Source organism: Chroococcidiopsis sp. CCNUC1 (assembly GCF_023546805.1).
Lineage (GTDB): Bacteria > Cyanobacteriota > Cyanobacteriia > Cyanobacteriales > Chroococcidiopsidaceae > Chroococcidiopsis > Chroococcidiopsis thermalis.
This window is the reverse complement of sequence record NZ_CP097480.1, coordinates 519043-634385: the sequence shown is the minus strand read 5'-3', so window position 1 is coordinate 634385 and position 115343 is coordinate 519043. Positions and strand designations below refer to the sequence as shown.

The 115343-nt window shown below is 44.8% G+C and carries 104 protein-coding genes, 1 other RNA gene and 1 pseudogene (2 of these 106 only partly in view); 63 read left to right on the top strand and 43 right to left on the bottom strand.

The window, feature by feature from the left end:
• Window positions 1–1557 carry the 5' portion of a peptide ligase PGM1-related protein gene (locus tag M5J74_RS02990; RefSeq protein WP_015152647.1) on the bottom strand. It extends 54 nt beyond the left edge of the window, so only the first 1557 of its 1611 coding nucleotides appear in the window; it begins with the start codon at window positions 1555–1557; the stop codon falls past the left edge of the window.
• 253 nt (window positions 1558–1810) lie between these two features.
• Between M5J74_RS02990 and M5J74_RS02985 the strand changes: the two genes are divergently transcribed.
• From M5J74_RS02985 to M5J74_RS02975, 3 genes are all read left to right on the top strand, one after another.
• Complete coding sequence (locus M5J74_RS02985; protein ID WP_015152646.1) at window positions 1811–2671, top strand: SDR family oxidoreductase; 861 nt, start codon at window positions 1811–1813, stop codon at window positions 2669–2671.
• A gap of 315 nt (window positions 2672–2986) precedes the next feature.
• The gene (purB, locus tag M5J74_RS02980; protein WP_106218696.1) at window positions 2987–4282 is read left to right on the top strand and encodes an adenylosuccinate lyase; all 1296 of its coding nucleotides are present in this window, start codon (window positions 2987–2989) and stop codon (window positions 4280–4282) included.
• A 134-nt stretch (window positions 4283–4416) separates the two neighbouring features.
• Window positions 4417–4986, top strand: a complete 570-nt coding sequence (locus tag M5J74_RS02975) for a DUF4126 domain-containing protein (RefSeq protein ID WP_199755616.1) — start codon at window positions 4417–4419, stop codon at window positions 4984–4986.
• 85 nt (window positions 4987–5071) lie between these two features.
• Here M5J74_RS02975 and M5J74_RS02970 read toward each other — a convergent pair whose 3' ends face one another.
• Window positions 5072–5440, bottom strand: a complete 369-nt coding sequence (locus tag M5J74_RS02970; RefSeq protein WP_015152643.1) for a DUF1823 family protein — start codon at window positions 5438–5440, stop codon at window positions 5072–5074.
• A gap of 189 nt (window positions 5441–5629) precedes the next feature.
• On the opposite strand from M5J74_RS02970, the gene M5J74_RS02965 reads away from it, so the two are divergent.
• On the top strand, window positions 5630–6511 hold the full coding sequence (locus M5J74_RS02965; RefSeq protein ID WP_250015296.1) for an NAD(P)-dependent oxidoreductase: 882 nt from the start codon (window positions 5630–5632) through the stop codon (window positions 6509–6511).
• Between the two features lie 4 nt (window positions 6512–6515).
• Here M5J74_RS02965 and M5J74_RS02960 read toward each other — a convergent pair whose 3' ends face one another.
• Window positions 6516–7010: an ureidoglycolate lyase gene (locus tag M5J74_RS02960; protein ID WP_199755617.1), complete on the bottom strand. Its 495-nt coding sequence runs from the start codon at window positions 7008–7010 to the stop codon at window positions 6516–6518.
• A gap of 163 nt (window positions 7011–7173) precedes the next feature.
• Here M5J74_RS02960 and M5J74_RS02955 point away from each other — a divergent pair, with 163 nt between their 5' ends.
• Complete coding sequence (locus M5J74_RS02955; RefSeq protein WP_106218695.1) at window positions 7174–8241, top strand: BMP family protein; 1068 nt, start codon at window positions 7174–7176, stop codon at window positions 8239–8241.
• A complete protein-coding gene (locus M5J74_RS02950; RefSeq protein WP_371933998.1) occupies window positions 8238–9746 on the top strand; it encodes an ABC transporter ATP-binding protein in 1509 nt (502 codons plus the stop codon). The genes M5J74_RS02955 and M5J74_RS02950 overlap by 4 nt, the downstream gene beginning before the upstream one ends.
• On the opposite strand, the gene rd is transcribed toward M5J74_RS02950, so the two are convergent.
• From rd to M5J74_RS02930, 4 genes are all read right to left on the bottom strand, one after another.
• Window positions 9743–9904, bottom strand: a complete 162-nt coding sequence (gene rd / locus M5J74_RS02945) for a rubredoxin (protein ID WP_015152638.1) — start codon at window positions 9902–9904, stop codon at window positions 9743–9745. The two genes, M5J74_RS02950 and rd, sit on opposite strands and share 4 nt — an antisense overlap.
• 75 nt (window positions 9905–9979) lie before the next feature.
• On the bottom strand, window positions 9980–10771 hold the full coding sequence (locus M5J74_RS02940) for a ChaB family protein (protein WP_106170877.1): 792 nt from the start codon (window positions 10769–10771) through the stop codon (window positions 9980–9982).
• Between the two features lie 120 nt (window positions 10772–10891).
• The gene (locus M5J74_RS02935; RefSeq protein ID WP_250015293.1) at window positions 10892–11098 is read right to left on the bottom strand and encodes a hypothetical protein; all 207 of its coding nucleotides are present in this window, start codon (window positions 11096–11098) and stop codon (window positions 10892–10894) included.
• Window positions 11095–11625, bottom strand: a complete 531-nt coding sequence (locus M5J74_RS02930) for an alpha/beta hydrolase (RefSeq protein WP_015152635.1) — start codon at window positions 11623–11625, stop codon at window positions 11095–11097. The genes M5J74_RS02935 and M5J74_RS02930 overlap by 4 nt, the downstream gene beginning before the upstream one ends.
• A gap of 64 nt (window positions 11626–11689) precedes the next feature.
• Here M5J74_RS02930 and M5J74_RS02925 point away from each other — a divergent pair, with 64 nt between their 5' ends.
• From M5J74_RS02925 to M5J74_RS02915, 3 genes are all read left to right on the top strand, one after another.
• Complete coding sequence (locus tag M5J74_RS02925; RefSeq protein ID WP_250015291.1) at window positions 11690–11938, top strand: hypothetical protein; 249 nt, start codon at window positions 11690–11692, stop codon at window positions 11936–11938.
• Between the two features lie 143 nt (window positions 11939–12081).
• Window positions 12082–13146 carry a PotD/PotF family extracellular solute-binding protein gene (locus M5J74_RS02920; RefSeq protein ID WP_250015290.1) on the top strand — a complete coding sequence of 355 codons (1065 nt, stop codon included), beginning with the start codon at window positions 12082–12084 and terminating at the stop codon, window positions 13144–13146.
• Between the two features lie 253 nt (window positions 13147–13399).
• Complete coding sequence (locus M5J74_RS02915) at window positions 13400–14371, top strand: DUF1517 domain-containing protein (protein WP_250015288.1); 972 nt, start codon at window positions 13400–13402, stop codon at window positions 14369–14371.
• A gap of 105 nt (window positions 14372–14476) precedes the next feature.
• Here the strand turns inward: M5J74_RS02915 and ureG are convergent, their stop codons facing one another.
• The 3 genes from ureG to M5J74_RS02900 all read right to left on the bottom strand — a co-directional run bounded on the left by ureG (window position 14477) and on the right by M5J74_RS02900 (window position 17012).
• Window positions 14477–15070, bottom strand: a complete 594-nt coding sequence (gene ureG, locus M5J74_RS02910) for an urease accessory protein UreG (protein WP_015152631.1) — start codon at window positions 15068–15070, stop codon at window positions 14477–14479.
• Between the two features lie 82 nt (window positions 15071–15152).
• Window positions 15153–16145, bottom strand: coding sequence for a pentapeptide repeat-containing protein (locus M5J74_RS02905; RefSeq protein ID WP_250015286.1), 993 nt, complete (start codon window positions 16143–16145; stop codon window positions 15153–15155).
• A 66-nt stretch (window positions 16146–16211) separates the two neighbouring features.
• Window positions 16212–17012 carry a hypothetical protein gene (locus tag M5J74_RS02900; protein ID WP_106167534.1) on the bottom strand — a complete coding sequence of 267 codons (801 nt, stop codon included), beginning with the start codon at window positions 17010–17012 and terminating at the stop codon, window positions 16212–16214.
• 41 nt (window positions 17013–17053) lie between these two features.
• Between M5J74_RS02900 and corA the strand changes: the two genes are divergently transcribed.
• The 3 genes from corA (at window position 17054) to M5J74_RS02885 (ending at window position 19225) form a co-directional block, all read left to right on the top strand.
• Complete coding sequence (gene corA, locus M5J74_RS02895; RefSeq protein ID WP_106218546.1) at window positions 17054–18217, top strand: magnesium/cobalt transporter CorA; 1164 nt, start codon at window positions 17054–17056, stop codon at window positions 18215–18217.
• Window positions 18218–18344: 127 nt separating this feature from the next.
• Window positions 18345–18793, top strand: an RNA gene (gene rnpB, locus M5J74_RS02890) — RNase P RNA component class A.
• Window positions 18794–19003: 210 nt separating this feature from the next.
• Window positions 19004–19225, top strand: a complete 222-nt coding sequence (locus M5J74_RS02885; RefSeq protein WP_127024183.1) for a hypothetical protein — start codon at window positions 19004–19006, stop codon at window positions 19223–19225.
• Between the two features lie 323 nt (window positions 19226–19548).
• On the opposite strand, the gene M5J74_RS02880 is transcribed toward M5J74_RS02885, so the two are convergent.
• From M5J74_RS02880 to M5J74_RS02870, 3 genes are read right to left on the bottom strand one after another with little or no spacing between them, the layout of a single operon-like run.
• Window positions 19549–20223 (bottom strand): J domain-containing protein, encoded by a 675-nt coding sequence (locus M5J74_RS02880; protein ID WP_015152626.1) that lies wholly within the window; start codon window positions 20221–20223, stop codon window positions 19549–19551.
• 35 nt (window positions 20224–20258) lie between these two features.
• Complete coding sequence (locus tag M5J74_RS02875) at window positions 20259–21416, bottom strand: HhoA/HhoB/HtrA family serine endopeptidase (RefSeq protein WP_015152625.1); 1158 nt, start codon at window positions 21414–21416, stop codon at window positions 20259–20261.
• A 49-nt stretch (window positions 21417–21465) separates the two neighbouring features.
• On the bottom strand, window positions 21466–22626 hold the full coding sequence (locus M5J74_RS02870) for a M20/M25/M40 family metallo-hydrolase (RefSeq protein WP_250015284.1): 1161 nt from the start codon (window positions 22624–22626) through the stop codon (window positions 21466–21468).
• On the opposite strand from M5J74_RS02870, the gene M5J74_RS02865 reads away from it, so the two are divergent.
• On the top strand, window positions 22607–22825 hold the full coding sequence (locus M5J74_RS02865) for a hypothetical protein (protein ID WP_250015283.1): 219 nt from the start codon (window positions 22607–22609) through the stop codon (window positions 22823–22825). The two genes, M5J74_RS02870 and M5J74_RS02865, sit on opposite strands and share 20 nt — an antisense overlap.
• Here M5J74_RS02865 and M5J74_RS02860 read toward each other — a convergent pair.
• From M5J74_RS02860 to M5J74_RS02850, 3 genes are all read right to left on the bottom strand, one after another.
• Window positions 22780–23436 (bottom strand): cyclopropane-fatty-acyl-phospholipid synthase family protein, encoded by a 657-nt coding sequence (locus tag M5J74_RS02860; protein WP_015152623.1) that lies wholly within the window; start codon window positions 23434–23436, stop codon window positions 22780–22782. The two genes, M5J74_RS02865 and M5J74_RS02860, sit on opposite strands and share 46 nt — an antisense overlap.
• A 103-nt stretch (window positions 23437–23539) precedes the next feature.
• Window positions 23540–24889, bottom strand: coding sequence for an APC family permease (locus M5J74_RS02855; protein WP_015152622.1), 1350 nt, complete (start codon window positions 24887–24889; stop codon window positions 23540–23542).
• 311 nt (window positions 24890–25200) lie between these two features.
• Window positions 25201–26493, bottom strand: a complete 1293-nt coding sequence (locus M5J74_RS02850; RefSeq protein ID WP_015152621.1) for a cell wall metabolism sensor histidine kinase WalK — start codon at window positions 26491–26493, stop codon at window positions 25201–25203.
• Between the two features lie 15 nt (window positions 26494–26508).
• On the opposite strand from M5J74_RS02850, the gene M5J74_RS02845 reads away from it, so the two are divergent.
• Window positions 26509–26682, top strand: coding sequence for a hypothetical protein (locus M5J74_RS02845; RefSeq protein WP_181824258.1), 174 nt, complete (start codon window positions 26509–26511; stop codon window positions 26680–26682).
• Between the two features lie 12 nt (window positions 26683–26694).
• On the opposite strand, the gene rppA is transcribed toward M5J74_RS02845, so the two are convergent.
• The gene (rppA, locus tag M5J74_RS02840) at window positions 26695–27369 is read right to left on the bottom strand and encodes a two-component system response regulator RppA (RefSeq protein WP_015152620.1); all 675 of its coding nucleotides are present in this window, start codon (window positions 27367–27369) and stop codon (window positions 26695–26697) included.
• Window positions 27370–27525: 156 nt separating this feature from the next.
• On the opposite strand from rppA, the gene M5J74_RS02835 reads away from it, so the two are divergent.
• Window positions 27526–27918 carry a hypothetical protein gene (locus M5J74_RS02835; RefSeq protein ID WP_015152619.1) on the top strand — a complete coding sequence of 131 codons (393 nt, stop codon included), beginning with the start codon at window positions 27526–27528 and terminating at the stop codon, window positions 27916–27918.
• Between the two features lie 34 nt (window positions 27919–27952).
• Here M5J74_RS02835 and M5J74_RS02830 read toward each other — a convergent pair whose 3' ends face one another.
• A complete protein-coding gene (locus tag M5J74_RS02830) occupies window positions 27953–29113 on the bottom strand; it encodes an esterase-like activity of phytase family protein (protein ID WP_250015281.1) in 1161 nt (386 codons plus the stop codon).
• A gap of 71 nt (window positions 29114–29184) precedes the next feature.
• Window positions 29185–29319, bottom strand: a complete 135-nt coding sequence (locus M5J74_RS32490) for a hypothetical protein (protein ID WP_256498661.1) — start codon at window positions 29317–29319, stop codon at window positions 29185–29187.
• A gap of 62 nt (window positions 29320–29381) precedes the next feature.
• On the opposite strand from M5J74_RS32490, the gene rpiA reads away from it, so the two are divergent.
• From rpiA to M5J74_RS02795, 7 genes are all read left to right on the top strand, one after another.
• Window positions 29382–30092 (top strand): ribose-5-phosphate isomerase RpiA, encoded by a 711-nt coding sequence (rpiA, locus tag M5J74_RS02825; RefSeq protein ID WP_015152617.1) that lies wholly within the window; start codon window positions 29382–29384, stop codon window positions 30090–30092.
• 36 nt (window positions 30093–30128) lie between these two features.
• Window positions 30129–31310: an aldo/keto reductase gene (locus M5J74_RS02820; RefSeq protein ID WP_106170170.1), complete on the top strand. Its 1182-nt coding sequence runs from the start codon at window positions 30129–30131 to the stop codon at window positions 31308–31310.
• A 258-nt stretch (window positions 31311–31568) separates the two neighbouring features.
• On the top strand, window positions 31569–32303 hold the full coding sequence (locus tag M5J74_RS02815; protein WP_250015279.1) for a superoxide dismutase: 735 nt from the start codon (window positions 31569–31571) through the stop codon (window positions 32301–32303).
• Between the two features lie 284 nt (window positions 32304–32587).
• Window positions 32588–33595, top strand: a complete 1008-nt coding sequence (locus M5J74_RS02810) for a glycosyltransferase (RefSeq protein ID WP_015152614.1) — start codon at window positions 32588–32590, stop codon at window positions 33593–33595.
• A gap of 4 nt (window positions 33596–33599) precedes the next feature.
• A complete protein-coding gene (locus tag M5J74_RS02805) occupies window positions 33600–34310 on the top strand; it encodes a bifunctional 2-polyprenyl-6-hydroxyphenol methylase/3-demethylubiquinol 3-O-methyltransferase UbiG (RefSeq protein WP_015152613.1) in 711 nt (236 codons plus the stop codon).
• Window positions 34311–34473: 163 nt separating this feature from the next.
• Window positions 34474–36309, top strand: coding sequence for a hypothetical protein (locus M5J74_RS02800; protein WP_250015271.1), 1836 nt, complete (start codon window positions 34474–34476; stop codon window positions 36307–36309).
• 140 nt (window positions 36310–36449) lie between these two features.
• Window positions 36450–36887 (top strand): hypothetical protein, encoded by a 438-nt coding sequence (locus M5J74_RS02795; protein ID WP_250015269.1) that lies wholly within the window; start codon window positions 36450–36452, stop codon window positions 36885–36887.
• Window positions 36888–36999: 112 nt separating this feature from the next.
• Here the strand turns inward: M5J74_RS02795 and rsmG are convergent, their stop codons facing one another.
• Together rsmG and M5J74_RS02785 are read right to left on the bottom strand one after the other, a co-directional pair.
• Complete coding sequence (gene rsmG, locus M5J74_RS02790; protein WP_250015267.1) at window positions 37000–37710, bottom strand: 16S rRNA (guanine(527)-N(7))-methyltransferase RsmG; 711 nt, start codon at window positions 37708–37710, stop codon at window positions 37000–37002.
• 68 nt (window positions 37711–37778) lie between these two features.
• Window positions 37779–38438 (bottom strand): ABC transporter ATP-binding protein, encoded by a 660-nt coding sequence (locus M5J74_RS02785; RefSeq protein ID WP_015152609.1) that lies wholly within the window; start codon window positions 38436–38438, stop codon window positions 37779–37781.
• A 232-nt stretch (window positions 38439–38670) separates the two neighbouring features.
• Here M5J74_RS02785 and M5J74_RS02780 point away from each other — a divergent pair, with 232 nt between their 5' ends.
• From M5J74_RS02780 to M5J74_RS02770, 3 genes are all read left to right on the top strand, one after another.
• A complete protein-coding gene (locus M5J74_RS02780; RefSeq protein ID WP_015152608.1) occupies window positions 38671–39576 on the top strand; it encodes a Sll0314/Alr1548 family TPR repeat-containing protein in 906 nt (301 codons plus the stop codon).
• Between the two features lie 101 nt (window positions 39577–39677).
• Window positions 39678–40136: a DUF3531 family protein gene (locus M5J74_RS02775; RefSeq protein WP_015152607.1), complete on the top strand. Its 459-nt coding sequence runs from the start codon at window positions 39678–39680 to the stop codon at window positions 40134–40136.
• 8 nt (window positions 40137–40144) lie between these two features.
• Window positions 40145–40576 (top strand): NUDIX hydrolase, encoded by a 432-nt coding sequence (locus tag M5J74_RS02770; protein WP_250015259.1) that lies wholly within the window; start codon window positions 40145–40147, stop codon window positions 40574–40576.
• A gap of 201 nt (window positions 40577–40777) precedes the next feature.
• Here the strand turns inward: M5J74_RS02770 and M5J74_RS02765 are convergent, their stop codons facing one another.
• Window positions 40778–41770, bottom strand: a complete 993-nt coding sequence (locus M5J74_RS02765) for a ribose-phosphate pyrophosphokinase (RefSeq protein WP_015152605.1) — start codon at window positions 41768–41770, stop codon at window positions 40778–40780.
• Between the two features lie 442 nt (window positions 41771–42212).
• Between M5J74_RS02765 and M5J74_RS02760 the strand changes: the two genes are divergently transcribed.
• The 5 genes from M5J74_RS02760 to M5J74_RS02740 all read left to right on the top strand — a co-directional run bounded on the left by M5J74_RS02760 (window position 42213) and on the right by M5J74_RS02740 (window position 46114).
• Window positions 42213–44102 (top strand): serine/threonine-protein kinase, encoded by a 1890-nt coding sequence (locus M5J74_RS02760; RefSeq protein WP_106167806.1) that lies wholly within the window; start codon window positions 42213–42215, stop codon window positions 44100–44102.
• Window positions 44103–44217: 115 nt separating this feature from the next.
• A complete protein-coding gene (gene bioD / locus M5J74_RS02755) occupies window positions 44218–44910 on the top strand; it encodes a dethiobiotin synthase (protein ID WP_015152603.1) in 693 nt (230 codons plus the stop codon).
• A 41-nt stretch (window positions 44911–44951) separates the two neighbouring features.
• Window positions 44952–45629 carry a trans-aconitate 2-methyltransferase gene (locus M5J74_RS02750; protein WP_106167808.1) on the top strand — a complete coding sequence of 226 codons (678 nt, stop codon included), beginning with the start codon at window positions 44952–44954 and terminating at the stop codon, window positions 45627–45629.
• 21 nt (window positions 45630–45650) lie between these two features.
• On the top strand, window positions 45651–45875 hold the full coding sequence (locus M5J74_RS02745) for a type II toxin-antitoxin system HicB family antitoxin (RefSeq protein ID WP_015152601.1): 225 nt from the start codon (window positions 45651–45653) through the stop codon (window positions 45873–45875).
• Window positions 45875–46114 (top strand): type II toxin-antitoxin system HicA family toxin, encoded by a 240-nt coding sequence (locus tag M5J74_RS02740; protein ID WP_015152600.1) that lies wholly within the window; start codon window positions 45875–45877, stop codon window positions 46112–46114. Before M5J74_RS02745 ends, M5J74_RS02740 begins: the two co-directional genes overlap by 1 nt.
• A gap of 113 nt (window positions 46115–46227) precedes the next feature.
• Here the strand turns inward: M5J74_RS02740 and M5J74_RS02735 are convergent, their stop codons facing one another.
• Complete coding sequence (locus tag M5J74_RS02735; protein WP_106167809.1) at window positions 46228–46710, bottom strand: hypothetical protein; 483 nt, start codon at window positions 46708–46710, stop codon at window positions 46228–46230.
• 385 nt (window positions 46711–47095) lie between these two features.
• On the opposite strand from M5J74_RS02735, the gene cruF reads away from it, so the two are divergent.
• A complete protein-coding gene (gene cruF, locus M5J74_RS02730) occupies window positions 47096–48013 on the top strand; it encodes a gamma-carotene 1'-hydroxylase CruF (RefSeq protein ID WP_015152598.1) in 918 nt (305 codons plus the stop codon).
• 73 nt (window positions 48014–48086) lie between these two features.
• A complete protein-coding gene (gene cruG / locus M5J74_RS02725) occupies window positions 48087–49304 on the top strand; it encodes a 2'-O-glycosyltransferase CruG (RefSeq protein WP_250015257.1) in 1218 nt (405 codons plus the stop codon).
• On the opposite strand, the gene rnhA is transcribed toward cruG, so the two are convergent.
• Window positions 49267–50187 carry a ribonuclease HI gene (rnhA, locus tag M5J74_RS02720; protein ID WP_106167812.1) on the bottom strand — a complete coding sequence of 307 codons (921 nt, stop codon included), beginning with the start codon at window positions 50185–50187 and terminating at the stop codon, window positions 49267–49269. The two genes, cruG and rnhA, sit on opposite strands and share 38 nt — an antisense overlap.
• A gap of 251 nt (window positions 50188–50438) precedes the next feature.
• Between rnhA and M5J74_RS02715 the strand changes: the two genes are divergently transcribed.
• Together M5J74_RS02715 and M5J74_RS02710 are read left to right on the top strand one after the other, a co-directional pair.
• Window positions 50439–51071 (top strand): MarC family protein, encoded by a 633-nt coding sequence (locus M5J74_RS02715; protein ID WP_106544073.1) that lies wholly within the window; start codon window positions 50439–50441, stop codon window positions 51069–51071.
• 205 nt (window positions 51072–51276) lie between these two features.
• Complete coding sequence (locus tag M5J74_RS02710) at window positions 51277–51606, top strand: co-chaperone YbbN (protein ID WP_015152594.1); 330 nt, start codon at window positions 51277–51279, stop codon at window positions 51604–51606.
• A 50-nt stretch (window positions 51607–51656) separates the two neighbouring features.
• Here the strand turns inward: M5J74_RS02710 and M5J74_RS02705 are convergent, their stop codons facing one another.
• A complete protein-coding gene (locus M5J74_RS02705) occupies window positions 51657–52382 on the bottom strand; it encodes a VWA domain-containing protein (protein WP_015152593.1) in 726 nt (241 codons plus the stop codon).
• A gap of 518 nt (window positions 52383–52900) precedes the next feature.
• Entirely contained in the window at window positions 52901–53326 is a 426-nt protein-coding gene (locus M5J74_RS02700; RefSeq protein ID WP_039715111.1) for a CAAD domain-containing protein, read from the bottom strand.
• Window positions 53327–53748: 422 nt separating this feature from the next.
• On the opposite strand from M5J74_RS02700, the gene pds reads away from it, so the two are divergent.
• The 6 genes from pds (at window position 53749) to M5J74_RS02670 (ending at window position 62310) form a co-directional block, all read left to right on the top strand.
• Complete coding sequence (gene pds, locus M5J74_RS02695; RefSeq protein WP_015152591.1) at window positions 53749–55191, top strand: 15-cis-phytoene desaturase; 1443 nt, start codon at window positions 53749–53751, stop codon at window positions 55189–55191.
• Entirely contained in the window at window positions 55175–56110 is a 936-nt protein-coding gene (gene crtB, locus M5J74_RS02690) for a 15-cis-phytoene synthase CrtB (protein WP_015152590.1), read from the top strand. Before pds ends, crtB begins: the two co-directional genes overlap by 17 nt.
• A 205-nt stretch (window positions 56111–56315) precedes the next feature.
• A complete protein-coding gene (gene malQ, locus M5J74_RS02685) occupies window positions 56316–57836 on the top strand; it encodes a 4-alpha-glucanotransferase (RefSeq protein ID WP_250015255.1) in 1521 nt (506 codons plus the stop codon).
• 189 nt (window positions 57837–58025) lie between these two features.
• Window positions 58026–58904, top strand: a complete 879-nt coding sequence (locus M5J74_RS02680; protein WP_250015253.1) for an alpha/beta fold hydrolase — start codon at window positions 58026–58028, stop codon at window positions 58902–58904.
• Between the two features lie 104 nt (window positions 58905–59008).
• Window positions 59009–62008, top strand: a complete 3000-nt coding sequence (gene polA / locus M5J74_RS02675) for a DNA polymerase I (protein ID WP_015152587.1) — start codon at window positions 59009–59011, stop codon at window positions 62006–62008.
• Window positions 62009–62100: 92 nt separating this feature from the next.
• Window positions 62101–62310, top strand: coding sequence for a hypothetical protein (locus M5J74_RS02670; RefSeq protein ID WP_015152586.1), 210 nt, complete (start codon window positions 62101–62103; stop codon window positions 62308–62310).
• Window positions 62311–62392: 82 nt separating this feature from the next.
• Here the strand turns inward: M5J74_RS02670 and M5J74_RS02665 are convergent, their stop codons facing one another.
• Together M5J74_RS02665 and M5J74_RS02660 are read right to left on the bottom strand one after the other, a co-directional pair.
• Window positions 62393–64522 (bottom strand): CHASE2 domain-containing serine/threonine-protein kinase, encoded by a 2130-nt coding sequence (locus tag M5J74_RS02665; protein WP_106166407.1) that lies wholly within the window; start codon window positions 64520–64522, stop codon window positions 62393–62395.
• A gap of 241 nt (window positions 64523–64763) precedes the next feature.
• Window positions 64764–65666 (bottom strand): DUF928 domain-containing protein, encoded by a 903-nt coding sequence (locus M5J74_RS02660; RefSeq protein WP_015152584.1) that lies wholly within the window; start codon window positions 65664–65666, stop codon window positions 64764–64766.
• Between the two features lie 252 nt (window positions 65667–65918).
• Here M5J74_RS02660 and M5J74_RS02655 point away from each other — a divergent pair, with 252 nt between their 5' ends.
• Complete coding sequence (locus M5J74_RS02655) at window positions 65919–69719, top strand: filamentous hemagglutinin N-terminal domain-containing protein (protein WP_250015252.1); 3801 nt, start codon at window positions 65919–65921, stop codon at window positions 69717–69719.
• Window position 69720: 1 nt separating this feature from the next.
• On the opposite strand, the gene M5J74_RS02650 is transcribed toward M5J74_RS02655, so the two are convergent.
• The gene (locus M5J74_RS02650; protein ID WP_371934106.1) at window positions 69721–70056 is read right to left on the bottom strand and encodes a type II toxin-antitoxin system PemK/MazF family toxin; all 336 of its coding nucleotides are present in this window, start codon (window positions 70054–70056) and stop codon (window positions 69721–69723) included.
• Window positions 70043–70267: a CopG family transcriptional regulator gene (locus M5J74_RS02645; protein ID WP_250015250.1), complete on the bottom strand. Its 225-nt coding sequence runs from the start codon at window positions 70265–70267 to the stop codon at window positions 70043–70045. The genes M5J74_RS02650 and M5J74_RS02645 overlap by 14 nt, the downstream gene beginning before the upstream one ends.
• A gap of 342 nt (window positions 70268–70609) precedes the next feature.
• Here M5J74_RS02645 and M5J74_RS02640 point away from each other — a divergent pair, with 342 nt between their 5' ends.
• A complete protein-coding gene (locus M5J74_RS02640; protein ID WP_250015243.1) occupies window positions 70610–74113 on the top strand; it encodes a filamentous hemagglutinin N-terminal domain-containing protein in 3504 nt (1167 codons plus the stop codon).
• A gap of 55 nt (window positions 74114–74168) precedes the next feature.
• Here M5J74_RS02640 and M5J74_RS02635 read toward each other — a convergent pair whose 3' ends face one another.
• Complete coding sequence (locus M5J74_RS02635; RefSeq protein ID WP_158265834.1) at window positions 74169–74321, bottom strand: hypothetical protein; 153 nt, start codon at window positions 74319–74321, stop codon at window positions 74169–74171.
• Window positions 74322–74370: 49 nt separating this feature from the next.
• Between M5J74_RS02635 and M5J74_RS02630 the strand changes: the two genes are divergently transcribed.
• Window positions 74371–77112 (top strand): CHAT domain-containing protein, encoded by a 2742-nt coding sequence (locus M5J74_RS02630; RefSeq protein ID WP_250015241.1) that lies wholly within the window; start codon window positions 74371–74373, stop codon window positions 77110–77112.
• 211 nt (window positions 77113–77323) lie between these two features.
• Here the strand turns inward: M5J74_RS02630 and M5J74_RS02625 are convergent, their stop codons facing one another.
• The gene (locus M5J74_RS02625) at window positions 77324–77893 is read right to left on the bottom strand and encodes a DUF4168 domain-containing protein (RefSeq protein WP_250015239.1); all 570 of its coding nucleotides are present in this window, start codon (window positions 77891–77893) and stop codon (window positions 77324–77326) included.
• A gap of 306 nt (window positions 77894–78199) precedes the next feature.
• Between M5J74_RS02625 and M5J74_RS02620 the strand changes: the two genes are divergently transcribed.
• Window positions 78200–78733, top strand: coding sequence for a phosphate-starvation-inducible PsiE family protein (locus M5J74_RS02620; protein WP_015152578.1), 534 nt, complete (start codon window positions 78200–78202; stop codon window positions 78731–78733).
• 58 nt (window positions 78734–78791) lie between these two features.
• Here the strand turns inward: M5J74_RS02620 and M5J74_RS02615 are convergent, their stop codons facing one another.
• The gene (locus M5J74_RS02615) at window positions 78792–79061 is read right to left on the bottom strand and encodes a LapA family protein (protein ID WP_015152577.1); all 270 of its coding nucleotides are present in this window, start codon (window positions 79059–79061) and stop codon (window positions 78792–78794) included.
• Between the two features lie 94 nt (window positions 79062–79155).
• The gene (locus M5J74_RS02610) at window positions 79156–80622 is read right to left on the bottom strand and encodes a phosphoglucomutase/phosphomannomutase family protein (RefSeq protein WP_250015238.1); all 1467 of its coding nucleotides are present in this window, start codon (window positions 80620–80622) and stop codon (window positions 79156–79158) included.
• A gap of 73 nt (window positions 80623–80695) precedes the next feature.
• On the opposite strand from M5J74_RS02610, the gene M5J74_RS02605 reads away from it, so the two are divergent.
• The 5 genes and pseudogenes from M5J74_RS02605 to selD all read left to right on the top strand — a co-directional run bounded on the left by M5J74_RS02605 (window position 80696) and on the right by selD (window position 87006).
• Entirely contained in the window at window positions 80696–81517 is an 822-nt protein-coding gene (locus tag M5J74_RS02605) for a PD-(D/E)XK nuclease family protein (RefSeq protein WP_015152575.1), read from the top strand.
• Window positions 81518–81769: 252 nt separating this feature from the next.
• The gene (locus M5J74_RS02600) at window positions 81770–82336 is read left to right on the top strand and encodes a DUF3611 family protein (protein WP_250015236.1); all 567 of its coding nucleotides are present in this window, start codon (window positions 81770–81772) and stop codon (window positions 82334–82336) included.
• Between the two features lie 77 nt (window positions 82337–82413).
• Entirely contained in the window at window positions 82414–83541 is a 1128-nt protein-coding gene (locus M5J74_RS02595) for a bifunctional transcriptional activator/DNA repair enzyme AdaA (RefSeq protein ID WP_250015234.1), read from the top strand.
• Window positions 83542–83610: 69 nt separating this feature from the next.
• On the top strand, window positions 83611–84474 hold the full coding sequence (locus M5J74_RS02590) for a DMT family transporter (RefSeq protein ID WP_250015232.1): 864 nt from the start codon (window positions 83611–83613) through the stop codon (window positions 84472–84474).
• A gap of 74 nt (window positions 84475–84548) precedes the next feature.
• A pseudogene (gene selD, locus M5J74_RS32480) lies at window positions 84549–87006 on the top strand (selenide, water dikinase SelD).
• A gap of 38 nt (window positions 87007–87044) precedes the next feature.
• Here selD and groL read toward each other — a convergent pair.
• On the bottom strand, window positions 87045–88712 hold the full coding sequence (groL, locus tag M5J74_RS02575; RefSeq protein WP_106167624.1) for a chaperonin GroEL: 1668 nt from the start codon (window positions 88710–88712) through the stop codon (window positions 87045–87047).
• Between the two features lie 117 nt (window positions 88713–88829).
• The gene (fabG, locus tag M5J74_RS02570) at window positions 88830–89594 is read right to left on the bottom strand and encodes a 3-oxoacyl-[acyl-carrier-protein] reductase (protein ID WP_250015230.1); all 765 of its coding nucleotides are present in this window, start codon (window positions 89592–89594) and stop codon (window positions 88830–88832) included.
• Window positions 89595–89867: 273 nt separating this feature from the next.
• Here fabG and trxA point away from each other — a divergent pair, with 273 nt between their 5' ends.
• Complete coding sequence (trxA, locus tag M5J74_RS02565) at window positions 89868–90185, top strand: thioredoxin (RefSeq protein ID WP_015152568.1); 318 nt, start codon at window positions 89868–89870, stop codon at window positions 90183–90185.
• 106 nt (window positions 90186–90291) lie between these two features.
• On the opposite strand, the gene M5J74_RS02560 is transcribed toward trxA, so the two are convergent.
• Entirely contained in the window at window positions 90292–90585 is a 294-nt protein-coding gene (locus M5J74_RS02560; protein WP_015152567.1) for a hypothetical protein, read from the bottom strand.
• A gap of 468 nt (window positions 90586–91053) precedes the next feature.
• Here M5J74_RS02560 and purU point away from each other — a divergent pair, with 468 nt between their 5' ends.
• Window positions 91054–91908, top strand: a complete 855-nt coding sequence (purU, locus tag M5J74_RS02555; protein WP_106216899.1) for a formyltetrahydrofolate deformylase — start codon at window positions 91054–91056, stop codon at window positions 91906–91908.
• 159 nt (window positions 91909–92067) lie between these two features.
• A complete protein-coding gene (locus M5J74_RS02550; RefSeq protein WP_158631857.1) occupies window positions 92068–92223 on the top strand; it encodes a hypothetical protein in 156 nt (51 codons plus the stop codon).
• Window positions 92224–92300: 77 nt separating this feature from the next.
• Here the strand turns inward: M5J74_RS02550 and M5J74_RS02545 are convergent, their stop codons facing one another.
• Both M5J74_RS02545 and M5J74_RS02540 read right to left on the bottom strand, forming a co-directional pair.
• A complete protein-coding gene (locus tag M5J74_RS02545; RefSeq protein ID WP_250015228.1) occupies window positions 92301–93047 on the bottom strand; it encodes a DUF2993 domain-containing protein in 747 nt (248 codons plus the stop codon).
• 113 nt (window positions 93048–93160) lie between these two features.
• Window positions 93161–94507: a cytochrome P450 gene (locus tag M5J74_RS02540; RefSeq protein WP_250015227.1), complete on the bottom strand. Its 1347-nt coding sequence runs from the start codon at window positions 94505–94507 to the stop codon at window positions 93161–93163.
• A gap of 370 nt (window positions 94508–94877) precedes the next feature.
• Here M5J74_RS02540 and M5J74_RS02535 point away from each other — a divergent pair, with 370 nt between their 5' ends.
• The 5 genes from M5J74_RS02535 (at window position 94878) to M5J74_RS02515 (ending at window position 99495) form a co-directional block, all read left to right on the top strand.
• A complete protein-coding gene (locus M5J74_RS02535; RefSeq protein WP_250015225.1) occupies window positions 94878–97091 on the top strand; it encodes a phosphoketolase in 2214 nt (737 codons plus the stop codon).
• A gap of 98 nt (window positions 97092–97189) precedes the next feature.
• Window positions 97190–97369, top strand: a complete 180-nt coding sequence (locus tag M5J74_RS02530; RefSeq protein WP_106216908.1) for a hypothetical protein — start codon at window positions 97190–97192, stop codon at window positions 97367–97369.
• Window positions 97370–97512: 143 nt separating this feature from the next.
• Window positions 97513–98709: a GTPase gene (locus M5J74_RS02525; RefSeq protein WP_106216901.1), complete on the top strand. Its 1197-nt coding sequence runs from the start codon at window positions 97513–97515 to the stop codon at window positions 98707–98709.
• 256 nt (window positions 98710–98965) lie between these two features.
• Window positions 98966–99187, top strand: a complete 222-nt coding sequence (locus tag M5J74_RS02520) for a ribbon-helix-helix protein, CopG family (protein ID WP_106216909.1) — start codon at window positions 98966–98968, stop codon at window positions 99185–99187.
• Between the two features lie 26 nt (window positions 99188–99213).
• On the top strand, window positions 99214–99495 hold the full coding sequence (locus tag M5J74_RS02515; RefSeq protein ID WP_106216902.1) for a hypothetical protein: 282 nt from the start codon (window positions 99214–99216) through the stop codon (window positions 99493–99495).
• 169 nt (window positions 99496–99664) lie between these two features.
• Here the strand turns inward: M5J74_RS02515 and M5J74_RS02510 are convergent, their stop codons facing one another.
• On the bottom strand, window positions 99665–100300 hold the full coding sequence (locus M5J74_RS02510; RefSeq protein WP_106216903.1) for a hypothetical protein: 636 nt from the start codon (window positions 100298–100300) through the stop codon (window positions 99665–99667).
• 343 nt (window positions 100301–100643) lie between these two features.
• Here M5J74_RS02510 and M5J74_RS02505 point away from each other — a divergent pair, with 343 nt between their 5' ends.
• From M5J74_RS02505 to M5J74_RS02485, 5 genes are all read left to right on the top strand, one after another.
• The gene (locus M5J74_RS02505; protein WP_250015223.1) at window positions 100644–103235 is read left to right on the top strand and encodes a M1 family metallopeptidase; all 2592 of its coding nucleotides are present in this window, start codon (window positions 100644–100646) and stop codon (window positions 103233–103235) included.
• Between the two features lie 455 nt (window positions 103236–103690).
• Window positions 103691–105403, top strand: coding sequence for an AarF/ABC1/UbiB kinase family protein (locus tag M5J74_RS02500; RefSeq protein ID WP_015152556.1), 1713 nt, complete (start codon window positions 103691–103693; stop codon window positions 105401–105403).
• A gap of 85 nt (window positions 105404–105488) precedes the next feature.
• Window positions 105489–105866, top strand: a complete 378-nt coding sequence (locus tag M5J74_RS02495; RefSeq protein ID WP_015152555.1) for a hypothetical protein — start codon at window positions 105489–105491, stop codon at window positions 105864–105866.
• A gap of 54 nt (window positions 105867–105920) precedes the next feature.
• On the top strand, window positions 105921–107837 hold the full coding sequence (cobJ, locus tag M5J74_RS02490; RefSeq protein ID WP_250015221.1) for a precorrin-3B C(17)-methyltransferase: 1917 nt from the start codon (window positions 105921–105923) through the stop codon (window positions 107835–107837).
• Between the two features lie 21 nt (window positions 107838–107858).
• Complete coding sequence (locus M5J74_RS02485) at window positions 107859–108593, top strand: class I SAM-dependent methyltransferase (protein ID WP_250015220.1); 735 nt, start codon at window positions 107859–107861, stop codon at window positions 108591–108593.
• Window positions 108594–108706: 113 nt separating this feature from the next.
• Here the strand turns inward: M5J74_RS02485 and M5J74_RS02480 are convergent, their stop codons facing one another.
• Window positions 108707–109108 (bottom strand): metal-sensitive transcriptional regulator, encoded by a 402-nt coding sequence (locus M5J74_RS02480; protein WP_015152552.1) that lies wholly within the window; start codon window positions 109106–109108, stop codon window positions 108707–108709.
• 163 nt (window positions 109109–109271) lie between these two features.
• On the opposite strand from M5J74_RS02480, the gene M5J74_RS02475 reads away from it, so the two are divergent.
• Window positions 109272–110480, top strand: a complete 1209-nt coding sequence (locus M5J74_RS02475) for an HhoA/HhoB/HtrA family serine endopeptidase (RefSeq protein ID WP_106169693.1) — start codon at window positions 109272–109274, stop codon at window positions 110478–110480.
• A gap of 80 nt (window positions 110481–110560) precedes the next feature.
• On the opposite strand, the gene M5J74_RS02470 is transcribed toward M5J74_RS02475, so the two are convergent.
• Both M5J74_RS02470 and M5J74_RS02465 read right to left on the bottom strand, forming a co-directional pair.
• Window positions 110561–114598 (bottom strand): DNA-directed RNA polymerase subunit beta', encoded by a 4038-nt coding sequence (locus tag M5J74_RS02470; protein WP_250015218.1) that lies wholly within the window; start codon window positions 114596–114598, stop codon window positions 110561–110563.
• Window positions 114599–114779: 181 nt separating this feature from the next.
• Window positions 114780–115343, bottom strand: partial view of a DNA-directed RNA polymerase subunit gamma gene (locus tag M5J74_RS02465; RefSeq protein WP_041462323.1) — the end only. It continues 1314 nt past the right edge of the window; 564 of the gene's 1878 nt are visible here — the last part of the coding sequence; the start codon falls outside the window, past its right edge — the gene reads right to left on this strand; the stop codon is at window positions 114780–114782.

Sequence of the window (115343 nt, the reverse complement as noted above, 5' to 3'; positions counted from 1 at the left end):
AGCAGCAGCGTTATGATGAGATTTTGTCTCTCCGTCTAAGACTTTGATCACCTTTTGATAGATATCTTCTGCTTGTTGAGGGGAGTCACCGATACTTGTCAAGCCTAGTTTGCCAAATTCTGACAGACAACCCATCAAATGAAAAACAGTCCCCGTTTCCGTTCCTGTGTCGAAGTGCAAGCGGTGAGAAGCGATAATATCCATTAAATCATTTGGTAATAGACCTCGATAGCGTTTCTTATGTAAATTGTCGGTAGCAACATAATACTTTGCTCGCCCTTGTTGGCTGTAGAATAGTCCGGTTGAAAGGTCATAGCGCCCGTTAGTTAATAACTTTAATGTCATGAAAGGATGGGTCGTTCCACCTTTACGAAGGTTGATTTCTATTGCTTGCAAGTCCCAGTTACCATCAGCTTGCTGTACAGCCATGAAATCAATGCCAAACCGTTCTAAAGCACCTTTTTTTGCTAAAGTCCAGCCAATTTTTAAACCCAAATCTTGTAACTGCACTCGATAAGCTTCGTCAGCGGGAAACCGACAGCCAAGATAAATTTGTCCGTCTGGACCACCTAAAATCTGGTCGTGAGTAGAGAGAATTTCAACCGTGCCATCAGGTAAAATTCGACCTTGAACGCTGGGCGATCGCTTCACTTCTCCTTCAACAAACGCTTCAACAATTGCTCCTAATTCGGGAACGCGGCTAGCATAATTTGTCCAATTTTCTGATGTGGCTTGAAATCGCAAAGAAGGTAGACTATCTTTGATAGCAGCAACGCGATCGCCATGAGAAATTTTTCCTGGGGCAAATTCCTGTAAAGGTTTTAGGTCGAAAAGAGCATTTGCTTCGCCAGAAATTCCCTCATTTAATTTGACCACCATGCGTTTGAGATGCGGTTGGCGTTCCCATAATTCAGCAGTTGCTGTGGCTAAATCGTCTACACTATCGAGGCGATCGTGACACCCATCGGGATGAGGCACGCCACTCTCAGCGAAAATTTGCCGACTACCGCTTTTTGTCCCCCAAATTGTGAGATCGGGATCGGCAGCATAAAGAGGAATTTCTAACTTGAGAGATAACTCTCTTTCCCAAGGGGAAGTGTTGTAACAAATCATAAACGATTGATCCCGCCGCAGTGCTTGCTTAATTCGCTCGATCAGGCGGGGTCGTTCTAAAATTTTTTGAGTCAGTGGTTTGAAGGAAGAATCGTAGGTAGATAAAAGTAATAAGCGATCGCGGGCGTGAGAAAAGGGAATGCCTGGTAACAGTTGTAAGTAATAATCGATGACGCTGGGATGTAGGGGCTGAGATGTAATATAAATCAGTCGCGTGCGGGGATTTTGCAAGCGAATTAACGAAAACAGCAGGCGTTCTTCGTAATGCAACACGCCTTCAATTTTTTGAATCTCTCGCTGATCGACACTTAGAGAGGGAATGACTAAAATATCTCCGTCACTTCGATCGAAGCTTTCTACATTTTTCCATCGATCGCGCAACTGCATTTGTAACTGACGAAATGTTTCTACCTGTGTCGATAGATGACGGTCTAATATCTGCATTGCCCTTGCCCTTCAATCCTTGGCGATCCCGCTAATTGCGATCGTACTACAACCACATTTTTTGCAATATATGTCCTAAGGAGCAATCAATAATTCTCAACAATTAACTATTGCGGATACAAATATCCATACACCAAAAGAGCGATCGCATTCTGTATCTGTTTCCACCTTCAGACTGAATAACCGCAATCGAACAATTAGCTAAATTAAGCGGAGTGAAATCATTACAAATGTCAAATTTAGGAGAAAGTTTATGCCAGAAGAACAAACGTTACAACCTCCTCAACAGCAAGAACAAAGACCAGGAAAAGAGTCCGAAATGACTCCTCAACCCAAAGCCGATGACTCTAAATATCGTGGTAGTGGGAAGTTGCAGGGTAAAGTAGCGCTAATTACTGGCGGCGATAGCGGCATCGGACGGGCAGTAGCCATTGCTTATGCTAAAGAAGGCGCAGATGTGGCAATCCTCTACTTGAACGAACACGACGATGCGAAAGAAACAAAGCGTCTCGTAGAAGAACAAGGTAAAAAGGCGGTGGCGATCGCGGGCGATATTGGCGATGAAAACTTCTGTAAGCAAGCCATACAACAAACGATTGATGAATTTGGCAAACTCGATATTTTGGTGAATAACGCCGCCGAACAGCATCCCCAAGAAAGCATCGAACAGATCAGCGCCGAACAATTGGAACGTACTTTCCGCACCAATATTTTTAGCATGTTCTTCATGACAAAGGCAGCAATGCCTCACTTAAAAGAAGGTAGCGCGATCGTCAATACAACTTCTGTCACCGCATATCAAGGCAATCCAACACTGTTAGATTACTCTTCCACCAAAGGCGCGATCGTTGCCTTTACGCGATCGCTATCCAAGAGCTTGATTGAAAAAGGCATTCGCGTCAATGCCGTTGCCCCTGGTCCGGTTTGGACTCCCCTAATTCCTTCAACTTTCCCAGAAGATAAAGTTGCCAATTTTGGTAAGCAAGTCCCGATGCAAAGACCCGGACAGCCAGAGGAAATTGCCCCCAGCTACGTATTTCTCGCCTCAGATGACTCTTCCTATATTGCAGGTCAAGTGATTCATCCCAACGGTGGTACGGTTGTCAACGGTTAGAATAGACCTCCTGCATGAATCAAAAACTATGGATGTCATTCTGTTGGCGAAGCCTTCCCGAAGGGTACGAAACGTAGTGTAGTGAAGAATCACCGAAGATATTTCGCTTCGCGTGTGGATGACAATTCAAGTATTCACGCAGGAGGTCTAATGTTACGGTGGGAGTCGGGAGTGGCTAGTGCCTGGTGAAGAAAGGGTGTGGGGTGTGGGGTATAGTGGATTGCTGGCTGGTCACTAGTCACTGGTCACTGGTCACTGCTCCCTGCTCCCTGCTCCCTTCCTGGTAAAATATGACAGTTGGATTCTGTGGCGGTCGTGATCGAGCGTTATACTCTGCCCGAAATGGGCGAAATCTGGACGGAGACATATAAATTTAAGACGTGGCTGCAAGTAGAAATTGCAGTGTGCGAAGCACAGGCGGAACTAGGATATACCCCAGCAGCAGCGGTAGCAGAAATTAAAGCAAAGGCAAATTTTGACCCCCAAAGAATCTTAGAAATTGAAGCAGAAGTTCGTCACGATGTCATCGCTTTCTTGACAAACGTGAATGAATATGTCGGCGATGCAGGGCGCTACATCCACTTAGGCATGACAAGTTCGGATGTACTCGATACAGCGTTGGCGCTACAACTTGTCGCTAGTCTAGATTTGATTTTGGCAAGGTTAGCAGATGTCATCGCTGCCATCCGCAAACAAGCACAGCAGCACCGTCACACGGTAGCAATTGGGCGATCGCACGGAATTCACGCCGAACCGATTACATTTGGCTTTAAGCTAGCTGGTTGGTTAGCCGAAGTCTTGCGCCACCAAGAACGCCTCACCAGGATGCGAGAAGAAATCGCTGTGGGGAAGATTTCCGGTGCGGTAGGAACTTATGCCAACATTGAGCCGCGCGTGGAAGCGATCGCCTGTGCTAAACTCGGACTCAAGCCAGATACAGCCTCAACTCAAGTCATTTCTCGCGATCGCCACGCCAATTTTGTCAATCATTTAGCACTCTTAACCGCCTCCATCGAACGCTTTGCCGTCGAAATTCGCAACCTCCAACGCACGGATGTACTTGAGGTAGAAGAATATTTCTCCAAGGGGCAAAAAGGTTCCTCAGCCATGCCTCATAAGCGCAACCCGATCCGTTCCGAACGCCTCACGGGGATGGCACGGATGGTGCGCGCTGCCGCTGTAGCAGCTTTAGAAAACGTTGCTTTGTGGCACGAACGCGATATTTCCCACAGTTCCGTTGAAAGAGTAATGCTACCAGATGCTTGCATTTTGACGCATTTTATGTTGAAAGAAACAACAGATCTGGTGCAGAATCTGCTGGTGTATCCCGAAAACATGGCGCGAAACATGAATGTTTACGGGGGTGTTGTCTTTAGTCAGCGAGTGCTATTAACTTTAATCGAAAAAGGCATGAGCCGAGAAGAAGCTTATGCGATCGTTCAATCCTGCGCCCATCAAGCTTGGAACACACCAAGCGGAAATTTTCACGATTTGGTGACAAAGGATTCTCGGATTACCCAAACACTTTCACCTGAAGAAATTGAAGCTTGTTTCGATCCCCAGCATCATCTACAACATTTAGAAGAGGTATATCAAAGATTGGGGATTTAGATAAGATAAAGAAATTCTGGATTTCGAGCGCGCAAAGACGCAAAGGCGCTAAGAGGTTGCTTTGCGCCTTTGCGTCTTTGCGTGACATTTTTTGAAAACCCTTGGGCAGGAGAATAGCTAACTTTAGGAGATAATTGAGTTTAGATGTTGCGATAGTAGAAATTTTAGCAGCGCTTTCGATTTCGGCGGCGGCGGGAATTAGAATTACTTTGCCTTTGCTGGTTCTAGGATTGTTGCAGGGGGAAAACTTTTGGTACAACGTTCCCATTTTATCTAATATTTATCCGCCAATCGTGTTAGGTATTCTGATAAGTTGTTGTTTAATTGAGTTAATCGCCTCAAAAAATTTGCTCGGTCAGCGCTTGCTGCAAATCGCATATTTACCACTCTGCCCAATTATCGGAGCTATATTAGCGATCGCGCTTATTCAAGGTGTACCAAAAATTTTAATTGGCTTAGTTGGCGGCTTTGTGGCTTTACTCTTACAACTGATTCAAGCTGGGTGGTTTTATCGTTGGAATCGTTTTTCTCTTTGGCTATCTTTTCTGCAAGATAGCTTGTGTATTTTCCTCGTTTATTTAGCTTTGAAAGCACCACAATTAGGAGGTATTGTAGCGCTGATTCTTTTGGGGTTAGCTGTCAATAGTTACAAAGAATTAAGGCAATGGTATCTTAGGCAATATCAATCTCGACGCGATCGGTAGAGAATTAATTAACATGCATAATCAGTAGGGGCGTACAGCTGTGCGCCCCTACCAGCATCGTACACGCAATTTTTTAAATTGTAATTCAAGGTTTTTGCAATTGCATATAACTCAACAACCAATTAGCAACTGTAGCGCGGCGAGTTTGACGTGGACCAAATTCACCAATTTTGTAACCTTTAAAACCCAATTGTTCTTTTAATAATTGCTTGTTTTCTGACGGAATCGAACGAGTCAGCTTAACGCTGGCTGGGCGACTATCAATGAAATCTGGGGGCGTAGTGGGATACTCGTCACGCCATTCTGGAGCTACATTTGTAGTATCCCAAACATTATTTGTTTCGTTGTAACGATAGCCTAGATAGTGCCAAACTAATTGATTCACCATATTATCGTCAATTTCTTCGTTCAAAATCGCCCAAATCGTTTCTGTGTTAAGTGGAGGTATTGACATATAGCAGTTTTAGTTGTCAGTTGTCAGTTGTCAGTTATCAGTGACTCGACCGAAACATCTAGCCATTAGCCACCAATTACCAATTACCAATTACCAATTACCAATAAAATTATCCTCCAATATGTAGACGAGAATTCCCGTTAAAACGAGCTAGATTCCCTCTTAGACACTCGCAAACTAGGTAATTTGATGAAGATTGCATATCTTGGCTTAGGGATCATGGGTAGCGGGATGGTGGGTAATCTCCTCCAAGCCGGACATTCGGTTACAGTCTGGAATCGGACACCGGATCGCTGCACTCCTTTGGTAGAAAAAGGTGCGACTCAAGCCAATACGCCAGCACAAGCAGTAGCTAATGCTGAGATCGTCATGTATTGTTTGAGCAATGAAGAAGCGATCGCAGATACGGTTTTTGGTGAAGATGGTATTCTTTCTGGGGTGCATCAGGGACAAATTGCGATCGATATGAGTACCGTTCATCCAAATACAAGTCGGCGGGAGGCAGTTGCATATGCAGAGAAGGGTGTAGAATTTATCGATGCACCCGTTTTTGGCAGTAAAAATGAGTCTGCGGCTGGTGGTTTGTGGATTGTTGTCGGTGGCAAGAAGGAAGTTTTTGAAAAAGTTAAACCCATCCTCGAACCCTTAAGCGAAACCATACATTATATGGGCGAAACGGGCATGGGCGCGACAATGAAATTAGTTGGTAACGCAGTTGTAATTTCCCAAATTGAAGCCCTTGGGGAAGCGATGATATTAGCCAAAAAAGCGGGATTAAATCCTCAAGATGTACTCGATGTTTTGCACGTAACTGATTTTAAATCACCCATTTTTGATGGGATGGGAAGTACGTTAGTTAAAAGAGATTTTAGTACGAGTTTTGCCTTGAAGTGGTTGTTAAAAGATGCAAATTTAATCGCGCAACTCGCCCAAGATAATAATTCTCCTATTCCCGCGATCGCACTTGCCCGGGAGACAGTTAAAGCTGCGGTAAACCACGGCTGGGGCGAGGAAAATGCTTCAGCAGCAATCAAAGCTTTGGAATTACAAGCGGGAATAGAAATAAAATAAACAGCTAAATAATCTCAAACTCCAAGCGATCGCTCTGAAGAAAATTGTGGGTGAAATGGTCTACTAAATTGGTATCGGCTAATTCTAAATTATAGAAATCTACCATTTCATGCTCGAAATATGGTCCAGCGTGCCAAGTTCCTATTGCTAATTTAATAAAACAATTCCCAGGAATCCGAAAAGCCTTTATTTCTTCTAGTGCTGGTGTATTGACATCATTATTAGGAGGTGCAACGGCAATTAACCAATCTTTTCCTGCTAACGAACCCAAACACTGAGTGCATTTTACGTGACGAGTTATGGTATGAAATTTTCGCCCTCGTCGCTGTAACCGCATGATATAAAATCGCGGTATACCATTTTGCAAATTTAATTGAGCATCGTTTGAATCGTAAGCTTTACCATCGTGACTGGGAAGAATTAATTGCCCATAACGCTGAAATTTTTCCTGCGTCACCCACTCAGCCTGTAATTGTTGTACTGTATTTGCTGTAGTCATTTCTTTGTGCTGCTGTGGTTTGTTAATTATAACAGGGAGCAGGGAGTAGGGAGTAGGGAGCAGGGAGTAGATAAATTATTTTTAAAGTATTATAAAATACCATTTTTAATAAATAAAACGTATAAGTAACTAAATTGGTACTCCTTAATTGAAGGGACGCGATATGTTAGAAATCAGTCGGCGTAAATTTGTACTCTACGGTGCGGCTGCATTGGGTACAAGTTTGTTACTCAAGGCTTGTGGCAATTCTAATCCTACCCAAACGAGCAACAGCCCGACTCCAGCAGCGGGGGGTGGTGAAGGATTTAAGGTGGCGATCGCCCTGCCTGGAGTAAGATCGGATAAAGCTTGGAATCAAGCAGGCTACGAAGGCGTAAACATCGCCAAACAAAAGCTAGGGGCGGAAACAGCTTACGTCGAACAAGTCGCGCAACCAGATCAAGCCGAGGCTTTGTCAGACTTCGCCCGTCGCGGTTTTAACGTCGTCTTCGCCCACGGAGGACAATTTGACGCAGCAGTGGAACAAGTTGCTACTCAGTTTCCTAAAACGTTTTTTGTCGCTGTGAATGGTTCTGTGAATGCAGAAAACGTGGCTGCATTACGCATCGATCATTTACAAGCCAGCTATTTATGCGGCATCATTGCGGCATCAATGACAAAATCTAATAGATTAGCTTATTTAGCCGGACAATCTTTTGAGGCTACATTACAAGAATTACGCGGGTTTGAGTTAGGGGCAAAATCTGTTAAACCTAACGTTCAAATTAGTTCTAGTTTTACAGGCGATTGGAATGATATTGCTAGGGCAAAAGAAGCAACTTTGGCAATTATTTCATCGGGTGCAGATGTGATTTATCAATGGTTGGACAATTCATCTCCAGCAGTATTACAAGCAGCTAGCGATAAAGGAATTTACGCTTTTGGCAATACGACAGATCAATTAAATGTTGCACCAAAAGCAGTTTTAACAAGTGCTTTAAAGCGCATCGATCTCGCAATCGCCTTTCTTGCCGAACAAGCAAAAAACGGTCAAATCAAAGGTCAAACCTATGCCCTTGGTTTAGCAAGACCAGATATTTTAAATTTAGGTAAGTTCGGTCAAATGGTTCCAGAAGGATTGCAAAAACAGGTTCTTAGTACTAGACAAGCAATTATCGATAATAAAATTACGTTTGAAAATTGTCAGGAAGGTGGCAAAGAGACGCGATGCGTGAAGACAGCATCGACATGACTTATTTACGCCTAGAAGGAATTACTAAACGCTTTGGTTCGTTTGTGGCTAACGATAACATTAGTTTGAGCGTGGCTGCTGGAACGATTCACGCGCTTTTAGGAGAAAATGGCGCGGGTAAGTCTACTTTAATGAATATTCTCAGCGGACTTTATCAGCCGGATGGCGGGCAAATTTATTTAGAAGATAAACCAGTTTTAATTAATTCCTCTAATAAGGCAATTCAACTTGGCATTGGCATGATTCACCAACATTTCATGCTCGTACCGCAACTCACAGTCACAGAAAACATTATTTTAGGAACGGGCGATCGCTTTAATTTAAATTTGCGACATAAACAACAAGAAATTACTGAATTATCTCAAATTTATAGTTTAGAAGTCGATCCGAAAGCAAAAGTAGGAGATTTACCAGTAGGGGTACAACAGCGAGTAGAAATTCTTAAAGCTTTGTACCGTCAAGCCCGGTTGTTAATTTTAGATGAACCGACAGCCGTACTCACACCCTCAGAAGTTGAATCTTTAATTGCAATTTTACGACAGCTAGCAGCAGCAGGACAAACAATTATATTTATCAGCCACAAGCTGGAAGAAGTCATAAGTTTATGCGACACCGTCACTATATTACGGCGAGGTCAAGTCGTAGCAAATACCACAACAAAAGCTTCTAGTCCGCAACAGTTAGCAGAATTAATGGTAGGGCGAGAAGTTGTTTTACAGTTACATAAATCTGCAACTTCTCTAGGAAAAAAAATATTGTCCGTACAGTCTTTACAAGTGGAAGACGATCGCGGTGTTGCCGCAATCAGAAATATTTCGTTTCAACTTCATGCAGGCGAAATTCTAGGTGTTGCTGGAGTTGATGGGAACGGACAGCGAGAATTAGCAGATGCGATCGCAGGTTTGCGTTCTGTAAAAGCCGGAAAAATTTGCTTGGATGGACGAGACGTGACGTTATGGAATCCACAAAAGCGAGTTCGAGAATTACAAATAGGTTATATCCCTGAAGATCGTCAAACAATGGGTTTGATAATGGGGTTTAGTATTGCAAATAATTTAATTTTAAAAGCTTTTATACAGTTACCTTTTGTGAGGCGTTTCTTGCTACAAAAACAGGTTATAGAGCAAAATGCCGAGACTAAAATTCAGCAATTTGATATTCGCGCTTCTGATGGGAATGTGAAGGTAAGCCAGCTATCAGGTGGAAATCAGCAGAAAGTTGTCTTAGCACGAGAATTAGATCGAGAACCATCATTGATTATCGCCATGCAACCGACGCGGGGGCTAGATGTGGGGGCGACAGCAGCAGTACAACAACAATTATTATCTCAACGCGATCGCGGTGCCGCTGTTCTCTATATTTCTACAGAATTAGAGGAAGTTATGGCAATGAGCGATCGCATAGCAGTAATATATCGGGGCGAATTTATCGATGTTTTAGATCGGGAAAGGGCGACAATAGAAACAATTGGGTTATTAATGGCTGGAGGAAGAAACCCAATCTAGTTTTCTGGTTCAAACATCTCTTTTGCAGCCGCACAAACCGGACATACCCAATCATCCGGTATATCCTCAAATTGCGTACCTGGTTCTATTTCTGCTTCTGGATCTCCTGCTTCTGGATCGTAAATGTAACCACAGACGCTACAGATATATTTCTGCATTTTTCCGCTCCAGCATGAAATTATATATGCTGTAGGGACGCACAGCTATGCGCCCCTACAAAACATAAAAACAAGTTATACGGTCATTTTTGATTTAGACCAGATGCCGTTTTCATCTTGCTCGAACTGTTCGCGCACTACATCCCAAGCGTGATGTTCGGCTTTGGATTCATCACCAGATTGAGCTAGTTCGCTATTGTAGTTAGCAACGAATAGTCTTTGTGCGTCTTCCGATAGATGAGAGCGGATTTCGGGAGACAATTTGCTAGGATCTTCAATCTGTCCTTTTCCAAAGCGCGGTAGCGGCGTTTCATTAATATGTACTTCTTCGCCACCAGCACTTTCAAGTAATAGTTGAATCTCGCCAGATTTATTTGCGGGAACCTCAACACCTACCATAAAATCACCCGCTTCAATGCGAGTTTGGTAAATTGTGGCTTTATCTTCTGGCATTCCTAGAGTCGCCAAAGCAGAAGCTAAACCCGCACCCGCACTACCCGCGATCGCACCAGTGGCAGCACCTAACAAAGCCGCACCGATGGGACCTGCTGCTACCAGCGTACCAACAAAAGGTACAAATAACACTCCTACCCCCGTTAGCAAACCGAGAGCAGAACCAAATAGAGAACCAAAAATTGCTCCTTGTTTCAAGCCGCCTAAAATTACATCTTTCTTCGTTAGAAAGCCAGCAATTTTAGTTTCCGAGTGGAAGTTTTTCCCGATTACAGAAATATCATCGCGGGAAACACCCCGATCTAATAAACGGCGGATGACATTATCGACTTGTTCCTTCTCTTTGAAAATTGCTGAAACAGTACGCTCAGCCGTTGTAACTGCTGGTTGGGTTTGCTCACCTGTAGCCGTCATTTTGTTCTCCTAGAACAGATTTTTCACGCTATTTCATCTAGGAGAATACCAACCTCTAAATTCCGTGCCGTCGCCCTTAAGGTTGATTAGTAAAGTTTATAGATTGAGTTCAATTGCAGACTAGAAGCGAACCCACCTGCGTTGAAAACGGCTGAATACACCTGCCGCGATCGCCACTAACAGTAAAATCCAAATGATACCACCAGGGAGAAACGTGATAATTCCCAAGCCGCGCAACACCCAAATTGCGATCGCGGTTAGTAAAAGAATCATAAATAAACGTAAAGCCAGATTTTGCGATTTCGTAAAGCGATTTATTTTTTTCATCTGCGGTTAATTTCTGAATCTACCTCATCCGATGCAGTGGGCGATCGCACGTTGGATAAATCCAATCCGGCAACTTGGCTCAAATCCACGGTAATATTTTCTTCGGGATAAGAACGCAATAGATTGATAATATTCATCCCATCGTATTCTCGCGAAGCCAGAGAAACAGCAGCGTGTAATTGCTCTACTGTCATGTCGGGAAAAGCTAACCCTAAAGCCGCTAGCAGTTGTTTCCCACTAGCAGAACGTTGCCAGCGTTTCATCGAACGGTCAAACTTTTTCGGATCGAGATCTAAACGGCGATTTAACGTATCTCTCACATCATCCGTCAGCCAAGGCGCGTAGAGTTGCAAGCTACCCGATAACTTTCCCTTCTTAGCAAAGCGCTCTAAATCCTTCATTTCGATTTTCTGCTCGAACGAGCCTAAGCGAAAAGTTACCGTCTCTGCTGCTGTAGCTGCTGGTATGATAGCGCCCCAACAGAGGAAGAGTGATAGTAATCCGATTTGCGATCGCTTGAATTTCATCGCAGCCAATTATTAAGGAATAAATCTAGCTTAGCTTCAAGTGAGTGGTGCGTGAGGAAGGGGTGTGGGGACAAGGGGGACAAGGGGGACAAGGGGGACAAGGAGGACAAGGGGGACAAGGAGGACAAGGGGACAAGGGGGACAAGGGGGACAAGGAGGACAAGGGGACAAGGGGGACAAGGGGGACCCGCGACCGGAGGGAGTGGGGACAAGGGGGACAAGGGGGACAAGGGGGACAAGGGGGACAAGGGGGACAAGGGGGACAAGGGGGACAAGGGGGACAAGGGGGCAAAGGGGGACAACCACCAACTAACAACTACCAATGACAACCATATGATAAGAAAATCGAAAAAACTATCACCTTAACTGAATGCGGAGCTTATCGTATTACAAACCCTACCACTGAATTTTGTGGTGGAATGCGATCGCGTGACTCACTCAGAATCAAAGACAGTTATGATGAAGCGACTGATAGCAAGTATCGTTAGCATTTGTTTCGTACTGGTAGCGTGTCTGTCCTTTCCTGAAATCGCCCAAGCCAAAAGCTGCACTTTACGAATAATTGGCTGGGAGGGATATATGGATGCCTCTTTTGCCAAACCATTCGAGCAAAAATATGGTTGTAAAGTCATTCCAACTTATGCAGGCTCCTCAGATGAGATGTATGCCAAGATTAAAGCCAGTAAAGGCAAGTCATACGATCTCGTCACTGCTTCGGGAGACTTAACCAAACGCTTATATGATGCCAATTTAGTAGAGGCGATCGATTTAAGTTTAGTCCCCAACTACAAAGATCTATTCCCAATTTTTCAGCAACCAGCGTATAACACCTTTGACGGTCAAGCCTATGGTGTTTCGATTGCTTGGGGACCAGATTTTTTGATTTACGACAAATCCGTCGTCAAATCTGAACCGCAAAGCTGGGATGTCCTCTATCAACCAGAATATCAAGGTAAAGTATCTCTACCTGACTACCCCATCTTCAATGCTGATGTGGCGTTGTGGAAAGGTAGCTCTAATATCTACGACATTAGTAAAGAACGGCTAGCAACAGATATTAAACCCGATCTTTTCCGCTTGCGCCCGCAGGTCAGAAAATTCTGGAATAGCCAAGGAGAGTTAGCCCAACTCTTTTTAAATAAAGAAATTGCTCTGGCTTGGGGTTGGCCCGTAGCAATTGAAGAACTAAAACGCGCTAACTTTCCTGTAGGAGCGACTATTCCTCAAGAAGGAACTACTGGATGGAGCGATTCTTGGATGTTACTCAAAGGCTCTCCCAACAAAGAAATCGCCCATGCTTGGATGGATTATATGCTGACGGGAGAAGCTCAGAAACCCATGACAGAGGTTACTGGCTACTGGGCTGTTTCTGAGCAAGTTTTACCGCTACTCACCGCCGAACAGCGTCGTGATTCCCATCTAGAAGACATCGAAAATTACTACAGCCAAATCCACTTCTGGGAAACCGTACCTAATTACGATGACTGGGTAGCCTTGTGGAACGAGTTTCGAGGACAGTAAAAATGAAAGAACTATGGCGCAGCCATAGTTCTTTCATCCTCTAAGGTACGGTAATCCTACCTCAGTGACAGGTTAGGGCTGGGTTAGAAGCGATAAATTAGTAAATGTAGTTGGTGCAAAGCAAATAGCTAGCACGGTGTCAGAATTAAACGCTATAAGCAACTGCAAATCATTTGGAGTTATTACTAAGGGCAAATCGTATTACCCTAAAGGAAATAAACCAAAGTCAATATTGTTTTTCGGGCAGTGAGATATGCGTAATAAACTGCTTTCAGTCATGAAACCGTTGATAAAATCTTTGTTCGTATTCGGTCTAATCGCTACTTTAGCGTTTGGTCAGGCAGATAATGCATTAGCAGCTAGTGGTGGTCGGATTGGTGGTGGCTCTTTTAGAGCGCCTAGCCGTGGCTACTCTACTCCTAGAACATACGCTCCCGGTGGTGGTGGCTACTACGCGCCTTACCCTGGTGGTGGATTTGGGTTTCCTTTCCTGTTTCCCTTCTTTGGCATCGGCGGCGGCTTTGGTGGCTTGTTCACGATCCTGATCTTTTTTGCGATCGCCAACTTTATGTTACAAGCCTTCCGACGTGCTAGTAGTGGTGGTAGCGTAGAGGAATTAGAATACGACAGCAATCCTACTGTCAGTGTCACTCGCGTACAAGTCGGTTTGTTGGCTGAAGCAAGAGGCTTACAGGCTGAACTCAACCGGATTGCCGAACTCGCCGATACTAACTCTCCCGAAGGTAGAGTACAGGTATTGCAAGAAGCTTCTTTAGCGCTGTTACGCCACCCCGAATATTGGGTCTATGCTGGTGGTAATACTCAGCAATCTCGCTTGACGGGTGCAGAAGCTGAATTTAACCGTTTATCCTTGGCAGAACGCAGCAAGTTTAGCGAAGAAACTCTTTCCAACGTCAACAATCAGCTCAAGGCTGCAACGCCTAAAGCAGAATTACCAGCAGGTGACGGCTCTGGTAGTAGCGATTTAGCCGTGAAAGATCCTGGTGAATACATCGTCGTCACTCTGATTGCAGCGACTTTGGGTAAATTGCAAATACCAGCAATCAATAGTACTGACGATCTGCGTCAAGCTCTACGTCAGTTTGGTAGTATTCCTAGCGATAAACTCTTGGCGATTGAAGTGTTATGGACACCTCAAGCTGAAGGTGACACGCTCAGTTCTGATGATGTTCTAGCAGAATATGCAGATCTGAAACTGGTATAAGATTTGCCGCATCGAATAAATTTGTAGGGGCGCACGGCTGTGCGCCCCTACGCATGTATGACACCTACACGGAAAACGCTAGATTTGCGCCCCTAACGTTTATATTTAGATATAACTCTCGATAAATGCGATCGCCTCTGTTAATCCAGCCTGAGTTTTCAGATTTGTAAAAATAAACGGTTTATCGCCGCGCATTTTCTTCGCATCCCGTTCCATGACGCTTAAATCGGCTCCAACATAAGGAGCGAGGTCGGTTTTATTAATCACTAACAAATCTGATTTGGTAATCCCTGGTCCACCTTTACGGGGAATTTTATCACCTGCTGCAACATCAATCACGTAAATTGTCAGGTCTACTAACTCAGGACTAAAAGTAGCTGCGAGGTTATCACCACCACTTTCTAGAAATACTAAGTCCAGATTGAGAAATTTTTGTTCTAACTGTTCGATCGCGGCTATATTCATTGAAGCATCTTCGCGAATCGCTGTGTGCGGACAACCGCCAGTCTCTACACCCAAAATGCGATCGCTTGAGAGTGCTTGAGCGCGTACCAAAAACTGAGCGTCTTCTTGAGTATAGATATCGTTTGTCACTACCGCAATGTTATATTGCTGACGTAGATGCTTGCATAGCGCCTCGACTAAAGCCGTTTTTCCCGAACCGACAGGACCAGCTACCCCAACTCGAAATGCAGTCATAGGTAAGTCAAAAGTGAAAAGTTAAAAGTCAAAATTGTAGGGTGGGCATTGCTCACCTCACTATGACAATTTCATTTTGAAATTAACTATTAATACTACCATCTGGCATTGTCGCACCGCGTAAGGTTGCACCCGTGAGGTTGGCGCTACTGATTTCGGCTTTAAATAAGTTAGCGTTATCTAAGTTTGCATCGGTTAAGTTTGTTCGTGCCAAAAAGCCTTCAATTAACGAGCTATCAATTAAAATTGCTGCTAGTAAGTTAGCGCGACTGAAATCGACTCGATTCATTCTAGCTTTGGTCAAGTTAGCATAACTCAAATTGGTTTTAGTCAGTTTACTATCAGGTGCGATCGCATGGCTTAAATTAGCACGGGTTAGATCTGCTTCATTCATTAACACTCGTTCTAGTTTAGTATTACTTAAGTTTGCTTCTCTCAAAATTGCCCGATCTAAATTTGCATCGCTGAGAAATGCATCGGCTAAATTTGCCTCACTTAAATTAGCGCCGTATAGGTTAGCACCTCGCAAATTGACTTCAACTAAATTAGCACAGCGCAGGTCAGCTCCAGACAAATCTACACCTGCCATATTTGCCCCCCGCAAATCGGCTTGAAACAGTCTTGTCCTGCGCAAATTAGCAGCGTATTCTTTCTGTTCTTGTCTGAGGTTAGCACCGCGAAGACAGACACCTGTTAAGTTAGCACCGCTCAAATTAGCATTACGTAAATCTGCATCGATCAAATTTGCATCGAGTAGATTAGCTAGCCTCAGATCGGCACTGCGCAGATCTGCACCTTGCAAAATTGCTCCGTGTAAATCGGCATCGTTTAACTTAATTTCACGTAAATCGGCTTGTGTTAAGTTAGCGCCACTTAATTTTGTGCTACTTAAATTAGCCTTGTGTAACTGCGCTCTATTTAAATAAGCAAAAATTAAATTAGCACTACGTAAATCGGTTTGAGTTAAATTAATACTAACGAGATCTGCACCAAATAAATTAATTCCTTTTAATTCCAAACCGCTAAAATTAATTTCTCCCTTTGCATATCGTTGTATGAGTTCGTTAGCATCCATAAATTATGCGCGGTAAATATTGCAACTGAAGTCAAAAACTAAAAGCTAAAAGTTAAAATACAAACTTCAAAACATGGGTTTAAGTGCTTGACTGATAATATTAGCGATCGCTAGGTACTCGTGCGGCTTGTCCAGCTTTCGGGCTGTTATATCGAGAGTATCAACTAAAGCTTCAAAAGATTGACAAGTATAAGTTATATTCCGAATTAATTCGTATAGCTCCGTACTGCGTAAAGCCGCCCAATCTTGTTGAGTCCAATCAAATTGATGTTCGGTCGCGGAAAATAGTAAGATTTTTGCTTGCAAGGGATTGATTTGAAGCATTATCTTGTGACGGATTTCAAATGGCTCGATTTTTTTCTTAATTTGTACGGACGCTGGTGGAGGGGAATCGGGAATAACCACAGCTTCTTGTCGAATTGCCGGGACTAAAGGAACGGTAATCAGATCGGAATCAGAACTTATTCTGCTTTCTTGAAGTTTGTCTGATTGAAAATTATATAGAATTTCTGCTTCTCCAATAATTGTACTAGCAACACTTAAGTACTGCTCCGGCTTGTTTAGAGTTTGTGCCATTCTATAAACATTTTTTTTCAAGCTTTCTATATCTGAATATTTAATAAGCAAATCTTGGATTAAATCGAGTAAACTAATACTATTTAACTGGTTTTGGTCTCTAGCCCAAAATTGTTTTGCTACGTAAAAAGCAAGTTTTTTAATTCGAGCTGAGTCTTCATTTTGCTCTAAAGATTGTACGACTTGAGTGAATAAGGATGAGTTTTCCATAGATTGAGCAGCGCGATCGCTCCAGTTTATACTGTTCCCGTGATAAGAAAGCACGATCGTAACACAACCTAAACGCATCATAAGGATTAAGATCGCGATGGAGTCCCGCGCGCATCTCGTTCATGACAAAATCTCGTATTCGTGCTGCTAAACCAGACACACAGCCTCACTTTGACTACTTTTACGACAAACCAGGTAGTCTACCAGGAACTTTGAATATTGGGGTTGATGCTCAACCACCAGTTATCGTTTTAATTGACTACAACGAAGCAGACGCAACACGCCAAACCTTAGCCACGCCAGAAGAATGCCTTTCCTATCTGGACACCGAATCTGTCTCTTGGGTTGACGTACAAGGCTTAGGTAGCGAAGATATCTTACAAAGATTGGGACAAGTTTTTAATCTGCATCCATTGGTTTTAGAAGATATCGTCAACGTACCGCAGCGTCCCAAAGTAGAAGATGATTACGAAGACCATTTAGTCATGATCGCACGGATGGTGATACCAAAAGAAAGTGGTGGTTTTCATAGCGAACAAGTCAGTTTTATTTTAGGAAAACACTACCTACTTACAGTCCAAGAAGAACCAGAACACGACTGCTTTGAACAGGTACGCCAGCGAATTCGTTACAACAAAGGTAGCGTCCGCAAGCTAGGAGCAGATTATTTAGCCTATACGTTGATAGATTCGATTATTGATGGCTTTTTTCCCGTACTGGAAGCATACGGAGAACAGATGGAAGACTTAGAAGATGAAGTTATTACTAAACCAACGCGGCAAACTTTAAACAAAATCTATCGCGTCCGGCGAGAGTTGCTCAACCTGCGGCGAGCAATTTGGCCTCAGCGAGATGCGATCGCCATGCTGATCCGCGATGATAATGACAGTTTAATTAGCGATCGCGTCCAAGTCTATTTACGCGACTGTTACGACCATGCCGTACAAATTTTAGACATGGTAGAAACCTATCGCGAATTAACTTCTGGTCTAATGGATGTCTACCTATCAGCCGTGAGTAACAAAATGAATGAAATCATGAAGTTGCTGACGGTAGTTTCTTCTATATTTATTCCTTTAACTTTCATTGCTGGGGTCTACGGTATGAACTTTAACACGGAAAAATCTCCCTGGAATATGCCGGAATTAAATTGGTACTGGGGATATCCCTTATGCTTAGCAGCTATGGCAGCAACCGCTGCTGGACTCATCTATTTCTTCTGGCGGCGAGGTTGGTTTGAAAACTTCTCCGATGTCCAGGATAGAACGTCAAGAAAGAGAGGCTAAGTGTCAGTTACCAGTTGTCAGTTATCAGTTGTCAGTTATCAGTTGTCAGTTACCAACAACCAACAACCAACAACTAACAACCAATTACCCATTACCCATTACCCATTACCATTACACTAGATCTAGAGAGAGTAGGCGCAGGCAGTTGCAGCCAGCTTTTACAGCTGGTCTGAGGAAAGTCTGGACTCCCGAAAGACCAAACTTGCTGGGTAACGCCCAGTGCGAGCGATCGTGAGGATAGTGCCACAGAAAGATACCGCCTTTTTCAGCGATCGGCGAACAGTGACCAGTGACCAAATGATAACTGATAACTGATAACTGACAACTGAAAAGGGTAAGGGTGCAAAGGTGCGGTAAGAGCGCACCAGCAGCATCGAGAGGTGCTGGCTCGGTAAACCCCGGTTGGGAGCAAGGTCGGAGGAACTACGGTTGGTCTTTTACCAGTTCCGCTATTGGTGTACCGCTAGAGGTGTCTGGTAACAGGCATCCCAGATAGATAACTGCCTTCTGTATGTAGAGATGCGATCGCGTTGATGCAGCAGAAAACAGAATCCAGCTTATGTCCTGCTCTCTCATATCATCTAAAGCTAGAGGTTGTTACAGCTTCTAGCTTTATTTTTTGTACGTTTTTTCTACGGAGTGTACGCAATGGTCAATTCTGCAAAACAAGGCTACGAAACTACTTGTCGTATAGAACGATGGAAAGATGGTAATTTGCGCTTATCCTTTAGCACCAAATAAGCTCCCTTGTTTGGCAAGCCTTCTGGCTACGCAGTGCGTAAGCGAGTGAACTTGATAGACACTCCGCAAAATTGGAGTGCATTAGAGGCTAAATGCTGGGTAATGCACAATAATGCACTCAATGGTTGTTTCGATCCAACTTTAGAAAAATATAGTTTAAACAATAAACAAAAACTTGCTTTATTAAAACCACCAATAAGAGAGGCAAATCTATTCGACCAGATATTAGAAAAATACAAACCCAAATTAGTAACGCCAGTCCGCTGAACGGAGAAAACCCCTGCATGTAGCTGGCTCCTCGTACTGTTACCCCAATTACCCCAATTTTTACCCCAAAAGCTAACTTAGCGGAAATTTGGGACAGGATGTGTAGAGGAAGACCGCTTAGTGCGAGTTACATAAAAAAAGCTCTCCAAAATATGGAGAGGCTATTTACTCGCTGAATTGAGGATAGGGTGAGGAGTAACTCATTTACTCGTTGCAGCCATTTATAAGATAGTGAATGAATGTGACATGACTGTGACAGTTAGATATTAATTTGGCTACAAAATGAAGTCACCAATATCGATCCGGTCAATAGCTTTTGCGGATCAAAACATTAACTGGCGTTCTATAGCTTTGTAATCGCGATCGATTTCTCGCCATAACTTCTGGTTATGAGGATCGGCTTGCAAAGCTTTTTTGAGGTAAATTCTAGCGCGATCGCACTGTTGTCGCGAGATCAGCTGTTTTGCCCAACGATGGTAAGCTACAGCTAGCCACGGTTGCACGTCTGAATCTTTGGGAAAGCGGATAGCTAGCTTTTCTGCTATGTCTACTGCTTGCTGAAAATTCTGACGCTTGAGTAAAGTGTAGACTTGGTTGAGCGTACTCAATTTGAGTAACTTTTCTTCTGAAGAGAGGGGAGGAGAGGAAGGCGTGCAGTCGCGTTGCTTAACGTGGAAGCGCACGCCACCTGTACTGTAAGTAGAAGTGGTGTCTGGATGTGGTGTAGTTTTTGTAGAAGTGCTGGAAGATGGCTGCGATTGGAGGGTGAGTAAGGTGCGGTATGCTTGGACGATGAGTTTGAACCGATCTTCCGCAGTGCGATCGCCTGGATTGAGATCGGGGTGATATTTCCGCGCCAGCTGGCGATAAGCCATTTTAATCTCTTGCGCCGTCGCCGTTGGGGAGATTTCTAAAACTTGATAACACCAGTTGGGATTGGGCAGATTATCCATACTTAAGGGACAGGAAAATATTTTGGAGGTGTAGAGACGTTGCATGAACGTCTCTGCTCCCCATACCTAATATGCATCCTTTAGCTAGCGCTGGCAGGAAATTCACCAGCTCTTACCGAGAGCTGAATATTTCTGCCATTGCGACTGACTTCAAGCGGGATATTGACACCGATTTGGCTATTTTCTACTGCTTGCTGCACTTGATCGGCAGTTTTTACTTGTTGCCCGTTAATTTGCTGGATCACGTCGCCAGGACGAATCCCCGCAGCAGCAGCAGGAGAATTGCGCTCGACTCCTAACACGACTACCCCTTGGTTGGCGGAGATAGTGACATCACCATTTGACTCTTGGGCTAGGGTTTCTCGAATCTCATCGTTGAGAGTTGCCATTTGAACCCCTAAATAGGCGCGATCGATCCTTCCTTTAGCAACCAGTTGCTCGGCGATTTGCTGCGCTCGATTGATAGGAATCGCAAAACCCAAACCTTGAGCGCCGCCGATAATTGCCGTATTCATTCCCACCACTTGCCCTTGTTGATTTAATAGGGGTCCGCCAGAATTACCGGGATTAATCGCTGCATCAGTTTGAATGAAACCGACGCGCTTGTCGGGAACGCCTACATCACTGCTAGAACGACCTGTAGCACTGATGATACCAGCAGTAACAGTATTATCTAATCCTAAAGGATTACCGATCGCGATCGCCCACTCTCCAGGTCGGAGGTTGTCAGAGTTGCCTACTGTTACCGTAGGTAAATCATTGGCTTGAATTCTCACTACAGCCACATCTGTCAATTCATCTCTACCCAAGACCCGACCAGTAAATTTGCGTCCATCTTTCAGGGTGACATTGACCGTATCAGCTCCACCAGTAACATGAGCGTTTGTCAAAATTAAACCATCCGGCTCAATAATGAAGCCCGAACCAGTTCCCCGCACTACCCTAGCTCCAGGTTGTCTAGCGCGGGTAGCCCGTGCCGCATCAATACGGACGACCGCTGCACCAGTACGGTCTACAGCGTTAGCAATAAAGTTAATATTTCCGCTAGGAACCTGAGCCGGGAGTTGAGCAACTGATGGCGGGATTAACTCCGGTCGGTTGGGTAATAGCTGGGTTCCTAACAAACTACCCGCAGCCCCCATAAAGATTAAAGATAAATAAGTGACTGACTTTTTCACAACAGAATTCTGAGACATTGTAGGTTTGTTGTTGGTCATTTGTGATTGGTCTTTTGTCATTGGTTAATGGTTATTTGCCATTAACCATTAACTATTAACAGCCCACACTTCAAAGCAATTGCTCGACAATCTCTAGTCCCACGCTGACAGTTTCATCAAGTAGATTTGAGTCTACTTGCTTGTCGTTTGGCGTGTGGTAGTTAGGCTCCCGCCCTCGGTGAAAAAATAAAACTGGAACTTTTGCCGCTGCAAAAGAAGCATGGTCGCTACCACTGTAAGATTCAGAAGTAGACAACCCACTTTGCGCTGCTTTCGCTCGGGCTGTGAGCTGAGGTGTACCACTCACGCGAAGACTAGAATTTACGCCTACCATATCAAAATTTAGCATTGCCTTAAGGCTAGAGATAAACTGTGGTTGGGCGGTTTGTACGAAAGCTTTAGAACCATGTAACCCGTCTTCTTCGCCATCAAAAGCCACAAACCAAGTTTGGTTTGCTAAGGGAGTTTTAGAGATTCTGCGGGCAATTTCTAAAACAACAGCCGTCCCAGAAGCATTGTCATTCGCCCCTGGCGCACCTGGTACGGAGTCGTAATGAGCGCCCAAGAGTATTTGGGGTTTGGCGACACTTGGTAGATGAGCTACCACATTACGTCCGGTAACTTGACGTTGCCGAGTATTGACGTGTAAAGTGGCTGGCTGTGTGGTTTGAGAACTTTGTAGTAAAGCAGAGCCTTGTTCTCTAGATAAAGCCAAGACAGGAATTTTACTGACTCCACCACCAAGAGAAGCCGCGAGTTCTCCCGATCTGTCATTGACGATCGCCACGGCTACCGCACCCGCAGTACTGGCATTTTGTACCTTTTCGGAAAACCGAATTTCTCCTCTTTGGACAACTGCGATCGCGCCTTTAACATCAACCCGAGCAAAATCTTCCGGTCGTCCGACGTTGGGTACAACTACCAACGGCGCATCAACTTTACCTGCAACCGATCCACTTAGAGGTAAACCTGTAATTTTGCTTTTTCCTGCCGTCAGACTCGAACCTAAATCCTCAAATCGAGAGTAGGTAAAAGTTTGAATTTGAGTTGTGTAGCCAGCTTTGCGGTACTCCGCCTCTAGATAGTCACTTGCCTTTGCCATAACTGGCGTACCAGCCACTCTAGGACCGAGTTTTACCAAGGCTTCCACATCTGCCCCAGCTCGTCCAGACTGCGCCAAACTCGCCGTCGGTAGGGCGACTAAAGTAGTTATGAGTATTGCGTATTTCATAGGGAGTCGGGAGTCGGTAGAGGTGGGTTTCCAAACCCGCCCGTCCGGGAGTCGGGAAGAGGAGACAAGGGGGACAAGGGAGACAAGGGAGAAGTTGCAAGTCGCCCATTCGCAATTAATTCCGAATTCCGAATTCCGAATTCCCCTCACTCCTCACCCCTGTAAATTAGCTGGTGGTTTTTCAGGAACGACCCAGTAATAAAGGGTGTGAGTTCGGTTTGGTCCTTGTACTTGTACCGTGCGCTCGGGTTTCCATTCACCCATGTCAAAATCGTGGGAAACAATCCGAGTACCAGGTTTCAATTGTTTGAATAACTGGGGTCGCAGTTTGACATTAATATCTGGTAGTAGGTACAGCGTCACGACAGAGGCTTCATTGAAATTGGACTTAAACAAATCTTGATTGAGAAATTGCACGCGATCGCTCACGCCTGCTTTTTTGGCATTTTCGTTTGCTTCTTCAATTCGCTCGGGATTGATATCTATACCTACAGCCCTTTTTACGCCATATTCTCTCACGGCAGTAATAGGAATGCGTCCGTCACCGCTACCCAGATCGTAGAGGACATCTCCTTTTTGAACTTTTGCCAGTTTGAGCATTTCATCCACAACTTCTTGAGGTGTAGGCACGTAAGGTACGTCAGGTTCCCGTTGTTCGGTTTGTCCTGCTGGTGGTGCTGTTTGAGTTGTTTGAGCAATATTAGGTTCTGCCTGGGCATTCAGCCCTGTCTGTTGCGTACAACCGATAATGCCCATACTAACGGCGATCGCACCTACCGCGATCGGTTTGAGTATTAGTGGTAATTGCATCTGTATTTCCTCTTGTCAGTTATCAGTTGTTAGTTATTAGTGAAGAAAGGGAGCAGGGAGAATGACTTACGACTTACGACTTCTTTTCTCTATTGCCTTATATCTAGTGCCTGCGACGCACCCAAAACAGTACAGGTACGCCCACAACCATCATGCTAATACCGACGATCGCCCCAATACTGTATGCCTGACTGGAAGCATAGGTAATACTGGAGTAAAGTAAATAAGCACAAATGGCGCAAAAAATCAAGGGAGTAATTGGGTAGCCAGGGACTTGAAAAGTTCGAGGCGTGTTGGGTTCCCGTTGGCGGAGGACGAACAATGCTATTCCCGACAGTAGAAAAAAGCACCAAAATACGGGTGAGGTGTAGGCTGTCATCGTTTCAAAGCCTTTCTCGCCTTCGTGAGTGATCGTTCCTAGAAGAACGAGTCCTAATGCGATCGCCCCTTGTATGAGTAAAGCATTGGTAGGTGTGTGACGGCGATCGCTCCATTGCCCCAACAAAGAGAAAGAGCGAAAGTCTTGTCCTAAAGCAAAGTTCGTCCGCGCTCCTGTAAAAATTGTGGCGTTGATCGAACTCAGTGCAGTCACAGCAACGATAAAGCTAATTAATCTTGCCCCACTTTCGCCAAACACCCGCCGCATCAGATCGGCTGCTACCGCTTTGGAATTTGCTACACCAGCAATCCCCAGTCCGTGGATGTAAGCAAAGTTGACTAACATGTAAAGTCCAGCAATCAGAGCGATACTCAACAGCAACGTCTTAACCATGTTGTGTCTGGCATCCCGCACTTCTGCCGAAATGTAGGCTGCTTCGTTCCAGCCACCGTAGGTTAACAGCACGAAGACCATTGCCAGTCCGAAAGCTCCACCGTTATTGGTTGGCGTACCGTTAGGTACGGGAGTAGTACCAGCTACAGTAATCATTCCAGCAATGATGACCAATGCCAGACCTAATACCGTTGATAGTGTCAGTAAGTTTTGCGTCCACTTTCCCTGCTGCACGCCCATGATATGCAATCCGGTCAGAATAGCAATGCAGAGGGCTGCATAGATCGCAGAAGAATAGCTCCCTAGTGGCAAGATTTGGGATGCGTAGTCACCAAACGCATAAGCAAACAGCGTAATCGAACCAGTTTGAATCACCGTCATCCGCGCCCAGGCGAAGAGAAAAGCAACGTTCGTGCCAAAGGCACGCATGAAATAGTGGTAATCCCCGCCTGGGTGAGGATATGCTGTCGTCAGTTCGGCATAACAGAGAGCGCCAATCAATGAGGCAACCCCACCTAGCAGCCAAGCGAATAAGATAACGCTTTGACTACCAGCATTCTGAGCCACCAGAGTGGGAGTCTCAAAAATTCCAGCGCCAATCACCATACCGACGACGATCGCGCTTGCGTCCACCACTGAAAGGGTTGGCTTCAGCGCTGGTGATGCTACTTTATTTGCCATATCGTCAATTTTTTAGGTGAAGACTTAATGTCAATTAGAAAGCTCAGTCATATCTACTGCTTCTGGCTAATGGTACTTGTATTAAAAAGGTACTTGATGGTAAGTTCGTCGATTTTTAGCCACAGCTCATTGCTGTATAACTAAATTTCTCAACGGGTATTTACAAGTAAAAGTTGCTAGAAGTCAGCGACTTCTGCATATTACTTTAAATTGAGTTTGCCGCACAAATATGACATGAATGTGTCATTGGTCATTGGTCATTGGTCATTGGTCATTGGCAAGAGGTTTCTTACTTACAACTGACAACTTAATTACCTTAAAGGCAGTTCGATTTTAAAAGTTGCGCCTTGTCCCAGGGTGCTTTGGACGGCGATCTTGCCTTTGTGTGCCTCGACAATTTGTTTGGCGATCGCTAAGCCTAGACCAAATCCACCTGTTTGCCGCGATCGCACGGTGTCTACGCGATAGAACCGCTCAAAAATATGGGGTACATCTTCAGATGGAATGCCGATGCCATTGTCTTCAATTTGGACGATCGCTCGATAAGATTGGGTAAATATTCGCAAGCAAACTCTACCTTCAGAGGGGGTGTACTTGAAAGCATTATTCAGCAAATTTCTCACCGCTTGTTGCAATAAATCAGGTTCGGCAACGAGTTTTATTGGTTGTTCTGGCAGTTGAACAACAAAATCTAACCCCTGTGCTGCTGCTTGTGCTTGATATTCACTCACCAACCGTTGCAGCAAACTGACGAGATCGATACTTTTGAGCGCTTCAGTAGCCAACGCTCCTTCATGACGTGCTAAAAATAGCAAATTACCGATCAGCGTACTCATTGATTTTGACAGATCGACAATATTTTCTAAACGCTGGCGCGGACTATTTGTATCCTCTGCTGGTGCTAATAAGCCCACTTGGGCATTACTCAAAATTGCTGCGAGAGGGGCGCGTAATTCGTGTGAAGCATCAGCAGTAAAACGCTGTAATTGCTCGTAAGCACGGCGAATTGGTTTCATCGCCAGCCCTGCCAAGTACCAACCCGTCAACCCAATTGTACTAAGAGCTAGCGGTACGCCGAGCGAAAGATACAAGCGCGTTTGCTCTAGACTCTGGCGCATAGAAGTCATTGGAGTTGCCACTTGTAAATAACCGATGAGCAAATCCGCTTTTAAAACTGGTAGTGTAATCTGCCGCAACCACGTTTTAGAGCTAGAAAGTTTAAGCAGTTTTGAGCGTGTGGGAGTTTGAATTGTCTCAAAACCAGGAGCTAGCTTGAGATACTTCGGTGCAGGCGGAGAACCAACAAATTGGACTAATTCCCCTTTAGAGTTGTACCAGCGAGCGTAAGCAATATCTCCTGTTATTGGTAATGTATTATTGCTTAGCATCGGCAGTTGTTCCAGATCGAACTGCCATCGACCCTGATAAAATTGGTACTCTGCATCCGTTGCGATCGCTTTAGTCTTTTTATACAAATTGCGATCGAAATTCCGCAATTGTTCTTCCACTTCCAAGTAGTAAACTACCCCCGCAAAAACCACGAGGATGCTTCCCATCGATAGAGCAAACCAACAAGCTATGTTACGGCGACTGCGACTGAACATGATGAGGGGTGAGGAGTGAGGAGTGAGGGGACAAGGGAGACAAGGGAGACAAGGGAGACAAGGAAGCAGGGGAGCTTTAGGGGCAGGGGTTCAGGTGCATACCAACTACCAACTAGCAACTACCAATTCCCTACACCACACACCACTCGCCACCTAACTACCAATTACCAATTACCCATTCACAAATGACAAATGACCCCTCTATTCTGGTGCATTCAATCGATATCCCATACCATATACAGTTTCCAACCAATCTTTGGCTCCGACGGCTTGCATTCGCTGGCGTAGTCTTCTTACTAGTGTAGTCACGGCATTACTTTCTGGTTCCGTTCCCCACTCCCATAAAGTGCTTTCAATTTGTTCGCGAGAGAGAACTTGGCGGGGGTGACGCATGAAATATTCCATCAGTTGAAATTCTCGCACTGAAAGTTGAGCGATCGCCTCTCCTCTTTCTAAGGTAAGCGTGGGACGATGGAGTTGAAGATCGCCAACGATAGTGGTGTCACCTTGCCATTGGGGCGATCGCCTGCCTAATGCCCTGACTCTTGCCAATAACTCTAGCAGATCGATTGGTTTAACGAGATAATCATCTGCTCCCGCATCCAAGCCTACGACTTTATCTGCTATGGTATCTTTTGCCGTTAGGAGAAGCACTGGGGCAGTTTTACCAGTTTGCCGATACTGCTGGCACAAACTTACACCGCTCACTTTCGGCAACATCCAGTCTACGATGAGCAAGTCATAATCTTTCTGAGTTATCAACCATTGCGCCGTCTCGCCATCTTTGGCAGTATCTACAGTATGTCCTGCTTGAGAAAGAGCAGCGTGTATGGGTTCTAACTGTGCTGGATCGTCTTCTACAAGTAAAATTACCATAGGATAACACGAAATCAGAAGTCAAAAGTCAAAAGTCAGAAGTCAAAAAAAGTTACTAGTAGCCGATCGCTGTTCATTGAGGGGTATTACAGTTAATGTTTCTAAATCGAGATAGACTTATATGGATAATAGTAGCCGAACTGTGTTGACTAACTGATGCGCAGACTGCGATCGCTTTACCCTCTCAAATCCCTGGGATTAGAATTTTGGTTGCCGCTACCGATTTTGGCGATCGCTTTTTGGAGCGGTGGAGCAGCGATCGCCGATAAAATTTTACAACGCTCTTATTACGTCACAACTCCGATCCAAGCCAACGCTCAAGTCCAAGAACAACCAACTAAGGTCATCCTCTCAATTGGAGTTGAGATTAAGTATCATCAGGGCTTTTCTAAAGTTAAAGTGAAAACAGCTAATTCTGCCTTGAAAAAACTAGAGTTTGAGTTTCCTTTCACAGAAGTTAGCCAAATCGAAGTCGCATTGTCGCGCGAACTTGGTTTGTCTTTAGAGCAAATTCAAAAGACAGTTCACTATCAAGTTGATTTTAGATGAATCGTTAATAAATAGGATTGAAGACAGTTTCAAATCATTGATAACGCAGGCGAAAAAGCAGAAAATTAGTTACCTGTTGGTCATGACTCATGACAAGCAAACTTTTCGTACCATCAGATAAGCGAGAACCGAAAGTCATACCTGACAAATTTTCTAAAGTAATTCCTAACTCTTGTAAGTCTAAAACTAGCTTTTTCTTAATTTCTCGAACTCCTCTAATTTTACCTTTAAGCCTCTCAACTTTTGATGTATCGGTTGCGCCGCTTGTCACAACCTGATAAATCTTTCCAGTTTTTGTCTCTGGCTGGAGTTCTAAACTGAGAAAATGAACGCCTTCTACAGATAACAATTCCTCAAGTTCGGCATCAAGAGGATAAGCATATTCTGCTAGTAGCATTGGTGTCCCGTAGCCAATTAAGTAATGTAGTAACCGAGCTTTTCCCTGTTTAGAATTAGGTCTAGAATTAGGCGTATCTCGGTCTTGTACTAGCGTTGACTCAGTAGCAGTAAATAAATTTACTGGTTCTCCACTTGTTGGAACAGTACCAGTCGCATTGAAAGCTAAAGCAGCAAATGTTATATCGTCTTGAGTAATTTGAGTATTCTGGTTTTGCCCTTTTTCCTGGATGTTTTCAGCAATATATCGTTTAGGAAGAGTCAGGCTTTGCAGCAACTGTCTAGTTTTTAGATCGAATTCTCGGATAAAAGGAAGCGCGCGATCGCCACTTATCTGAGAACCAGAAATATATACGGTTTGTTGCGGTGTTAAAGCAATTCCCTTAGCAACAAAGGTCTTCGGTTCGTATAGTTTGCCATCGCGATCGATAAGTGACTGTACTGACTCTATATCAATATCTTGAATTTTTATATGCTCAGAATCGTTATTAAAAGTCAACTTGAGGGTGAAGATTTCATTACCAGAGACAGCATAAAAGCGATCGTGCCGTTTGTCATAAGTAATTGCTGAAAATTCCGTGACTGGTGCGTTAGAAAGGTTTGTTGGTAGTTGATATTGTCCTAAATATTCTAACGAGAGGTCGAGGAACAATCGATCTTTTGCTGCTAACGCTGGAGTTGCGAACGATAGTAGACTTAAAAATGCGATCGCGCTAATTAAAATCACCTGCTTAAACAGGCGGTTAAAATTGCCGCTACACAGACAAAACCTGCCTACACAGGTTCTCAAACATCTCATAAGTTTCAACTCAACACTAATAAACTTAGCTTGTGTAGATATAAATTTCATTCCTCCAGATTTCCCACTTATCACTCCCTTGTCCCCCTTGTCTCCCTTGTCTCCCTTCGCCCCCTAATCCCCACTCTCTTCGGTCGTGGGGTCCCCGAGTTCCCCCTTATCCCCCTACTCCCTGCTCGATCGCTCAGAAGCTCCCTCTTTCTCAACGTCCCGTAGCGCTATATACTAATCGCGGCAGAAGATTGAGTTTTGAAATTGAGTTTTGAGCATGACCGCAGCAGCAGATCCAGTAAAAACGATGAAACAGGAAGTTGGCAAAGCCGCCGCTGCCTTGGTAAAGTCTGGTACGATTGTCGGACTCGGGACGGGTTCTACTACAGCCTATGCAATTCAATATATCGGCGATCGCCTCAAGTCTGGCGACCTCAAAGATATTGTTGGTATTCCTACTTCATTTCAAGCCGAAGTCCTATCTAAACAATATGGCATTCCTCTCACTACTCTAGACGCTATAGACCATATTGACTTGGCAATTGATGGTGCGGATGAAGTCGATCCGCAGAAAAATTTAATTAAAGGTGGTGGTGCTGCCCATACCCGTGAAAAGGTTGTAGACTACCTAGCACAACAATTTATCGTCGTTGTCGATAGCGGTAAGCTGGTAGACCGATTGGGTTCCGTATTTGCAGTCCCAGTAGAAGTCATCCCAATGGCAATTTCACCCGTCATGCGGGCAATTGAAAAGCTAGGCGGTAAACCGGAACTACGGATGGGCGTAAAAAAAGCCGGACCCGTAATCACCGACCAAGGTAACATGGTGGTTGATGTGAGGTTTGATGCGATCGATAACCCCGCCGAATTAGAAAAAACCCTCAACAACATTCCTGGCGTACTGGAAAACGGCATCTTTGTCAACTGTACCGATCTCGTCCTGATTGGCGAAGTGCAAGACGGTCAACCCGTGGTAAGACAAATGTAATTTGTGGGGCGCACAGGCGTGCGCCCGTGGAAGTCTATGCAATACCGACGATTTGGACGCACAGAAATACCCATGCCCGTATTTTCCTGTGGTGGTATGCGCTATCAGTTTAAATGGCAAGATGTCCCCGCTTGGACGATTCCGCAGAACAATCAGCGTAACTTAGAAGCCACAATTCGGAGGGCAATTGAACTAGGCATCAATCATATTGAGACAGCCAGAGGTTACGGCACTTCTGAAGTGCAACTAGGGCGCATTCTACCATTAGGCGATCGCGATCGCTTAATCGTCCAAACGAAGGTTAATCCCAGCCAAAATCCCAACGAGTTTCGCCAAAAATTTGAACAGTCCTTACGCAATCTTCGCCTAGATTACATCGATTTACTAGGTATCCACGGCATTAACGATGCTGAAACCCTACATCAGACCATTCGTCCTGGTGGATGTTTGGAACTAGCACGGCAGTGGCAAGCTCAAGGTAAGGTAAGATTTATCGGCTTTTCTACCCACGGCGCAACTGAAATTATTACACAGGCGATCGCCACAAACGAATTCGACTACGTTAATCTCCATTGGTACTATATCAACCAAGTCAACTGGGAGGCAGTTGCAGCCGCCAATCGTCACGATATGGGTGTATTTATTATTAGCCCCTCCGACAAGGGGGGAATGCTTTACAAGCCACCCCAAAAGTTAGTAGAACTCTGTTCTCCCCTCAGTCCAATGGTGTTCAACGACTTATTTTGTCTGAGTCATTCTCAGGTGCATACTCTCAGTTTAGGGGCTGCCAAACCGCAGGATTTTGACGAACACCTCAAAACTCTAGAATATCTCGATCGGGCAGATGAGATTTTACCACCGATTTTGGCGCGATTAGAGCAAGCAGCTTGCGACAGTTTAGGGGAAGATTGGGTAAAAACTTGGCAGATAGGTTTACCCAGATATGACGAAACGCCAGGTAACGTCAATATTCCGACGATCCTATGGTTGAGAAACTTAGCGATCGCTTACGACCTCACAGAATATGCCAAAATGCGGTATAATCTCCTCGGCAATGGTGGTCATTGGTTTCCTGGCAATCAAGCCAAGCAGATCGAGCAGTTAGATTTGCGATCGTGCCTTGCTAACAGCCCGCACGCTGATAAAATTCCTGCTATCCTCGCCGAAGCACACAAACTATTAAGCGGCGCAGAAGTCAAGCGTCTGTCGCAAGATTAGGAGTGATGGAATTGTAGGGGCGGGTTTCACCCAGCAGACTTTACGACTTACAGATATTTCAGCTAAACTCGCCCGTACAAGAGTTAGCGAAATAATATAGGCACAATGACCTTAAACCTGAGAATATGAAAACTGTTGCAGCAAAAATTTATTGTTCAGACGTTAAAAACTAAGGTAATCCCAACCACCAATTACCAACTACCAATTCCCAGAAAATTGCTGTAACAAATTTGACTAGCTCAGCAAAGGTAAGTACTTATGTCTATCAAGCGTCGTAATTTCTTGTTTTTAGTAGGAGGAACTGCTGGTGCTTATGCTATAGAAACTTATACTTCGTCCAATTTAGCTTGGGCGCAGACTCCAAGTGCTAGTGGAGATTTTAAATTACCACCTTTGCCCTACGACTACAAAGCATTAGAACCGCATATAGACGCGCAGACAATGCGAATCCACCATGACAGACATCACGCAACATATGTAAAAAATTTAAATGCAGCGATCGCAAAATATCCCAAACTAAAAGGTCAAACTGCCGAACAACTTATCCAAAAACTTGACAGCCTACCACAAGATATTCGCATGACAATCCGCAACAATGGCGGCGGTCACGTCAATCATAGTATGTTTTGGGAAATTATGAGTCCCAAAGGTGGCGGAGAACCAACGGGAGAAATTGCCTCTGTTATCAAGAAAAACTTTGGTAGCTTTGCCAACTTTCAACAGCAATTTAATCAAGCGGGAGAAAAACAGTTTGGTAGCGGTTGGGCTTGGTTGGTTCGCACTCCTGACGGTAAATTTCAAGTTACCAGTACTGCAAATCAAGATAGCCCCCTAATGGAAGGTAACTATCCAATTATGGGAAATGATGTGTGGGAACATGCCTACTATCTCAAGTATCGCAATCGCCGCGCCGAATATCTCAAGGCTTGGTGGAATGTCGTCAACTGGCAAGAAATTAATCAGCGCTTAGCAATGGCAGCGAAAGCGGCATAATTAGCAGTAGAAGAGGGAGCAGGGGGACAAGGGGGATAAGGGAGACAAGGGGGACAAGGGAGAAGTTCTAAGCCACTAGCCACCAGACACTAGCCACTAACCGTTCCCGACTCCCCATTCTGACGCGGAACCCTAAAAATAGTTTTGCGTCATTGAGGGGTGGTAAGATGAACGCAGAAATTTGCTGTTGATGCAAATACTCAACTCAGTGCGATGTGGATATCTATCGTACTCGCGATCGCCAACTACTCATCTAAGATGTCTAGCTTAGGATTCGGACTAAAATGACATTGCTCGATAGCGATCTTCATCGTTCTCCATCTGCGATCGTGCTAATTCCAGTGTTTAATGATTGGGAGGCACTGGAAAGGTTGCTCTGGAGTTTGGATGAAACTTTTCTAGACCGAGATATTCGCGTAGATATCTTGATTGTAGACGATGCTTCGATCGCTCCAGCCCCCACGGAACTGAAATTTTTTAGTTTTAAAGCCATCGAGAGAGTCAATATTTTAGAACTAAAAAGAAACTTAGGGCATCAACGAGCGATCGCGATTGGTTTAGCTTACATCGCAGCAAACTTAAATTGTAAAGTCGTTGTCGTTATGGATGGAGATGGCGAAGACAATCCGCAAGATGTTCCTAGACTAATTAATTGCTGCCAAGCAGAAAGCAATGCCAAAGTTATTTTCGCTAAAAGAACTAAGCGATCGGAAACATATCTTTTCAAAGCTTTTTATCTAGTTTATAAACTCGTCTACAAACTCTTAACCGGACATCACATTCAAGTAGGAAACTTCAGCGTAATTCCATATCAACTTTTGTCTAGAATTGTGGTCATCTCCGAGATTTGGAATCACTATGCCGCTGGAATTATGCGGGCGAGAATACCATATACTGAAATTGCTACCAAGCGCAGCAACCGTTTGTTCGGACGCTCTAAAATGAACTTTGTTTCCTTGGTAACTCACGGAATCAGTTCGATTTCTGTCTATGCAGATATAGTAGGTACGAGACTGATTATTTCTGTGTCGGTCGTTGTCTTATTAATTCTAATATCTCTAGGTGGAATTGTATCTATTAAACTCTTCACCAGTTTAGCAATTCCTGGTTGGACATCGATCGCAGTTGGAATTCTTTGCTCGATTCTCATGCAAGCAGTCATGTTGTCGATTGTTTTTGCATTAATGATTTTAAATACTAGGAATAGTTATGGATTTATGCTTGGTCAAGACTATTATTACTTTGTTTCTAAGTTGAAAGAAGTATTTTCTAGAGAAGTTTTGTCTAAATAAGTCGATGCAAGATTACTCCTATATTGGCGCGGAATTAGAATTATTTTCTCAAGCTTATAACTGGAAAAACTATTATGGAAATCTAGTTCAAAAATACTTACAAGGTAGAGTATTGGAAGTAGGTGCAGGGATAGGCGCAACCACTGAATTTCTCTGCAAGGGTCATCAAAAAGAGTGGCTTTGCTTAGAACCAGACCCAATTCTAACGGAAAAGATCGATTTAAAAATTTCTGTTGGCAGAGTGCCAGCGTGTTGTAAATCGAGAGTGGGAACCTCAGCAGATTTAGCTTCAAACGATCGCTTTGATACCATTATTTACATGGATGTTTTGGAGCATATAGAAGACGATCGCACAGAAGTGAAGACCGTGACGCAGCATTTATCAGATGGCGGTTACTTAGTCGTACTAGCTCCCGCACATCAGTGGCTATTCACGCCATTCGATCGAGCTATAGGACACTATCGACGCTATAACAAGCAAAGTTTAGCATCCACGATCCCCAGAAGCCTGAATTGTATTCAGCTGATTTATCTCGACTCCATCGGATTACTTGCCTCATTAGGCAACCGTTTCGTGTTGAAAAGTAAAACGCCGACAAAACAGCAGATACAGCTTTGGGATAAAGTCATGATACCTTTATCTAGAAACATCGATCCAATTTTGCAATATTCTTTAGGTAAATCTGTTTTAGGAATATGGCAAAAACAGAGCTGATAGACTACGAGTCTGAGGCTACACAAACTAAGTCTGTTCGAGACAACTATTCCAGCTTGCGAAGGTAGGCTTTGTTTGCGTAGCTGCGATTCCCAATCGCTGAGGTATTTTGACTGGTAGCAAAGGGTTGAAAATGAATAGCTTCAAAGTAAAAAATAAAACGATGCCAAAGGCGATTCACTTCGCGATCGTCGCAACTCAAATTGTAACTCTTATTTGCCTTTGTCTAGCATTTAGCGTTCTAGTTATTAAAGATTTTTACCACCCGCTAACCGGATTTACTGGTCCAGGACTTCCAGGCTATCCAGATTCAACTGTCAATAAAGAATATGTAGACCTGTGGGAATATACAGGTTTTTATTTTGCCAAAAACTTTAATTTTTTTCCCGTACCTCACCTAAATTTAACTAATAATCAAGCTTTCTATCCCTATGGAACCAATAGCGTGTTTCAGCCTTGGGGAATTGAGAAAGATCTATTTTACGCTGGACTTTATTCTCTATTTCAAACTGGTCCTTGGTTGCAGTTTTATTATTTGCTTTCAATCGCAGTTACGGTAGTTTTTACTTTTTTCCTACTCCGAAAAGACTACGGCTTATATCGCGCTGCTGGTGCTGGCTTTATTGCTGCTTTTTTTAACTTTTACGCGATCGCAAAATATCCTCAGCACGTCGGTTACGCAATCTTACACTGGACAATTCTCAGTTTTTTTGCTGACTTTCTCATCGTCAAACGAGTGGTGATGAGGCAACACGTATCTCTACGATTGATTCTACTTAGGGTGTGTTTGCTCGTCTTATCTCTCGGTCAAGATTTGGGATATGTTGCTGGTTATGCATTAACATCTTTTACGGTTTCTATACTTTATATTATTGCCCTCAATATTCAGAGATATTTAATTAAAAAAGAAGTCAAAATCAAAAAAATCCTGCGGCTACAACTTTTAAGTTACAAAAGAGACTTCTTTACTCATCCCAAAACGAGTTTAATCTTATTAGCTATAACTGCGATCGCCAGTTATATATATCTACCTTTGGTTTTGCAAATTGGCAAAGCGGCTAAAAGTTTAAGCGATACGGGAGATTTTTATGGTGCTTGGTGGACGAATCCAGCGCGACTAATAATACCATTTTTTCCTTTTCTCAACCCAGGACAGAATTATGCCAACTTCTTTTTAGACTCAACAGAAGCTTTTTTTGATGGTAGTCCTGGTTGGTTTTTACTAATAGTAGGAACTGTAGGATTGTGGCAAGCTAGAAAACACATTGGTATCTTTGTCCCCTTACTAATTATTCTCTTACTCTGCCTGCTCTACCATCCCACTTTTCTACCAACTTTAAAAATCTTTCCTTGGTTTAGCTTTAATCGCGTTAGCGGACGTAGCACGCTAGTTTATGCCGTAATTTTTTGCATTTTTGCTTTAGGAATTAATTTAGAACATTGGCGTTCCTTCGGCAAAAAGTTTTTAGCGGTTGCATTAGTTCTACTAGCTTGTACTGAACTTTACACTGCCTATTCGTATAAAGCTTACTACCAACCCGCTTCACTAAATGAGAACTTTTACGCTTACATGAATTATATTAAGGAGCAGCCAGGGGAAGCAGTGTTAGATTTTCCCTTCTGCGTTCATGGCGGAAATGGAATTGGTCCTTGTCCTTATTATGTCTATAACAGCGGCATTTTTACCTTAAGACGATTCCATAAGAAAAAAGTGATGGGACAGTATTTCGGACGCTTACACCCATCTCAAGCAGAACCTTATATTGCAGCAGGCTGGGATAAATTACTCGCACCAGACACGCAAAAGAAAACGTCAATTCCACAAGTAAAATGTTTCCGTTCTGATGAGTGGTCATTTTTTACAGATTTTTATAAACTGAACGATTTTGCTGGAATTAATTTATATACAGATTTACTCACGAAAGACTGTACTCAAGAATTTTACGGTCGTTTTGGCGTGCCAACTATGGTGACAGAAGCACCTACGGGGGAAGAATAGAATTTATTCCTAAATCTACTAATTGGCGACTTCAAGTTAACTCGGATTTAGGTGCTAGCTTAAAATTCCAACCTTTATTAGATAGCTCTGAAACAAATCTACTGCAAAATAGTGCGCCCTATAGTTTAAATTTAACTGGATTGGAGGGAATTACTAAAGATGAACAGAAGAATAAGTTCCGCTGGGGAATAGGAGAAAAAACAGAACTGACTTTCTATTTATCTGTTCCTCAAGATTTAGTGTTGACATATAGTTTTGACAATCCGATTAGCCCTCAAGATATAATTGTAGAGATTGATGGCATACAGATAGAAAGAATTGCGCCGATTCAAGTTGGCGATCGCGTTCAACGTCAACTGAAGTTTCAAGGAATTGCCGGACAGAATACTATTACATTTAAATATCAAAATCGCAGTTCCTTTTTTGATGTCTTGCAATATGCCATGAAGCATGAAAATTTAGAAATTAAACCGCTGCCACTCGAAGCACAGTATGGTAACTGGAAATCGCAGCGATCGATCCGATTTCGGCAGCTTTCAATTCAACCAGTACAAAAAAACAGGAGTCAGAAGGCATAAAAATTTGAATGAGGTAGATGTATTTGTATGGGCGCACAGCCGTGCGCCCATATAGATGTATTGCATCTAGATGGAAATCGCTATATTCACGTGTTTCTATAGTTTCTAACGATTATGAATTAATTTTACGCAAATAAATACAATGACGCATACCGTGGCTTAAAGGAGTGGTAAAGTTTTCAATTTTTTCAATTTTTCCGCTCAACTTTTTTACAGTATCCTCTAAAGTTGTTTGTTCTTCTTTTGTCCAATTACCTCGATATAAAACAGCCAAGCCCTCTGCTTTGAGAAAAGGTAAAGCGTAATTTGCACAAATATCAGCCGCCGCCACAGCTCTAACTAAAGCTATGTCATAATTGTTAGATTGTTGGGGTTGCTCGTTGATATTTTCAGCCCTACCAACTAAAGTTTGAATATTTTGCAGGCTCATTTCAGTCATTAAAGAATTCAGAAAAGCAACTTTTTTCTGCGTAGAATCGAGTAAAGTTACCTCAGCATCAGGTAAAGCGATCGCCACAGGAATTCCAGGAAAACCAGCCCCCGTACCAATATCGATTATCTTATGTAGGGGCGCACAGATGTCCGCCCCTACATAATTTGTTGGCAATAAAGATACAATCCCCCGCAAAGAGTCCCACAGATGCTTTTCCCAAAACTCTTCTGGTGCAGTAATGCGAGTCAAATTTAATTTTTGATTACCAATAACGATCGCTTCATAAAGCTGCTGAAATTGCGCTTGTTGTGCGATACTAGGCTGCCAATTTAAAGTTTGCTGCCAAATCTCATGCATTTCCGGCAACACAGCAACACTGCGTTCTTTCATAACTTATTCCTCATAATTCTGAATTCCGTAGCTTGCTTCCCCGAAGGGGTATTCCGAATTCCGAATTCTCATGCTATTTGATGCGGTTCGATCGCCAACGGTGCTGTAGGATAAATTTCACCGTGCTGAATTGACCAACAGCGATCGGCGATCGCTAATAAATCTCCTGCATCGTGAGTTACAACTAACAGCGTCCGTTGTTGCTTAAGTTGGGATAATAAATGAACTAGCTGCCTGCGCATCGACCAATCTAAACCAGCCGTAGGCTCGTCTAATAACAGCAGTGCGGGTTTGCGAATTAACTGAACCGACATAGCCAAGCGGCGTTGCTGTCCCCCGCTGAGAACTTGTGGTGGTGTGTGTAGAGGCAAATTCTCCAAACCGACATCTGATAAAGCTTGTTTGACTCGTTCCGAACCTAATTCGGGATGTCCCAAGCGTAATTCTTCTAAAATTGTACCACCGCAGAAATGACGCTCTGGAAACTGAAATACCAATCCTGCTAACTCTTGTAAATTCTCCGGTTGTAATTCTTGCGTTCCCCAACTTACGTTACCCGCAGTTGGCGATACCAACCCCGATAAGATTTCTAATAACGTACTCTTGCCAGAACCACTAGGACCAATAATCAATCCCAACTGCTGGGGTGCTAACTCTAGGTCGATCGATTTTAAAATAGCTGTTGAACTAGCTGGGGGGTGATAAGTCAGATTTTTCAGATAAAGCATCAGTTAAATATACCAACAAACATTAACGGACATTCGGCAGCGGTAAATATACCAAGTATAATTCTGCCTAGATTCTGGCAAACAGATGTCAATACCGAGCGATAGCTGCAACTTCCCTACCGGGGATTCGTCTATTTCAGTTATCAGTTATCAGTTATCAGTTATCAGTAGAAAGCGACTTGTGACTTCTCCCTTGTCCTCCTTGTCCTCCTTGTCTCAGCCCCTAACTCCTATGATCAGGCAAATCTTTAGTGCGATCGCACTTTCAACTACACTCACTCTTTACCTCATTTCTCCGACTCTGGCTCAAGATCCCTTTCGCGCTACGAATCAAAGACCGATTGGCGAAAAAACTGAAGCCGCTTTCAGAGCCATGTTCGAGCAGGGAGATTACATTTCAGCAGATCGCTATCTCAAAGCAATTTCAGGTAACGAGCAGCAAGAGCCTTTAGCGTATGCCATGAGAGCTTCCCTTGCTTACGTCCTCAACGAGGACTACAATTCTTTAGGCAACTATGGCAAAAAGACATTAGACACGGCTCGCCAACTAACATCAACAGACCCGTTGCGCGGTAACTTATACTCAGCAGTCGGTCATTTTTTATTGGGTGCATCTGCTTTGTTTCGAGAAGGGACAGTGAAGGGAACGCCGCAGGCTTTGGCAGAATTAAGGCAAGTCTACGAGTACATGGACAAAGCTGAAGCGATCTCCTCTACAGACCCCGAATTAAACTTGCTGCGGGGATACATGGACTTAATGGTATCTGTCAATCTGCCCTTTTCCAACCCAGAACAAGCAATAGGGCGCTTGCAAAGGTTTGCCGGACCTAAGTATTTATCCGAAAGGGGTGTAGCGGTTGGCTATCGAGATTTGAAAAAATTTCCCCAAGCCATAGAAGCTGTGGATAGAGCGATGAAAGCAAGTAATAGCAACCCAGAGTTGTATTATCTTAAAGGACAAATTCTTTCTACTTATGGCAATCAGCAAAAGAGTGCAGCCATGTTACAGGAATCGGTGAAGAATTTCGATTTAGCGATCGCCAAAAAAGACCAACTCCCACCCGACTTAGTCAAACAAATCGAACGAGAGAGACGCAAGGCAGCTCAACGACTAAGTGTAGTAGCGCAGCAAAAATAGATAATGGTAGTTGGTAGTTGGTAGTTGTTGGCTATTGTCTTTTCACTTACGGCTTACGACTTTCCGATTACCCATTACCCATTACCCATTACCCAATCAAAATGCAAGTTCAATTTCGCGAATTTAATCCCTTTGATGTCTGGTTTTGGATCGAGTTTAGTAACGTACCTGCCCCAATGGAAAAGCAGTATGTTGAGGAGGTGTTTCAGTCCTGGTTTTATTTAGGAAAATTAGGTGGGTTCAATGCCGAAAATTTGCAAGTTCAAGAAGAAGGATTAGATCTCAGCTACATGGAATATGACACGCAGCAGGCTGATGATAGCATGATGGCGCTGATGCACAATATGGGTGAATTTGAGTATCAGGGAACTTGGGCGCGCTGCTGGTTCGATCTAGGTACGAGCGACGCGATCGCGATCGATATTCTGATTAATTCTCTCCGGCAATTGAGTCAAGAATACGTTAGTATCGAACGGCTATATATTGGTGGTGAAAATGAGGATTGGACTGTAGAAGATAATGACGAAGATCGTTCTAGATTTATTTACGATGGGAATTAAAATTTCATATGCATAAACCAGGAGAAATCCGAGTTTTAGCTTTGGGAATTGTCCGTCAGGGCGATCGCGTTTTTATTTCTGAAGGTTACGATCCGGTAAAACAACAAACTTTTTATCGCGCCTTGGGTGGTGGCGTAGAGTTTGGAGAGACAAGTCTTGAAGCTCTACAACGAGAATTTCAAGAGGAACTTCAAGCAGAAATTAAAAACATAAAATACCTCAATTGTCAAGAAAATTTATTTACTTTTAACGGACAACCAGGTCATGAGATTTTATTTGTTTATGAATGCGATTTCGCCGATCCAAAGTTTTATCAAATTGAAGAAATAACCTTTATGGAGAAAAAACGCAAAAAACGCGCTCTTTGGGTAGAATGCGATCGGTTTAGATCGGGAGAATTAAGACTTGTGCCAGAGCAATTTTTCAAGTATCTGTCATAAACTTTTAAGTTTAATTCTCTTTCTGCTTTCGTTTTGTCTAGTAGCTTTCTTTGCCTCTACTCTACTCTTCGAGAAGATCTTCATCCTACGAGAAGCCACTTCGCGTCTTTGCGTCTTTGCGTGACATAAAAAATAAAACCCGCACTGGCAGGTTTTATCTATAAAAATCCGCTTACAAATAATGCCGAAATGAAGACTTAATTAGCGAAACATACTGCTAACAGAACTATCTTCGTGAATCCGCCAGATAGTTTCTCCTAACAAATTAGCTACGCAAAGCACAGTTAATTGTTGAAAACGCGCTTCTTGAGGAATGGGAATCGTATTCGTGACGATCACCTCTTCAAACAATCCGCTAGACAACCGTTCAACCGCCGGAGGTGAAAACACTGCATGGGTAGCACAAGCATACACCTGACGCGCCCCTTCTTGACGCAGTAACCGCGCTCCTTCCGAGATCGTCCCGCCAGTATCGATCATGTCATCGACTAGCACGGCTGTCTTACCAGCCACATCACCAATCACATTCAATACCTCAGCGACATTATGAGCCTGACGGCGTTTGTCAATAATCGCCAGTGGTGCATCGTCGAGTTTTTTGGCAAATGCCCGCGCCCTTGCCACACCCCCAACATCTGGGGAAACAACCACGATATCAGTTAGCTGCTTACTTGCTAAATAATCAATAATGACTGGAGAGCCATAAACGTGATCGAAGGGAATATCAAAATATCCTTGGATCTGCGCTGAATGTAAATCCATTGCCAGAACCCGGCTAGCTCCCGATTCGGTGATTAAGTTAGCTACTAACTTCGCTGTAATTGATTCCCGTCCTGCCGTTTTGCGGTCTGCTCTAGCATAGCCATAATAAGGCAGTACCGCTGTAATTTGCCTTGCCGATGCTCGCCGACAGGCATCAATCATGATTGCTAATTCCATGAAGTGATCGTTGACGGGATTGCACGTTGGTTGCAATAAATAAACATCGCAACCGCGAATCGATTCTTGGATTTGGATATACAATTCGCCGTCAGCAAATCGCTTGCGAATCATCGGACCCAAATCCATGCCCAGGTAACGAGCAACTTCCTGGGCTAAAGGTACGTTGGCAGAGCCAGAAAATAATCTCAGTCGGTTGTTATCTGCAACTGCGATCGGAGCAGGTTGCAATTTCAAAGTTGCCGATCGTAGCACGGTAATCCTCGAAGCGCGATCGCTTCCATCTTATCATTTGAGAATCAGGTGTTTCCTAGAAAAATGTCTAGAAATTTAATTATTAAGCATATATGAAATTAGTTAAAAATTTAACAATTTTTTAGTCAAATTTAGTGAAATCTTGGGAAGACCGCGATCGCTGTTATGGCGATCGGATTAAACTTACCGCTAAACCTTAAGTAGAACTACTGAAATTCCCTGCACGTAGCTCTGCCCAGCCGAGAAACCTATTTGTATGTGCTATGCGTCAATGTGTTATGTGTCAAAAATGAGATGGTAGTAGCTATAACAGGAGAGAGATCGGCAATCCTTCAACGTGGAAGCAGCAGATATAGTTAATGAAATGGCAAAATCGATGCAGAAAACCTTCGCTTGCTAACCCAAAATCAAATTCCTGCCTTTAGACATCCTGCTTGAGACTATGAATCAACCTCCCCTACAACCTCCGCTTCAGCTTGGTACTGTTCTGCAAAATCGCTATCGTGTCGATCGGGTTCTAGGTCAGGGGGGGTTTGGACGAACCTATTTGGCAGAAGATCTCGGGCGGTTTAACGAGTTGTGTGCTTTAAAAGAATTAATTCCAGCGCAGGCGGACAATTATACCTTAGAAAAGTCCCAGCAACTCTTTCAACGTGAAGCAGCAATTCTCTATCAAATTCAACATCCGCAAGTCCCACAGTTTCGCGCCACTTTTGAAGAAGATCGGCGTTTATTTTTGGTACAGGATTATGTGGCTGGGAAAACCTATAGAACTTTATTAGACGAATATCAGGCTAACGGGCAAACTTTTTCCGAAGCAGAGGTTTTCCATCTACTCAAACAACTACTACCCGTTCTCGCCCACATTCACGCGCGTGGTATTATCCATCGCGATATTTCTCCAGATAATATTATTTTACGGGAAAGCGATGCTAAACCCGTTTTAATTGATTTTGGTGTCGTTAAGGAGCTAGCGACCCGCTTTCAGTCCTCCAATAGTACTCCAGCTCAAGCAACCACAGTAGGTAAACTAGGTTATGCTCCCAGCGAACAAATTCAAACTGGCAGAGCTTATCCCAGCAGCGACCTTTATGCCTTAGCCGTAACCGTAGTCGTACTGCTGACAGGTCGAGAGCCACAGGAATTGTTTGACGATCTCACTTTAGTCTGGCACTGGCAGCGATGGGCGACAGTTATGCCTGGATTTGCTCAGATATTAAACCGAATGTTAAGTTACAAGCCAAACGATCGCTACCAAAATGTAGCCGAAGTCGCTAAAGCGCTGCAAGCGATCGAACCCCAAATTGCTCAGTCGCCTGCCGCACCGATTTCAACAGTACAAACTGTGGCTGTTGCTAGCAATCCCGATCTCGTTGCATCCTCTACCAAATCCAATCCAGTTATTACCACCTCTAAAAATCGCTGGAATCAAACTTGGTTAATCGTGCCAGTCTTAATGCTCGTCGCTGTTTTAGCTGGAATTGGCGGTTGGGCGATTATGTCTGCTATGCTCGGTCGCAATACTCAGCGATCGCAACCCCCCACACCGCAGAATTTTCCTTCGCCAGTCGTTCCCAGCGCCCAACCGACACCCACACCCGATTCTCCTACTCCCTTTGCTACGCCAACACCCTCACTCGACCAATCGCCAGTTATATACAGTCAGGCGCTTAATTTAGTCCCTGGTAGCAGCAGCGACGTTACAGGTAGCCTGAGAGCTAACGTTACGGTTAACTACACGTTTGTTGCCGAACGAGGGCAACAACTGAGTGCGGCATTGGCACAAGAAGGGGTGTTACTTACAGTATTAGGTCCAGATAAACAAGCGATCGCCGATGCCAGCCAGGTGACGAGCTATCAAGGTACGCTACCATCAACCGGAATTTATACAGTTCAACTGACTCCCGCGCCTGGTGTTGATGAAAGTCAATACCAACTCAATTTGAGTTTGGCAAGTGCAGTTACACCCTCACCCACACCATCGCTACCTGCCGCATCTCCGGCTAGTCCTACAGTAGAGGTTCCTACGGCTGAAACAGAAACAATTAACTTTGCCGAGGGACAGAGTAGAACGCAGGTGTCAGGGCGTACCAGCAGACAGCAAATTCAGCGCTATTTGGTCAATTTGGAAGAAGGACAGCAGTTATCGGTCATTGTGACGCGAGGAGCAGTAACCTTGGACGTGCGCGATCCCGATGGCAATGTATTGAAGGGAAGAAATGAATTCCATTGGCAAGGGCGAGTCAAGCGTAGCGGACAATATCAGATAGATGTCGTGCCACTGGCTAATAATGAGGTTGAGTTTGGGGTGAATGTGGGCGTGTATAAGTAGGCAAAGTCAAAAGTCAAAAGTTAAAAGTTAAAAGTTCTGAGCCTGGTAACGTAGGAATGTAAAGATGTTACACGAAATGTCTCTACAATCCAAAATCTAAAATCTAAAATCTAAAATGGTAATTCTGATCGCGGGAACTGATACGGAAGTTGGCAAAACAGTTCTGACTACGGCTTTGACCGCCTACGGGCAGAAATATCAACCTCAGCGTGCTGTGGGTATGATGAAGTTGATGCAAGCAGGAGTGGGCGATCGCGAGTTGTATACTAGTCTATTCTCCCTCGACCAATCTCCCCAAGAAATTGCCCCGCTCTATTTTGACGCACCCCTCGCCCCACCTGTAGCCGCTGCGAAAGAAGGGAGAGATATCGATTTAGGTGTTGTTTGGCAAGCCTTACAAAGTCTGCAAGCAAGAAAAGATTGGGTGATTGTTGAGGCGTTAGGCGGTTTGGGTACGCCTGTAACCCAGGAGCTAACTGTTGCCGATTTAGCTGCTTCCTGGCGCTTGCCAACGGTGCTAGTAGTTCCGGTAAAATTAGGGGCGATCGCTCAATCTGTGGCAAATGTTGCTCTAGCAAAGTTATCTCGGATCGATTTGCGCGGCATCGTGCTTAATTGTACCCAGCCGCGTTCTGAGACAGAAATTGCTGAATTGACACCAACTGATTTAATTCAATCTCTGACAAATATTCCTATATTGGGTTGTTTACCTTATTTAGAAGAGCCGAAAGATTTAGATAAATTAGCTCAAATTGCCTCAGATTTGGAGTTAGAAAGATTGATGCCTGTGGTAATGGGTAATTGGTAGTTGGCAATTCGGATTTTACTGCTCAAATCTAGGTAAGAAGTATGAGTGAAGCCATGAATCAAAAGATTCAGAAAGACTTTGACCGAATTGCGTTGCTTGAGCAGCCAATGTGGAATCACAATAGCCACTATCACCGATTTTTGTTAAAACAATTAGCATCGCATTGTGACAATATTCTTGAAATTGGCTGCGGTACTGGTAATTTATCTCGCCTTTTAGCTCAACGTGCTGATAGAGTTACTGCTATCGATCTATCTCCTAAAATGATAGAAATTGCAAAACAGCAATCTCAAGATTACGCAAATATAGATTTTCAGGTAGCTGATATTTTGACATGGGAGTTTCCAGCTAAGCAATTTGATGCAATTGTTTCCATTGCAACCTTTCATCATTTGCCTATAGAAAGATTACTACCCAAGCTGAAGATAGCGTTGACATCTGGTGGAAAGTTAGTTGTTATAGATTTATTAGACAATGAAGGCATACAAGGCATTTTAAACGATTCAATCGCCATTCCGCTAAACTGGATATTTCATGCCTTCAAAAACAGAAACAATAAACCAACAATAGAAGCTAGAACAGTCTGGAAAGAACATCTTCGTACAGATAAATATTTGACGCGATCGCAAGTACAATATATTTATAAAAATTCGCTAACGGGAGCAAATGTTAAAGTACACTTATTTTGGCGTTATTCAATAGTTTGGGAAAAATTATAGCAGTAGGGAAACACTAAACAGATGACAGCAAAACAGTTTAAAATCGTCATTGAAAAACATTCTGACGGATATGTTGCCTATCCTATCGGGATTGTAGGTGCAATTGTTGGACAAGGAGAGACTTATGAAGAAGCTTTAGCAGATGTGAAGTCAGCTATTACTTGTTATATTGAAATTTTTGGCGAGACAATGCTAGACGATGCTCCTGTAGAAATTTTTGTTACTGAGGCAGAGGTTGCTGTTTAATGGCAAAATTCCCAGTAGATGCTCCTAAAAGACGAGTAATTAGAGCTTTTGAATTACTGGGTTTTCGTATAGTTCGCGAACGAGAACATATTGTCATGACGAGAAATAATTCAGATGGAACTCAAACGCCACTTGTGATGCCAAACCAGCCACAAATTAAAAGCGGTACTTTGAGAGCTATCTGTACTCAAATCGGTATTTCCCGCGAAGAGTTTTTGAGGACATACAATCAAAGCTAGGATAGCATTTCAAAGCTAGGATAGCATTTGTTCTATTTTGCTCAAGGTAATTAACAAAGCGATCGCGTTCAAAATGCTGCAACAGAAACTGATAACTGAATAACTGTCAACTATCAACTGATATCTGACAACTGATAACTGATAACTGTCAAATGTGGCTCAACCCCTATATGCACGAACGCTCCCAGTGCTAAGCTAACCAGAGAAGCGATCGCAATCAACCAAAAACTCTGACGACTGCTCCAGCGCGTGGCTTGAACGTCTAACCTAACTAGCATACTCGCAGACAAAACGACAAGGATATGAACGAAAATATGCAGCCAGGTAATGATGACAACGCTAAAAAAAGCGATCGCAACAGCAACTAAAAAAGCCTTGCTATCAGATTTAAAACAACTCGCAAAGCCGTCTCTGACTTTCGACCACGGGGAGGACACGGCAACAGCCAGTAGCACAGTTGCTACAGCAGCGAGTATCCATAATATCCAGTGACTTTCGAGCGCAGATAGCTGCCAACCGATAATACCATAAGTGGCTAGCAGCAAAGCTAGAGAAATCCAGGGAAACTTTTTAATTGCGATCGCATTACGTCTCATTTTAGGGAAAATTACTCAGATATATATTTTCTCACCTAGTTTCCTGCTATGGGCGATCGATCTTTACTGGTATTGTGATGCAAGCGAGCAAATTTTTGGTATGATTTACAAAAATTAATAAGATTTGATTGACAAATAGCAAAGATTACAGTGCAAGAACAAAATCTGTTGTTTCTACATCATCACCTGGCAGTGGCAAAACCACTCGCGCCTATATAGAAGCCTAGTCCAGAAGTGTAGCCCAAAAGTACAGTTAGAGCTATGGGCAACAGTACCTACGATTGCTCCCGATTATGACTGACCAAATTGTGACTTGCCAAATTGTGACTTGCCGAACTGTGTCAGAAAAACCTCTCCCAGCGTCCCGTTGAATTAAGGAATTCTCATGAACCAACTTGTTAGAGCTGAACGCATCTGCTTAATTGGTCATATTGCATCAAAAGCCTTTGGACTAGCAGGATTATTGCTAGTCGTGCCTCATGCTGAAGCAATTTTAAGCGCGATCGCCGCTTCAGGACAAAACGTTTTCCAGTGGAGCGTAGAGCGATCGATGGCAGGGGGTGGAGTGATCGATATCCTGTTTGGATTAATTGCCGTCTCCATTTATGCCTATCGAACGCTAGGAATAAAACTGTGGTTGACGTTTATGCTGCCAGCAGTGTGTATTTCTTTAAGCAGTGAATTACTGGGAACGGGTACGGGCTTTCCCTTTGGAGACTACAGCTACTTGAGTGGCTTGGGTTATAAAATTGCTGGGTTAGTGCCATTTACCATTCCCTTATCTTGGTTCTACATGGGGCTGTCGGCTTACCTGATCGCGCGGGTAGCCCTACAAACAGTAAAACCGATGTGGCTGCGTCATGTGGGAGCTGTGCTGTTAGGCGCAATGCTATTTACCTCATGGGATTTTGCCCTCGAACCAGCCATGAGTCAGACGAGCTTCCCTTTCTGGTATTGGCATCAACCAGGGGCTTTCTTTGGCACGCCGTATCAAAACTATGCTGGTTGGTTCGGTACGAGCGCCCTATTTATGGCAGTCGCTGCCTTTCTGTGGGGCAAAGTGTCGCTGCAACTCAAGCGATCGCAATTGAACATTCCTTTGGTGGTATACCTTAGTAATGTTGCCTTCGCAGCAGGGATTAGTTTAGCAGGGGGATACTGGCTACCTGTGTCCTTAAGCATCATTTTTGGAGTCATACCCGCCCTACTACTATGGTGGATGGCACAACCAAATGTGACAAAACCTGCAATGGAAGAGACCCACGGTATGAGTGTCGCTCCTGTAGAAGTGGCACTGAAGTAGAAACAACTGGCTACTAGCTAAATATTTATCGTGAATAGCTATTCGCTGGACAATCTGGAGAGCAATTTATCCTGTGGCTGACTGGTCGAACTTAATCAACGGAATATTTTTCGGTCTGTTGCTGCTGCAAGTGCCAGCAGCGGCAATTTTACTATCACGCCTGCTGAAAGGTCCCAGTCGCCATCCTCCCCTGATCCCCCGCACTCCTACACCAGATATGCTCGGTAGCGTCAGTGTAGTCGTGCCGACGCTGAATGAAGCGGAACGGATTAATCCCTGTTTGGCAGGATTGAGTCGGCAAAGTTACGAAGTCCGAGAAATTGCGATCGTCGATAGTAACTCTCAGGATGGGACGCGGGAATTAGTTAAAGCCGCCCAACAGCAAGACCCTCGATTTCAGCTGATGACCGATGACCCCCTCCCTCCAAACTGGGTGGGTAGACCTTGGGCGTTACACAACGGTTTTTTGCAGACTTCAGAACAGAGCAAGTGGTTTTTGGGCGTAGATGCAGATACTCAACCGCAACCAGGTTTAGTTGCGAGTTTAGTCCAAACAGCGGAAACTGAGGGTTACGATCTGGTGTCACTCTCGCCTCAGTTCATTCTGAAGTATCCCGGCGAAAGTTGGTTGCAACCAGCATTGTTAATGACGCTGTTATATCGCTTCGATTCTGCTGGTGTGGATGCTCAGGTAGCAGAACGAGTGATGGCGAACGGGCAATGTTTTTTATGTCGTCGTTCTGTGCTGGCAACTGTAGGCGGCTATACGAGTGCGAGAAATTCTTTTTGCGATGATGTTACCTTAGCCAGAAATATTGCTGCTAGCGGCTTCAAGGTAGGGTTTCTCGATGGAGCCAAGGTATTCAAAGTCCGCATGTATGAGGGAGCCAGGGAAACTTGGCAAGAGTGGGGGCGATCGCTCGATCTTAAAGATGCTTCCCCCGCCGCTCAACTCTGGTGCGATCTGTGGCTGCTGTTTTCAGTGCAAGCCCTGCCTTTGCTAGTTCTATCGAGCTATTTCCTACTCCCGATTCCCGACTCCCTAGTACGGGCGCACAGCTATGCACCCCTACCGACTCCCTCCCTCTTATTGGGACTCAATGCTTTCCTACTGGCGATCCGCTTCGCCCTCTTGTTTGCGATCGCCCCTTCCTACGATCGCAGCCAAGCTAAGGGAGGTTGGTTATTTTGGCTGTCTCCCTTAGCCGATCCGCTAGCGGTGTTGAGAATTTTCCTCTCGGCGTTTCGCACTCCTACTCAGTGGCGTGGTCGGAGTTATCATCAGGATTAATTGCATCGGCGCGTTCTAATTCCCAAAGAATTTGGTTGCCTTCTCGTCGCACGCGAGAGACAATCCAGTTGCGCCAACGCCATTCTTCACCTCGGCTGGTGACGGCGCTAGCGTGGACATCCATCAAATCTGCTAGTTCGGAACTGGTAATAAGATAGCCTTTAGTGGCAATTTCATCGGCACTCCGCAGTGTTTCTAATAGATTGCGGAGTTGAGCCACCCTGACTTCGCGGGGTAATTCTTCGTTGCTGATAGAGGAAGGAGTAGACGAATCGATCATAGAAGTGTTTGAGGCAAGGTGGCTATTTGTATTTGACTTGTCAATTATCAGATCGTTGCTGGAAAAATCAGCTACTTCTGATACAGGGGCGAGAAAATTTGGAGCGTCGGTAGCTTTGGAGTTGGAGGCGGATTGCTGCTGCAAATGAGGTGGTTTCCCACTAGCGAAAGCACGGGCGATCGCGTCACAGCGCTCGTTGCCGATGATACCAGCATGACCGCGAACGTGTCGCCACTCTATAGACGGATGATTGAGTCGATCTAGCGTTTCCCACAGGTCTTGGTTGAGGACGGGTTTGCCTTGGGCAGTTTTCCAGCCTTTCTTTTTCCATCCTTTGACCCACTTGGTGACACCGTTGATTAAGTATTCGCTGTCTGTATGGATAGTAACGGCGGATGGATGGCTGGATTCTGCAATGAGCTGAAGGGCTGCGATCGCCGCTTGCATTTCCATCCGGTTGTTAGTCGTTTGAGCGGCACTACCACCGATTTCGTGCAGTGAACCATCAGTAAAATAGACAACAGCAGCCCAGCCACCGGGACCGGGATTGCCCGTACAGGCTCCATCTGTATAGATGCTTTGGATGTTAGCAGATATCGGCATGGATGAGAGAGCAAACCATGAAAATGCAAAGGAAAGCGACTTATTACGTTAGCACAATAAAATTATCTGTGTAGTAACGCTCGGCGAGTCAAACTAGGTAAGGGTAGGATACTGATGATGATTCTATGAGCGTAGGGCAATAGATTTTCTTAATTTCTGTGTGAGGGCGATCGCATTTTTTGGAGTTGTTAAATGGGGAAAAGTCCTCATAAGAGAGAATAAAAAATAACGATTTTTATCCTAAATCAACCGTGTCTTCCCTCATTATTAGAACATTTTTGACTTTATTTGTCGTCATCGACCCCATCGGCTTAGCACCGATTTTCGTCACATTAGCCGGAAATCGTGCTTCTCACGAGCAAATTAAGATCGCCCGAAAAGCAGTTTTAGTCGCTGGCGGAATTGTATTAGCTTTTGCTTTAGTAGGTTCTCTATTACTGAGTTACTTACACATCAGTATTGAAGCTTTTCAGGTTGCAGCTGGGGTATTACTATTTAAAATTGCGGTAGACATGGTATTTGCGCAACGGGAACGGGAAACAGAAGCAGAAGAAAAAGAGGCACAGCTCAGACAAGATATCAGCGTTTTTCCCCTAGCAATTCCGCTCATTGCTGGTCCCGGTACTTTGGCTAGCGTACTGATTTTGGTGAATGAGGCTAGCTCCTATACTCTCGGTTTAGTGATTGTATTAGCGATCGCCGCAGTTGTACTGTTAACTGCCTATATTTTTCTCTGTCTGTCGCCCCGTTTAGCACGAATTTTGGGACAAACGGGAGTGAATGTCATCACGCGGGTTTTGGGAGTCTTACTAGCAGCTTTAGCCGTACAGTATATTGCCAATGGGATTATTGTTTTGCTCAGAAGTGCTTTGAATAATTCTTAAATTAGTAAGTATTGAGTAGGGGCGCACAGCCGTGCGCCCGTGCAGTAGTAGGTAGCATCGAATCTATCTTATGGGCGATGATTTATTAGAGACCATCGCTATCATGTAGACGGAGCAAAATAATGTTACGTTTTGCGATCGGCGATCGCGAGCTTGTATTTTACGCCACCAATTGTTAGCTAGAAATGCGGAGCAGAAGCTATTTATGATACTAGAACAACACATAAAATTAGAAGAGCTGATTTCTAGCTCAGAATCACCAGTTTTAGCTGTATTTTCTGCTCCTGGCTGCGGTCCCTCTCGATTGCTAGATGCTGTTTTAGCAGATGCAATCTCTCATTTGCCGCAAAAGCCACAAATTGTCAGAATTGACAGCGAACAAAATTCAGCTTTGTCCGATCGATATCAAGTTCATGCATTGCCTACGCTATTAATTTTTAAAAACGGGCAGTTAATAGGAAGAATTGAAGAAGAGAGGATAGAAGATTTACTACCAGCAGCGCATCTACTGCAACGTTTACAGGCAATATTATGAGTAGAGGCACAAAACATGCCTCTACTTAATACGGTAAGCTTTTAGGAACACTATGCTCCAGTCCAAGTCACTGGAGGTAAAGGTAATTGTTCGTCCATCTGAGCTGACTGAGAAACTTGTTGCATACTTGCCGAGAGCCAAACAAACAACTCTTTAAAGTTTAGCCCTTTAAGTTTGAGGGGATCGCGCACGGAAATTTGACTGAGGCGACTCAGATCCGCCGCTTCTACACCAACAGCAAAGAAGGCTACGTGCTTGTTTGCTTCATCATCTCTAATCCTTTGGGTGGCTTGCTCGATCAATTCCTCGGCTTCTCCTTGAGGTTCGCCATCGGTGATCAAAAATAGCCACGGACGATAGTAGGAAACTCCATGTTCGCGGTACAATGCTTTGCGAATCTGAAGCATATCCAATCCCCGCAAAATTGCTTCACCCATGTGTGTTAAGCCTTTCGCTTTCAGTACGGGTGGTTGAAAATCGTCAGCCGTGACAAAATCTTGAACAATTTCAACATCGCTATTAAACGTGACGATCGCCACTTCGACTCGCTTTTTTGCTAAGCTATCGCGATCGAGTTCTTGTTGAAAAGTTCGTAAGCCTTCATTTAAAGCATCCAGTGGTTCCCCTTTCATAGAACCAGAAGTATCGAGCAGCAAAATGCACGGACAACGGGGTTCTGGATTTTCGGCAAACTCAACCGCATCTTCTAGAATCGATGGTGTTGTACTATCGCCAGCGGATTTGGACAGTAGCGATCGCGGATTCCAAACTTTCATGAAGCACCTCCAACTTTTTTTGCCTGCAAAACTACGTTCGGAAGATAATCTGTGTATTATTTCGTGCTACGGTGACACGAACTGAAAAGCGATCGCTTCATACAATTCATACAACAAAAGGGTTTGCTAATGCATTCTAAAAAAACGACCGCCCGATATTGAGTATATTTTATGACTCAATTAAGCTTAATAAATTGCTATTGAAGACTTCAAGCCAAAGAGTAGCGATTTCGGAAACAAAGCTAAATTGATTTGGTTGCTGAAGCATGGGTAAGAAGTAAGATGTATGTTTCCACCATCGTTTCAAAAGAGTCTGTCTTAACTGCTACAAAAGTCTAAAGCCTGCAAACAAAATACTGTGCTTGCAGGCTTGAATCGAGTGAATTCAGTGATTTTTAAGGCTGATGTAGTGAAAGACAACTCAATTGCCTTAAGATCTAAAGGCGTTAGCGTTCGCGTAGCTTGCTTCTCCGAAGGAGTAGTGTAGCGCAGCGTTTAGCGCAAACGTTGTTATCGCGCTATTTCTCTAGTTCACCCAAAAACCCTTGCCATTTTTGCGCTAATTCTTGCCGCGTAGAAGGTTTGAGCAAGTAGCGGCTGACAAACCAAGCTGAGTAGCCAATCCCAATCAGCTGAAAAGTCGGCTCCAACAGAGGAACATCATTCAACGCATCCATAACAGCCAGTACAACGCGCAGAGAGACAATTGCACCTACAATGATCAGAATGCTGATAATTGCCTGTCTGTATCTATTAAAGAAATCTTTTAAGATCCCAAACATGTTGGATAAAAATGTCAAGACTTGGGATACGATCCACTCGCCTTTCTTAATAGATTGGGTAGTAGGTGAAAACTGAGATTCTGATGACACAGTGCTTAATGCAGTTGATTCCTCTGGGGAAGTGGGATTTGAATTTTCGATTTGCTGCATTTGGGCTTCCATAGTTAAATTTTGTGAATGTAGCTTGAAAAAATTGCGGCTTATCAGTCGTCAGACACCTTCAATATTATCCCATTCAGTCTAGCAGTCATCTATCGATTGAGTTACGACCAAATACTAACTTGAAAGCAATGCTAGCTCGACTACAAAATCATTTTGAATTCAAGCGTTACATCTCATCAAAATTTAAGATTCTATTTTCAGTTATCAGGGACTAGTGGCTAGTGACTAGTCCCTGGTGGCTAGAGATTAAGAATCTTGTCACGCACCACGCACCACGACGCAGCTAAAAGGCGCGAAGACGCTTCGCCGCTCGCTGCTTCACCCCACGCACCACGTACCACTAAAAAATAACTACCAAATGTAACGGAATGCAAAGTATAATGAGACCGAGTAAATGCTGAATTTAAGGGCAATAACAGTTGATGCGAGTAGCGATCGCTGGGGCAGGACTCGCAGGGCTTTCCTGCGCTAAATATCTGACTGATGTGGGTTATACCCCCATCGTCCTAGAAAGCAGAGATGTACTAGGTGGATTAGTCGCAGCATGGCAAGACGCAGATGGCGACTGGTATGAAACGGGGCTGCACGTCTTTTTTGGGGCATATCCCAACATGTTGCAGCTGTTGAAAGAATTGGGGATTGAAGATCGCTTGCAGTGGAAAAAACACACGATGATCTTCAATCAGCCGGAAAAGCCAGGGACATACAGTCGCTTTGATTTTCCTAACTTGCCAGCACCCTTCAATGGAATCGCCGCAATTTTGCGGAATAACGACATGCTAACCTGGGGGGAAAAAATTCAACTGGCTAAGGGACTAGTCCCAGCGATGCTGCGGGGACAAAAGTATGTCGAGCAAACTGATAAGTATACCTTCTCTGAGTGGTTGAAGCTGCAAGGCGTGAGCGAAGAGGTGCAACAAGACATCTTTATTGCTGCTTCTAAGTCACTCAATTTCATCAATCCTGACGAAATCTCAGCTACGGTGCTTCTAACAGCGCTCAGCCGCTTTTTGCAGCAAAAAGATGGCTCGAAAATGGCATTTTTAGACGGTTCTCCGCCAGAGCGCCTGTGTCAACCGATGGTAGATTACATTACTCAACGCGGTGGCGAAGTGCGGTTGAATGCGCCTCTTAAGGAAATCTTACTGAACCCCGATGGTACAGTAAAAGGATTTGCTATCAGAGGCTTGAACGGGGCAGCCGACTACGTAGAAACGGCAGATTTATACGTCAGTGCCACATCCGTAGACGTGCTGAAAAAATTGATTCCAACTCCTTGGAAACAATTAGAGTATTTCCAGCAGTTAAATGGGTTAGAAGGCGTACCCGTGATTAACATCCAGTTGTGGTTCGATCGCAAATTGACAGATATAGACCAGCTATTATTTTCGCGATCGCCACTGTTAAGCGTATATGCCGACATGAGCAATACTTGTCGCGAATATGCCGATCCCGACCGCTCGATGCTGGAATTAGTCTTGGCTCCGGCTCAAGATTGGATTCATAAATCCGATGAAGAGATTTTACAGGTAACTCTAACAGAGCTAGAAAAACTGTTTCCGCAACACTTTGGCAGCGACAATCCTGCTGGGTTGCGAAAATATCATGTCGTAAAAACACCTCGCTCCGTGTATACAGCAACACCAGGACGACAACAATATCGTCCCAGTCAGGCATCGCCAATTAGCAATTTTTACTTATCTGGTAGTTACACCATGCAACCTTATCTAGGTAGTATGGAAGGTGCTGTACTTTCTGGTAAGCTGACAGCGCAGGCAATTGCTAGAGCTGCTAGCGAAGTGAATTCCCAAACCAGTACGCCCACGCTCAATACTCAGCCTGCAACAAATGCTGCAACTGCCTGATTCCCCCTCGTGCATGAAAAAGCTCGCCTCTGTGGAGGATTCCTACGAACTGTGTCGCCAAATCACGGCAAAGTATGCCAAGACATTCTATCCTGGCACGCTACTGATGAAAGAGGCAAAGCGCCGACGAGCTATGTGGGCAATTTATGCCTGGTGTCGCCGCACTGATGAATTAGTTGATGGTCCGGCTGCTGCCATTACCACCTTAGAAACTTTAGATCGGTGGGAGCAGCATCTAGAATCGGTGTTTGCGGGTCATCCTTTGGAAGACTACGATGTGGCGTTGGTCGATGCTTTGCAGAACTTCCCACTAGAGATTCAGCCGTTTCGAGATATGATTGCCGGACAGCGCATGGATCTGTGCTGGAGCCGCTATAAAACTTTTGAAGAGTTGCATCTGTACTGTTATCGCGTTGCCGGAACGGTGGGTTTGATGTCTACAGCAGTCATGGGTGTAGATACCACAAGAGACACGGCAGCTTGGAATCAGGACAAAGAACCGTATATTCCTACAGATGAAGCGATCGCCTTGGGGATTGCTAGTCAACTGACTAATATTCTGCGAGATGTCGGGGAAGATGCAAGACGAGGCAGAATTTACATTCCCTTAGAGGATTTAGCCAAATTTAACTACACTGAGCAAGATTTATTTAACGGAGTGGTGGACGATCGCTGGCGAGAACTCGTGCGCTTTCAAATCCGTAGGACACGCGAGGTTTATGCTAAGGCAGAAAAGGGAATCAGCTATCTAGCTCCTAGCGCCCGTTTGCCTGTATGGTCAGCCTTGATACTTTACAGTCAGATTTTGGATCGAATCGAACGCAACCAATACGACGTGTTTCGGCAAAGGGCGTATGTTCCTAATTTGCAAAAGCTCTGTTCCCTACCAACAGCCTTGCTACGGGCGCAAGTGCTTTAACTAGGGAGTAGGAAGTAGGGAAAGAAAAGACAAGGAAGACAAGGGGGACAAGGAAGACAAGGGGGACGAGGGAGCAATTCTTCTAGTCACTAGCCACCAACCACTAGTCACTGATAACTGTAAATCTTAACCAGAGATAGGGATAAAACCTCCCTACGGCGTGGTAGATTTTTGGCTGTTGCCTGCTGTTACCATTCGATAATCTATGCCGACTTTTCCCAGAGCCGCTGGAATTTTGCTGCATCCGACTTCCCTACCCGGTCGCTTTGGTATTGGCGACCTCGGTTTAGCTGCCTACCGTTTGATTGATTTTTTAAGCAATAGTTACCAGCAACTCTGGCAGGTTCTACCCTTGGGACCTACAGGCTACGGTAATTCTCCTTATATGTGCTATTCGGCAATGGCAGGAAATCCGTTGTTAATTAGCCCAGAACAATTACAAGAAAATGGGTTGCTCAGTCAAGAAGATTTTGCCAATTTACCTGAGTTCGAGAGCGATCGCGTAGAATACGATCGCGCGATTGAAATTAAAATTCCTTTATTGCGTAAAGCCTGCGAGAATTTTCGCAATAACGCCTCAGAATTACAGCAGCAAGAATTTGCTGGCTTTTGTAGAGCCAAAGGCTATTGGCTAGATGACTACGCCCTATTTATGGCGCTCAAAGATGCCTTAGAGGATAAGAGTTGGTACGACTGGGAACCAGAAATCGCCCGCCGTCAACCGGAAGCAATGGAAAAATGGCGACAGCAGTTAGATGGCGAAATTTTTTATCAAAAATTCATCCAGTTTGAATTCTTCCAGCAGTGGTCAAAACTGAAGCGCTATGCCAACATGCACGGCATTCAAATTATTGGCGATATCCCCATCTACGTAGCGCATGACAGTGCTGATGTCTGGGCAAACCCCGAAATCTTCTGTCTGGATGAGGAAACGGGTGCGGCGGCTTTGATGGCGGGAGTTCCACCCGATTACTTTAGCGCCACGGGACAATTGTGGGGCAACCCCGTCTATAACTGGGAGGCATTGCAGCAACAACACTTCAAATGGTGGGTGCAGCGATTTGAGGCGATGTTAGATTATGTCGATATCATTCGCATCGACCACTTTAGAGGTTTTGAGTCGTACTGGGCGGTTAAAGAAGGCGAAACTACCGCAATTAACGGGACTTGGATTGAAGCGCCAGGGGTAGAGTTATTTGAAGCGATCGCCCAGCAGTTGGGTAAGTTACCCGTATTAGCTGAAGACTTGGGAATTATTACTCCAGAGGTGGAAGCATTACGCGATCGGTTTGAATTTCCAGGCATGAAGATTTTACAATTTGCCTATGGTTCCGATGCTGCAAATCCTTACTTACCTTTCAATTACCCCCGCAACTGCGTCGTCTACACCGGAACCCACGATAACGATACGAGCGTAGGTTGGTTTAACACCGCTTCTGACTACGAAAAACAGAGACTTTTACTCTATATGGGTTGTATTAGTCCTGACGGTATCCATTGGGACTTAATTCGGCTAGCCTTTAGTACTACGGCAAATCAAGCCATCATTCCCTTACAGGATATTTTAGGCTTGGGAAGCGAAGCGAGAATGAACGTTCCCAGTCAAGCCGAGGGGAACTGGGCTTGGCGCTATCAACCCGATGTGTTAACGCAAGAATTAAGCGATCGCCTGAAGTTATATACCGAACTGTACGGACGCGCCCCGCAGGTAACTCATGGGGGATGAGGAGACAAGGGAGGCAAGGAAGACAAGGGAGACAAGGGGGACAAGGGGGAACTCGCTCTTCCCCACGACCGAAGGGAGTGGGGATTAGGGGGCGAAGGGGGACAAGGAAGCAGGTGAGCAGGTGGGCAATTACTGATTACCAATCACCACTCTTCACTGATAACTGACAACTGATAACTGATAATTGAAATGTTTCCCTCTTTTCTCCCATCTCAAGTGCAGTTGTTGCAACAGCCTGAGTCAATTGCTTTAGCGCAAAAGATCGAACGTCACGCGATCGCAACTCCTATATATTCTGGGGCGATCGCGACGAGTTTTGTCCGTCAAGGTGAGGGGAATATACCGATCCTATTGCTACATGGTTTTGATAGTTCGGTATTGGAGTTTCGCCGTCTCATTCCACTTTTAGCAGCACAGCATGAAACTTGGGCAGTCGATCTGTTAGGCTTTGGTTTTAGCGATCGCCCACGGGGAATCCACTACAATCCAGAAACAATTAAAACTCATCTTTATTACTTTTGGAAAATACTGATTGACAAACCAGTTATTTTAGTAGGTGCTTCGATGGGTGGGGCGACGGCGATCGACTTTACCCTCACTTATCCCCAAGCTGTAAAACATTTGGTATTAATTAATAGTGTCGGTTTTAGTGGCGATTTTCCCTTGGGTCAGTTTTTGTTTTTTCCGCTCGATTATTTAGCTGTAGAATTTTGGCGACAGCGAAAAACACAAGCATTGAATTTGGGTACTAGTTTGGGAAATTTAACTCCATTTGAAATAGACGCGATCCGTTGTGCTTTATTACATACAGAAATGCCTAGATGGTCGGAAGCGATGGTAAGTTTTACGAAAAGCGGCGGTTATGGAGAAATAGTCAACAAAATTGCCAAAGTCGATAAGCCAACTACAATTTTGTGGGGAGATAGAGACGAGACTTTAGGTGTGGCTGATGCGATGAAATTTAAACAGGCGATCGCGCATTCTCAATTAATTTGGTTAAAAAATTGCGGTCACGTTCCTCAAATAGAACAACCGGAAATTATTGCTAATTATATTGGATGTGTTTGAACCACAATATTATCGTCAGGGCGGGTTTTTAAAAAATCTCTACATTTAGGATAAATCGTCTCGATAAACCCGCCCCTACAATCTAACATCGCTAGAATAGGCTTATGACTCAAGCTGCATCCGATCCTACTCCTGCTAACAGTACCGCACCACAGCGCCCCACGTTTATTTTAGTAGACGGGCATTCTTTAGCTTTCCGTTCTTATTTCGCCTTTGCCAAGGGACGAGATGGCGGACTGCGGACGAAAACGGGGATTCCAACGAGTGTTTGTTTTGGTTTCTTGAAGTCATTGCTGGAGGTGATGGCTACTCAAAAGCCAGAAGCAATGGCGATCGCCTTCGATCTGGGTTTACCAACATTTCGCCACGAAGCCGACGACACCTACAAAGCAGATCGTCCCGGGACACCGGAAGATTTCGTCCCCGATTTGAAGAATTTGCATGAATTACTTGCTGGACTTGCTGTTGAGGTCTTGACCGCACCCGGGTTTGAAGCGGATGATATTTTGGGGACTCTAGCGTTACGAGCGAGTGAAGCCGGATATCAGGTAAAGATTTTGACAGGCGATCGCGATTTATTTCAACTTGTCGATCCCGAAAAAGCAATTAGCGTCTTATATCTCAGTACGGCTTTTATTCAGCGCAACAACACTGGTACGGCTGAATTTAGTGTAGAACAAGTACGAGAGAAAATGGGTGTTTCACCATCACAAGTTGTTGATTTTAAAGCTTTGTGTGGCGACCCATCTGATAATATTCCAGGTGTGAGGGGAATCGGGGAAAAAACTGCGATACAACTCCTCAGTACTTATGACAATTTAGATAATGTATATGCTTCGATTGACCAAATTAAAGGTGCTACTAAAAAGAAGTTAGAAGAAGGTAAAGAAGCAGCTTATCACTCTCGCCACTTGGCACAAATTGTTTTAAATGTTCCGCTAGAAGTTGAATTAGAAAACTGTAAACTTAGAGGATTCGATCGCACCATCCTCGAACCAATTTTAGAAAAGTTAGAATTTAGAACTTTCTTAGGAAAAGTCAATCAGTTACAGCAGCAATTTGGCGGCGAGTTTGAAGACAAGGGAGACAAAGAGGACAAGGGAGACAAAGAGGACAAGGGAGACAAGGAGGACGATTACCAATTACCAATTACCAATTACCAATCGGATGACGATTTATGGTTTTTCAGTGCAGAAGATACGGAGGTGGCGCAGCAACAATCGCAGTCGCCAATTCAACCCCAAATTATCGATACTGCGGCTAAATTGACGGAATTAGTTAAGAGGTTGCAAAAATATACTGATGCAACTCATCCTGTGGCTTGGGATACGGAAACGACAGATTTAGAACCACGGGATGCAGAATTAGTTGGAATTGGCTGCTGTTGGGGAAATGCCTTAGATGACATGGCGTATATTCCAGTCGGTCATCAAGATGGTAATAATTTAGATAAGGCAACAGTTTTAGAACAACTACGTCCGATTTTAGAGAGCGATCGCTATCCAAAAGCGTTACAAAATGCTAAGTTCGATCGCTTAGTTCTACGCTGTCAAGGAATTAAACTAGCTGGAGTTGTTTTCGATCCGTTATTAGCAAGTTATGTCTTGAATCCAGATTCAGATGTGACTCGCAATTTAGGCGTACTTGCCGATCGCTATTTAAAATTAGATACTGTTAGTTATTCAGAATTAGTTCCCAAAGGTCAGACTATTGCCGATATTGATATTTCTAGTGTCGCCGATTACTGCGGCATGGATGTTTATGTCACGTATCAATTAGTGGCGAAATTACGAGCAGAACTCGATAAAATTCCGATTATGCACAAGCTGTTACTGGAGGTAGAACAACCTCTAGAACCAGTTTTAGCAGAAATGGAATATACGGGAATTAGAATTGATAGCAATTATCTGCATGAATTTTCTAAACAACTCGAAGCAGATTTAGCCCGATTAGAAGAAAAAGTCTATGCTGTAGCTGGTGAAAAGTTTAATTTAGGTTCGCCTAAAAAACTCAGCGAACTCTTATTCGACAAGTTGAAATTAGACCGAAGAAAGTCACGTAAAATTCAAACTGGTTATTCGACAGATGCGGCGACACTAGAAAAATTACAAGGCGATCATCCAGTTGTAGACGCAATTTTAGAATATCGCACTTTGGCAAAGTTAAAATCTACTTATGTCGATGCTTTACCAGCTTTGGTGCGTCCAGATACTCACCGAGTGCATACAGATTTCAATCAAACTGCAACATCTACAGGGCGATTGTCTTCTTCTAATCCCAACTTACAAAATATCCCGATTCGGACGGCGTTTAGTCGGCAAATTCGTAAAGCTTTTCTACCTGAATCAGGTTGGTTAATGGTAGCAGCCGATTATTCTCAAATTGAATTGAGAATTTTAGCGCATTTGACACAGGAACCTGTTTTAGTTTCGGCTTACCAGAATAACGAAGATATCCACACAGTCACGGCAAAACTTTTGTTTGAACAAGAGACTGTCACTTCAGAACAGCGCCGTTTGGGTAAGATTATTAATTTCGGTGTGATTTACGGCATGGGGGCGCAAAGATTTGCGCGAGAAACGGGTATGAAAGCCGCAGATGGTAAAATCTTTATTGAGAAATTTAACCAAACATATCCGAAAGTATTTGCCTACTTACAAGGGATTCAAAAAGATGCGATCGCCAAAGGATATGTAGAAACCATTTTAGGACGCAGGCGCTATTTTAATTTTACCAGCGATCGCTTACGAAAACTCTTAAATGCAAAACCCGAAGATATCGATCTTGATAGTATCAAAGGACTATCAGCTTACGATGCCGGATTGCTACGGGCGGCGGCTAATGCCCCAATTCAAGGATCGAGTGCAGACATTATCAAAATTGCTATGGTAAGACTGCATGAATTATTACACAACTATCAGGCACGTTTACTATTACAAGTCCACGACGAATTAGTATTTGAAATTCCTCCTCATGAATGGGAAGAACTGCAACCGCAAATTAAAACGACAATGGAAACAGCCTTAGAACGTACAGACGTTGATTTTAGCGTTCCCTTATTCGTTGATGTCCGCGCCGGACAAAATTGGATGGAAACGAAATAAATCGCACTGTGTATATTTAGCTATAATTATTGACAAATAACGTTGGTTCATCCTAGACTCAAACATACTTAATTGAATAAACCGGAGGAGTTATGAATCTTTCGGAAAAGAATGAATTTTTAAATCGATTAGACAAGTTCGACTATTTGAGCGAACTAGAAGAGACAGAACTAAACGCGATCGTCGGTGGTGCGGTGGGTGCTACGTCAGAGGTAACATATGTATCGCCTGCTTATGCAGATGAATTGGTGCAGCTAGCAGCAGCGTTGGACGTAGATGTTGAAACGCTACTATTGCAGTAAAACTGTTGTCGATACATCGCGTCTGATGGAACACATGCCGCGCGATGCCAATATTTTGACTTTTAACTTTTAGCGTTTGACTTTAATATATATAAACGCTTTCCAATGCTCTTAGGACTGCGGTTGCTGATTGAAATCGATTGCTGGGATAATAACGCACCATTTTATTTAAAATAGCTGCTAGCGTATCATTGATTGCAGGGACGTGGTGTCGCCAAATTACCTCATGGGTTGTGGGATCTTCGTCTAATTCTGTTGGGGGAATTCCGGTTACAGCTTGAATGCCAATTGTACCGAGGGCGTAAATGTCACTGCTAAATACAGGTTTACCAAAAAACTGTTCTGGCGCAGCATATCCCATTGTACCGATCGCCACGGTGTATTTTTCCTGCGCCATCGTGATTTGAGTTTGCAATTGTTTGACGGAACCGAAATCAACTAAAACTAAACTATTATCCGATTGTCTTCTAATAATATTGCTGGGTTTAATATCTCGATGAATGACGCTGCGCTGATGAATAAAGTCGAGGACGAGTAGAACATCTTTTAAAAGTGCTACAACTTCAGTTTCAGATAAGCGTTTACCTGGAACCAATTCTTCACTCAAGGGGTGTCCTTGGATGAATTCTTCTACTAAATAGAATTGTCGATCTTGCTCGAAGTAAGCTAGCAATTGAGGAATGCGATCGAAGCTTCCCAATATTTCTAAAGCTTCTGCTTCAGACTGAAACAAGCGCCGCGCCAGTTGCATATATCTCTCATCGCTGGATGGAATCAGCTGCTTGACAACGCAATAAGGTTTACCCGGACGTTGAGTATCTTCGGCGAGAAAAGTATGACCGAACCCACCCGCACCGATATTGCGCACAATTTGGTATCGTTCCTTTAATATGGTTCGAGTTGATTGAGTGCCTGCGGCTGTGGTGGGTGATGAAAAGGATTGTTCCGCAGAATTGTTTGTTTTTGCTCCACTTGGACGCGCTTTAAAGTAGGCTTGATAAGCCACGATCGCCCCACTTGTTCCCACTAAACCAAGTGCTGGAGGGACGAGGGGAATCCAGCCTTTTTGGAGAAATAAGACAAAACAAATACTACCCAATCCTAGTAAAGCACTTGCCCCAATGACTCCCAGCAGCCAGGAGGGACGCACGTACCAGGCGATCGCCCCACCTAATAGAGACCACGCCCAAATCCAGAGAATTTCTGTGGTTTCCGACCAATACCAAAATAGCGATCGCCCATCTAATGTCGTACTCAGCAGTTGGCTTAAAATCTGCGCGTGGACGAGTACGCCTGCCATTTTTCCTTTCGTTTCCGGCTGCTGGCTGAGGTCGTAAGGTGTATAAAAATAATCTTTGATCTCCGTCGCCGTTACGCCGACGAGAACGATTTTATCTTCCACCCAGCTAGGGTTAATGGAATCAGAGAGAACGTCACTGAGCGATACCTGGCGAGCGACGGCAGTGGGGGAGCGATAATTGATTAAGACTTGATATCCTCTCGCATCAACATTTTGATAACCACTACTATTACTGGCGATCGCGGGAAAAGTTGCCGTGCCGATCTTTAAATTCTTATCTGGAGTTAGTTGCGCTCGCACACCTTGTTGGCTGAGGTATTTTAGCGCTAGTTGCAAGCTAAAGGAGGTCGTAGCAGGACACTTAGAGGTTTTTTCTGGGGTCATGAACAGCAAACCCCGCCGGACTACCCCATCTCGGTCTAGGACTAAATCGCTAAATCCCAAACGAGTTTTAGGCACTACTGTCGGTGGTGCGACTCCCAAACCCTTATCGTCTCCCACTTTACACACCGCGACAATGTTATCGTTGACCTGCAAGCGCGCGGTGAGTTCTGCGTTACCTGGTTCTACGGGTAAATCGCGATAAATATCTAAGCCGATGATGCGAGGGCGATACTGTTTGAGTTTTTGTAAAAGCTGGTCTATGGTGCGATCGGATGCGGGCCAGCGATCCAGTGCTTGAATATCGTCTTGCGTGACTGCAACCACCAGCAAGCGCGGATCGGAACCTTCGTCAGGGTGCAGTTGAACGAAGCGATCGAAATAGTTTAGCTCCAGTCCTTCTAGCCGTCCTAAGTGACGCACGCCAATAACCAAGCCACAGACGGCTGCGCTAGCAACTAATATGGGCGGTATCGCCTCTGTAATTTTACGTAGACGACTTGATTGAGAAGCTTTGAATAATAAGCGCATATTTATATTGATTTATCATATCTGGCGTTATGACTGTCGTTGGTCATTAGAGAGTGGCTAGTGGTTGGTGGCTAGTAGCTAGATTCTTGTTCCGGTCTAGCCACCAGTCACTAGTCACTAGTCACTGACAACTGACCATTAGCAAGAATTCCCTAAGCACGTCCATAATTATCGTAATCATGGGGCGCTGTAGGGACAAGGGGCATACTTGCTTTGTTCGAGCGAGTGAGTTGAACGAATCTTAGTTCAGCAATACAATTGGAGCCTGAGCAACTGCACCCAATCCTACAGATTTGAGTAAATCCGACCATTCTCGGGATACGGTTGAATTATTGGGTGTTGATTGACGGCTTGCCACCATTGCCGCTACAGTATCGTACCAAATGCCATTTGCAGCATATAAAGAGACGCGATCGCTCGGTTTAGCTTTTTGAATTTCGCTTTGCAGAATCGGATCGGCTTCAACTCGTTGAATCCAGCCGTCTACAACTACGTCTGCCGAACGGTCTTTTGGATCGCAGATCATGGAGAAATACCATTGATAGTTTTTCCCCGTCTCTAGAGATGGCGCACCTGGCATTTTAGCCATGTTGACGCTGACAATCCCTGAAGTTTTTGGCGAAGCAACAATAGATTTGTGCAGGATCTTTTGTTTATCGTTGAGTAAGACTAATTCTAGCTGTTCGGCTTTATTTGCAGGTACGTAGAACGATAAGGTCGGTTGAGCGGCGATCGTCGTTCCCGTATTAGTATTTGGAACTAAAGCTGTGAGTGCTTGTTTGCCACTAAAACAGCCCCGCGTTGCACCACCGACACGGTTTCCTGGCGCGCCCCACTCCGGGGGTACGAAGGAAATTGTCGCTTCGCCGCGCTGCGAAAGATAGCTACTGATGTTGTTAATTGCTTTAGTAGCGTAGGGGTTTCCTTGCCGGAGGTTGAGAGCCTTGCGAAAATTGACTAGAGCTGTTTCATAGTCTCTTTGAGCAGTGGCAAGATAGCCTTGTCGCATGAAGTTATCGTAGTCGGACTGGGCGTTTTGGACTGCTTTAGCGGGTGCAGCCTGCGTCGTTGCAGGGACTACAGGGGCAAAACAACCAATTGCCAAGATCGGGATTACGTACTTCAGCCACGGTTTAATCTTCATTGCAGTTCTCCGTAGACAGATATTTTTTATACCGATTAGCTTTTCTGGATAGAAATTCAACTAAGCCAGAGGGTAGCAAACGACGCGATCGCACTTCAATTAGGAGGAAGTTGATTTAAGTATTCTTATAATACGGCTTTCCCCCAATTGAAAGTTCGGTTCGTTCATTTATTGTAAATACTACAAAATCATGTGGAATTTTTCCTGAAGATGGTGTATGTCTTCGGGAAATGTGATGAATAGCACATTTTTGTGCTGGTGGTGTGGGGAAATGGCGCGATCGCAATTTCTCCAGATTTCAGGGCTTTATTTTGTTATGGCGACTATTTTATAGTTATTGGTGGTTTGGCATCTGTCATCGGTATTAACCTAAATATTTATATAGCAGAGATGTATTTGCAAATATCTTCAGTTTCTGGGCGCTGGTGCGTGCGGCTAGGTTTGGCTTGGGCGATAACTTCGTTAAGCTTCGCTAACGCATTTGGGGGTACTGTTACGTTTGGGAGTACTGCGCTGGCTCAAGTTGTTCCAGACAATACTGTCGGTTCTGCTGTCAGCGGTGTAGGCAGTGAGCAGACAATTACTGGTGGAACTAGGCAGGGTGGGAATTTATTCCACAGTTTTGATCGGTTTTCTGTGCCTACCAATGGAGCAGCTATTTTTAACAATGCTCTAGATATTCAAAATATTCTTAGTAGGGTTACGGGTGGCTCCATATCTAATATTGATGGTTTGATTCGAGCCAACGGAGCAGCTAACTTATTTTTGCTCAATCCCAATGGGATTGTTTTCGGTCAGAATGCCAGATTGGATGTTGGTGGTTCGTTTATTGCTACTACGGGTAGCAGTATCAACTTCGCCGATGGGACGCAGTTTAGTGCTACTCCTGGTACAGGTGCGCCATTACTCACTGTCAGCGTTCCCTTGGGTTTGCAGTTTGGTGCTGGTGCAGGGGAGATTGTCAACCGTGCTAGCGGCGTAGGTTTGCAGGTAGGTGCTGGGAAAACTTTAGGATTGATTGGCGGTAACGTTAATTTGGAAGGCGGACGGTTAACTGCTAGAGGCGGACGAATAGAGCTAGGTGCAGTTGCCGCTCCCGGAGTGGTAGGAATTAACCCCGATCTCAGTGGTTTCCGCTTCAGTTTTCCTACAAATTTAGTTTTAGGAGACATATCGCTGACAACAGATGCATCAGTATCGCCGCCACGACTAGCTTTGGTTGATACAAGGGCTGGAGGTGGCGGTAGTATTGCCACAAACTCTCAAAACCTAAGTCTTGCTCAAGGGAGTCAGATGTTGGCTGGAATACGCTCAGGGTTGGGTTCGCCTGATAGCAAGGCGGGAAACATCGATATCAATGCAACAGGAAGGATTGCTCTTGCTGATGGGAGCTTAATCACTAATTCAGTGGAAAGTAGAGCTATCGGCGACAGCGGAGATCTAAACGTTACAGCTGGAACGCTTGAGTTGACTGGCGGCGCACAGCTAAGTAGTAACACCTTTGCACAGGGAAATGCTGGCAATATTACTATCAATGCCAGTAACATTACTTTTTCTGGGGTGAGTAACGGATTTACTAGCGGAGTTCTCAGTAATGTAGAGGCTGGAGCAATAGGCAATGGTGGCACTATTAATATAGAGGCGGACTCTCTGAGCCTAACTGATGGTGCTCAAATTCAAGCCATTCTCCGTGGTGCATCTGATGAGTTAGGTGGCGCAGAGGGCAGTGGTGGAAAGGTAAACATTGATGTGCGCAATTTGTTTAATGCTAGCGGCAGCAACGGTAGGTTTTCCAGTGCTGTTTCTACCACGGTAGAACCTGGAGCAAAAGGTAGGAGTGGTGATATTGATGTTAAAGCAGGAACTCTTTATTTGAGTAATGGCGCTCAGTTGCGTACAAATACTTTCGGTACTGGAAATGCAGGCAACATAAAGATTGATGTTGGTGGAGCAGCCATTTTTACTGGTGTGGCTAATGACAAAAGTGGAGTCTTCAGTTCGGTAGAAAACATTGGTGTAGGAGAGGGAGGTGACATCAGTCTAAATAGTGGAACCCTATCCATAGCAGATGGTGCTCAAGTCAATGCCACCTCTATAGGTAGGGGAGATGCAGGTAACGTGACGATTGATGTCAATGAGCAAATTGAAATTAGTGGGACAGGTCCACAATTTGCAAGCGGAGTCTTCAGTAACGTCGAAGATAACGGTGTGGGCAAGGGTGGTGATGTCAGAATTAATATCAGAAATGGCTCTTTATTCCTTACAAACGGTGGACTTATTTCTGCCAGCAGTACAGGCGACCAAGGAGTTGCAGGAAATGTAACAATCACCGCAAGCGATCGCGTCTCAATTGATGGAGTTCGGACTGTGCGGACATCTAATGGAGAAGAAACTTTTTCTAGTGCAATATTCAGCTATGTAGGACTTCCAGATTCTCAAGGCGATCTCGCAAGTGGCAATATTAATATCAAAGCGCGATCGCTCGCCGTGACCAACCAAGGCAAAATAGAAGCTTCAACCTTTGGGCAAGGCAATGCAGGCAATATTCAAATTGATGTCACCAATTCTGACGAATCCGCTTCTATTACTGGTAGCTCAATTATTCGCGCTGCCTCCTTTAGTGCAGGAAATGCAGGCAACATAACCATCACTGCTGATGGTGAAATTTCTCTTGATACAAATAGCGTCATAGCCAGCAGTGTAGAACAAATATTCCAGGAAACAAGCGATCGCAGAGGAGGCGATATCACCATCAAAGCGCGATCGCTATCAATAGACAATGGTGCGCAGATGAGCGCTAGTACCTTTGGAACAGGAAATGCGGGCAACATCTTTTTGCGAGTCGATGATTCTATTTCGCTGTCAAATAGCAGTTCGATCTTCAGTGCTGCGAGTCCTGACGCAGAGGGAAACAGCGGCACAATCGATCTTAAAGCGCACTCGCTAACTTTAACCAATGGTGGTGTATTAAGTGTAACTAACTTTGGTCAAGGGAATGCAGGGAACATTTATGTTGATGTCAGTGATAATATTCTCTTCGAGGGGGTGGGTGAATTTTCAGATGGAGTATTTGCAAGCGGAGTTTACAGTGCTATAGGAGAACAAGGCAGGGGTAGAGGAGGAAACATTAGCCTCAAAGCTAAATATTTGTCTCTCATGGATGGTGGTATTATTTCTGCGAGTGCTGTTGGTCGAGGAGATGGAGGCGACATTGTTGTAGACGTTCGCACCCTTGACCTTGATAGTGGTGGTATCTTTGCTGAATCCACATCAGGCAATAGTGGGGATATCCGATTGCAAGCTAGTAAAAGTGTTAGGCTACGTAACGATAGTCTTATTTCTACCTCAACTGGCAGTGGGAATGGTGGCAACATTACAATCAATTCTCCCTTAGTCATTGCAGAATTTCGAGGTAATAACGATATCTTTGCTAATGCTTTCGATGGTGAGGGCGGTGAAATAAAGATTAATGCTCAAAGCATTTTTGGACTGAAACAACGCACTGGTGAAGAACTTCAGCCAGAACTCCAAAGGCGATTTGGAACTGCTACTCCTACAACACTACAACTTCAGGAGTTTTTGGGTAGCTTGGCTGACAATGATGTTGCTGCAATTTCCCTCAATAATCCTTCCTTCAGTGGCAATGTTAGCTTCAATGCTGACTACATCGACCCCAGCCGCGATATTGTGGAACTACCAACAGGACTAGTCGATGCTTCCTCTTTAGTCGCAGCAGGATGCCCATCTGGAGCCGAAAATCGCTTCACCGTCGCCGGACGTGGCGGATTACCCCCCGCACCGGGAGATAAACTCAGTTCTGATGCCCTCCTCACCGATTGGGCAACCCTGCAAACACCGGAAACCGAAAACCGTGCCGCAGTAGCAACAACTACCCCAGTAGCAACTAATACTACACCTACACCCCCCGTAGAAACCATAACTGAAGCCACATCCTGGCAATACGATCGCAATGGCGCGATCATTCTCACTAGCGGCGATACCACATCACCAAGTCATTTAAAGGAAACACTAACTTCCTGCCCTAGTTCCTAAATCAAAGCTGAAGATGTAGCTTGATGGCGTTATCTACTAATGCCATCATTTCTTTGCTTAAGCAACCAATGCATTCACCGTCAAGACGCTGTTTTGAGATGGTACGAATTTGTTGTGCTTGAACTTTAGACGATTTTGTCAAACCGCTATCTTTTGGTTCTAGCTTCACTTCAAACGGGTAAATGCGACTTACATTTGATGTAATTGGCAGTACTGTAACCATATCAGCAGCCCGATTATTCGCATTATTACTAACAATTAGTACGGGGCGGCGCTTGCTGATTTCAGAACCAATTGTAGGGTTAAGATTAGCGCAATAAATCTCACCACGTTTCATCGGCAAGACCATCAGCAACAGTCACTTCCCAATCAGGATCGATTTCCTGGTTTGCTTCGCGATAAGCTGCTTCTAACTCCTGCTGCTGTAACAACTGCAAAGCTGTTTCAATTACCTGAGAGCGGGATTTATGCTGATGCGTGTTTTTGTAAGTTTCAATAAATCTCATCAAAGATGAGGAGAGAGAGATGGAAATTTTTTCTGTAGCCACTTAGTAGTACCACATAGAATACTTTTCCATCCTACTAAAGATACTACTTTTGTTCCCCCCCTTGGAAAGGGGGGCTAGGGGGATCTGCGGCTTTCAATTGGATGAAATACACAGACTGTAGGGGCGCACAGATGTGCGCCCCTACCAGCGTTATATATGCGATTGCGAATTACTGTAGATAAAAATAATGCGATCGCAACGTTTGCGCTTCTCTACACCCCTGCAAGCATTCTTAATCACAGACAGATGACTTTTCTGGCAATATCACTTTAGGCAGTGTAGCCTTGGATACTGAGTTACTTGTCAAAAAAAGTACAAGCAGAATGAGCGAGGAGGGGAGAAATGACGCGAATTTTTTGGCGTGAGGTAGTGCGACTAGGACTAGTTAGCGTGGTGATAGGAAGTACAGCGTTTGGGAGTACTGCGCTGGCTCAAGTTCCACCGGATAGCCAACTTAGACCTGATAATACTCTAGGTGTAGATAATTCCATAGTCAACTCCAGCCCAGATGGTATAGATACAATCTCTGGTGGAGCCACGCGGGGAAGTAATTTATTTCATAGCTTCGAGCAATTTTCCATCCCCAATGGACGAGCAGCTTTATTTGATAACGGAGCCAATATTCAAAATATTCTCACCAGAGTTACGGGTGGCTCCAGATCTGAGATTGACGGAATTTTAGCCGCAAGAGGCACGGCGAATTTATTCCTACTCAATCCCAATGGGATTATTTTTGGTGAAAATGCCAGACTCATAGTCGGTGGTTCCTTCATTGCCACGACAGCTAGAAGTATTAATTTTGCTGATGGCACGCAGTTCAGTGCTACACCAGGTACGGGTGCGCCGCTACTCACCGTCAGCGTTCCTTTGGGTTTGCAATTCGGTACGAATCCAGGGAATATCGTCAATCGTGCTAGTACTTTTGGTTTACAGGTACAGCCTGGGAGAACCATAGGACTAATTGGTGGCAATGTCAGCTTGGAAGGTGGGGACTTAACTGCTGCGGGTGGACGAGTAGAATTAGGTGCAGTTGCTGCCCCAGGCGTGGTAGGAATTAACCCCGATCTCAGTGGTTTCCGCTTCAGCTTTCCTACAGATTTAACCCTATCAGACATATCGCTAACAAACGCAGCCAATGTGAGAACAGTTGCTAGCAATGGTGGTAGCATGAGCGTCAATGCTCGTAACCTAAGTATTTCAGATAGAAGTAGCTTGGTGACTGGAATATTTCAAGGGACAGTTGACTCTCAAGCAGGAAATATAGAAATTAATGCTAGAGATACAGTCACCGTAGACGGCACGAGTTCCTCAACTTCTAGTAGCGGTATCCAAAACTCAACATTCGGCTTGGGAAATGCTGGTAATATCTCGATCGCCACAGGTTCTTTAAATATTATCGGTAATGCTCAGATTGGTTCTATTACCAACGGACAGGGTAATGCTGGTAGGGTAGATATCCAAGCCAGAGATCGAGTGTCTATTAACGGAGCTAGTGGTGGATTACTGAGCGCTGTAGCACCATCCGGTACTGGCAATGGTGCTGATATTAGCGTACGTGCAGGCTCGCTGTCCCTTTCCAACGGGGGGCTGATAGCTACTTCAACTCTTGGTAGAGGGAATGCGGGAAATATCCAAATTGAGATCGCGGGAGATATTTCTGTGAGTGGAGGCTCGGTGTTGCAGGCTGCTTCCTACAGTCAGGGAAATGCTGGGAACGTCACAATTACGGCTGGCGATCGCATTTCTTTTGATGGGGGTGCAGTAGCAAGCATTTTAGCTCTACCATCAGACTTGCCGAATAACTCTACTTTAGGCGAGATTCCACAGGTACAAAGCGATCGCGTCGGTGGCAACATTCGCATTAATGGGCGATCGCTGTCGTTAATAAATGGAACGCAAATAGCGACTTCAGTTAGACAAAAAGGTAATGCTGGCAATATAGAAGTCAATACCACCGAGGGTATTTCTGCTAGTGGCGGTTCGATATTGCAGGCTATTTCTGCTGGTGGAGGTAGTGCAGGTAATATCGCAATTACGGCTGGCGATCGCGTTTCTTTTGATGGAGTAGGTTCTAATGGCTTACCTAGTTCAGTCTTAAGCGTGTTGGATCAAACATCTGAGCTAGAAAGCGGGCGTAGAGGTGGCGATATCAAACTCAAAGCGCGATCGCTCTCTTTGACTAATGGCGCTCAATTCACGACTAGTACCTCGGGGCAGGGCAATGCAGGTAATGTAGAGATCGATGTGAGTGATGCTGTCAACTTTGTTGGGGTAAGCGAGGTCAATCCAAACTTCAGAAGTGGCATTTTTAGCACCGTAGAAGCGACTGGCAAAGGCAGAGGGGGTGATGTGAACTTGAGTGCTGGATCGCTATCCATCATTGATGGCGCTCAAGTCAATGCTAACTCTGGGGGTGAGGGAGACGCAGGTAACATTGCAATTAATGTGAAAAATGATACTAATCTCGATGGTACAGGACCTTTGTTTGGTGGCGGGATCTTCAGCAATTTGGAAGGAGGCGTAGGCAAAGGTGGCAATGTCAGCGTCACAACTGGCTCTTTGTCGTTAAAAAACGGAGCCAATATCTCTGCTAGCACCTTTAGTCAAGGAGATGCTGGTAGCGTCACGCTTGATGTCCGCGATCTCCTCTCCATTGATGGAACGAGTAATAGAGGATTTAGTAGTGGGGTGTTCAGCGCCGTTCAACAGCAAGCTGTAGGGAATGGTGGCAACGTCAATGTAGCAGCTGGCTCTATATCCTTAACTAATGGTGGTATTGTCTCTGCTAGCTCTCTCGGTCAAGGCAACGCTGGCAACGTCACGATTGATGCTCGCGATGCTATTGTTTTGGATGGTGTGGGAACCAATAACCTTCCCAGTAGTGTTTTCAGTAGTGTTTCGGGAACTTCAGAGCTGTCAGGCGATCGCCAAGGTGGAGATATTCGGATTCGGGGGCGATCGCTCTCTTTAACTAATGGCGCTCAATTGAATACCAGCAACGCGGTGCGGGGTAGTGCAGGTAATATCGATGTAGATGTGCGATCGCTCAACCTCGATCGAGGCAACATTTTTGCTATCACCACTTCAGGTGACGGGGGAAATATTCGACTGCGGGCTAGTAAAGAATTACGACTACGCAACAACAGTCAAATCTCAACTACAGCAGGTACGAATCAACAACCTGGCGATGGGGGCAATATTACAATTGACTCTCCCCTCATCATTGCTAACTCTAATGGTAATAACGATATTACTGCTAATGCTTTTCTTGGCAGTGGTGGTAGAGTCGATATTACAACCGATAGCATCTTTGGATTCACGCAACTTACACGTCAAGAACTCCAAGCTTTGTTGGGGAGTGACGATCCGACACAGCTAGATCCCAGTCGCCTGCCCAGTAACGATATTACAGCCATTTCTCAAACTAATCCCTCTCTTAGCGGCACTGTTACTTTCAATGCTGCCGATATCGATCCCAGTCGCGATATTGTAGAACTACCTACGGGATTGGTCGATGCTTCCACATTAGTCGCAGCCGGGTGTCCTTCGGGAGTAGAGAATCGATTTGCTGTCACCGGACGCGGCGGTTTACCTCCTTCCCCTGGAGATAAACTCAGTCCTGACGCTCTCCTCACAGATTGGGCAAGTTTGCAAACGCCGGAAACTCAAAACCGTGCCGCAGTAGAGCCAACTATCTCCAAGGCAGATCGGACAACAACTCCTGTAGAACCTATTCAGGAAGCCACATCCTGGCAATTCGATCGCGATGGCAAGGTGATTCTAACGACTGCACCCTTAGCTACTACACGCAGATATAATCCACCTACCTCCTGCCAAGGTTCGTAAACTTTACGAGCTAAAATTTACGATTTAAAATTTCCGGCTAAAAATTCACGACTAGTTAATGCTGGTTTTGAGCCGTAAGTGGTACGATTCCCTCTAGTCCTCTAGTTGTACCTAGAAATCGTCCGTGAGGATCGGTAGGAAAAGGATGCAAAACATATCTATAGGGGCGCGCAATTTGTAGGGACGCATAACTTGTGTAGAGGCGCACAACTGTGCGCCTCTACAGATCGTCGTTATCTCGTTTAAAAATCAATGGTATGAAAAACTCAAATAGAAAAAAATCTGTTGCTTCCCATTTTCGATTTCAACTAAAGCCAATATATTTCAATAGAAAACGGATTATTTATAGCTTGCTTGCCTCGATCGCATTGCTGTGTACGACACAAGTACCCGCGATCGCCAAAATTCCCGCCCCCTCTACGACGATTCCCAGTCAGTCAATACCAATTGCACAGAAGGGCGATCGCCTGCAACAAGGTAAAACATTTTACGATGCGGGTCAGTATGCAGAGGCAGTCAACATACTGCAACAAGCACTGCAAGATTATCGAACTAAAAACGATACTCTCAAGCAAGCCCTAGCTTTGAGCAATCTCTCGCTAACATATCAACAACTCGGCGCTTGGACAGAAGCAAAACAGGCGATCGATGAGAGTCTCAAGTTGCTCGGATACGCAGCAGAGAAAACCCCCGACTCCCGACTCCCCTGTACGGGCGCACAGCAGTGCGCCCCTACCGACTCCCGCACCCAAGAAGTTCTCGCCCAAGCCTTAGACATCCAAGCCAGACTGCAATTATTGACAGGGGAAGCAGAAACGGCGATCGAGACTTGGGGGCGATCGGCAGCGCTTTATACTCAAGTTGGTAATAAAGCAGGAGAGATCCGCAGCCAAATTAATTCCGTCCAAGCATTACGGGCGATGGGACTGTACAGCCGTGCCTTAACAAAATCGACTGAAATCAACAAATCTCTGGGCAATACTCCCGCTTCTCTGACTAAAGCAGTTAGTTTGCGCAGCCTGGGAGAGGTTTTACAACAAGTTGGTGATTTGGAACAGTCTCGCAAAACCCTACAAGAAAGTTTGCAGATTGCCCAAAGCCTACCTTCTGCGCCAGAAACCGCAGCGACACTGTTGAGTTTAGGTAACACGGTCAGCGCTCAAGGAGATACCGACGCTGCTTTAGATTACTATCAACAAGCAGAAAAGTCTGCTCCTACTGCTAGTACCAAGCTTCAAGCCCAGCTGAACCAACTACAACTATTGAGTCAAACTCAACGAGATTCAGCCGCCCGAGAATTAATTCCTCAAATCGAAACTCAACTAGCCCAACTACCTCCCAGCCGAGCTACAGTTTACGCCCATATTAACTTTGCCGATAGTTTGATGAAACTAGGGAGCAGGGGGAAGAGAGCTGAGGGAGCCCAGGGAACTGAGGGAGCAACTACCAACTACCAACTACCAACAACCCAAGAAATTGCCCAAGTTCTAGCAACTGCGGTGCAACAGGCAAGGAGTTTGAAAGATCCGCGAGCTGAAGCTTATGCTTTGGGTAGCTTGGGTGGATTGTACGAGCAAGTCGGACAGTTGGCAGAGGCAAAGAAACTGACTCAGCAAGCACTGTTGATTACTCAGTCAATTGATGCTCCAGATATTGCTTATAGCTGGCAATGGCAGCTCGGAAGGCTGCTGAAAGCAGAGAAAGATAATCAAGGTGCGATCGCGGCTTATGCTGATGCGGTGAAAACTCTCCAATCTCTGCGTAACGATCTAGTTAGCATCAATCCCACCGTACAGTTTTCTTTTCGCGAGAGCGTAGAACCGGTGTATCGGCAGTTTGTCGGGTTGCTGTTGCAAGATGATGGCACTCAACCGAGTCAAGAGAATCTCAACCAAGCTCGTACCGTCTTTGAATCTCTCAAAGCTGCCGAACTCGTCGATTTCTTTCGAGCAGCTTGTTTAGATACCCAGCCAACTCAAATCGATCGCGTCGATCCTCAAGCGGCTGTGATCTATCCGGTGATTTTAGAAGACCGTTTGGAAGTTATTGTCAGCTTGCCCAAGCAACCTTTGCGTCATTATGCTACGGCTTTACCGCGCACTCAAGTCGAAAGCGCGATCGACCAGTTACGGCAAAATTTGGTTATCCGCTACTCTCAAGACTTTTTGACTCTCTCCCAACAAGTTTATGACTGGTTGATCCGACCCGCCGCTGCCGATATTGAAAAAAGTGGTGTAAAAACTTTGGTATTCGTGCTAGATATTTCCTTGCAGAAACTACCAATGGCGGCTCTGCACGATGGCAAACAGTTTCTCGTCCAAAAATATAGCGTTGCTCTCACGCCCAGTCTAGAATTACTCCAGCCCCAGCCTTTAAGCCGAGAGCGTTTGAGAGCCTTGACTGCTGGATTGACCGAACCACGAGGAGATTATCCAGCGCTGACGAATGTAGCCTTAGAGCTGAATCAAATTCGCTCGGAAGTGCCAGGAAGAGAGTTACTCAATCAAAATTTCACTAGCACATCGCTGAGAAACCAAATTAAATCTCTGCCTTTTTCCATCGTCCATATTGCCAGTCACGCTCAGTTTGGTTCGCAAGCCAATCAGACATATATTCTCGCTTGGGATGGACCGATCAATGTTAAGCAGTTAGACGAACTGCTGCGGGTACGCGAACCTAGCTCGGACTTAGAACGACCAAATGCGATCGAACTTCTGGTATTGAGCGGCTGTCGTACTGTTGCTGGAGATAGACGCGCTGCTCTCGGTATGGCTGGAGTCGCGGTCAGAGCCGGGGCGCGTAGTACCTTGGCAACTCTCTGGTATGTCAGCGATGCTGCTACCGTACCGCTCATGAGTCAGTTCTACCAGGAGCTATCTACGGCTGAGATGACAAAAGCCGAGGCACTCCGCCGCGCTCAACTTGCTCTACTACAAAACCCACGCTATCGCCATCCAGTTTACTGGGCACCCTACGTTTTGGTAGGGAATTGGCTGTAGTCTAGTGACTAGTGACTGGTGGCTGGTGACTAGAATCTTTGCCTTGTGACTAGTGACTGGTGGCTGGTGACTAGAATCTTTGCCTTGTGACTAGTGACTGGTGGCTGGTGACTAGAATCTTTGCCTTGTGACTAGTGACTGGTGGCTGGTGACTAGAATCTTTGTCTAGCCACTAGCCACTAGCCACTAGCCTCTAACCACTAGCCACTAATTAGCCAGCAGTCTTAATCATTTCTCGCACTTTTTGCAGTAAGTCTGGATTTTGTCTCAGGGTGAGAAAGATTTGATTAAATCGCTGGATATCTAAACCTTCCCCCTTGACAGCTTGCTCCATTTGCCCTTGGGTGGACTGCTCAATTTTTTCGATTTTGGCGTTGGCTTGATCGAATTTCTTGTTTTCGTCAGGGGTAATTTTGGCTGTAGGCTGCGCTTGAGGATTTCGGCGCGATTGGTAAATTTCCCCAAACCGTTTTTCGCTCAAATCTTCCTGTTGAATTGCTTGAACAATCTGATTTTGGGCGTTCTCTTGGATAGGTTGTAGTTTTTTGACTGCGTTAGCAAATTGTTGCAGTTCTTTCTGACTAACCTGCGCTGGGGCTGGTTTTTGAGTTGGTGGCTGAGACTGAGAAGGTTGAGTTGGTTGAGCCGGACTTTGTGACGGGCTATCTGTCTGTGAAAGCTGGATTTCTTTCGGTACAGAACCTGATTGCGCCCAAGCAGCACCACCACTCAATGCCACTGCGATCGCCATACCTATGAATGATAGATATCTAGCTTTCATGCAAGTTACACCTCAAACAAACTTTTTCCATGAAATCATCGCACATAATTTCCCAAATCCTCCTAAGGAAAGATGTGCTTAGAGAACAAAATCTCTGCGGTATGTTGACCTATTTTGAAAAAAATTTGGCAGGCGATCGCCCTAGATACTCAACCCAGCAATGATTACCAGTCTTCTGCAAATAGTCGTAGTTGTCGCTCGCGATCGAGGACAATAATTATTTATATAACTTTTTCAAAATTTAAAACTTAAAAACATAAGTTAATGTAAGCATAACGAGCTAACCGCACACAGGAGAATTTCCCAATGAATCAGCCTTTAAAAAGCCCATTGCATTATTGGTACGAATTTTTCAATCGTAGTGCGATCGTGCGTAGCTTAGAAACTATTCAGGATTTAATTGTCATCTCTCTGTGCGTTGGTTTGTTCTGTGTCATGGCAATTCAACTGAGGGGAATATTCTTTATGTTGCTACCCCCTCTTAATTTCCACCAAATCGCGGCTGATATTCTGTTCCTACTGATTCTGGTTGAGTTGTTCCGACTGCTAATTATCTACCTGCAAGAACAGCGAGTATCGATTGGTGTAATGGTGGAAGTGTCTATTGTATCTGTATTGCGAGAAGTGATCGTGCGGGGAGTTTTAGAAGTTCCCTGGAATCAGATCTTAGCTGCATGTGCCTTTCTGCTGGTATTAGCAGCCCTACTCGTTGTCCGCGTTTGGATACCCCCCACATTCAAAGGTATCGATCCTGAAAAGCAGTACGCCAAAACCTATCACAATGGATCTATGCCAGACAGAAGCAAGCAGTCTCACAAAGAGATTCGCTTATCGGAATAGCATACAGGAGTTCTCTATTTTGTAGATTGTAGAGATGTTATGGCGTAGCGTCTCTACACTATTCATCAAAAGAAAATTCATCTTCAATGTCTTCCTCAATAGATCGTGCAGGTGTACTCCCTATACCCCAGAGAGGCTGCATCAAAGCCGTTGCAACCACCCCTACCCCAGCACTAACAGCCAAAACAAAACCAACTGGTAATTGAATTGTCTGGTAGCGTAAAAACTTCAGCCGAATTGGATCGGCATTTTGCATAGATAGCAGCGAGATCGCCACAATCCAAACAGCGACAATAGAAGAAGTGAGAAGACTAGCGAAGGATTTCATAGATTAGGGAGTAGGGAGTAGGGAGTAGTGAGAGTTCGTGTTTATATTTCTCCTGACTTTTGACTCCTGACTTCTCAGTTTTGACTTTTAACTTTTAACTTTTGACTGATCTATTACCAATTTGCCCGATCGCTCTTTCCATTTCCATCACAATTCGATCTTGCTTGTCGAGAGAGTTGGTTTCCATGTAGACGCGCATGAGGGGTTCCGTACCTGATGGGCGTAACAGTATCCAACTGCCCTCTGCTAAATACAGTTTAACTCCGTCTTTGCGACTGACTTCTTTAACTGCGATTCCGGCGATCGCCCTGGGAGGATTTTGAGTAAAACTGTCGATAATGGCGGCTTTGTGGGCATCGCTGAGGTGCAAATCGATGCGGTGGTTGTACAGGGGACCATCAGCATCAGCAATTGCTTCTGCAACTAACTGACTCAATGGCTTACCTGCATAGGCGATCGCCTCAGCAACTAGCATATTTGCGAGTATCCCATCTTTTTCGGGAATATGTCCGATTACGCTTAAACCACCCGATTCTTCGCCGCCAATCAAGACAGTGGTTTCGCGCATTTTTTCCCCAATATACTTGAATCCTACAGGAGTTTCGTACAAAGGTAATCTGTATTTAACGGCAAAATTATCGAGTAAACGTGTGGTGGCGACAGTACGGACGATCGCCCCTGTTTTGCCTTTATTTTCAATTAAGTGACGGGCAAGCAGTAACAAGACAGCATTCGGCGTTAAAATATTGCCCAATTCGTCTACAATACCGAAGCGATCGCTATCTCCATCCGTAGCTAAGCCCAAGTCAGCAGCATCTGCTTGTACGGCTGCTACCAACTGAGTTAACTGTTTGCCTTGTGGTTCCGGCATTCCACCACCAAACAAGACATCTCGGTAGGCGTGGAATGTTTCTAACTCGCAACCGCAGTATCTCAATACCGTATCTAGGTAGCCGCGAGAAGTCGAGTAGAGGGCATCATACTTTACCCTCAGCCTAGCATGACGAATTTTTTCGATATCAATCAGAGAATAGATAAATTTCAGATATTCGGGCTGGGGATTAAAAGTAGAAATTCTGTCATTGCGGATAAATTTTGGCGGAGTATCCTCCACACCAAAAATATTTGCCACAATTGTATCAGTAATCTCTGGAGTAGCAGGACCAGCATAGTCGGGAATGTATTTAATCCCGCAATAGGGTGCAGGGTTGTGGCTAGCGGTGAACATTAATGCCCCTGCTGAGTTTAAGTAACGGGCATTATAAGCAATTACCGGAGTCGGACAATCGCGATCGGTAATTTTCACACTCCATCCCAATTCTGCTAAGACTTCGGCAGCGGTACGGGCAAATTTTTCTGCCAGAAAACGGGTGTCGTACGCCACCAAAACTGGTCTACTTTTAGTGTATGCAGTTTCTAGGTAACTTGCGATCGCCCTTGTCACTCGTCGGACGTTGGCGAAGGTAAAATCATCAGCGATGATTCCCCGCCATCCGTCAGTACCGAATTTAATTTTGCCGATTTGACTGGCATTCACAGTTTGCCACCCTATATTCATCATTAATAGTACAAGAAGTTTCTTGCTTCACTCCTTTGTTAGACAGTCCGTATCTTTGTTGTTTCTTCTGAGAACGATGCCAATTCTTGGGCAACCCTTTGTTAGTTATCACTTGTGGTCGTTAGTTGTCCCAGCCGTAGGACAAGAACGCTGGCATTGCCAAATGAAGCGGGGTTTTATCAAAGCGAGACAAAAAGAACCGATCGTTCAATCGTTACTCACCCAAGCTAGCATTCCGCAGCGAATTGGGTTGTTGGCGCAAAAAGGCGTTTACGAGTTCCACCGTCACCGTCAATTTCTGACTCAACCTGATGGCGTGGAAAGAGTCTCGCAGTTACTTAAACTCGGCAAATTAACCACACAAGTTCAGCAGCGAGTAACGCAGATTCTCAAAAATTATCACGCTCATCCATTATTAGTAGGAAAACATATTATTGAATTAACTAGTGGTGAGGAAGGATTTCCTAAACCAATTTGGATCGAACAACAAAACTACCGATTTCGACTCTATGCTACGATGGACTGTATTTTAACAGAATCAGATAAAACATTACACATTATCGATTTTAAAACGGGTAAATCTATCTTCGACCAAAGACAAGCATTTGTCTACCTCGTTGCTGCCCGTTATTTATATCCTCAATATACAGCAGTTGCTTCCTTTTATAATTTAGAACAGTGTAAAACCTCCGCTCTAATTCGCGTCACTCCCAGTCAACTCGACGCAATTGAAAGTCAACTGGCAAGGATTGCAATTCGCCACCAGCGAGATATTAATAAATACGAACAAAACCCCTATAATTTTAGTAAAATCTTTCCTCCCAATCCAGGTTATCACTGTCGGTACTGTTCCTTCAGTGCAATTTGCGAATTTTCCAACTTCAAACCCTCTAAGTAGCTCGTTCAAAGCCTTTTTGCGTTCTTCTTCGCGTCTTTGCGACTTTGCGCGACATAAAATCCAGACCCCTTGCCATATCCTGAGAAAGCTAGGTTTAAAAATATCTTTACATAAACGCAGAGGTTGCTGGTGAACCTACCCCTCGGTCTATCTCATTATATATAAAATTATCCCAACAGCTAACTTTGGGTTGATGATTTCTCTCAATAGCTTCTTTATAACAAAGGTAAAATATGCCTGTGAGAGAAATACATGTCTGAAATAATCAAAGACTCATTACCAACACCAACTAAACAAAGATTCGCCGCTGCTTTTCGGATTGTAAGTCGATTTAGCTTTTGGATACAGCTAGCATTAGCGAGTACCTCTGGAATTGCTTTAATATTTGCCATCCTTAGCCGCAATGCCAGCGAGGTAGTAGAGAATGCCAGTATTAGCCTGAGTATATTTCTAGCAATTGTCGGTGTATTACTAGCTGCCTTTAGCGTAGTTTGGGCTTTTAGAGATCGAAGTTTAGCTAGACGCTTGCAATCAAGCGATCGCACGATTCATCCTCGCAAAGAAGAAGTCATTCAAGCTTTAAAAATTGGTTTAATCGTCAGTTTTATCGGAATGTTAATCGCTTTTGTTGCCTCAGAAGTCAGCGCGATCGCAGTATTATCAAAATCTTTATCCGTTCCCCAGGGGGTCGCAATATATAATCGCCAAAATCTAATTCGTTCTTTAGATATTTTGGTAATCTTATCTAACGTTAACTTAATCGGAACTCATTTAATCGGTAGTATAACCTCTTTAGGACTTCTAGAATGGATTGACTAAAGAGTAGAGGCGATCGCACTTCATCCTTCACGCTAGCTTACCGAATCGATGTCATGTCGCTTTTTCGGTAGACGGCAATGTATGGGCTTGCAACAATAGCCAGTATGGAATTGAATTGCGTACCCGTGCAAATGAACTTAAATCTCTTGCCATCGCGCGCTGAAATGGAACAAGCCGCTTGTAGCAAAGATGCTAGCTATGACGGCGTGTTTTTTGTAGCTGTCCGCACGACAGGAATTTTTTGTCGCCCTTCTTGTCCTGCCCGTGCGAAACTGGAAAACGTCGAATTCTTTCCCACAATTCGGGATGCTGTGCTTGCAGGTTATCGTCCTTGTAAGAGATGTCATCCGCTTTTAGTTTATGGAGCATTGCCAGATTGGGTGACAACATTGATACAGCGCGTAGAAACCGCACCAGATCTAAAAATTACAGCCGCAGAACTGCGTGAGTTAAAAACAACTCCCGAACGAGTCCGACGCTGGTTTCGAGAGCATTACGGCATGACATTTGTAGAATGGTGTCGCAGCAGACGATTGGCGAATGCTTTGACGCAAATTCGAGCGGGAGCCACGCTAGATGATGTTGTCTTTGCCAATCAATATGAATCTCATAGTGGGTTTAGAGAAGCCTTCAGCAAAGTCTTTGGTGTCCCCCCAGGACAAAGCCAAACCAGTGACTTTGTAGCCACGCAAATTTTAGAAACACCTTTAGGAGCATTACTTGTTGGTGCAGTTAGTCAAGGGATATGCGCGATCGCCTATACAGATAAGCAAATGCTTGAGCATAACTATGCCACAATTCGCAAGCATTTTGGTTATCCAATTCTCCCCGTGACGAATCATCATATCGAGCATTTGCGAGATGAACTGGCGTGTTATTTCGCAGGTAAGTTAACCGAGTTTACAACTCCTTTGGTTCCACAAGGAACTGCATTTCAAGAAAAAGTATGGTCAGAGTTACAACGCATTCCTTATGGGACGACAATCTCTTACGATGAACTGGCTCGGCGGATCGGTCAGCCAACAGCAGTTCGTGCCGTAGCTAGAGCAAATGGGATGAATCGGATCGATATCCTGATTCCCTGTCATCGCGTAATTGGTAAAGACGGACAATTAACTGGATACAACGGTGGAATTTGGCGAAAACGGTTGCTGTTGGAACTAGAGCGGACTGGAAAATTGCCAAGCCACGAAACAATTCAGTAATTTTTCATAGCCCCCTTGTTAAGGGGGTTGGGGGAGCGAAAAACTACTAAGCATTCTGTAATTTTAAAAATGAAACCAATCGATCTAGCGCGCTTATTTTTACTCGCTGCGCTTTGGGGCAGTTCGTATTTATTTATCCGTATTGCAGCTCCTGTTTTAGGAGTTCTCTTCACCATCAGTTTACGAATTATTTTAGCAGCGGTTGCATTAGGTTTATCTGGCGCGATCGCCTCACCATTCAAGCTCAAAAGTCGTTGGCAGTCTTATCTTTTGTTGGGTTTATTCAACAATGTCATTCCTTTTTTATTAATTGCGATCGCCGTTGTCAATCTTAATGCTTCAATTGCGGCAATTTTAAATGCAACAGCTCCTCTATTTACAGCGATCGTATCAGCTATTTGGTTGAAAGAATCGCTAAACAAACGTAAAGCGATTGGATTAGTATTAGGGATTGTTGGAGTTGCTATTTTAGTTGGATGGAGCCCTTTACCGCTATCACCTTCAGTCATTTTCGGAGGAATATCAGCTTTAATTGCAGCCCTCTCCTATGGTATTGCTGCTGTGTATGCCCGTCGCAGATTTATACACGATCGAGTTGCTGAAACTGCCTTCGGACAATTAACTAGTTCGAGTATTTTGCTGATTCCGGTTGCTTTTGCAACTTTTCCTCAAACACTTCCCTCGCTCGAAGTTATTTTTGCAGTCGCCGTACTCGCGATCGCGTGTACTGCTGTTGCCTATCCGCTCTACTTTCAACTAATTTCTAATATCGGTGCGACTGGAGCAATAACTGTTGCTTTTTTAATTCCTGTTTTCAGTCTGTTATTTGGCAATATTTTCCTCGGCGAACCCGTGAATTCTGGCTTAATTTTTGGATTGATAACAATTTTACTGAGCGTTTGGTTAGTCATTAATCCAAAACAGCAGAAATAATTGCGATCGCGTTCCGCCTTCACCTCGACTAATTTGTCAGAATCAATATGAGAGATATTTTATTTTGAGAGTGAATGCAGCGATCGCAACTCGTAACTAAAGATTTAGTCCTGATTGGCGGCGGTCACAGCCATGCTATTGTCCTGAGAATGCTGGGCATGAAACCGATACCAGGCATTCGAGTCACATTAATTACAGAAGCGTCAGATACTCCTTATTCGGGGATGTTACCCGGTCACGTTGCTGGATTTTACACTCATGAAGAATGCCACATCGATCTGCGACGTTTAGCTCAATTTGCTCGGGTGCAATTTTATCGCGATCGCGTTGTTGGATTAGATTTAGTTAATAAAAAAGTTATTTGTGCCAACCGTCCGCCTGTAGCCTACGATTTGCTTTCCGTTGATATTGGCAGCACTCCGGCTCAAATTTCCGTACCCGGTGCAGCAGAGTACGCGATTCCAGCGAAACCAGTGGCGCAGTTTCTGCAACATTGGTATGACTTGTGTAGAGACGTTACAACATGTAGAGACGTTACATGTAACGTCTCTACATTGCGCCTGGGAATTGTCGGTGGAGGTGCTGGCGGAGTCGAGTTAGCAATGGCAATGCAGGGTCATTTGCAGTCTATAAGATCCCCCAACCCCCCTTAAAAAGGGGGCTAAGTCTTCTCGCTTATTTAGGGAGGAGAGGGAAGATCGAGATCTAGAAATTCATCTATTTCAGCGCGGTGCTGAATTAATGCCAAATTACAATTCCTGGGTACGGCATCGCTGTCAAGAGATTTTAATCCACAAAGGAATTCAACTACACCTGCAAGAAACCGTTTGTGAAATCCAATCGCACCCCACACCCTACACCTATACGGGCGGGTTTCCAAACCCGCCCCTACCAACACCCTACACCATCAAATGTGAATCTGGATTGCAGGTAGAATGCGATCGCATCTTCTGGGTAACGCAAGCCTCCGCACCCGATTGGCTACAAGCCGCAGGAATCGCCACTGACGAACGCGGATTTATTCTCGTCAACGATGCACTACAATCGGTTTCCCATCCAGATGTATTTGCAGCGGGTGATATTGCCTCAATGGTAAATTATCCCCGTCCCAAAGCTGGAGTATTTGCCGTGCGCCAAGGCAAACCTTTATTTAAAAACCTGCGACGAGCATTATTAGGGCGATCGCTACAGCCTTACAAACCGCAGAAACAATATTTAAGTTTAATCGGTACGGGAGACGGCAAAGCGATCGCGGCATGGGGAAAACTTGGTTTTGGCGCTACTAGCTGGCTGTGGCGCTGGAAAGATGCGATCGATCGCAAATTCATGCAACGGTTTAGTAACTTACCGCAAATGCAGGAGAAAGGGCAAAAGTCAAAAGTTAAAAGTCAAACGTCAAAACAAATTCCGAATTCCGAATTCCGAATTCCGAATTCCGAATTCCCTATGCCTTGCGCTGGCTGCGGTTCTAAGGTTAGCAGCACAGTTTTAGCAAGGGTACTCAATCAAATCAAGCAGGATAGTACTAACTGGTGCGATCGCCAAGATATTATTATCGGGCTAGATGCTCCTGACGATGCAGCGGTGGTGGAAGTACCAGGCGGTTTGTGGATGGTACACACCATAGATCATTTCCGCAGTCTCATCAACGATCCGTATATTTTTGGACAAATTACTGCCAACCATTGCCTCAGCGATATTTTTGCAATGGGTGCGACACCTCAAAGTGCATTGGCGATCGCAACTATTCCCTATGCTTTAGAATCCAAAACAGAAGAAACCCTTTATCAGTTACTATCCGGCGCAGTCAAAGTGCTAGCTGACGCGCAGACACCTTTGGTAGGTGGACACACAACTGAAGGCAGCGAATTGGAATTTGGCTTATCTTGTAACGGTTTAGTCCACCCGAATAAACTTCTGCGCAAAGGTGGAATGCAGCCAGGACAAGTTCTAATTTTAACTAAAGCCCTTGGTACGGGAACCCTTTTTGCTGCCGAGATGCAACGGGAAACTAAAGGAGATTGGATCGATCGCGCTGTTACTTCAATGTTGCAATCGAATCAAGTCGCAGCTGCTTGTTTAATGGCACATGGAGCCACTGCTTGTACTGATGTTACGGGTTTTGGGCTTGCCGGACACTTGTACGAAATGGTTCGAGCTTCCCGTAGCGTAGGCATCTCTGCCTGTGCGGTAGATTTAAATTTAGCAGCAATTCCTGCTCTAGAAGGTGCGATCGCTACATTACAAAAAGGAATTGTCAGTTCGCTGCAAGCGGAAAATTTACGCATTGCTCGTTTTATTACCGATCTAAACATCGCTGGTTCAGAATCGCTCAGCCCGTCTGCTCGCTACTCGCTCTTATTCGATCCGCAGACATCGGGCGGTTTACTAGCATCAATTCCAGCAGAACAAGCCAGTCAATGTCTAGATAAGCTACATAGTTTAGGCTATGCACAAAGTTGCATTATTGGCAAGGTAGTAGATAGAAAAGGCGATCGCCAACCAATAACCATAAATTTATCCAATGTATAGGGGCGCACAGCCGTGCGCCCTTACGAGGGTTATGCAGGCTACATCATACCCATGCCACCCATACCGCCCATACCACCCATGCCGCCCATGCCACCCATACCGCCCATGTCAGGGGCAGCAGCAGCTTTCTTCTCTGGCTTTTCAACGACTAGGGCTTCGGTCGTTAACACCATACCAGCAATCGAACCAGCATTTTGTAATGCCGAACGCACAACCTTAGCAGGGTCGAGAATGCCAGCAGCAATCAGATCTTCAAACTCGCCAGTTGCCGCATTGTAACCAACGTTGAAATCGGTTTCCCGCACTCTTTCAACCACGACAGAGCCTTCAGCCCCTGCATTGTCAGCCATTTGGCGTAAGGGAGCTTCCAGCGCTCTAGCGACGATTTCAGCGGCAACTTTTTCTTCGTCTTGCAGGCTGGCTTTGAATTCGTCCACCTTCTTCGCTAAGTGGATTAGGGTCGTACCGCCACCAGGGACGATACCTTCTTCGACTGCGGCTTTAGTCGCGTTCAGCGCGTCTTCAATTCGCAGTTTGCGGTCTTTGAGTTCGGTTTCGGTTGCTGCACCAACTTTAATGACTGCCACACCGCCAGCCAGCTTGGCAATTCGCTCTTGCAGTTTCTCCTTGTCATAGTCGGAGTCAGATTCTGCTAGTTGCTTGCGAATTTGACTGATGCGCTTTTCCACATCAGCTTTATTTTCGCCTTCGGCGACGATTGTGGTAGATTCTTTGTCGATGATGACTTTACGAGCAACACCCATCATCTCCAAAGAAGCGGTATCCAAGCTTAAGCCGATTTCTTCAGAAATCAACTGACCGCCAGTTAGTACGGCGATGTCGCGCAACATTTCTTTACGGCGATCGCCAAATCCTGGGGCTTTAATCGCGCAGACGCTCAACACGCCACGAGCTTTATTTACAACCAAAGTTGCTAAAGCTTCTCCATCGACATCCTCAGCAATAATAATCAAAGGTTGTCCGGCACGAGCGACTTTTTCCAAAATCGAAATCAAATCTTGGATCGTGCTAATTTTCTTGTCTGTAATCAACAAGCGAGGATTCTCAAACTCTGCTACCATCCGCTCGTTGTCGGTGATGAAGTAGGGAGAAATATAACCTCGATCCAACTGCATCCCTTCTACCACGTCTAAATCGGTCGTGAGAGACTTGGATTCCTCAACGGTAATCACACCGTCTTTGGTGACTCGCTCCATTGCCTCAGCGATCATCGCCCCAACTTCTTCATCGTTTCCAGCCGAGACAGTCGCCACAGAGGCGATCGCATTTCCTTCGACTGGTTTGGCGACAGCAGCAATTTCTTCTACCAGTTTGGCAACGGTCTTCTCGATTCCGTGACGCAGCGCCACTGGATTAGCACCCGCTGCTACGTTCTTCAGTCCCTCACGAATCATCGCTTGGGCGAGAACCGTCGCCGTAGTCGTACCATCCCCAGCTACATCTTTGGTTTTCGATGCAACTTCCTGAATCAGACGCGCCCCAGTATTTTCTAGGGGGTCTTCCAACTCAATTTCTTTAGCTACAGTAATCCCATCATTGACAATCTGAGGCGCACCGTATTTTTTCTCTAACAGGACGTTGCGACCTTTTGGACCCAGGGTAATTTTCACGGCATCGGCAAGGGCATTCACACCCCGTTCCAATGCCCGCCGCGATTCATCATCAAACGCAACGATTTTTGACATACGCTTCGTTTCCTCAAGCTTCCATTTGTCAATTTAGCACTCTCTTGAGTTGAGTGCTAATGAAACTACTGGCGTTTAGCAATTAGCTAACAGCTAATTGCTAGACGCTAATCGCTCTTAAGCCATAACCATGCCACCATCGACGTTGAAGACTTGACCTGTAATGTAACCAGCCGCAGGATCGGCGGCGAGAAAGCGCACCATACCAGCAACTTCTTCGGGTTTGCCGTAACGACTCAAGGGAATATATTTCAGAATATCTTCAGAATCAATGTTACTGGTCATGTCAGTGGTGATAAAACCAGGGGCAACAGCATTGACGATAATGCCACGGGAGGCAAGTTCTTTCGCAACGGTTTTAGTAAATCCGATCGCCCCAGCTTTCGCCGCACTATAATTTGCTTGACCGGGATTGCCCATTTGTCCGGCTACAGAAGCAATATTAATGATGCGCCCGCTGCGTTGCTTGAGCATGATTTTGCTAACAGCTTTGGTACAAAGGAATACGCCTGTAAGATTGAGGTCGATGACTGCTTGCCAGTCTTCCGGTTTCATTCGCAATAACAAAGTATCGCGGGTAATACCAGCATTGTTTATCAAAACATCAATTCGCTTCCATTTTTCTACAACAGTATTAACCAGAGTATCTACTTGAGCCGCGTCCGAGACATCAGCCGGAATTGCGATCGCGCTACCCCCCGCCGCCTCAATTTCTTCTACCACTTCTTTAGCGGCGGAACTAGAACTTGCGTAGTTTATAACAACGTTTGCCCCTTCTGCGGCTAAACTCAAAGCGATCGCCCGTCCAATTCCTCGCGAAGCCCCCGTGACGATTGCGACTTGTTGGCGTAACCGTTGTAAATCCTCTGGCAATACTTCCATAAACAATGACTCTTACGTAAATACTCTCACTTAGCGATCGCACTTAAACCACCGCGCTAACCATCTTATCAATAGGGAGCAGGGAGTAGGGAGCAGGGAGTAGGGAGACAAGGAGGACAAGGGGGACAAGGAAGCTGAGGAAGTTGAGGGAGGAATTCCAGCTACCAGCCACTAGCCACTAGCTACCAGCCACTCACTACACCCTACACCCGCATCAACACGCACCACTCACTGCTACTTGAGATATAACAGTAAAAAACTGTGTTAAATCTCATGGCTACTAAACAGCAGTTCAATAATTTTGCCGAAATGATTTCTGGTGCTGATGTGCCTGTACTGGTAGATTTTTACGCTGCATGGTGCGGTCCTTGCCAGATGATGGCTCCAATTTTAGAACAAGTAAACGAGCGTCTCAAATCTAAAATCCGTATTGTGAAAATCGATACTGATAAATATCCACAACTCGCCAGTCAATATCAAATTCATGCCTTGCCCACACTAGTACTATTTAAGCAGGGTCAACCAGTCGATCGCATTGAGGGCGTAGTACCAGCACCTAATTTAATCGAACATTTACAAGCTCTAATTTAGTCAAAATATTTCATTCAATAAAAAGCCCGCATTTGCGGGCTTTTACTGTAGGAAAAAGCTATTTTATTAGCAATGATGACAATTATGATAGCGGTAATGATATCAGTTATGACAGCAATGAATCGTCAGCGGTTGTCGCTGAAAAACTTTCAGGCGATCGCTCCGCCAACCAACTCATTTTTTCTTTGTCTTTCTTAACTTTAATTAACAATTCTAGATAAGCAATGGGTACGATAATTGGCCAAAAAAGAGTGACTATGACTAAAAATATTCTGAGTAGAAGTAATTGAGAGCGTTTGCCAAGGTCTCGCTGCATGATGTCTGCCCACTGAGTAAACAGACAAGCCGCGATTGTAATATAGAAAGTCGCCCCAGCAGTAATAATTGTTTGTAGCATCATTTTCTAAAAAGTCATTTTCTAAAAATAGGTTGAGTCTGAAAAGAATTCAGCAGCTACCCCAAACCAGCAGCGCGATCGACGAAGTTATCGTTAATACGCTCTTTTGAGCGCTATGTAGCCCGAACACCCTGTAACGATCTGACCCGAAAGCCTTAACTAATCGACATTTATCCGTAGCACCTTGCTAGTAACTTGCTTTCAAGCCGCAAAAGACTCTGACAATGAAATACGTCAGCCCAAAAAGCTATTCCAGACTAGTGCTATGAATGCTCGTATACCCTCACACGCGCTTCCAGCAATTCCCGATCTTGTTTATGTATTATTTCATACTTTTAACTTGCGGACAATCCAGAGGCAGTTATCAGAGACAATGAAATTCAAACTCGATATATCTAATACTACGTTCGTACTGAAGATAGAAGACAGTTTATAAAGGTTTTCTTATACATCAAGCGAAGGTTAAGTAATATGAATAGACTGACAGCAACTCTACTCATTTCTTGTCCCGACCGACAAGGATTAGTAGCAAAAATTGCTAATTTTATCTATGCCAATGGTGGTAACATTATCCATGCCGATCAGCATACAGACTTTGCTGCTGGTTTGTTTCTAACCCGCATTGAATGGCAATTAGAGGGTTTTCATCTACCGCGAGAGCTAATTGCGCCTGCCTTTGGCGCGATCGCACAGCCTCTAGAGGCTCAATGGCAACTACACTTTTCCGACACCATCCCACGCCTTGCTATTTGGGTGAGTCGGCAAGAACATTGCTTATTCGATCTAATTCTCCGACAACAGGCAAAAGAGTATGCCGCAGAAATTCCCCTGATTATTAGCAATCATGCCGATTTAGAATGGGTGGCAAAACAATTTGGTATAGATTATTACTATATTCCCGTTAACAAAGATAACAAAGCGGCTCAAGAGGAAAAACAGTTAGAACTTTTGCACCAGTACGACATCGATCTTATCGTTCTGGCAAAATATATGCAAATTCTCAGTCCCGAATTTATTACCCGATTTCCTCAAGCAATTAACATTCACCATTCGTTCCTTCCTGCTTTTGTAGGCGCAAATCCATACCAGAAAGCTTACGAACGCGGGGTAAAAATTATCGGTGCTACCGCTCATTACGTAACATCAGAACTCGATGCTGGACCAATTATCGAACAAGATGTCGTCCGCATCAGCCACCGAGATGAAGTCAGCGACCTGATCCGTAAAGGTAAAGATTTAGAACGAGTCGTTTTAGCTAGAGCCGTGCGATCGCATTTACAACACCGTGTCTTAATTTACGGGAATAAGACTGTGGTGTTTGAGTAGTGAAAGAGATTATGCGCAGACCATCATGAAAAGCTGCTTTAATCGATAAAAATACAATTACAGTATTTTTACAGAGGATGATTTTAAGATAGAAAATCTACAATCAATTCAGTTCTTAAGGATTTTCTAATATTTGTTCCATCTACAAAGGCAATTTCTATGTCAATTCTAGAGAAATTCTTCACCTTCGGCTTTGTCTCTACGTTTAGTGTAGCCCTCATAGCAACCTGGTGGCGCTACATTCCTAGCATAATTGCTACTTACCGCAAGATTATGAGTAAGTATGGACAAGTAGAATTAACAGTTAATAGTTAATATTGAATATTTCCATTGTAGAGACGTTACATGTAACATCTCTACAATGGAAATATATTAATTTGCATTGTGTCCTATTAAATTAAATTCTGAGGTATTTGTTTCATTCTAATTTGGATTTGTAAAGCTAACTGACCTGCTTGCGCCGTCATTTCTTCAACTCTGAGTGCTATTCCTTCTAGATCGAAATAGGGTAAATCCATCCATTGTTTGACTTTTTCCATTAATGACAGCGCGATCGCAAAAGATATTCCTTCATTGCGATCGCATTGAAAATTCTCAACGATAACTGGTTGCTTCTGGGTACGGGGGCGAAATGTAGCTGTAAAACCGAGTGGCTGCGTTTCGCCTTTTTCGTGCAACAACACCTTACCATCAAAGACCATTTTGTTATCTCCGGGTAACTGTAATTGCATCTGCTGCATTTCTAAAATAACAGTTTGTCCGTCTACATTTAGTTTAAAATTACGTGCTTTTTTTAATACGTACTCAGACTTCAAAGCGCGACTTAAATCTGGTTCCGTAATGACAATTTTAGCAATAGCATCTAATGGTTTATCTAATTCAACCTTGCCAAAAAGAGCGCTGAGTGGATTCACATCAACTTTATCCGTTTGTACCTCAATTTCTTGCAGGCGGATGTCTTTTTGTATAACTACGCCTTGTCCAGTAAAATCTACTGAATCTGCTTGCCCTAAAATTAGCTTTAAGAGATTTGTTTGAATACCAACATCAATTTTTTCAGCGTTATCTACTTGGCTAGATATTCCTACTTCTGCTACTGCATCGATGACTTGTTCTTCTAACCGTGGCTCGTTATCCATCTCGCGATCGCATCCTTTTGACTCTGCTTGAGATCGATGTTAGATCCGCAGTATTAAGGAATGTATCTGCAATTTGGCATAAGTAATGAATGGTAAGGTAGGCAATACCCACCTTACTTATAACCAACAACTGACATTTGCATCCCATTTTCAGAAGGGACAATTGTAATGCCTCGCCGAACTGGAGAAACAGGACGAGAATTTGCTAGTTCTAATTCATACTGCGATAATACAGTAGCAAGTACGAGTTTCATTTCATATAGCGAAAAAGCTGCACCAATACAACCGCGACTACCACCACCAAAGGGAAGATATTCAAAGGGTGAAAATTTTTGGTGTAGGAATCTTTCTGGTTGAAATTTTTCTGGTTGAGGATAGATTTCTTCTCTTCTATGGGTGAGGTAAATACAAGGTACGATAATTGTCCCAGCGTTGAATTTATCTCCAGCGATTTGTACGGAGTCTCTTACCATTCGAGGAGTACAAATTAAAGCAATGGGGTGAACTCGGAGGGATTCTTGACAGATAGCAGTAAGATATGGGAGTTGGGCGATCGCATCTGGTTTAGTACGATCTGCATTATTCAATTCTTGTTGTAGGCGATCGCGCACTTGTGGATGAGAATGGATCAGGTAAAATGCCCATGCTAGCGCTGCTGCTGTAGTTTCATAGCCTAATAATAAAAGAGACATCAACTGATCGCGTAATTCCTCATCATTCATCTGCTGTCCATTTTCATCCCGTGCCGACATTAACATTGATAAAATATCGGTGCGCGTCGGATTGTTTTCTCGTCGCCGTTGCGATATTTCTGCATAGATTAATTTGTCAATTTGTTGTCTGCGTCTGACAAAATGTCCCCAAGGACTCCACGCGCCCAAGTCTTTTTGTAATGGTGGGAAAAAGAATAAACTGGAGTACCAGGGAGTAGTAACGTCTTCTAGCAGAGAACTTAATTTAACTTTTAATTGTTCGTACCTCTCCCCAGGACTAATACCGAATACAACTTGTAAAATAATTTGTAGGGTAATGTCGGGAAGGAAGTGGTTAATAGAAATCTGTTTGCCAACTTGCCATTGTTGAGTTACGTCTTGAGTAATTTGACAAATAATTTGCCCGTAAGTTTTCATGCGATCGCCATGAAAAGGAGGTAGCATTAATTGGCGTTGGCGTTGATGACTTTTCCCTTCTTGTAAAATTAAAGATTGCTCCCCCATCAAAGGTTGAAATACGTGAGTTGCTTTTTTATAATCAAAGTACTCTGAGGGAATAGCGAAAATCTCTTTAATTGCTTGTGGCTGGCTGAAAAATACAACTGGCGGAGAATTTAAACCTAAAACTCTCACAGCAAATGGGTCGCTGTATTTGTTGGCACAAGTATTTAAAAACTCAATTGGATTGGCAATTAGCTGGAGCGTTTGCAGTAAGGCTGGAGTTTTGTTTACCTCAGTTAACTTCATCTTAAATTGGTAGACAATGCTGCTACGGAGATTTATTTATATATTAACTAAAAATTATTTGAGAATAAAAATATATTTATATTTATTAGGGTCGCAGCAGCAACGATTTTGAATAAAATCTAAATTTAAAAAATACCGTTTGAGATTTTATCATATGACTTCAATTTCATTCAATGAATTTTCGCTCAAAACTTATTTCTAGACGCACTCATCAGCGTCAGAATTTTTCTCTGTAAATATGCGATCTATAGCTAGACAAATCCACTGATATGTATAGACAGACCGTATACAACATAAAGCAGAGATTAAATGTAAAATAATTAAAATTATCTAAAAAGTACAAATACTCAAATTAGAGAGGGTCTTCAGCATGACGGCATCGACCGAAGCGGCAAAGATAGTAACACCAGAATTTTGTCAAGGAATTCAGTATTTTGGCGAAACTTTGCCAGGATTCGAGCAATATGGCAAACAAGCAGCGATCGCACCAAATAAAACTGCTATAACCGATCCTAGCGATCCGGCGGCTGTATTTCAAACCCTCCTCTATGCCGATGCCCTGCGCTATTTAACAGTACAAGTAACGGGAAGTAAAGCTTCGGGACACCCTGGTGGTTTTGCCTCGCAAGTAGAAGCTTACGCAGCCTTAGTGATGTTGGGCTACAAAAATATTATTACCGAAGTCGGACATCACGCCCCAGGATTTTACAGCGCCATGTTCTTAGATCGTTCGTTAGAAGACATGGGCATTACTACTGTACAACAATTGCGCGATCGCTTCCGCGAACACAACGGTTTACTCGGACACCTTTCTGGCTTTATTCCTGGTATTCTCGCCCCGGCGGGACCATTGGGACAAGGGCAACACTTTGCCATGTCAGCCGCCCGTCTCCATCCCGATAAATTATTCCCCGTCACGATTGGCGATGGTGGGTTAGGCGAACCCTACATCATGAGTAGCATGGCGCATTTCCACACAGCCTATCCAGGCGTGACAAATTTCTTACCCGTCTTGGTGTGGAATGGTTACAGTCAGGAACATCATAGTATGGTGTCTACCCAATCCAACGAACGGATGATGGCATACTGGCACGGTAACGGTTTTGAAGAAGTCGTGTTAGTCGATGCCAAAGACTTTGACGACAAAAACCAACCAGGCGATTATGTCGATAGTACCGCTTTTTCCTTCGAGCAGCGCTTAGCTTTCACCAAAGCCGTGTTAGTTGCAACCGATGAAGCTACCCGTTCTGCTTTGAGTGGAAAACTGACGGTATTAATCATCAAACAATTAAAAGGGGCTGGAGTCCATGCGAGAGGGGCAAAATCTCACAACCTCTATGCGATGCATACTCTCGACAACCCCGATATTGTCAACGCCCTCAAATCTCGTGCTTTAGCGCCTGCTGCATGGGAAATCGTGCGGACGAACTGCGAACGCGCTGGTGGTGGTTCGGCGAGTCGAGTAGCGGTGACGGAATCTGTATTACCGCTAGCAGAACTTGGGGAATTGCCGTTAGAAGAATATGCTGTAGGGGGAGATCCGAAAGTATCGACAACAGCGATGGGTAAATTGGTGGCGAAAGTGGGAGAATGCGATCGCAACTACATCGTCACCAATGCCGATGGTAATGAAGCTTCGGGAATTGCCAACATTAACCAAGCATTGAAAATTATCCACCCCACAGAAGATCCTATATACAACCAAACCCCAGGCGGACAAGTTTACGAACCTTTGAGTGAAGATGCTTGTGCGGGTTTAGCAGCTGGTTCGGCGTTGATGGGCAGTCGTACTTTGTGGTGTTCTTATGAGTCTTTTGCGATTAATGGTTTACCGATTTGGCAAACGGTAACGCAAGCAATGGCAGAATTACGTCGCCCCACACCGTCTACCGTAACTCTATTTACGGCTGGCGCGTTAGAACAAGGGCGCAATGGATGGACGCACCAACGCCCTGAAATTGAAGCATATTTCGCTGCTATGATGCGCAATGGAAATGTCTTTCCCTTATTTCCACCCGATGCCAACTCGATTCAAGTTTGTTACGATTGGGCGCTGACAACGAAGAATAAGGGTATTGTAATTACGGCGAGTAAGTCACCGTTACCAATTCGCACGACATTTGAACAGAGTCGCAAAGCGATTCAAGATGGTGCGGTGGTACTGCAAGAAATTAAGGGTAGCAAGACAGTAGTATTTGCTGTGATTGGCGATATGGTTTTGATGCCAGTATTTGAAGCTGCGACTTATTTAGAAGCGCAAGAAATTGGCGTGAGAATTGTTTCTGTCGTCAATCCCCGTCGTTTGTATCGTCCTAGCGATGTGGCTTGGGATAGCTGTTCTGAACCCGATGGAGAATTTTTGAATGATGCTGGGTTTGAGGCGTTATTTGGTGGCGATGCTTTGGTTGGAGTAGCATCCGGTGCGAGTGGGATGTTGGAACCAATCATGTTGCGGAGTCATTGCCAGCGCGATACTTTTGCCTGGAAGCGAGGAGAAACCACCGCAAGTCCCGCACAGTTGATGGCAATTAATGGGATGACAGCTGAGAATTTGGTGAAACGCGCTTTGGAATTGGTGGGTTAGATTTCGTTGTAATTGTTGGTTAGGTGCATGATATTGGTAGGGGCGCACAGCTGTGCGCCCCTACAGTGTTTAATCAAATTCAGATAATTGGTGTAACGATGAATCAGCAATCAAAAATACCATCGCTAGAAATAAGAGCGCGTCATATTGCTAAGCTAAAAGAACTTAATAGACGCATGGATAAACATATTTTAGATTTAGATGATTTGAATGCTTTGTTAGAGGCAAATTTGCGCGAACAGCGGCGGCGAATTGAGTGGTGGAGAGAAGAGAAGTAGAAAGAAATTCAAGGTGAATAATTAGTTCCGAGTTTCTAACCGCAGATGCACGCAGATAAATTCAGCTATCTTTGCGTATATCTGCGGTTTTTTATAATAATTCTATATGTTAAAAAAGTACGAATACTAATTCGTAAAATATTATGAGTAATCAAAAAGATACCGACTTACTTAATGACACCCAAAATCAGGTTCCCTCAATAGGAAGAGAATTAATTTCATTAATTCAACCTTTCTCACAAGCTCGCAATAAAAAGTTTGTGGTTCTCTTAGTTGGTCGTACAGGCGTTGGCAAATCTAGTACTGTAAATTCATTAATGGGTCAACAGATTGCGCCAGTCGGTAAATACGATCCAACTACAATGGAAGTCGAGTCTTTTGACTGCGAAATTAATGGTATTAAGTTTACAATAGTTGACACTCCAGGTCTTTGTGACGATCTTCCAGAGAAAGAGAACGATCGAAAGTATATAGAACTCATACTTTCAAAGGTTAAACAAGTCGATTCTCTTTGGTTTGTAACTCGTCTAGACGATCCGAGAGTTACTTCAGATGAAATGCGAGGAATAAAAATTATTTCAGAAGCATTTACTCCTCAAATTTGGGAACACGCTGTTATTATATTTACTCGTGCAAATAAAGCAGATGATTATTTGGGCGATTTGCATGAGCGAACAAAGCGTATTCGAGATGAAATAGCAAAGCATACGGGTGTTGAGTTAGCTAATAATATTCCATCAGTTGCAGTAGATAATAAAAGTGAAACAACTCCTGATGGGGAGAAATGGCTAGAGGAACTATATACGAAAGTTTTTGTAAGAATCTCTGCAACAGGTACTCTGCCATTTCTAATGGCAACAGCTAAAAAAATTAATGGTAGTCAAAAAAAACAAATAAAAAAAAATCAAGTAAGAACAAACGAAGAAACAGGCTCTCAAAATGGCAAGGAGCATAACTGGGAGTTCTATGGTCATGCTAATAGTGGATTTAATGATTTTAGTAATGGTTGTAGACAATATCAACAAAAGAAAAATGTGAAGGAACAAAAAACTCGGCATGGAAACAACTATACTATTAGCTACGATGAATATGAAGAGGATAGCTACTCAAACGGCTACGATCGAGGTGAAGAAGATAACTACTCAGAACAAGGATTTAGATTTAATGATAGACAACGAGCGGAAATTAAGAATAAGTTGTTTTCTGTGGTTCCCGTGTTAAAAACAATCGGTGGAGTAGTTGGAACTGTATTAGGTGGTTCATCGGGTAAAAAAATAGGTGAAAAAATTGGTGGTGCAGTTGGTCATGCAGTAAATTTTATAGGTTCACTTTTTGGTTGATTCTGATAGATATTTGGCGAATAGAATTCGCGGCTACACAAACGAAGTCCGCCTACGCGGACTAATATAGAAGAAAGTTTTGAAACCTGCATCAGCAGGTTTTATTTTATAACTATGACTTTAATCGCTATCTTTGAAGAAAGCGATCACTTTGCGTAAACTTAATTTTATAACAGGCGATCGCATCTTCTCATTACCAATACATCCGGTAACACAGTTCATATATAATTATAACTATATGTATGAGGATGCAACTATGAGCAACACAAAAGAAATGGTTCATCTCAAATTGGACTTATCGCCAGAACTCTATGAGAAGTTAGAAGAAATTGCTCAAAAAATTGGTGGAAGTAAAAGCGATGTATTACGACAAGCGATCGCTTTGATGCAAATTGCGATCGCAGCTAAAGAACAGGGTAGAAAGTTCGGTATTGCAGAGTCAGAGCAACCTTTGTCTACTGAAATCAATATACCTTGATTCTACTATTAAATTTTGATATTTTTATGCCAAGCCCAGAAGAAACGAACGAGATAGTTTCTGGAGGTTCTCTCAATCTATCTTCAGCAATAGAAAAATTAGTTACTACAGGTTCTTTAAATCTATCCTCTCCTGAAGAAGTAGAGTTTGAACGGAGGAACCGTGAAAAAGATAAAGATCTAGAACGAGAGCAAAAACGTATTTCCTTCTGGATAAAAGATACTGCTGTATTTGTAGTAGCTTTAATTATAATTTTACTAATAGACTTCTATGCTTTCACAGTTCTACAAAAAAGATACCGTTTCTGAAGGAGAATTGAGGTTTGCGATCGCCGCACTTACTTCTACAATAACTAGTTTGCTTAGCTACTTGGTAGGGAGATCTAGTAAGTAGTAATATTTAAGAGATTTAAATCTTGAAGAAATCTTCGCAAAAGACAAGAGCGATCGCAAATTGCATAACTCTCACATATAAAACTCACACAGCGATCGCCTCAAACACTTGCCTATCTCTCGACACAACTTCCAGCTTAGAGTGCAGAGTTGCAATCGCCTCAATCAAGAGTTGTCGCGGCGTTAACCCCCAATACTGTAAAACTTGCAACAAGCGGGCAATTGTTTCATCATCGTGCAATAGAGGAAACTGAAACGCTCTACCACCACTGGGTAGGTTAATTAATCCGCTTGAATCTCGTTGTGGCGCAGAGTCCTGTTGCTGCTTCTTCCTTTCTTCTACCATCAATTCAGAAACCTGCTTTTCGTTGACTGCTGGCAATCCCCACAGCTTGGATATGAGTTGTTGATATCGCTTCTGAGTTAGAGCAAATAACGTAGTCAGAGAGATCCGTTCTATCTTCTCGATCGCAAAATCTCGAAATGTCTCAAATAGCCGGATGAACTTTTTCGCTTCAGCCAAAGTCTTGCCTTGCGACTCCAGCCAAGCTTTGAATGTCTCTTTGGGCATGGCTTTAAACATCTGCCAGTAGTCGCATCCTTGGGCTAGGGCATTCTCGACTATCAGCCGATCGCGCTGTCTGATTCTTTCATTTATGTCGCGCGATTTCAAAGAATTTTTGTTGGAGGCGATCGCAGCAGGATTTGTTTGTGCTAACATACGGTTACACAAGTAAATTATATTTGCTTTTTGATTTAGGAAGTCCTCAGTTTGTCAGACCGGGGGACTTCCTAAGTATTTTTGTATTGTATCAGATATCTCTGCATAAGTCGATCGAGTAGGGATAAAAATTGGAAGCATTCTGTTGTTTTTCAGACGTAACTGTAGAACTAGCACCTGAAACAGACATAATCTGTTGCTGCATGGCTGAAATCGCGAAATACTCTCACCCACAAATCTGACAACTGATAACTGACAACTGATAACTGTCAAAGGCGTTACCCTGGAAGGAATAGAAGATAAACATCAACTATTTTTCATCTATCGCAGGTTGACCCTTACCATGCTGCAATCCTATTTCGATACAGATAATAACGGTCATAAACATAAATCTTTTGAGCTTCCAGGGGCAAAACCCCACTATAATCCCGATCGCCCCGGACAAGTCGAGCATATTTTTCTCGATCTCAATTTAGATATCCCCAACCAAAGCTATGACGGAACTTGCACGATTCAACTCAAACCCGTCCGCAACGGGATCGATCGCCTGACGCTAGATGCAGTCAGTCTCAACATTCACTCAGTCCAAGTCGATGCTACCTCAACGACATACGATTATGATGGGCAACAGCTACAGGTAAATCTAGCTAACCCTACACAAACGGGACAATCAATCAAAATTGCGATCGCCTATTCTGTCACGAAACCCCAACGCGGAATTTACTTTATCGCCCCAGACAAACACTACCCTAACAAACCAGTTCAAGTCTGGACGCAAGGAGAAGATGAAGACTCCCGTTTCTGGTTTCCCTGCTTCGACTACCCAGGACAACTCGCAACTTCAGAAATTCGGGTGCGCGTCCCCAAACCCTACATTGCCATTTCCAACGGTAGATTAATCCACACCGAAGAAAACGGTGACGACAAAATCTTTCACTGGTTGCAAGAGCAAGTCCACCCATCCTATTTAATGACTTTAGCAGTAGGAGACTTTGCCGAAATTCAGGATGAATGGAATGGTAAACCCGTTACTTACTACGTAGAAAAAGGTAGAGAAGAAGATGCGCGGCGCAGCATGGGCAAAACTCCCCGCATGGTCGAATTCTTCAGCCAGAAGTACGGTTATCCTTATGCTTTTCCCAAATACGCCCAAGTCTGCGTAGATGATTTCATTTTTGGTGGGATGGAAAATACGTCTACCACCCTGCTGACAGATAGATGTTTGTTAGACGAACGCGCGGCGATTGACAACCGTTTAACTGAAAGCCTAGTCGCACACGAACTCGCCCATCAGTGGTTTGGCGATTTAGTTGTAATTAAACACTGGTCTCATGCTTGGATTAAAGAAGGCATGGCATCCTACTCTGAGGTGATGTGGACGGAACAAGAGTATGGAGCCGAAGATGCTGCCTACTACCGCTTGCTAGAAGCCCGAAACTATCTCGCTGAAGACAGCAGCCGCTATCGTCGCCCAATTGTAACGCACGTTTATCGGGAGGCGATCGAATTGTACGATCGCCACTTGTATGAAAAGGGTTCCTGCGTTTACCACATGATTCGGGCAGAGTTGGGAGAAGAGTTATTTTGGCGGGCAATCCAAACTTTCGTGCAAGATAACGCTCACAATACTGTAGAAACTGTAGATTTACTTCGGGCAATTGAGAAAGTTACAGGACGAAATCTTTTATTTCTTTTCGATCAATATGTTTATCGCGGCGGACATCCTGAATTCAAAGTTGCTTACTCATGGGATAGCGATAGCAAATTAGCGAAGGTGACTGTTAACCAAACCCAAAACGATCTATTCGATTTGAAAATACCGATCGCTTTTGGCTATGCACAAGGTGATGTAGGGGCGCATAGCTATGCGCCCCTACAAAAAACATTCACCGTGCGCGTTAATGAAAAGGAACAGAGTTTCTACTTTCCTTTGGAAGAGAAACCTCAGTTTATTAGCTTTGATGCTAATAATAATTACTTGAAAACCGTAACTTTGGAATATTCTATTCCAGAACTAAAGGCACAGTTGCAATTCGATCCCGATCCGATTTCTCGGATATACGCAGCTGAAGCTTTGGGGAAAAAAGGTGGTTTAGAGGCGCTCAATGCCCTTGCTGAAGCATTGAAAAGCGATCGCTTTTGGGGTGTCAAAGTAGAAGTCGCGAAACAATTAGCTCAAATTAAGCTCGACCAAGCTTTTGAAGCTTTAGTTGTCGGATTGAACGATGAAAATCCCTTAGTACGACGTGCCGTAGTCGAGGCTTTGGGTAACATCAAAACTTATGCGAGTTACAAAGCCCTGAAGCCGATTGTGGAAGATGGCGACAGCAGTTATTACGTAGAAGCAGCCGCAGCCAGGGCAATTGGTGTTATCGCCGCTGCCCAATTGGAAGAAAAGCCCAAGGAAGAGAAAGTTTTAAAGCTGCTCAGATCGATTTTAGAAAACAAAGCAGGCTGGAATGAAGTCGTCCGATCTGGGGCGATCGCGAGTTTGAGTCAAATGAAAATCTCAGCCGAGGCACTAGACCTAATTTTAGAATACACCCGCTTAGGAGTTCCTCAAGCCTTGCGCCTTGCGGCTGTCCGCGCTCTCGGAACCATCTCCACAGGTCAATCTGCTGCCAATTTAGACCGAATTTTAGAACGATTAACCGAATTATCTCACGAAAGCTTCTTCCTCACCCAAGTCTCGGTCGTGACTGCCCTGGGACAAATGGAAACCCCCAAAGCGATCGCGATTTTACAAGCTTTAGCAACGCAATCCCTTGATGGACGAGTCCAACGAATCGCCGAAGAAGCTGTAGCAAAAGTCCAAAGCTCAGCAGGTTCTGACCAAGCTGTCAAGCAACTCCGCGACGAAATCGACCAGCTCAAAAAACAAAACCAAACCCTGATGAGTCGGCTGGAGAGCTTGGAGGCTAAGGCTTCTAAATAGGAAGCAGGGGACAAGGGAGACAAGGGAGACAAGGGAGACAAAATCAATTCACAATTCACAATTATCTCCTGACTCCTGACTCCTGACTCCTGACTCCTGGCTCCTGACTCCTGGCTCCTGACTCCTGACTCCTGACTCCTGGCTCCTGACTCCTGGCTCCTGACTCCTGGCTCCTGACTCCTGACTCCTGGTCCTGACTCCTGGCTCCTGACTCCTGACTCCTCTTCTTAACTTTTCTTATCAATTGATTTGTACTTTTATATACTATGTTAAGAATAGATACAATTTAAATAACGTATTCTACGTATAAGAAGACATCGACAGGGCAGTTTAAAGAGGCTATAGTTGACTGTTTGGGAATCTAAGCTGATTGACTCGTAGTTAAAAGTAGTCACGAGATTACCCTGGTTAGTAAACGAGTGTAAATATCCGATTGTAAAGAGGCAAGTCAAGGCGTGGGTCAGTATCAACTCGCTCAGCTTAAACGCTACGATCCAGAAGCGATCGCGCAGTATTATCGCTTCCGTCCTTTGCTGGCTGTAGCGCGGGCTTTCAAGGTCGTCTGGTTGTTTGCTGGGTTTATTTTTGGTTTAAAGTGGGACGATTGGCGCGATCGCGAAGAAGAAAATAAGCTCAAACGAGCCGTCCAACTGCGGCAGCTCCTTACAGATCTGGGTCCGACGTTTATCAAAGTCGGTCAAGCGCTCTCCACTCGCCCAGATTTGGTGAGAAAAGATTTTCTAGACGAACTGGTAAAACTGCAAGACCAACTACCTGCCTTCGAGCAGGAAATTGCTTTGCGCACGATTGAAACCGAATTGGGGCGCTCGGTTGAAGAAATTTACAGTCAAATTTCGCCACAACCTGTAGCTGCTGCGAGTTTGGGACAAGTGTATCGCGCTCGGCTCCATAGTGGCGAAGAAGTTGCCGTTAAGGTACAGCGTCCGAATTTACGCCCGACGATTACCCTCGACCTTTACTTAATGCGTTGGGCGGCGAGTTGGCTATCTCCTTGGTTGCCGCTCAATCTCGGTCACGATCTGACGATGATTGTAGACGAATTTGGGACGAAGTTATTTGAGGAAATCGATTACCTCAACGAAGGACGGAACGCCGAAAAGTTTGCGACCAACTTCCGTAACGATCCTCACGTCAAAATTCCTTTAATTTACTGGCGCTATACGAATACTCGCGTCCTGACGCTGGAGTGGATTAACGGATTTAAGTTGAATGACACTGCTAGCATCCAAGCAGCGGGATTGAATACAGATGAATTGATCGAAATTGGTGTGACAGCTGGGCTGCAACAGCTACTAGAACACGGATTCTTTCATGCTGACCCCCATCCAGGTAATTTGTTTGCCATGCCAGACGGACGAATGGCTTACATTGACTTCGGCATGATGGATCAATTGGACGAGCGGACAAAAGAAACGCTAGTAGATGCGATCGTGCATCTCGTGAATAAAGATTATGACGAATTGGCAGAAGATTACGTCAAGCTAGGATTTCTCACGCCAGACACTGATATTCGCCCGATTATCCCAGCTTTAGAAGCAGTTTGGGGTAGCGCGATCGGTAAAAATGTAGGAGATTTTAACTTCAAAACCATCACCGACTCCTATTCGGAGTTGATGTATGACTATCCTTTCCGCGTCCCTTCTAAATTTGCGCTAATTATCCGTTCTTTGATTACGCAAGAAGGAATTGCCCTCAGCCTTAATCCAGATTTCAAGATTATCGAAGTTGCTTATCCCTATGTGGCACGGCGGTTACTGACGGGTGAAACCCCCGAACTGCGGCGCAGGTTACTCAATCTCTTGTTCAAAAATGGTAAGTTTCAGTGGCAGCGGTTGGAAGATTTGCTCGACATCGCTAGCGCTGACGATAGTTTTGATATTCTACCCACCGCTCAACTCGGCTTGCAGTATCTTCTATCTGAAGAAGGGAAATACCTACGGCAACAATTGGTGATGGCACTGACGGAAGACGATCGCCTGCATACAGCAGAAGTACAGCGGATCTGGAATTTAGTCAAGGATGAAATTCAGCCCGCACGTCTGTTTGATGCCGCGATTGGAGCGATCGCCAATTTATCTAGAGAAACGGCGGCAATTCTGCCGACAGCAGTATTTTCACTCATTGCTACCCCAGATCGAGAGCGGTAAGGGAATACATGATGGATGCAAAAGGGTAAGATGTTGAAAGTAACAAAAGTTAAAATAAAAAATTTGTAAGTTTAAGGTATCTTCCATGTTTTACCCGTCCACTCCGCCTTATTTCCTGCTCGTTGCAGGTTTGTTTGTCGCCTTGACTTCTGGAGCGGCGTTTTCTGGCACGCTCAAACAGCTGCTACAAAAATGGTCGAGCGATCGCGCCACCGATACCGATACAATGGCTAAAATCCGCACCGGACAATTAATTTTTCCTTTTTTGGGCATGGCTGTCGGTGTTTGCGTCTTTCTTGCCTCTGGGATTGAAATTTTTGGCTTCCCCATCATGATGTCTTATGCTTTTGCCGTTCCCCTGACGTTACTGACTGGTTTGTTAGTTTGGTATCAGTTGGGTAGCATGTTTGCTTTAGCAGAACGGGAAGGATTTCAAGCTTTTAATCTTGATTCTTGGGAATAATTTATCACTCATCAGTCATTGGTCATTTGTAATAGTTCGTGGGTAGGGTGAGCAATGCTCACCTTATTTTTCTACATCAGTGCTTTAGAGCGAAAAATTGTGTTGTTGCAAGATTTTCAACCTTTATGCGCGATCGCGACAACTTCTACTGGTGCTAGTAGATTGCGGTCTATTTGTCAAGCTAATAGTCCAATCTGGGTTCCAGAGTCTTTATCGAGTATTGCCGGAGTCCAATCCTACTCGGGTTCGCTCAAATCTCACGTAGCCGAATTGTGGCAATCTCACCGCGCCTTTATTTTTTGTTTGGCAACTGGGGCAGTTGTGAGGATTGTCGCACCCTTATTGCAAAACAAGGCTACCGATCCGGCAGTTGTGGTCGTCGATGAGGCAGGAAAGTTTGTCATCAGTTTGTGTGGCGGACATCAAGGTGGAGCAGATCGTCTCACAAAAATAATTGCCCAGCTCATCGATGCAACTCCAATATTAACCAGCGCTTCTACAAGCTTAGGATTACCCGCCGTAGATTTATTGGGCGTTCCCTTTGGGTGGCATAAAGGTAGAGGAGATTGGACGGAAGTGAGTGCGGCAGTAGTGCGTGGCGAACCCGTACAAGTCATTCAAGAAGCTGGTTCTACCTTGTGGCGATCGACAGCTAGCGTCCAACAGTCAAATTTGAGTTTTGCAGTATCTTCTGACGCAAAAGTCAAAATTTGGATTACACCACGCCCGATCCAGGAAGCACAATCGCCTCAAATCCAATGGCATCCCCGTGTCTTGTGGGTGGGAATCGGTTGCGAACGGGGAACCTCAAGACAACTGATTGAAGCTGCACTTCAACAGGTATGCCGAGAAAATCAACTTGCTATAGACGCGATCGCCGGGATTGCTACGATCGACCTGAAAGCTGATGAAGTTGGGTTAGTCGAATTGTGCCACGCCTACGATTTTCCCTTACGGACTTTCCCCGCCGAAATCTTGAGCGCGATTTCCGTTCCTAACCCCTCATCAGTCGTAGAACGAGAAGTCGGCACTCCTAGCGTCGCTGAAGCTGCGGCTTTACGGGCTGCCAACTCTCAAAACTTATTAGTGACAAAACAAGTCTTCCGTAGCACGGCTGACAATTTAGATGCAGAAATAAACAGCCAAAATCTTCAAGGTGCAGTCACGATCGCGATCGCCCAATCGGAAATCGAATATACGGGTCGTATTGGGAAACTGTTCCTCGTGGGAATAGGACCTGGTGCGATCGAGCAAATCACCCCAGCTGCCAAAAGCGCGATCGCCACGGCTGATGCAGTTATCGGTTACTCTCTCTACATAGAATTGATTGCGACACTGCTACAACCCCAGCAAATTATCGAAACTTTACCCATTACCCAAGAAAGACAGCGCGCTCAAAGAGCGATCGAACTGGCGCAGTGGGGCTTAACGGTAGCGGTGGTATCTTCGGGAGACTGCGGCATTTACGGTATGGCAGGGTTGGTGATGGAAGAATTGCAAGCAGGAGACTGGGACGGAAACACACCTCAAGTACAAGTTTTTCCTGGAATTACGGCGTTGCAAGCCGCCGCTGCTCGCGTCGGCACGCCTCTAATGCACGACTTTTGCGCCATTAGCTTAAGCGATTTACTCACCCCTTGGCAAGTTATTGAAAAGCGCTTGATTGCCGCAGCAATGGCTGATTTTGTCACGGCAATTTACAATCCGCGATCGCAATCGCGCGTCCAACAGCTACAAATCGCCAGAGACATTTTCCTACAATATCGCGCTCCAAACACTCCAGTCGCGATCGTCCGTGCGGCTTACCGTCAAGACGAACAAATTTACCTAACAACTTTAGAAAAGTTACTCGATTTGCCCGTCGATATGCTATCTACTGTATTAATTGGCAATTCTAGTACTCGCACCTATGCCAATTGGATAATTACCCCACGGGGTTATTTGGGTTTTGTGCCAGAAATGAAAGAATAACAGACTAGTTACCTTTCTATTATGTCCAAACCAAGCAGCAGCAACTCGAATTCGCCTAGCTTTCAAAGCAGCAACATTTTTCAATCGCAGAATTGGGAAGAAATAGTCAAGCAAGTAGGGTATCGGTTCAACCGACAGTATCAAGGTCAAGATTTGGCACTCCCGCCAGAAGTGCAGGCAATGCCGATATTTCACGAGTGGAAAACTGGTATTCTGGCTGGCAGACTGGCTTCTCCTTTTTGGGAGATGGCTCAACCGCAGAAAAATCAAACTTGCTTAGATATTGGCTGTGGTGTTAGCTTTCTGATTTATCCTTGGACGGAATGGCAAGCATTTTTTTACGGTCAAGAAGTTAGTACAGTAGCGCGGGATACCTTGAATGCTCGCAGTCCGCAGTTGAATTCAAAGTTATTTAAAGGTGTTGAATTAAGACCAGCCCACCAGTTAAACTACGCTCCAGCTCAATTTGACTTAGCGATCGCCACTGGATTTAGCTGTTATTTTCCCCGCGAGTACTGGAGTACCGTCATGGCAGAAGTCAAGCGGGTGCTGAAACCGAATGGTTTTTTTGTCTTCGACATTCTCAACTCCGAAACACCCCTAGCAGAAGATTGGGCAGTTTTAGAAACCTACCTGGGTGCAGAAGTGTTTCTGGAGCCTATATCTGAGTGGGAAAAAACGATAAAAGCTACTGGTGCTAAAATTGTGGCACGGCAAGCAGGGGAATTATTTCAATTGTATAAAGTACGGTTTTAGTACGAGAAGTGAGAAGTCAGAAGTCAGAAGTCAAAAGTCAGAAGTCAAAAAATCCAATATCTACGAGCATTTAGCGCTGTGATTCACTGGCACTTTGTTTTTGCAATGCTGGACTAATGCAAAAATCGATCCAGAGCTTTTTTCAATTCATCGATTTCGTCTTCCAAATTTCCTACTCGAGCAGCTCTAGCAATACATTCAGTCAGATGCTCGTCTAAAATCATGCGAGCAACGCGATCGAGCGCTCCGCGCACGGCTGCAATCTGCGTCAATACCTCGGGACAATCTCGGTTTTCTTGCACCATAGTTTTAATCCCGCGAATGTGTCCTTCAATGCGAGAAAGTCGATTGATTACGGCGCGTAGAGATTCTTCACTATGGACGTGAACGTGAGCGTGAGCCGACCCCTGCTCGTGAACGTGACTGTGGCTGAGGTCTAAGTCAGTAGATGGGGAGAGTTTTTCAGTCCTAGCAATTGACGAGGAGCTTTTTGTTAGTTTATCTGTGCCGTTCATGCGCGATCGCACCCGCTAATAGAGTTAGTTCAAATTCTAGCCTAGAGCAATTGAGTCAGTTTCCGCTATCTGCTGCAAGCTTTGCCAAAATATTAGATATAACTTGTCATTGGTCATGAGTCATTGGTAAGTCGTAAGTCGTAAGTCAGAAATTGTTGATTCTATGCAATTACGAAAAGTTATGCAGTATATCCGCCAACTCAGTACTTATGTGTTGGCGATTGTTATAGGTGTATTTCTAAGCGGTTGTCTGTGGGTACTACCATCACAAGCAGACCCAGTACCTCAAGCAACTATTTCCCAAGCTGCCACACCAGCAGCCCCAACTCAAAAAGCTGCCATCCAGCCCAACAGCTTTGTAACTGCGGCAGTTAATCGCGTCGGACAAGCGGTGGTACGCATCGATACAGAACGCACGATTACGCGCCGCCTACCCGATCCTTTTTCAGACGACCCATTTTTCCGGCGCTTTTTTGGCGAAAACTTTCCCCAACAATTGCCACCCGAACGTTTACAAGGATTGGGTTCTGGCTTCATTGTCGATTCTAGCGGCGAGATTTTAACCAATGCCCACGTTGTCGCTCAAGCCGATAAGGTAACGGTAACTTTAAAAGATGGGCGTGTTTTGGAAGGTCAGGTGCAAGGTGTAGATGAAGTTACCGATTTGGCAGCGATTAAAGTCAACGGCAAAAATTTGCCCGTAGCACCTTTGGGAGACTCTTCTAGCGTCCAGGTTGGAGATTGGGCGATCGCCGTGGGAAATCCCTTGGGATTAGATAACACCGTCACCCTTGGTATTGTCAGCACTCTTAAGCGTTCTAGCGCCCAAGTTGGCATTCCCGATAAACGGCTAGATTTCATTCAAACCGATGCGGCGATCAATCCTGGTAATTCTGGGGGTCCGCTATTGAACGATCGCGGTGAGGTCATCGGCATCAACACGGCGATTCGCGCTGACGGGATGGGGATCGGTTTTGCAATTCCAATTGACAAAGCCAAAGCGATTAAAGATCGGTTAATTCGAGGTGAGCAAGTCGCCCATCCATATATTGGGGTACAAATGGAAACCCTTACCCCCTCATTGGCAAGGCAAAATAACAGCGATCCTAATTCGGCAATTCAAATTCCCGAAGTGAATGGCGTATTGGTAGTACGAGTCTTACCCAACTCGCCTGCTGCTGCCGCTGGGTTGCGTCGGGGAGATGTCATCGTCCAAGTAGACGGGCAGACGATTACGAAAGCCGAACAGCTACAAAGTTTAGTCGAGGATACTCAAGTCGGGCAGGCGATCCAAGTCAAAGTCCGGCGGGGCGATCGAACTCAACAACTTTCCGTCCGCACGGGCGAGTTGCAAAGCGCTTCGCTCAAATAAGAGATTTTATTTATCGAGAGGCGAAATTTTGTCTCTTGACAGAAAACGAAAGGGTGGGCAATGCCCACCCTATTTTTTAGTTAGATATCGTCGTCGTCGAAGTCGTCATCGTCATCATCGTCATCATCCATGTCGCCAGCTGAAGAGTCGTCGATCATCAGATCGTCATCTTCATCCAGGATGGCAGCGTTGCGATCGAAACCGAAGCTATCTCCCATCCCGTCTAAGTTATAGGCACGAGCCGTGCGATCGTCGAGGACGACATCCATGGCATCGTCACCATCATCAAAGACGCTGGTTGACATGGTGTCGAAATCGTCAGTACTGGTCGTACTGACTTCTTCGTAGGTGTTAAAACCAGTTCCCGCTGGAATCAAGCGTCCGATGATTACGTTTTCTTTCAGACCCCGCAACCAATCAGATTTACCCTCGATCGCTGCTTCAGTCAGTACCCTAGTCGTTTCTTGGAACGAAGCTGCTGAAATGAAGCTATCCGTATTCAGCGATGCCTTGGTAATACCCAAGAGCATCGGCGTATACTGTGCTTTCGCCCCACCAGTGATGCTCATTGCTTCGTTGACCTGCTCGACTTGCCGCAGTTCGATCAACTCCCCTGGCAACATGGTCGTGTCGCCACCATCGTCGATCCGCACTTTGGAAGTCATCTGACGCACGATCACTTCGATGTGCTTGTCAGAAATATCAATGCCTTGAGACTGATAGACGGACTGAACTTCATTCACTAGAAATGTCTGAACTCGCTGTAAAGCTTCCAGCGCACTAGCATAGACACCCTCGGCAGCATTGCGATTGTAGAAAATCTCCAGAATTTCATGGGGGTTTGCTGGACCGTCGGTCAGTGGCGTACCTAACTCTATGTGCGCTCCATCAGAGACAATGGCATTTTGCCCAGGTCCAATTGGATACTCGGTAAGATTGCCAGAATCTTCAATCACCTTAATGGCAACAGTTTCATCCTCAATCCGATTGTATTCTACCGTACCGCCAGCACGGGCAAGGATACACGCTTCTTTTGGCTTGCGTGCTTCCAGTAGTTCCTCAATTCTGGGTAAACCCTGAATGATGTCTCCGGTTTTTGCCCGTTCAAAGACCAACAACACTAAGTTATCGCCCCGTTGAACCAGTTCGCCGTCTTCGACTTGCAATACCGCACCGTTACTGACGCGATAAGGGCGACCTGTGCGTACAACCACTTCATAAGCATTGCTAACCAACGCACCATCGCCTGGTTGTTCCTGCTCTTTTTTGTCTCCCGTTGCCTTCTTAATTTCCAGTACTTGCCCGGATTCAGCCACAACTGCTCCCGGAGCGATTTCCATACCTGCTACAACCAAGTCACCAATTTTGACTTGAGGACGTTCTTTGGTTGGAATGGATAGGCGATCGCTTTCTCGCAACACCAGAATGCGGCGAATGGCTTCCGCACCTTCGCGAATACCGCGAATTTCTCCGGCTTCTTTGCACTGAATTGCCGTCCGTGCCACCACTGCACCAGGTGGAATATTCTGCCCGTCTTCTACGAGTAATGTGGTTGAAGTACTGCCTTGGGTAGCATCGGCGGCTACGTCGCGGCGGATTGTTAGAGACTCCAAAATTACCAACTGCAAGCGCTGGAGTTCGGGATCTTCTGCATCGGGAATCAATTCGATATCTGCCACCATTGGCGAACTACCGTGTTCTCCGCTCGTGTCTTGCTCGATTTCCAAGACCAATTGCGTCCGCAGCAGTTCTACTCCTTCAATCGACTTCACCCGCTCGGAATCTTTAAAAGCAATACGCTGCATCGATCGCAACTCAATCCGGCGACCCGATTGGTTAACGGATTGCGTGCTGGGTACGGGTGGAACATCTGGTACGGCATATTCGATTGCGGGACGTAGCAGTAAGGCTGGACCTTCAGGCGATTCGACATACTCGATATAACGCAGTTCGGATAGGGTATGTCCTGGGACGATTTCTTCTCCAGGCTGACCTAAAGTTCCGTCTCTGCCGAGTGCTGCTTCTGGGTCGTCTAACATCAGCAATTCCCCTGGCTTCACCACCAGTTCGCGCAAAATGTCATTCTTCTGAGTCACGGTGACAACGCCGCTATTCTGGCAGAAGATATCCTTTACGACTTCCGTACCCGCTTCGACATACGTGCCGTCCTCGACGATTAGCAGGGAGATATCCTTATTGACTTCGTGGGATTCTTCAGGAATCCACAACAAAGTTCCACCCTTGACGACTTCGTAACCTTGCTTTGCCTTACCTTTTTTCCCGATTTCTACCCCAGCAAATTTGACAATTCCACCAGTAGCAGTGCGGTAGCGATCGTCAATTAGCTCTGCAACAACTTGACCGTTTTGCACTTTTGTGCCTGGGGTTGCTAAGAGCGAAAATTGTTGACCGTTATTTGTTTCGATCGTGTAATGCTCGCGACCTTGAAAGCTTTCCGATCGCACGGTAGCCGTATCGAGAACCACAGAGGCAGTAATGATTTCAATTTCTCGCTGCCGCGCCCCATCAGCAGCTTGGGGTAAGCGCACGACACCCCCATGCACGCTGGTCAGTTTCATCTGCGCCAAGACGCTATTCGCTTCGACGCGATCGCCGTTGTTGACGCTGGGTTCTGCACCTGGGGGCAAGTTGTAAACTTCTCCCGACAAGATCCAGATCAAGCCGCCTCTAGATGCAGTCGTCGTCGTGTTACCTTGACGGTCGGTCTTTTCCTCGGCGACGACATCCGCAAATTTGACTTCTCCTGCCAAGTCCGAAGCCACGTCTTTCGTAACTTTTTCCGTGTTAACTCTGGTGGTACGGTTGCCAACGGGGACTTCAGCGATTAGTTGTCCAACTGTTACTGTCTGACCGTCATTGACATACACGATCGAACCTTGGTTAACGGGAATATTCACTTTGCTGCCATTGGCAAGCTCCAAAGTCAGCGCCCCATTGTTTTCCGCCATCAGCGCGTCTTCCCCGTGGCGGGTTCTAAACGGACGATTGCGGAGATTGCGCGGCATCCGAATCGTACCGTCTTGTTCTGCCCGTGCTTGTCGCGCTACTTCTCCGGTAAATACGCCGCCCGTGTGGAAGGTACGCATGGTTAGCTGCGTGCCTGGTTCGCCAATACTTTGAGCGGCAATGATCCCCACCGCTTCACCCAAATCCACCATCTTGGCGTGTGCCAAGCTCCAGCCATAACAGTGCTGGCAGACCGACCGCGCTGCTTCGCAGGTGAGGGGCGATCGTACCATTACTTCTTCAACGCCTGCTTTGTCTACTGCCTGTGCCAATTCATCATGAATGGGCTGGTTTCTCTGCACCAAAACTTCTTTCGTTTTTGGGTGGATGACATCAACTGCCGCGACTCGCCCCAGCAAACGATTGCCGATCGGAATCAAAGTGCGATCGCCATCCATCATCGGGCGCACGGGAATGGCGCGGGTCGTACCGCAGTCAAATTCCCGTACGATCACGTCTTGGGATACGTCTACCAAGCGTCGTGTTAAGTAACCGGAGTCTGCCGTGCGCAGCGCCGTATCTACCAGACCCTTTCTCGCCCCGTAGGACGAGATAATGTATTCGGTAACGGTCAGCCCTTCGCGGAAATTCGTTTTAATTGGCAAGTCGATAATTTCCCCTTGAGGGTCTGCCATCAACCCGCGCATTCCGACCAACTGCCGCACCTGGGCGATCGAACCCCGCGCCCCAGAAATAGACATCATGTGTACCGAGTTCAGCGGATTCGTCCGCTCGAAGTGACTCATCACTTCATCTTTGAGGGCTTCGCTGGTACTGTTCCAAGTGTCGATCACTTTTTGGAAACGCTCGACCTCAGTGATTTCTCCCCGTTGGTAACGCGCTTCCGTGGCTCTAATTTCGGCTTCGGCAGCTTCCAAGAGCGATCGCTTAGAAGGCGGAACCATCAAATCGTCAACGCTAATTGAGATCCCTGCTTTCGTCGCGTAGCGAAATCCTAAATCTTTCAGCTTATCTGCCATAACTGCCGTGCGAGCAGTGCCGTAAGTCGTGAACGACCAAGCAATTAGATTTCTCAGCTGGCTTTTACCAACTACGCGGTTGCGAAAAATAAATTCCTTACCGTCTGCCATGTTTTTAGTGAGTAGTGAGTAGTGAGTAGTGCGTAGCGCGTGATGAGTGGGGAATCGTAGGGGCGGGTTTTTTGAAGATACCTGTTCTGGAATAAATCCTTCTGCGGTTGAACCCGCCCTTACAGGGGAAGTGAGTTAATTGCGAATTTTGAAATTTTCCTAGTCCCCAGCCCCCTAATCCCTAGCTGACAATCGAGTCTTGAATTGCTTTGTTGTAAATAATCCGACCAGGAGTTGTCAGGATGAACTGCGACAGCAAATTACCGCTACCATCCTCTCGGACTCGTCGTTCGCGAAAGTGTTTGGTCACGGTGCCGTCACCCTGCTTTTCTACTTTTAAAGGCTCGCTGTCTGGCTTCGCCGTCTCTACTTTGCCGTCGTAGCGTACCCAAACTTTGGCGTGTAGGTCTACTCGCTCTTGCTCGTAAGCTACGATCGCGTCATCGAGCGATGCAAAGTAACTGCCAGCGCCACGATTGTTGTTGGGATTTTCGGCAGTTAAGTAGTAACAGCCCAAAACCATATCTTGGCTGGGAGTAATAATCGGTCTGCCTGTTGCTGGAGACAGAATATTGTTAGAAGCTAGCATCAACAATCTTGCTTCTGACTGCGATTCCAGGGACAGAGGCACGTGAACCGCCATCTGGTCGCCATCAAAGTCAGCGTTGAACGCCGGACAGACCAAAGGATGGAGCTGAATGGCACGACCTTCTACCAAAATTGGCTCGAAAGATTGAATCCCCAA

Excerpts from the sequence above, each read along its gene's own strand:
- M5J74_RS02740 (WP_015152600.1), top strand. The coding sequence starts at position 45,875 with ATGGCAAAATTCCCAGTAGATGCTCCTAAAAGACGAGTAATTAGAGCT.
- M5J74_RS02680 (WP_250015253.1), top strand. The coding sequence starts at position 58,026 with ATGTTTCCCTCTTTTCTCCCATCTCAAGTGCAGTTGTTGCAACAGCCT.
- M5J74_RS02955 (WP_106218695.1), top strand. The coding sequence starts at position 7,174 with ATGTTAGAAATCAGTCGGCGTAAATTTGTACTCTACGGTGCGGCTGCA.
- rppA (WP_015152620.1), bottom strand. The coding sequence starts at position 27,369 with ATGGTAATTTTACTTGTAGAAGACGATCCAGCACAGTTAGAACCCATA.
- M5J74_RS02515 (WP_106216902.1), top strand. The coding sequence starts at position 99,214 with ATGCCAAGCCCAGAAGAAACGAACGAGATAGTTTCTGGAGGTTCTCTC.
- M5J74_RS02710 (WP_015152594.1), top strand. The coding sequence starts at position 51,277 with ATGATACTAGAACAACACATAAAATTAGAAGAGCTGATTTCTAGCTCA.
- M5J74_RS02785 (WP_015152609.1), bottom strand. The coding sequence starts at position 38,438 with ATGCTTTATCTGAAAAATCTGACTTATCACCCCCCAGCTAGTTCAACA.
- rd (WP_015152638.1), bottom strand. The coding sequence starts at position 9,904 with ATGCAGAAATATATCTGTAGCGTCTGTGGTTACATTTACGATCCAGAA.
- trxA (WP_015152568.1), top strand. The coding sequence starts at position 89,868 with ATGGCTACTAAACAGCAGTTCAATAATTTTGCCGAAATGATTTCTGGT.
- M5J74_RS02745 (WP_015152601.1), top strand. The coding sequence starts at position 45,651 with ATGACAGCAAAACAGTTTAAAATCGTCATTGAAAAACATTCTGACGGA.
- M5J74_RS02815 (WP_250015279.1), top strand. The coding sequence starts at position 31,569 with ATGTCTATCAAGCGTCGTAATTTCTTGTTTTTAGTAGGAGGAACTGCT.
- malQ (WP_250015255.1), top strand. The coding sequence starts at position 56,316 with ATGCCGACTTTTCCCAGAGCCGCTGGAATTTTGCTGCATCCGACTTCC.
- M5J74_RS02700 (WP_039715111.1), bottom strand. The coding sequence starts at position 53,326 with ATGGAAGCCCAAATGCAGCAAATCGAAAATTCAAATCCCACTTCCCCA.
- M5J74_RS02965 (WP_250015296.1), top strand. The coding sequence starts at position 5,630 with ATGAAGATTGCATATCTTGGCTTAGGGATCATGGGTAGCGGGATGGTG.
- crtB (WP_015152590.1), top strand. The coding sequence starts at position 55,175 with ATGCTGCAACTGCCTGATTCCCCCTCGTGCATGAAAAAGCTCGCCTCT.
- M5J74_RS02935 (WP_250015293.1), bottom strand. The coding sequence starts at position 11,098 with ATGAAAAAAATAAATCGCTTTACGAAATCGCAAAATCTGGCTTTACGT.
- M5J74_RS02930 (WP_015152635.1), bottom strand. The coding sequence starts at position 11,625 with ATGAAATTCAAGCGATCGCAAATCGGATTACTATCACTCTTCCTCTGT.
- M5J74_RS02940 (WP_106170877.1), bottom strand. The coding sequence starts at position 10,771 with ATGACGGCTACAGGTGAGCAAACCCAACCAGCAGTTACAACGGCTGAG.
- M5J74_RS02870 (WP_250015284.1), bottom strand. The coding sequence starts at position 22,626 with ATGAAATACGCAATACTCATAACTACTTTAGTCGCCCTACCGACGGCG.
- M5J74_RS02970 (WP_015152643.1), bottom strand. The coding sequence starts at position 5,440 with ATGTCAATACCTCCACTTAACACAGAAACGATTTGGGCGATTTTGAAC.
- M5J74_RS02505 (WP_250015223.1), top strand. The coding sequence starts at position 100,644 with ATGCTGCAATCCTATTTCGATACAGATAATAACGGTCATAAACATAAA.
- M5J74_RS02800 (WP_250015271.1), top strand. The coding sequence starts at position 34,474 with ATGCCAAAGGCGATTCACTTCGCGATCGTCGCAACTCAAATTGTAACT.
- M5J74_RS02805 (WP_015152613.1), top strand. The coding sequence starts at position 33,600 with ATGCAAGATTACTCCTATATTGGCGCGGAATTAGAATTATTTTCTCAA.
- cruF (WP_015152598.1), top strand. The coding sequence starts at position 47,096 with ATGAACCAACTTGTTAGAGCTGAACGCATCTGCTTAATTGGTCATATT.
- M5J74_RS02865 (WP_250015283.1), top strand. The coding sequence starts at position 22,607 with ATGAGTATTGCGTATTTCATAGGGAGTCGGGAGTCGGTAGAGGTGGGT.
- M5J74_RS02525 (WP_106216901.1), top strand. The coding sequence starts at position 97,513 with ATGAGTAATCAAAAAGATACCGACTTACTTAATGACACCCAAAATCAG.
- pds (WP_015152591.1), top strand. The coding sequence starts at position 53,749 with ATGCGAGTAGCGATCGCTGGGGCAGGACTCGCAGGGCTTTCCTGCGCT.
- M5J74_RS02915 (WP_250015288.1), top strand. The coding sequence starts at position 13,400 with ATGCGTAATAAACTGCTTTCAGTCATGAAACCGTTGATAAAATCTTTG.
- M5J74_RS02495 (WP_015152555.1), top strand. The coding sequence starts at position 105,489 with ATGTTTTACCCGTCCACTCCGCCTTATTTCCTGCTCGTTGCAGGTTTG.
- purU (WP_106216899.1), top strand. The coding sequence starts at position 91,054 with ATGAATAGACTGACAGCAACTCTACTCATTTCTTGTCCCGACCGACAA.
- M5J74_RS02855 (WP_015152622.1), bottom strand. The coding sequence starts at position 24,889 with ATGGCAAATAAAGTAGCATCACCAGCGCTGAAGCCAACCCTTTCAGTG.
- M5J74_RS02950 (WP_371933998.1), top strand. The coding sequence starts at position 8,238 with ATGACTTATTTACGCCTAGAAGGAATTACTAAACGCTTTGGTTCGTTT.
- M5J74_RS02510 (WP_106216903.1), bottom strand. The coding sequence starts at position 100,300 with ATGTTAGCACAAACAAATCCTGCTGCGATCGCCTCCAACAAAAATTCT.
- M5J74_RS02520 (WP_106216909.1), top strand. The coding sequence starts at position 98,966 with ATGAGCAACACAAAAGAAATGGTTCATCTCAAATTGGACTTATCGCCA.
- rsmG (WP_250015267.1), bottom strand. The coding sequence starts at position 37,710 with ATGAAAGAACGCAGTGTTGCTGTGTTGCCGGAAATGCATGAGATTTGG.
- rpiA (WP_015152617.1), top strand. The coding sequence starts at position 29,382 with ATGACCGCAGCAGCAGATCCAGTAAAAACGATGAAACAGGAAGTTGGC.
- M5J74_RS02905 (WP_250015286.1), bottom strand. The coding sequence starts at position 16,145 with ATGGATGCTAACGAACTCATACAACGATATGCAAAGGGAGAAATTAAT.
- M5J74_RS02820 (WP_106170170.1), top strand. The coding sequence starts at position 30,129 with ATGCAATACCGACGATTTGGACGCACAGAAATACCCATGCCCGTATTT.
- cobJ (WP_250015221.1), top strand. The coding sequence starts at position 105,921 with ATGCTCACCTTATTTTTCTACATCAGTGCTTTAGAGCGAAAAATTGTG.
- M5J74_RS02875 (WP_015152625.1), bottom strand. The coding sequence starts at position 21,416 with ATGACAAAAGACCAATCACAAATGACCAACAACAAACCTACAATGTCT.
- M5J74_RS02985 (WP_015152646.1), top strand. The coding sequence starts at position 1,811 with ATGCCAGAAGAACAAACGTTACAACCTCCTCAACAGCAAGAACAAAGA.
- M5J74_RS02480 (WP_015152552.1), bottom strand. The coding sequence starts at position 109,108 with ATGAACGGCACAGATAAACTAACAAAAAGCTCCTCGTCAATTGCTAGG.
- M5J74_RS02615 (WP_015152577.1), bottom strand. The coding sequence starts at position 79,061 with ATGAAATCCTTCGCTAGTCTTCTCACTTCTTCTATTGTCGCTGTTTGG.
- M5J74_RS02780 (WP_015152608.1), top strand. The coding sequence starts at position 38,671 with ATGATCAGGCAAATCTTTAGTGCGATCGCACTTTCAACTACACTCACT.
- fabG (WP_250015230.1), bottom strand. The coding sequence starts at position 89,594 with ATGGAAGTATTGCCAGAGGATTTACAACGGTTACGCCAACAAGTCGCA.
- M5J74_RS02530 (WP_106216908.1), top strand. The coding sequence starts at position 97,190 with ATGAATCAGCAATCAAAAATACCATCGCTAGAAATAAGAGCGCGTCAT.
- M5J74_RS02550 (WP_158631857.1), top strand. The coding sequence starts at position 92,068 with ATGTCAATTCTAGAGAAATTCTTCACCTTCGGCTTTGTCTCTACGTTT.
- corA (WP_106218546.1), top strand. The coding sequence starts at position 17,054 with ATGACAAAATCTCGTATTCGTGCTGCTAAACCAGACACACAGCCTCAC.
- M5J74_RS02545 (WP_250015228.1), bottom strand. The coding sequence starts at position 93,047 with ATGGATAACGAGCCACGGTTAGAAGAACAAGTCATCGATGCAGTAGCA.
- M5J74_RS02535 (WP_250015225.1), top strand. The coding sequence starts at position 94,878 with ATGACGGCATCGACCGAAGCGGCAAAGATAGTAACACCAGAATTTTGT.
- M5J74_RS02640 (WP_250015243.1), top strand. The coding sequence starts at position 70,610 with ATGACGCGAATTTTTTGGCGTGAGGTAGTGCGACTAGGACTAGTTAGC.
- M5J74_RS02625 (WP_250015239.1), bottom strand. The coding sequence starts at position 77,893 with ATGAAAGCTAGATATCTATCATTCATAGGTATGGCGATCGCAGTGGCA.
- polA (WP_015152587.1), top strand. The coding sequence starts at position 59,009 with ATGACTCAAGCTGCATCCGATCCTACTCCTGCTAACAGTACCGCACCA.
- M5J74_RS02900 (WP_106167534.1), bottom strand. The coding sequence starts at position 17,012 with ATGATGCGTTTAGGTTGTGTTACGATCGTGCTTTCTTATCACGGGAAC.
- bioD (WP_015152603.1), top strand. The coding sequence starts at position 44,218 with ATGGTAATTCTGATCGCGGGAACTGATACGGAAGTTGGCAAAACAGTT.
- M5J74_RS02735 (WP_106167809.1), bottom strand. The coding sequence starts at position 46,710 with ATGAGACGTAATGCGATCGCAATTAAAAAGTTTCCCTGGATTTCTCTA.
- M5J74_RS02670 (WP_015152586.1), top strand. The coding sequence starts at position 62,101 with ATGAATCTTTCGGAAAAGAATGAATTTTTAAATCGATTAGACAAGTTC.
- M5J74_RS02775 (WP_015152607.1), top strand. The coding sequence starts at position 39,678 with ATGCAAGTTCAATTTCGCGAATTTAATCCCTTTGATGTCTGGTTTTGG.
- M5J74_RS02665 (WP_106166407.1), bottom strand. The coding sequence starts at position 64,522 with ATGCGCTTATTATTCAAAGCTTCTCAATCAAGTCGTCTACGTAAAATT.
- M5J74_RS02470 (WP_250015218.1), bottom strand. The coding sequence starts at position 114,598 with ATGGCAGACGGTAAGGAATTTATTTTTCGCAACCGCGTAGTTGGTAAA.
- M5J74_RS02650 (WP_371934106.1), bottom strand. The coding sequence starts at position 70,056 with ATGAAACGTGGTGAGATTTATTGCGCTAATCTTAACCCTACAATTGGT.
- M5J74_RS02590 (WP_250015232.1), top strand. The coding sequence starts at position 83,611 with ATGAAACCAATCGATCTAGCGCGCTTATTTTTACTCGCTGCGCTTTGG.
- M5J74_RS02760 (WP_106167806.1), top strand. The coding sequence starts at position 42,213 with ATGAATCAACCTCCCCTACAACCTCCGCTTCAGCTTGGTACTGTTCTG.
- M5J74_RS02595 (WP_250015234.1), top strand. The coding sequence starts at position 82,414 with ATGTATGGGCTTGCAACAATAGCCAGTATGGAATTGAATTGCGTACCC.
- M5J74_RS02540 (WP_250015227.1), bottom strand. The coding sequence starts at position 94,507 with ATGAAGTTAACTGAGGTAAACAAAACTCCAGCCTTACTGCAAACGCTC.
- ureG (WP_015152631.1), bottom strand. The coding sequence starts at position 15,070 with ATGACTGCATTTCGAGTTGGGGTAGCTGGTCCTGTCGGTTCGGGAAAA.
- M5J74_RS02620 (WP_015152578.1), top strand. The coding sequence starts at position 78,200 with ATGAATCAGCCTTTAAAAAGCCCATTGCATTATTGGTACGAATTTTTC.
- M5J74_RS02920 (WP_250015290.1), top strand. The coding sequence starts at position 12,082 with ATGATGAAGCGACTGATAGCAAGTATCGTTAGCATTTGTTTCGTACTG.
- groL (WP_106167624.1), bottom strand. The coding sequence starts at position 88,712 with ATGTCAAAAATCGTTGCGTTTGATGATGAATCGCGGCGGGCATTGGAA.
- M5J74_RS02880 (WP_015152626.1), bottom strand. The coding sequence starts at position 20,223 with ATGCAACGTCTCTACACCTCCAAAATATTTTCCTGTCCCTTAAGTATG.
- rnhA (WP_106167812.1), bottom strand. The coding sequence starts at position 50,187 with ATGCCGATATCTGCTAACATCCAAAGCATCTATACAGATGGAGCCTGT.
- M5J74_RS02960 (WP_199755617.1), bottom strand. The coding sequence starts at position 7,010 with ATGACTACAGCAAATACAGTACAACAATTACAGGCTGAGTGGGTGACG.
- M5J74_RS02830 (WP_250015281.1), bottom strand. The coding sequence starts at position 29,113 with ATGAGATGTTTGAGAACCTGTGTAGGCAGGTTTTGTCTGTGTAGCGGC.
- M5J74_RS02810 (WP_015152614.1), top strand. The coding sequence starts at position 32,588 with ATGACATTGCTCGATAGCGATCTTCATCGTTCTCCATCTGCGATCGTG.
- M5J74_RS02860 (WP_015152623.1), bottom strand. The coding sequence starts at position 23,436 with ATGCAATTACCACTAATACTCAAACCGATCGCGGTAGGTGCGATCGCC.
- M5J74_RS02630 (WP_250015241.1), top strand. The coding sequence starts at position 74,371 with ATGAAAAACTCAAATAGAAAAAAATCTGTTGCTTCCCATTTTCGATTT.
- M5J74_RS02705 (WP_015152593.1), bottom strand. The coding sequence starts at position 52,382 with ATGAAAGTTTGGAATCCGCGATCGCTACTGTCCAAATCCGCTGGCGAT.
- M5J74_RS02835 (WP_015152619.1), top strand. The coding sequence starts at position 27,526 with ATGCGCAGACTGCGATCGCTTTACCCTCTCAAATCCCTGGGATTAGAA.
- M5J74_RS02600 (WP_250015236.1), top strand. The coding sequence starts at position 81,770 with ATGTCTGAAATAATCAAAGACTCATTACCAACACCAACTAAACAAAGA.
- M5J74_RS02770 (WP_250015259.1), top strand. The coding sequence starts at position 40,145 with ATGCATAAACCAGGAGAAATCCGAGTTTTAGCTTTGGGAATTGTCCGT.
- M5J74_RS02475 (WP_106169693.1), top strand. The coding sequence starts at position 109,272 with ATGCAATTACGAAAAGTTATGCAGTATATCCGCCAACTCAGTACTTAT.
- M5J74_RS02610 (WP_250015238.1), bottom strand. The coding sequence starts at position 80,622 with ATGATGAATATAGGGTGGCAAACTGTGAATGCCAGTCAAATCGGCAAA.
- M5J74_RS02660 (WP_015152584.1), bottom strand. The coding sequence starts at position 65,666 with ATGAAGATTAAACCGTGGCTGAAGTACGTAATCCCGATCTTGGCAATT.
- M5J74_RS02750 (WP_106167808.1), top strand. The coding sequence starts at position 44,952 with ATGAGTGAAGCCATGAATCAAAAGATTCAGAAAGACTTTGACCGAATT.
- M5J74_RS02605 (WP_015152575.1), top strand. The coding sequence starts at position 80,696 with ATGCCAATTCTTGGGCAACCCTTTGTTAGTTATCACTTGTGGTCGTTA.
- M5J74_RS02560 (WP_015152567.1), bottom strand. The coding sequence starts at position 90,585 with ATGATGCTACAAACAATTATTACTGCTGGGGCGACTTTCTATATTACA.
- M5J74_RS02850 (WP_015152621.1), bottom strand. The coding sequence starts at position 26,493 with ATGTTCAGTCGCAGTCGCCGTAACATAGCTTGTTGGTTTGCTCTATCG.
- M5J74_RS02485 (WP_250015220.1), top strand. The coding sequence starts at position 107,859 with ATGTCCAAACCAAGCAGCAGCAACTCGAATTCGCCTAGCTTTCAAAGC.